Source organism: Paenalcaligenes suwonensis (assembly GCF_011290505.1).
Taxonomy (GTDB): Bacteria; Pseudomonadota; Gammaproteobacteria; order Burkholderiales; family Burkholderiaceae_B; genus Paenalcaligenes; species Paenalcaligenes suwonensis.
This window is the reverse complement of sequence record NZ_JAANPV010000003.1, coordinates 1-114,086: the sequence shown is the minus strand read 5'-3', so window position 1 is coordinate 114,086 and position 114,086 is coordinate 1. Positions and strand designations below refer to the sequence as shown.

Here is a 114,086-nt window from a genome sequence, read left to right as displayed (position 1 = left end):
GGCTCAGGCATAGTGTCTAGGTTCGCCATCACCAAATAGGTTTTCTACACAGCGACCACACAGAGTGGGGTGATCGGTGTGACTACCTACATCTTCACGGTGGTGCCAGCAACGCTCACATTTCTCTTCTTCGCTAGCTGAAACCGCTATGCGCAGTGCATCGGCTTGATGCAGCGTGGCACGGGATACCATCATCACAAAGCGCAGGTCGTCGCCTAGACTAGCTAAGATTGGGTAATCGGTTGCATCAGCATAGATATCCAATTCAGCCGCTAACGAAGAACCAATTTTGCCAGCGCTACGCACGTCTTCGATGTGTTTCATCACATCAGAACGAATAGCACGTAGACGCAGCCATTTTTGGCTTAGTGCATCGTTATCTGCCATCTGGGGGAAAGTGTGGAACACTTCGGTAAAGATGGTCAGCGGTGGTGTGGCCTCATCGCAGTGCAAGTCTTTCCATGCCTCTTCTGCTGTGAAGGACAGGATAGGAGCCATCAGCTTCAGCAAAGCGTGGGTGATATGCCAAAGCGCTGTCTGTGCTGAGCGACGAGCCAAACTGTTTGGCGCGGCGGTGTACAGACGATCTTTTAGAATATCTAGGTAGAAAGCCCCCAAGTCTTCCGAGCAGAAAATCTGCAAGCGGGAAACGATAGGGTGGAATTCATACACCTTGTAATGTGCTTGTACTTCGGCCTGCATGCTGGCAGTCATATCCAGCGCGTAGCGGTCGATTTCCAGCATCTTGTCTAGGTCTACACCGTCTTTGGCGATATCGAAATCGGCTACGTTACCGAGCAAGAACTTCAAGGTATTGCGGATACGGCGGTAGCTTTCTACCACGCGTTTCAGAATTTCGTCGGAAATGGACAGCTCGCCAGAGTAGTCGGTGGAGGCAGTCCATAGACGCAAGATCTCAGCACCCATCTTGTCGGCCACGGTTTGCGGCAGAATGATGTTACCGATAGATTTACTCATCTTACGGCCTTCGCCATCCACCACAAAACCGTGTGTGAGCAAGGCTTTGTACGGGGCGCGGCCATACAGCATACAACCGGTCAGCAACGAGGAGTGGAACCAACCACGGTGCTGATCAGAGCCTTCCAAGTACAGGTCAGCGGGCCATGTTAGCTGTTCTGAGTGGGAGCCTTTGATTTGATCATCATTGTCGCCGCCCAATACGGTTGCGTGTGTAGAACCGGAGTCAAACCATACGTCCAGAGTGTCACGGTTTTTCTCGTAGAACTGAGCCTCGTCACCTAAGAATGTGTTGATGTCTAGCTCTTGCCATGCCTCAATGCCTTTTACCTCAACAAGCTTAGCCACTTCTTCCATAAGCTCGGGAGTGCGTGGGTGCAGTTCGCCAGTTTCTTTGTGTACAAAGAAAGCCATAGGTACACCCCATTGACGCTGTCTGGACAGTGTCCAGTCAGGGCGGTTGGCAATCATGGCGTGCAAACGCGCATGACCCCAAGCGGGGTAGAATTTTGTCGCGTCTACCGCTTCTAGCGCCATTTCACGCAAGGTGCGACCTGTGCTGTTGGCTTTATCCATGCCAGCAAACCATTGGCTGGTGGCGCGATAGATAATAGGCGTTTTGTGACGCCAGCAGTGCATGTAGCTGTGCGTGTTCTTTTCGAACTTCAGCAACGAACCGGCTTCTTGCAGTGCTTCCACAATTTTTGGGTTGGCGTCCCAAATCATCATGCCGCCAAACAACGGCAAGCTACTCGCGTATACGCCATTACCCATTACTGGGCTGATGATGTCTTTATCGTCTAAGCCGTGTTTTTTGCAAATTTGGAAGTCATCAATACCATAGGCAGGTGCGGAGTGCACTACACCAGTACCGGAGTCCAGTGTCACGTACTCAGCGCAGTACGCTGGTGACAAACGTGCGTAACCGGGGTCCACGTCGTACAAGGGGTGGCGGAACTCCAAACCCTCTAAATCGCTACCAATAGCGCGGGCGACGATCTTACCACTGAGCTTCCAGCTTTCTAGGCAGCTTTCTACCAAGTCAGAGGCCAACAGTAAGTATTTACCTGTGCTGCGGGCTTCGTCCAACTCTACTAACGCATATTCTTCTTCTGGGTGAATATTCAGAGCTTGGTTGGATGGAATCGTCCAAGGTGTAGTCGTCCAGATAGCAATGGCACCGTCTACGGCGACCGGGTGCTTGAAGGCTTTAGCAACCAGCTCAGGCTGGTCAAAGCGGAAGGCTACAGAAATAGAAGGGTCGGTACGGTTGGCGTATTCCACTTCGGCTTCAGCCAATGCGGATTGACAGTCAAAACACCAGTTCACGGGTTTCAGACCACGGAATACGAAGCCTTTTTGCATGATTCTGGACAGCACGCGCAGTTCGTCTGCTTCGTTGCTGTAGTTCATGGTCAGGTAGGGGTTATCCCATTCGCCCAGTACGCCCAGACGTTTGAAGTCTTTACGTTGATGGTCGATTTGCTCAAGCGCGTAGGCGCGAGCTTTGGCTTGGGTTTCCGCAACAGGCAGGTTTTTGCCGTACAGTTTTTCAATCTGTACTTCAATAGGCATACCGTGGCAGTCCCAACCCGGAACATATTGCGCATCAAAGCCAGCCATGTTGTGGCTTTTGACAATAATATCTTTCAGAATTTTGTTGGCAGCGTGCCCTAGGTGCAATGACCCGTTGGCGTAAGGAGGACCATCGTGCAATACGAATTTTGGACGTCCTTTGCTGGCGGCACGAATGGCCTCATAGACTCTGTTTTCCTCCCATTCGGCAATCCAGCCGGGTTCACGTTTAGGGAGGTCTCCCCGCATTGGAAAGGGAGTGTTGGGCAGGTTTAGGGTGTTTTTATAGTCCATTGACAACAAAATACTCGCGAGCCTGTTGCGCATCGTTCTCGATGGCAGCAGTCAAAGTTTGGAGATCAGGGAATTTTTCTTCTTCCCGTACAAAGTTTAGAAAATCAACCTTCACCAGTTTACCGTAAGCGTCGATATTGATGTCGAGTAAATGTACTTCCAACAATAGCGCTCCGGTGTCGGTGACGGTGGGGCGTACACCTAGGCTAGCTACACCAGGTAAGGGGGTGGGGCCAAGGCCATGCACGCGTACAATATATATACCAGAGCGCGCTGCACAGTGCTGGGGAACTGGAATATTTAATGTGGGGAAGTTGAGGGTGCGTCCCAGCTTTTGTCCATGGATGACATGGCCGCTAAGCTGGTAGGGCTGACCTAATAGTTCTGCGCTACGCGTCATATTGCCTACAGCCAGCAACGAACGAAGCTCGCTGCTTGAAATGCGGTGCCCGTGCGAGTCAGCAATATCCTCAATGGTTTGCACCTCAAAGCCCAAGCGTTGGCCGTATTCTTGCAGTAACGCAACCGTGCCCTGACGCTGGTGACCAAAGCGAAAATCTTTACCTACTAGCAGCCAGCGCGTGTTTAAACCCTCAACCAGAAGTTGTTGTATAAACTGCTCGGCTCGCATATCGGCGAACGCATGATCGAATTTTGCCAGTACAATTTGCGCCATTCCGTGGCATGCGAGCAACGATAGCTTGTCACGCAGACTGCTAATTTGGGTGGGCGCAAGTTCGGGCCTGTTTCCGCGTTGTGCGAAATACGCCCTTGGATGTGGCGTAAAAGTAATGGCAGTAGGCGTAAGATCGCGAGCAACGGCTTCGCTGCGTACCTTTTCCAATATGGCCTGATGACCTAGGTGTACACCATCAAAGTTGCCAATGGTGACGGCGCTGGGCCGTGATGCGTCAAAGCGTGGCAGTGTGCGATAAATGGATAAAGCGGATTTCACGGTTTGATGAAGGTTAAGCCAGTTTGAGTAAAGGAAAGGTTTTGACAGAGAGTGCTACAGCGCGCAGGCTGGTTATTTTAATCTCAGGTCGTGGTTCAAATATGCAGGCTATTGTAGACGCAATACGTCACAACGGTTGGCCAGCAGAAGTTTGTGCCGTGATCACGCACAGAGCAAACTCAGAAGGTATGCAGTGGGCACAGCAGCAAGGCATAGCAACCCACTATATTAACCATACAGAATACGAAAGCCGAGAGCACTTTGATGCTGTGCTGCAAGAAACCATAGATGGCTATGGGCCAGATTACGTATTACTGGCTGGCTTTATGCGTGTGTTAACCCCTGGTTTCGTGCGCCATTACATGGGGCGCTTAATTAATGTACACCCATCACTGCTGCCGCTTTTCCCAGGTTTGCACACGCATCAGCAAGCGCTGGATGCGGGTGTGCAGTGGCACGGATGTACGGTTCATTTTGTTACCCCAGAGTTGGATAGCGGTCCAACCATTGCGCAAGGTATTGTGCCAGTAGAGGCTGGGGATGATGCGCAGCAATTGGCTGAGCGTCTTTTGCCCGTGGAGCATAAGGTCTATATAGAGGTGGTACGTTGGCTGATAGAAGGCCGAGTACAATGCCTAGATGATGGACGTGTACAGGTTGCCGGTGTAACCTCCCGCGGGTTTATATAAATTTGTTGTAATTTGCTGTTAGGTGGCTATGTCTCAGGTTTCTCCTTCTCGTTTTATCCGTGTTCATCAACGCGTCCAGCAATTGCAGGAAGTGATGCTATTGCTTAAAGGTTGGCAACAACCCGCCGATGCTGTGTTGGCACAATGGATGAAAAATCAGTCTGCCTTGGGTGGACGCGATAGGGCAGAGCTGAGTGATGCTGTATTTGCCTTATTGCGCCATTGGCGCTTGTTTGAACAGCTCACGCACAGCGCAGGTGAGCAGCAACCCCGACAAATGGCCTTGTTGGCATTGGCAGAGTTGCACGGCATAGAGGCTGTGAGCCAAGAGCTAGAGGCCGAAGACCAGGCGTGGTTGAAGCAAACGTTGGCGGTAGATACGGCTAATTTGCCTTTTGCGCAACGTTTTAGCCTGCCTGACTGGTTAGCAGAAGAGCTGCAAAAACAAGCTGAGCCTGAAGCATTGGCTGCTGCCTTAAACGTGGAAGCAGGTGTGGATATACGCGTGAACCCTATGCGCGCAGATCGCAAGAAAATGTTGGCTACGTTGCAAGCAGGTGAGCGCGCGGCATTTAACCCTGAAGCCATGCGCTATTCGCCATGGGGGATTCGTTTGGAAGGCCGCCCTACGTTGCGCCACTGGCCTGAATTCGAAAAAGGCGAGCTGGAAGTACAAGACGAAGGTAGTCAAATTCTGGCGGCCTTGGTTGCGCCTCGTCGTAATGAGTTGATTATCGACTTTTGTGCTGGAGCAGGGGGCAAAAGCCTACTGTTAGGGGCATTGATGCGTGGTACAGGGAAACTGTATGCCATGGATGTGTCGGCAGCGCGTTTGGAACGAGCTAAGCCGCGTTTTGCACGTTGCGGTTTAGATAACGTGAACAGCATGGCCATTGCAGAAAATGACGATAAGCGTTTGCAGCGCTTTTATGGCAAGGCTCAACGTGTATTAGTAGATGCTCCGTGTAGCGGATTGGGAACTTTACGTCGTAATCCTGATCTAAAATGGCGGTTACGAGCAGAAGAAATTTCGCAATATGTTGAGCTACAGCAAGTGATTCTGCAACGTGCTGCCAAGTGCGTGGCGCCAGGTGGTAGACTGGTCTACGCTACATGTAGTGTGCTGCCTGAAGAAAATGAGCAACAGATCCAGACTTTTTTGCAGGCATGCCCAGACTTCCAAGTAGTACCAGTAAATGAGGTATTAAAAGCTCGTATACCTGATTTGCTGATGCAGGGTGATTATTTAAGCCTGCGTCCTGATCTGCATGGAACGGATGGTTTTTTTGCAGCAGTTCTCGTGCGAACAGCAGTTACTTCTTGATAGGGTTGACATTGCAATTGAAATATTGCTGTCTTCTATACCCCAAGTGAGCTACACTTTTCGTGTCTTTATCTTCATGGATCATCTATAAAAGGTCTATGCAAAATTTTCTGAATTTTCTAGCTGGCGGGTTCTTGCAACTGTCTTGGTGGCAGGTTGTCTTGATTACCCTTGTGCTTACTCACATTACTATTGTGTCGGTGACAGTATTCCTTCACCGTAGCCAAGCCCACCGAGGCTTGGATTTGCATCCGGCTGTGATGCACTTTTTCCGTTTCTGGCTTTGGATGACCACCGGTATGGTCACCAAAGAATGGGTGGCTATCCACCGTAAACACCATGCGCGCTGCGAGCGTGAAGGTGATCCCCATTCGCCCGTAGTCTTTGGTTTGGGTATGGTTTTCTTCCGTGGTGCAGAACTGTATCGCTTGGAAGCAACAAACGAAGAAACATTGAAACGCTTTGGTCACGGTACGCCGGATGACTGGATGGAGCGCAATGTGTACTCCAAACATAACCTGCTTGGTATCTTGATCATGTTGGTTATCGACATTCTGCTTTTTGGCCTAGAAGGCTTGGCAGTGTGGGCGGTACAAATGGCATGGATTCCATTCTGGGCTGCTGGCGTTGTAAACGGTTTGGGCCACGCAGTGGGCTACCGTAACTTTGCTAGTCCTGACACCAGTACCAACGTGTTCCCTATTGGGATCATCATCGGTGGTGAGGAATTGCATAACAACCACCACGCGTACGGTACATCCGCAAAATTCTCCAGCAAATGGTACGAATTTGACTTGGGTTGGTGCTATATCAGTGTGCTGAAGTTCTTGGGACTGGCTCAGGTGAAAAAAGTAGCACCTAAGTTGAAACTGGAACCAGAAAACAATGCGCAAGCAGATGGCATTAGCTTGTCTACCTTGCAGGGCGTTATCACGCACCGCTACGAAATCTTGGCACGTTATGCTGACATTATCAGCAACACTGCTAAAGAAGAGCTGGCACGTTTGAAGCCTTCTCTGAATGCAGCGGATCCTAACTGCAAATGGAGCTTGCTGAAACGTTGCGGCGACTGGATCGGTCGTGGTGATGAAGTTCTGGATCCAGAACAGCGTGCTCAGTTGCAAACTGTGTTGGAAGAAGATACTCGCCTGTCTACAGTGGTGCGTATGCAAATGGAATTGTCCCGTATCTGGGAAAGCTCCACCGCATCCAGTGAACAGTTGTTGGCTGATTTGCGTGGCTGGTGCCAGCGCGCACAGCAAAGCGGTATTGAGAGCCTGGAACAATTTGCGCAACGTCTGCGCCGCTACGCGGCATGATAGATGGCCTGAACTCACAGCAGCAACAGGCAGTCACACAAGCTCCCGTCCATACCTTAGTGTTGGCGGGAGCAGGCAGCGGAAAAACGCGAGTCCTGACTACCCGAATGGCTTGGTTGATGCAAACGCAGCAACTAAGCCCTTTTGCTTTAATGGCGGTTACCTTTACCAATAAGGCGGCTCGCGAAATGCTGACGCGCTTGCAAGCGCAGATGCCCATCGACACGCGTGGTATGTGGGTAGGTACTTTCCACGGGCTGTGTAATCGCTTACTGCGAGCACATCATCGTGATGCCGGTTTACCCCAAAGTTTCCAAATACTAGACAGCGCAGACCAGTTATCTGCCATCAAGCGTTTGCTGAAAGCAGGCAATGTGGATGATGAAAAGTATCCGCCTCGCGATGTGCAGCGCTTTATTAATTCCAGCAAAGAAGACGGTTTTAGACCCGATGCTTTAGACGAGTTTGACCCGCACCAGAAAATGCTGGTGGCGTTGTATCAACAGTATCAAGAGCAGTGCGAGCGCGAAGGCGTTGTAGACTTTGCTGAGTTGTTGTTGCGCGCCTATGAGCTGCTGCAACGCAACGAACCTATACGTAAGCATTACCAACGCCGTTTCCGCCATATTCTGGTGGATGAGTTTCAAGATACCAACCGTTTGCAGTACAAGTGGTTGCAGCTCTTGGCAGGTGATGGCGCGGCAATCTTTGCCGTTGGTGATGATGACCAGTCTATTTATGCCTTCCGTGGTGCCAATGTCGGCAATATGGCGGATTTCGAGCGCCAGTATGCCAAAGGCAATGTGATCCGTTTAGAGCAAAACTACCGCTCTAGTGCGCACATTCTGGATGCTGCGAACGCGTTAATTGCCAAGAATAAGAATCGTCTGGGTAAAAACCTGTGGACGGATTCTGGTGAGGGCGAGCAAATACGCGTATCAGAGCAGGCATCGGATACCTTAGAGGCACAGTGGGTGGTAGACGAAATTCGTGCCTTGATACGCGACGGTTGGGCGCGTGATCAGATCGCGATTTTGTACCGTAGTAACGCACAGTCTAGGGTGCTTGAGCACCATTTGTTTAGCTCAGGCATTCCCTACAAAGTTTATGGTGGTCAGCGCTTCTTTGAGCGCCAAGAGATCAAGCACGTACTAGCTTACTTGAGACTCATTCATAACCCGTTTGACGATACTTCCTGGCTGCGAGTAGTGAACTTCCCTACACGTGGTATAGGCGCGCGCTCTCTTGAAACTTTAGGGGATCATGCGCGTCAGTACGGCATTAGCTTGTACCAAGCAGTGCCTTATATGAGCGGAAGAGCCGCCAGCAGTTTGCAAGCCTTTGTGGAGCTTATTCATAGGTTGGCAAGTGAAGCACAAGTGGTGTCACTGCCTGAACTGATCGAGCTAGTTGTACATGAAAGTGGTTTGTTAGCGCATTATCAAGCCGATAGAGAAGGCGCAGAGCGTTTAGAAAACTTGCAAGAGTTGGTGAACGCGGCAACTGTCTTCGAGCAGGAAGAAAACTTCGCAGGTTCGCCTGCAGGTCGTATTCCAGAAGCCATACCAGGATCAGTTCCTGAAACAGAAAGTGGCTTGCCGGCATTGGCGCCTATGTCTGCATTGGGGGCATTCCTGACACATGCCTCCTTAGAGGCGGGTGATAACCAAGCTCAAAAAGGCGAAGATGCGATTCAGCTAATGACTACGCACGCTGCTAAGGGTTTGGAGTTTGACGCGGTGTTTGTGACGGGCTTAGAAGAAGGCCTGTTCCCACACGATAACAGTATTGGCGAGCCCGGTGGCTTGGAAGAAGAGCGTCGTTTGATGTACGTGGCTATTACCCGTGCACGCAAACGTTTGTACATTACGCTCGCGCAAAGCCGTATGTTGCACGGCCAAACACGCTACGCGATGCGTTCACGTTTCCTAGACGAAGTACCAGAGCAGCATCTGAAGTGGCTTACACCACAGGTGCGAGTGCAAGAAAATACGGCATCGTCTGGTACTACTAGCTGGGGAGGTGGTGCCTTTAGGCGTGGTTCTAGTTGGCAAGGTCAACAGGGCAGCAGCATGCGAGTGAATACGCCTAACTTCAGCGCCAGTGGCGGTGTGGTGGTGGGCGATAAGCACTTCCGGGTAGGGCAAGGTGTGCGTCATCAGAAGTTTGGTGATGGCACAATTTTGAACTTAAGCGGTAGTGGTAATGACGCGCAGGCGCAAATTCAATTCCGAGATGCGGGGATGAAGACGCTGGCATTAGGGATCGCGAAGATAGAGATTATTGCCGGCTGATTGTTGTGGCTAGAATCGGTTAGGAAAGGCTTCACATGGGATTCTGTGTGAGGTCTTTTTTTGTGGGGTGTTGGCGGCAGATGTGAGGCTGTATTCATTGCACGCGCTGGGGAGCTGCAGAAGAATTTTTTTGATTTGAGACACCAAATCAAAAAAATTTTCTCTCCGCCCCCCTGAAGTTTTGGTTGTTGATAGGCTTACAGCCCTTTCTTGTGGGCCGTTCTAGTAGGCTCGAAATACCCTGCTAAGGGTTGAGGTAGGCTTCTGTGCTGAGTGTTGGATAGCTAGAGGGACTGTTTTGTTTTAGCTTAACGGCTGCTATTCCTGAGGTAAGTCAGATAACTAACGACAGCATTGAATAAGAAATATAGCGCGACACTATGTGTTTGTGCAGAAGTACGCACACCCACAGAAATCATCTGCCTAAAAACCTCTGCAAGCGACGAGCAAAAGGCGGATGGAAGTGTTTTTTTATTTGGTGTCTCAAATAAAAAAATACTTTCGCAGCCTTAGGCTAATGCAGCCCAGTGGTGAGTAAGTGGGCTTTGAGGTGCATTACATTCGTTGAGAGACCAGTCTTACTACGGCAGATAGTCAGTGAGCAGGCTTTTGATTCTGAAAAGCCTCAGAGATAGTCATAGAGCCCATTGAAAGGGGCAGCGGAAGAAAGCTTCAGATATATTCAATCAGAAGCTTTCCACTACCCCTGAAGCAACTGCTATCCATAAATGTACAGCGGCAGACTTACACGACGCTGCAATAGACAGACTACACCAGTGCTTCAATCTGCTCTTGCAGTTCCAACCACTCCTCTTCAAGGCTAGCGTGCTTTTGACTGCACTCACCATGTTCGGCTAAGAGGGCTGGGCGCTGAGCTTTGTACGCGTCAGTGTAGAAGTCGGGGTCTGCAATCAGCGTATCCAACTCCTCAATACGTACGGCCAGTTTTTCCATGCTGGCTTCTATCTTTTGTACCTGCTTTTCCAGCGGCTTACGTAATACGGCCAATCGCTGACGCTCTTGGGCTTCGTTTTTGCGCTGTTGGCGTCTATCTACAGCGGGAGCCTCTGTACCATCTTCTTGAATGATGGTGGAGCCGCCTGTTAGGCTTTGACGCTTTTGCAGCCATTCGCGGTAGTCTTCAAGATCGCCATCGAACTCTTGCACTTGTCCGTCAGCCACAATCCAGAAGTCGTCTACCGTGCTACGTAGCAATTGCCTATCGTGCGAAACGATAATCACACTGCCTTCGTACTCGGCTAGCGCTTGGCTAAGAGCCTCTCGTGTTTCTACGTCTAAGTGGTTGGTAGGTTCATCAAGCAGCAGCAAGTTGGGCTTGCGCCAAACAATAAGCGCGAGCGCTAAACGTGCTTTTTCACCACCAGAAAAACCTGCAGTGGTGTCCATCGCCATGTTGCCACTAAAACCAAAGCGACCTAGGTAGTTACGCAATTCTTGTTCGCGTACTTCAGGAGCAATGCGTTGCAGATGTAGGATGGGGGAGGCGTTGGCATCAATCATGTCTAGCTGATGCTGGGCAAAGTAGCCTACTTCTAAGCGGCTTGAGCACACCAGTTCACCAGACAAGGGCTTTAGCTCTTGCGCCAGTGTTTTGATCAGTGTGGATTTACCTGCTCCGTTCACACCCAAAATACCTATACGAGCACCACCGCGTACATCCAGTTTGATTTTGTTCAGGATGATACGTGGAGCATCGCTAGCTTGCTCGGCTTGGTAACCTAAGTCGGCATCTATCAAGCGCAGTAAGGGGTCAGGCATGGACTGCGGCTCTGGCAGGTGTATGTCTAGCGTGCTGTCCGTTTTAAGCGGGGCTAAGGCTTGCATACGGGCCAAGGCTTTCACTCGGCTTTGCGCTTGTTTGGCTTTGCTGGCTTTGGCCTTAAACCTATCAATAAAAGCTTGCAGTTTGGCGGTTTCGCGCCCTTGGCGTTCGTGTGCTAGGGTTAGCTGCCGTGCTTTTTCCGCACGCTGGGTGAGGAAGTCTTGGTAGGTACCGCGATAGCGCTCTAACTTCTGATGGTCAAAGTGCAAAATAATACGCGCCACGGCATCCAGGAACTCGGTGTCGTGAGAAATAATGAGCACAGTGCCTGGGTAAGACACCAACCAGCGCTCTAACCAGAGCATGGCGTCTAAGTCCAAGTGGTTGGTGGGTTCGTCCAGCAAGAGCAGGTCAGAAGGGGCCATCAGCGCACGAGCTAAGGCTAAACGCATTTGCCAACCACCAGAAAACTCGCCTACTGGGCGCATCCATTGGTCAGGTTTAAACCCCAAACCCGCCAATAGTTGTTCTGCGCGTGATGGGGCAGACCATGCGTCGGCTTCGATAAGCAAGGCCTCTAATTCGGCAATGCGTTCGCCATCGGCGTCGCTACATTGGGCGCGTTGCTGTTGCAGGCCACGCAAATAGGTGTCGCCATCAATAACGAACTCGCGGGCAGGTCTGTCGCGGTCGTTGATTTCCTGCTCCACACTGGCCATGCGCCAGCTTTCTGGCATGTCTAGCTGGCCGCTATCGGCATCCAGCTCGCCTTTAAGCAGGGCAAAGAGGGTGGATTTACCTGCGCCATTGCGACCGACTACACCTACACGCTCGCCAGGGTGAATGGTGAATTCGGCTTGGTCTAGTAAGACTTTAATGCCACGGCGTAATGAAAGATTAGAGGCTCTGATCACGCTTCCAACTGCTCCTTGGTGAGTAGCAGAATCTGATCCTCTGCATTTTCTGTGCTTAGCCAAACGGGGTCTAGATGAGGAAATGCTTCTACAAAGTTGGCGTATTCATTACCAATTTCTAAGACCAAGATGCCATCGTCGGTAAGGTGCTCGGCAGCACCTTCAATAATGCGGCGTACCAGTATCATGCCATCGTCGCCACCCGCTAAGGCGAGTCTAGGCTCGCGCAGGTATTCCTCTGGTAAGGCCTGCATAGAGTCTTCATTCACGTAGGGAGGGTTGCTGATAATGATCTGGTAGCGGCTAGGTGGCAAGGCTTCGTAGAGATCACCTTCAAATAACTGTAAACGTTCCTCTAGCTCGTAGTCGTGCACGTTTTTCTGGGCCACAGCCAGTGCGTCAGGCGATAAATCTACCGCATCGACTAAGGCGTTTTCAAACACATTGGCGGCAATGATGGCCAAGCAGCCACTGCCTGTGCAAAGGTCTAGGACGCTGCTGATGTCTTCAGGCTCTTCTACCCAAGGGGAGAGTTGCTGCATCAAAAGTTCAGAGATAGGTGAGCGCGGAACAATGCAGCGTTCATCTACTGTGAATTTATAACCTTGCAACCATGCTTCGCCTGTTAGGTAAGCAGCGGGAAGGCGTTCAGAGCAACGGTGCGCAATGATGTCTATGCAACGTTGGCGTTCTTGTTTGGTTAGCCTGCAGTCCAGAAAAGGTTCCAACGTATCGGGCGGCATGTGCAAGCTGAACAGCACCAAATAGACGGCTTCGTCCCATGCGTTATCGCTGCCATGGCCAAAGCTGAGTTTGTGAGCATTGAACTGGCTGACGGACCAACGCAATACATCGCGCAGGGTACGAAGCTCATCTACCGCGTTGTGGCAGTGTTCTGTAAAAGAGGAATGTGACACGATCAATCCTAGAATAGGGCAGGCCATTGCACCCTGTAGAGAAGGGTGAGGCTAAAACTAACAATGCCCTATTGTACTGGCTCTATGCAGCAGATCAGGAAGAAAAACGTGCAGGTAACAGCTTTTTCAAGGGTAGGCGTTGCACAATGAGTGCGGCCACGGCGGAGATGACCAATGCGCCTAGCATGTCAAAGGGGAAATGGACCCCCAGATAAATGCGAGCCCATGCAACCAAGGCTGCCAGAAAGAGAATAATAGCGCCGGTAGCACGTGTGGCCGCGATAAGTAATAGCGGGAAACCGGTCGCTAATACTAATGTCATGTGAATGCTAGGAAAGGACGAGGTGGGGGCGTGATCCGTTAAGGTGCGACCCAAACCCATCACAAATGGACGAGCGTGTTCGAAGTTATACCGAAAGAGGTAAGCAACGCTAAGAGCGAGTACTAAGGTGCACCCTACACGCAGCATAATTAATGGTGCTTGCTCACGGTGCATAGGTAGGGTTAAGAGGGCAAGCAGCGCCGCCATGATGAGAGGCCATTCGGCTAAAAACCTACCACTTTCTATTAGCCACGATGGGGCATCCGCACCGGCATTGATCCATAAAAATAGTTTTTGGTTAAACGCTTCCACTACAAACAACCTTTTCTAACATCTACAGCAATCCTAAATTATACGCATGTGACATGACTTGATTCGCAGAGCATTGCAGGATGTTACGTATCCCCCGTTTTACGGCGTTATAGTTACAATCTATAACGGTGGGATAATGTTGTCCTAGTTGGTAAAGTAAGCGGTTGCGTTACACCCGTAACCAGAGTGATAGCCAAGCGTGGCATCAAGCGCGTTTGTGGCCCTGATGTGATGACTATGGGGCAGGGGTGCTGGCCTACAAGTGAGCATTGACTGCTCAGAGCCGACTACAGGCGCATGAATACTAGCGTAGCGCTATGCATCCATAGGTTTCCCCCAGCGTTATGCACAGCGCATGGGGATAAGTTGCAGGTATGTGTATAAGGATAACGATATGAATCTAGTTGCGTTAGAAGCCATGCTAGCAAAAGGTATGGATTCGCCATTACTACGGTTCGGTTTGGGTAAAGCTTATTTAGACCAGCAGCAACCAGAGCAAGCAATAGTACATTTGCTTGCATGCGTGCAACAGGATCCGCAGTACTCTGCAGCATGGCAGATCTTAGGCCAAGCTTATGTAGACCATGCAGAGCATGATGCTGCTCGCGAAAGCTGGGAAACAGGCATAGCCGTAGCCCAAGCAAAAGGCGATAAGCAGGCCGAGAAAATTATGAACGTGTTTTTACGTAGGCTGGATAAGCAGCAACGTACAGATTAAGAGCAGTGGCTTAAGCAAAGCCAGCGATACGAAGTAGTAAGGTAGTAGCAGGTAGTAATGGCAGAACGGAAAAAATCAGGAACATCACGCGCTGTGGGCAAGCGGCGCGTGGCGCGTGGGGCAAGTGGTGGGCTAGCAAAGTTTTGGCGTACGGTAAGTCTGACAGCCATTGCGGTGTTTAGTATTAGTAGTGTGTTGTGGCATGCCGATGGCTGGCATGTGAAAGATGAGTTGGAGCTTAAATGGGCTGAGCTGCAAGCAATTTTGCAGTCAGTAGATGAGCCCGCTTTAGCAGCGCCAACCGCTTCGCAGCATGTGCAAACCTCTTTCTCTCAGTGCACACAGATGTTTCCAGGGCCTAGGCCTATTGTGCCCAATGCGGAACGATTACGTGAATTATGCTTTAGCGCTTTTGCCATTTTGCATAATGGCCAAACTAAAACCCCAGTTTTTGTGGCGCAGCGGTTAAACCGGCAAATGCTGAATAATGCGAAAGGGGTAGCGCGTACCGACCGTTTCTATGAAGAGGCGCGTTTACCTAAGGTGGAGCGTGCCACGCTCAACGATTATCGACGCTCTGGTTATTCGCGTGGCCACATGGCGCCAGCAGGTGATATGCATACGGTTGATGCGATGGCGCAAAGTTTCTCGCTGGCGAATATGGTGCCGCAAGATCAGCGTCATAACTCTGGGGCATGGAGCCGTATAGAAAACGATACACGTAAATATGTGAGCAGAGCGCAAGGCGATGTGTACGTATTTACCGGCCCTTTTTATGGTAATCGAGAGACTGTAGTGGGTGAGGGGCAGGTGATAGTGCCTACGCACTTATATAAAGTGGTGTATGACGCGACCACAGGGCGTTCATGGGTGCATTGGCACGAAAACCAACCGGGTACTAAAGCCGGACCACCCATCAGTTATGCGGATTTTGTTCAGCGCACGGGGCTGCATTTGTTACCTCAGGTGTTGCCTTCTCAGTAAGAAAAGGTGTTCAGCTTTGGTAACAACAATCTGGCTGAACTCAAAAGTGGCTGTGGCATGATGAAGGTAGTCTTTAAATCAAGGAGAATCCTAGCAATGAAAAAACTACAATTGGCGATGGTTGTTGTGTTATCCGGTTTGGCGTATTCGGCTTCTGCGCAAAACCACGGCTGTGATCGCAAAATGCAATCACTGGAAACGCAGATGAATTATGCGAAACAGCATGGTAATGTGCACCGTCAACGTGGTTTGGAACGTGCTATGGCGAACGTACAAGCGCATTGCTCTGATGCTTACTTGTTGCGTGATTTGCAAGAGGATATAGACGACCAAGAAGAGGATATCGCTGAGATTCTTGAGGAAATCCAAGAGAAGCAAGCGGAAGGTCGTTTGGATAAAGTAGAGCGACTACAACGTAAGTTAGAACGTAAACGTCAGAAATTGTCTGATTTGCAAGCTGAGTTGGCTGATTTACAGTCTATGCCTAATAGTCCAGATACGCGTCATCGTATGCCGCAGCAGCATCGATAAAATGCTTGATAAAAGGCCTATAACCATAGTGGGTTATAGGCCTTTTTTTATTAATGCGTCGTTTTCTTTGGAGCGGAACCGTCTTGTTTGCCAAGTACGGCTCTGGCAAGTTCAGTGGTTTCTTTGATGCGCGATTTCATTGTTTTTTTAGCAGTTTCGGGCAAGTTGTAGCGATCAGAGATTTCGTCTGCAATAGCGTAAAGCAAGTTCAGAGTTTCTTGAGCTTGGCCGGTTTTTGCGGCAAACATAGCCAAATGAGCAGACAGTAGTGCTTGGTCTGCTAGGGCGATACCCAGTAGGGTTTGATGATCTTGTGTGGAGGTGGTTTGACTCATGTGTATTCCGAAAAAGCGGGGCAGTATCTGCTGATATAAATAAGCCATTTTAGCAGGTTGGAATAAGGCTGTAGTGCTGCCATAGCTGTGTAAAATGCAGAATAGAGCGACGAACTTTTGATAGGCACAAGGAGCGGGCATGACCCTGAGCAAAGCCGTAAAAGCAACTGCGGTAGCAATACCTTTATTGTTATTGGCAGCATGTAAGACAGTACCGTTAACGCCCGAGCAAGAGGCGATATTGCAAAGTGAAGAGTGTGGAGCCCCTACTTTTCAATACTTGGTGGGTACACCGGCAGACAACCTAAACACAGATGTGTTGCCACCTTATACCCGCGTCATTTACCCATTTTCTGCTGTCACCATGGATTACAACCCCATGCGTTTAAATGTGTATGTGAATGAGGAAGGTTTTATCACACGTTTGGCATGCGGCTAGGTCTGGCAGTAGTAAGGAAGGAGAAAGTATGAAATGGGTGAAAAAGAGCGTGTTGGTAGCGTGTTGTGTAGCGAGCTTTTCTGTGTGGTCACAGCCTCAAGAGCAGCAGCACTATAGTGTGGGCGAGCTAGAGGTACGAGCAGACAGTATAGAAGTGCTGGAGCCATCGTTATTGCATGCCAAAGGCAACGTCACAATTACTCAAGGTGATTCGGAAGTTAAAACCGATGAAGCGCGTGTGAAAGTACCAGCGCAAGCCGAGTTGTTTGATGCGAGTTTGCTAAAAGGCAAAACGGAAATGGATGGCGAAATTAAGCTTTATAAAGAAGGTTTTTTGCCAATGAACTCATCCAGACAGGAAACGTATTGGTGGAATCCTGATAAAAAAGTCTGTCTAAATACTAAAGTCGAAGCTGGCTATTATTCTGAGTTGACACAAGTCGACAATAGTGAATGTGAGGCATAATTTTATTTAAAAACAGTATCTTGTCTGTTAATAAGGCGTGGAAAATTGCTACGCCTTCTTTTTTTGATTACAAAAAGATAACTAATAAAGTGAAAAAGTTAGCCAATAGGGATTCATTAGGTGATAGAAATGAATGATGATAAGCGTTGATATTGACTCTATAAATCAATGCATAAAACATTCAGCAAGCAATAGCTTCCAGTACGTAAATCTTTGTATTTAGTGTGGAGTGGTTATGGACACCTACAAGCCCTACGAGCACCCGGCCGGAGGCTGGGATGCGCTTAAAGCGATGGAGACAGCGTTGATTAAGCAGGATATTCCTGCAGAAGGGATGCGCATCTTATCTAGAATGAACCAGCACGATGGTTTTGATTGCCCAGGTTGTGGTTGGGCAGACCCTAAGCAAACCTCTAAATTTGAGTATTGCGAAAATGGCGGTAAAGCCATTGCGTGGGAATCCACGAAAAAACGATGTACTCCCGAGTTTTTTGCCAAGCACACCGTAACAGAGTTGGCAGCATGGGATGATTATGATTTGGAAATGGTAGGGCGTTTAACACACCCTATGCAGTACGACCCACAAAGTGATCGTTACAAGCCGGTGAGTTGGGATCAGGCTTTTTCTGTTGTGGCGTCACATTTACAAGCGCTAGAGCATCCTAATCAAGCCGAGTTCTATACCTCGGGCAGGGCGTCCAACGAAGCGGCGTATTTGTTCCAGCTGTTTGCTAGAGAGTACGGAACGAATAACTTTCCTGATTGCTCGAATATGTGTCATGAGCCTACCAGTGTAGGGCTGCCGCAATCCATAGGCGTGGGTAAAGGTACTGTGTTACTGGAGGACTTCGATAAAACCGACTGTATTTTTATTTTCGGGCAAAATCCGGGTACTAATAGCCCTCGCATGATGACATCGCTACGTAACGCGGCGAAGCGTGGTGCGACCATTATGTCATTTAACCCTTTCAGGGAGCGGGCGTTAGAGCGCTTCCAAGCACCACAGGACCCTGTGGAAATGGCTACCTTCAGTTCTACGCAAATCTCCTCCAAGTTGTTTCAGGTGAAAGTGGGTGGGGATGTCGCAGCGATCAAAGGGATTATTAAGTGCTTGTTAGCGATGGACGAGCAAGCCCAAGCCCAGAATCTACCCGCTGTGCTGGATTGGACTTTCATTAAAGGCCATACCAGTGGTTTCGATGAGATGGCGGCTGATGTGAATAGAACGTCGTGGGCGGACATAGAGCGTGTTTCTGGTCTATCCCAAGCTGATTTACAGCTAGCTGCGGATGCTTATGCCAAAGCAGATAGTGCGATTTTGGTGTACGGCATGGGCATTACTCAGCACCGTCATGGCACGCATAATGTACGTCAGGTGGCGAACTTGGCTTTGCTGCGCGGTAATGTGGGTAAGGAGGGGGCGGGTATATGCCCTGTGCGAGGCCACTCTAATGTGCAAGGGGACCGTACGGTAGGCATTACCGAAATTCCCGCTAAAGATTTTTTAGATAGGTTGCAAGCACATTACGGATTTGAGCCACCTCGCGAGCCAGGTCACAACGTGGTATCCGCGCTGGAAGCGATGGTACGTGGCGAGAGCCGGGTGTTTATAGGTTTAGGTGGAAACTTCTCTGTGGCGATTCCTGACTGGGATCAAACACAACAAGCGATGCGTAAGTTGAATCTTACTGTGCACATTTCTACTAAGCTGAATCGTAGCCACTTAGTTCACGGTAAAGACGCGTTAATTTTGCCCTGTTTAGGGCGCACAGAACGCGATGAGCAAGAAACGGGTTTGCAAGCGATGACGGTAGAGGATTCTATGTCTATGGTGCATGCGACCAAAGGTACGTTTACGCCGGCTTCAGAGTTTTTGCGTAGTGAACCAGCGATTGTGGCGGGGATGGCCCGAGCAACAATGGGGCCGGAGTCTACGGTGAAGTGGGAGTACTTGATCGCGGATTACGCTCGCATACGTGACGATATTGAAGCCGTTTTTCCGACGTTGTTCCAAGCGTATAACCTGCGTATTCAACAGCCTGGAGGGTTTCACTTGCCTTCTGCGGCTCGTGAGCGTGTATGGGCTACGCCATCCGGTAAAGCCAACTTTTTGATCAGTGAAGGGCTGTGCGAAGATACGCAGCAAAATGATGCGGACGTATTGTGGCTGTCTACAGTGCGTAGTCACGATCAATACAACACGACGCTGTACTCGCACTCTGATCGCTACAGGGGCATACACAATGCCAGAGATGTGTTGTTCATGAATGAAAGTGAAATCGCCAGGCTAGGCTTTGAGTCGGGTGATAGAGTGGATTTGGTGACGAACTCTACGGATGGCATTGAACGTAGGGTGAATAATTTTCAGATTATTGCGTATCCATTTCCAGATGGTAGCTGTGCGGCCTATTATCCCGAGACCAATCCGTTGGTGCCTTTATATGATCATGACCCACAAAGTAATACTCCGGCATCAAAAGGGGTGCCAGTGCGGTTAGTGCGCTCCGCTTAATGCAATAGTAGGAATGAGGGTGTGTAATGACGAATTGCACACCCTTTTTACTGGGCCAAAGCTGGGCGGTGTATGATGAAAAAGGTCTTAAACAGGAGCTTATATGAATATCAGTACACGCAATAAATTGTCAGGTACGGTCAAAGAAATCCATACCGGTGCAGTGAACGACGAGATTGTTATTAGCGTATCTCCATCGTTGGATATCGTGGCGATTATCACGGATAACAGCACCAAAAGTTTGGGCTTGAAAGTAGGCTCCAATGTGGTGGCGTTAATTAAAGCGTCTTCCATTGCCTTGGCGACTAATGTAGATGATCTACTGTTCTCCGCACGTAATCAGTGCAAGGCTACCGTTACAGCGGTGCATAAAGGTGCTGTGAACTCAGAAGTGCAAATGGATGCCGGGCAGGGCGTTAAGTTAAGTGCAGTGATCACTAACACCAGTGTGGATGAGCTGGCGATAGCCGTAGGTTCGGCTGTTACGGCAATTTTTAAAGCTTCTAGCGTGATTGTTGCAGCGAAAAAAGCGTAAGCAACGGCGAGTAAGCCCCTTGGGTACGAGTGTGGTGCTCAAGAGGTGTGTTTTCCTTGTGCCACACTTTGCGGTCAAAAATGTAAAACAATGATAAATCAATGGTTTGGTAGAGATTTTTAGACTGAATGGTTGATTTATTCTTTGGTTTCTGTATAATGTCAAGCACACCTCATGTTTTGGTGTTGTATTTGTCCTCATACATGCTATCCATCAGGAGCACGTCATGCCTGAATCTTCAGGTCCTCGAATAGGACTGAATCAGGCTAGTGATGGCATGCGCTAACTGCGACTGTTTTGCAGACCAGACTGCGCATTAACTCTGGCCTGACTCTTTTCCTGTTCACGCTTATATTTTTAGCGAAATGCTAAGGGCTTTTTGTTGCCCGACGCTTTATCTGTACCCGTGGTTTTTGTGGGTACAAAGGAGAAGAATCATGATTAAAAAAATCTCTTTCAACACATTTCGTCCTGCCGCTCTACGTAAAGTGAGCGCCCTTTCTTTGGGACTAAAAAAACGTCGCACTCCCTCTCACGCCGTGCGTCCAACCAATCATCAACCCATGTTTGGTCTATTGATTAACGATCAGAACCGTTAATTATCTTTAAAACAGGCGCCTTGATGGCGCCTGTTTTGCGATGGGCTTATGGTGATGTGCTATAGTCAAAACATATCTTCACTCTATGAAAAGATAGCGTGTTTAGCCCTTATGTTTCCCTTCGTTCTAGCGTAGCAATGTCGTTGTGGCGACGTTGTGTATGTGTATTGCTAGGCATTTTGCTGAGTATTTCAGCATTGGGAATGCAATCGGCCTTTGCGCTACCTGCGGCATCTCCTGCTGAGGCCACCCATTTCTCGCATCAAAGCCCCGAATTACCCTGTGCAGACTGCTCTCCCGACGAGCATGCGGCACTGTGCGAGGTGCAAGCCTGCACTAGCATGATGTGCAATGTGCATCGTGGTGCTGTCTCTTCTTCTCTTTGGCTCCCGTTGAACTTAAGCCATGATCAATCATCGCTGCTTAAGTCTGTGACGGTCTCTGCTTTTTATTGTCCTGACCTACCGCCTCCGCGATAGATTTCATTCCCTATCAGACTGAATCTATTGAATATTTAGCATCGCTGCCATGCGGGCAGTGATGTGCCTAGGAGTTATGGATGAAACGTAGACATGTATTAAAAGCAACCGCCGCCAGTTTGTTGCTGGTGCATTCTGGTGTGCGTGCACAGATGATGAATCATGGTGCAATGATGGGGCAATCGCATGGGATGAGCGGGGGGAGTGCGATGCCGGGAATGGGGCACGGCATGATGTCGCATGGAAGCGCTAACTTGATGCCCGTAGACAGTATGCCTGCAGGATTGGCGTTAGAGGCGTTGCCTACACTCAAAAACGTAAGTGCTAATACGGGCGTATTTAAGGCAACTCTAGAAGCAGCCCCTACGACGCTTACTGTTGCAGGTCGCAAGCCTACCGAGTTTTGGCTCTACAACGGTCAACTGCCGGGCCCGCAAATCACGGCTTACGAGGGGGATGAAGTAGAAATTACCTTCGTGAACAGGTTGCCTGAGCCCACTACGGTGCATTGGCATGGTATGCCAGTGCCTTCTGATCAGGATGGAAACCCACAAAATAGTGTGGCACCAGGTGAGCGACGGGTTTACCGTTTTACGCTGCCCGAGGGTAGTGCGGGCACCTATTGGTATCACCCTCACCCCCATGGAAAACGGCTATGCAGGTCGCACGTGGCTTGGCGGGGACGTTTGTGGTGAAATCCAAAACGGACCCGTTACGAGCTTTGCCTGAACAGCACTGGATGATTTCAGATTTACGTTTGAATCAGCAAGCAGCAATTCCTCCTAATAGCATGATGGATTGGATGGATGGGCGAGAGGGGCAGTTTGTACTGATTAACGGTCAACGTAACCCTACTATCCAAGTGGGTACAGGTACACGTGTGCGTATTTGGAATAGCTGTGCTGCCCGTTATCTACAGTTGGAAATCCCCGGGTGTCAGTGGCAAGTTGTGGGTACCGATGGTGGCTTGCTAGAGCAGGCACAGGCACCTGTAGACACCTTGTTTTTAGCCCCGGCAGAAAGGGTGGAAGTGTTGATTACGGCGCCAGCAGATATGCAGGCGCCGCTTATCAGTCGTTATTACGACAGGGCGAAAATGATGGTGCGCGAGACGCCTACCGACATATCACTGGCACATGTCACCGTACAAAAACAGGCTAGCCCTGACTTGTCAGCAGAGCTGAGAAGCTTCGAGGCGTTAGGGATTCCTGTGGCGAGTAAGCGAGTGGAATTCAGTGAGCACGAGATGCCCCATGACATGGGCCAAGGGATGTCAGAAAACATGATGCAAAACATGTTCTTAGTGAATGGTAAAAGCTTTGATATGGAGCGTATAGATTTGCGCAGTAAGGTAGGGGATGTAGAGCAGTGGCATATCTACAATAATTCGCACATGGATCATCCTTTTCACTTGCATGGCACGCAGTTCATGGTGACGGACCGTGAGCATAATGGCGTGAAACGAGCGGAGCCATTTAAAGCGTGGCGAGATACTGCCAACCTACGCCCTTATGAGACCGTGACGTTTTTAGTGAAGCAAAGCATGCCAGGACTGCGTATGTTCCATTGTCATATTCTTGAGCATGAGGATTTAGGCATGATGGCTAATCTACTTGTGGAGTAGACGCAGGTAGTTCATGCGGGATGATACAAAGCACGCCTTAGGGCGTGCTTTTTTTTACCTTTACTGAGTCATGCTGCATTGTTTTTTAGGTTGATATTCGGATTTTTCTTAGATTTTTGTGGTTTACCCGTTACTAAAATATTTACTCCTGTCAGGGATAAGCCTGATTTGTAAGGTTTTTTGGTGTTTGTTCATGCCTTGAGGTTAGTGCCAGGAGCCCAAAATTACAAATGGAAATTTGTGTTGATTCTCTGTTTAAATTGAATCATTAAGTAACTAGGTATATCAAATGAAAGCAAGAACATATTTTTCAGCAATGGCGGCTACCTTATTGATAGCTATGAGTGCAACACCTGCAGTGGCACAACAAACAGGGGAAATACGTTTTTTTGGCGAGATAGTCAATGGAAGCTGTAGTCCCACAGAGCATACATCTGGTGCGTATGCTGGCAAGGATAAGCTGAGCTTTGATTTGCAGTTTAATGATTGCCTAGGCGAAATACAGCAGGCTGTTGAGGTGTCTGTGGATGCAAAGTACTCGAATGGCAATACCTTAAGTGTTGCTATGAACGCTATAAGCTCAGGCGTGGATATAGTGTTAAGCCCGGCGGCTCAGCAAGTAGCGTCACAACGTGAGCGTATGCGTTTTCATGTGGGCGGGGAAAATAAAGTGACTCCACTGGGCATTCGTTACAGCGATGCAGTAGGACAACCCACACCTACAGCAGAGAAGGTTTATGTGATCTTGAATCTGCAGTATGTATAAGGAAACACCAGGTGCGCTTTTATGGCATTTAAGAAAAACGTCATAAAAGCGTAACCCCCCTGAAATACACACTCTCTACTATGTCGGCATTGCAAGACTTTTCTTGCCAGAAAAGGATGAACCACAATGTCGGCAATTCAGGTACAGGCGCTGAATAAGACCTTCAATACGAAGAAAGTACTTACAGCACTTGATCTCTCTATTCCCCGTGGTGCCATGGTGGCACTAATCGGAGCCTCGGGCTCGGGGAAATCTACACTATTGCGCCATTTAGCAGGTTTGACCAAAGCAGACTCCGGGCAGGATTGCCGCGTAGAGGTGCTGGGCCAAACCATGCAGAGCAACGGCATCTTGAGTCGTGATGTTCGCCGTTTGCGCGCCAATATCGGTTACGTATTCCAGCAATTCAATTTAGTAGGGCGCTTAAGCGTACTGCAGAACGTGCTTTTAGGCTGTTTGGGTCGTATGCCCAGACTGCGTGGCACTCTAGGTTTATTTAGCCAAGAGGATAAAGAACGTGCGTTGCAGGCGTTAGAACGCGTAGGCCTGCTGGAACATGCATACAGACGTGCTTCCACTTTATCGGGTGGTCAACAACAGCGCGTGGCCATTGCTCGCACACTCTGTCAGCAGGCAGATGTGATCTTGGCCGATGAACCTATTGCTTCTTTAGACCCTGAATCCGCACGCAAAGTGATGGAGAGTTTGCGTCGCATTAATCAGCAAGATGGCAAAACAGTCATCGTGACGCTGCATCAGGTGGATTACGCCGTGAAATATTGCCGTCATGCCATCGCCCTTAAAGATGGTGTGAAGCACTTTGACGGCCCCGTGTCGGATCTGAGCAATAGCTTCTTGAACAAACTCTATGGTTCCAGCATGGAATCTAGTTTTATCGCAGAAAAAAGCACTGAAGAAGAGAGTGCTCCTTTTCTGAATTTTGTCGCTGCCTGATTTTTACTGTACGCAGGAATTGAACATGAAATCTATCGTGAAAACGTTTGCTACAACGACCCTGTTTGGTGTGTTGGCCATGGGTTCGGCTGTTGCGGAAGAAGTTAAAGAACTGAATTTTGGCATTATCTCCACCGAGTCCTCTCAGAACCTGAAACAGTTATGGGAGCCCTTCTTGGAAGATATGTCCGAGCAAACTGGCTACAAAGTTAATGCGTTCTTCTCTTCTGACTACGCTGGCATTATTCAAGGCATGCGTTTCGACAAAGTGGATGTGGCTTGGTATGGCAATAAATCTGCCATGGAAGCCGTGGATCGCGCCAATGGCGAAGTGATCTTCCAAACCACCAACGCTGACGGTACTAAAGGCTACTACAGCCTGTTAATTACGCACAAAGACAGCCCAATTAACAGCGTAGAAGACATGCTGGCTAATGCAGGCAGCCTGACATTCGGTAACGGTGACCCTAACTCCACATCGGGTTTCTTGGTACCTAGCTACTACGTGTTTGCTCAAAACAATGTTGATCCTAAACAGATCTTCAAACGTACTTTGAATGCCAACCACGAAGTGAATGCTTTGTCGGTAGCGAACAAACAGGTAGACGTAGCAACGAACAACACTGAAGCCACAGTACGTTTGCAGGCAGTGAACCCAGAAAAAGCCTCTCAGATTAAAGAGATCTGGCGCTCTCCTTTGATTCCAGCTGACCCAATCGTATGGCGCAACAACTTGCCAGAAGATGCCAAAGTCAAAATCACAGCTTTCTTCGAAAACTACGGTGACAAACCAGAAGAAGCGCAAGTGTTGGAGAACTTGGCTTGGGGCAAATTCGAAAAATCCAGCAACGATCAGTTGATTCCTATTCGTCAATTGGAGTTGTTTAAGACACGTACGCAGGTTGCCAACGACAGCAGCCTGAGCGAAGCCGAAAAAGCTGAAAAACTGAAAACGGTAGATGATCAGTTAGCAGCCTTGGCCAGCCAAGCTAAATCGTAATTTCAGGTAAAGAGAGCATGACGACACTTGTTTCGCAAACAGTACTACTCAAGCCTAAAAAGAACTGGTATCTGAGTCTATTGGGCTGGGGGCTGTTTCTAGCGTTTCTAGCGTGGTCCTGGGAGGGGGCTGAGATGGCCCCTCTCAAGCTCTGGAAAGATGCGGAGAACATGAAGCAGTTTGCCGCAGACTTCTTTCCCCCCGACTTCACTGATCTGCGTTACTACCTGAGTGAAATGGTAGTAACCGTGCAGATCGCTGTGTGGGGTACGGTGCTGGCGGTGATTGCCGGTGTGCCGTTAGGGCTGATGTCTTCTTCCAATATTGTGCCTTGGTGGGTTTACCAGCCTGTGCGTCGCTTGATGGATGCGCTGCGTTCCATTAACGAGATGGTATTTGCCATGTTGTTTGTAGTGGCAGTGGGCTTGGGTCCTTTTGCAGGGGCATTAGCGTTGTTCATGGGCACTACTGGTGTGCTGGCAAAGCTTTTCGCAGAAGCGGTTGAAGCCATTGATCACGGACCAATAGAAGGCATACGCGCCAGTGGCGCAAGCGCCTTGCAAGAAATTATTTACGGTGTGATTCCGCAGGTATTACCGCTGTGGATTTCCTATGTGTTGTATCGCTTCGAGTCCAATGTACGTTCAGCCACGGTTGTGGGCATGGTGGGTGCAGGTGGGATTGGTGTGATGCTGTGGGAGGCTATCAGAGGTTTTCAGTTTACGCAGAGTGCCGCCATTTTGTTAATCATCATCGTTGTGGTGAGTGTGATTGACATGATCTCGCAGCGACTCAGACGTTTATTTACCTGATCACACAGGGAAGGCGGGAAACTGCCTTTTACGTTACATGAACTTGTCTAGACAGGATGGGCCAATTTACCAGCAGATAGCCACGGTGTTGAGGGCAGAGCTGGGGCAGTATCAGCCAGGTGATTTTTTACCTAGCGAGATGCGATTGGCAGAGCGGTTTCAGGTCAACCGACACACCGTTAGAGGTGCGTTGCAGGTGTTGGAACAGGAGTCGTGCATATTGCGCATTAAGGGAAAAGGTGCACAGGTGTTGGGAAGCTTACTGTCCTATCCGTTATCGCAAAACACGGCGTACAGCAGTTGGTTTGAAGCGAATGGGCACAACGTGCGCACGTGTTTAGTGGCAAAGCGTTCCAGGCTGGCAACGGCAGTTGAGGTGAAGCATTTGGCGCTGAGCGAAGGTGATAGTTTGTTGGAGTTCAAGACGTTGCGTTTTTTAGAGGGGGAGGCCGTGAGTTTAATTAGTCACTGTTTCGCGCTACGTCACCAACTGATGCTGGAGCAATACCAAAACGGCTCTATGCGTGATCACCTGCGCAGTTATGGACATGAGTTAGAGCGTGTATTCAGTGCGATTGGTGCACGTTTGCCCAGTGTAGATGAAGCAGCGCGATTACGCATGGCGGTTAATCAACCGGTGTTGACCGTGGAAACCTTGTCTAGAGACCAACATGGACACCCCATAGAGCTGGCTTTTACGGTCAGTCGATCAGATCGTTTCCGTTATCACGTAGTGATGTGAGCATGAGGATAGTAGGAAAAACATGGAACAGAACATAGTTAACACACGACAGCACTGGATGAAAGTGTTGTCACGCGCAGGCAAAGCTCTGCTGGCGTTTCAAGAGCAGTTGCTGGCAACGCCGCACGAGTTTATTCGCGCACCAGAAACCGGCATGGTGATGGTGCGCGGACGTGCAGGCGGTACTGGCATGGCCTTTAACGTAGGTGAAACCACCGTTAGTCGTTGTGTGGTGCGCTTAAGCAATGGCTGTGAAGGCTATAGCTATGTGCTGGGGCGTAATGGACAGTTGGCAAAGCTTGCGGCCATTGCCGACGCCTTATTGCAGGGTGAAGACCAAGCGCATTGGTTAAACACATTGATTCAACCGTTGGCGCAGGCACAAGCCGAAGCACGCCACGCGCATCAACAAGATGTGGCGACATCTAAAGTTGATTTCTTCACTATGGTGCGAGGGGACTAGGATGACACAACCTTCTTTACAAGCAGCTTTTGCGGATCCCGTACACCACGCGCAGCAGTGTTTCAGACATATTGCCCAAGCTTTGGCTGAGCCGGGTTTAGTAGAGCGTATTGCGTTGGTAGACAGCATGCAGGCGTTGGACGCTGCGAGCCATGCCAGCGCGTTGACGTTGTTAGACAGTGATACCCCTATTTGGATTAGTCCTGAGCTGGATTCAGCCGCGTTGCGTCGTCATCTGGTTTTTCATTGCGCTTGTCCCATCGTGGAGCAGCCAGAAGAGGCTCAATTCGTATTCATGGGCCTAAGTGATAGCGCTGTATTACCTCGTTTGGATGCGGGTACCGATAGAGACCCCGAGTTTTCTTGCACGGTGTTTTTGCAGTTGCCTAGCCTGAACGGCGGAGCTAGTACCCAGTGGTCAGGCCCAGGTATTCAGCACAGCCGAGAGGTGAGCCTGCCTGTGGATGCATCCTTTTGGCAGCAGCGTGATGCGATTACCGCGTTTCCGCGTGGTGTAGATATTTGTTTTGTGGCTGGCCAAGAAATGATGGGGCTGCCACGTAGCACCCGCGTTTGCCAGCAGACTAAGGAGTAAGCCATGTATGTAGCAGTTAAAGGTGGCGAGAAGGCGATTGATCACGCACACCGCCTCTTGGCACAAAAACGTCGTGGCAACACTGATGTTCCTGAGCTTAGCGTACGCCAGATTCAAGAGCAGATGCCTTTTGCTGTATCGCGAGTGATGACGGAAGCCTCGTTGTACGACCGTCAGTTAGCCGCCTTGGCGATTAAACAAGCGGCAGGGGATTTGCTAGAGGCAATCTTCTTGTTGCGCGCCTACCGTACAACCTTGCCTCGCTTTATGAATAGCTTGCCGTTAGATACGGCCGGCATGGTGATAGAGCGCCGCATTTCCGCCACCTATAAAGATTTGCCGGGTGGGCAAATTCTAGGCCCTACCTTTGATTACACCCACCGCTTGTTGGACTTTTCCCTGCTGGATGAGTCGCGTAGCCAGACCTCTACTGTGGCAGCAGAGGAAAGCAGCGACGTTGGGCATTGCCCACGTGTGTTGGCATGGTTAGAACAAGAAGGCTTGATGCGTACGGAACAGCCTAGCACTCAAGCCGTACCTGACATTACGCGTGAGCCGCTGGATTTTCCAAGCAACCGCCAACAGCGCTTGCAAATGCTGGCCCGTGGCGATGAAGGTTTCATGATGGCGTTGGCGTATTCCACACAGCGTGGCTATGGCCGTAACCACCCCTTTGCTGGCGAGATTCGTATTGGCGAAGTGGAAGTGTGGATTGAGCCTGAGGAATTAGGGTTTGCCGTGTGTATGGGAGATTTGGAAGTCACCGAGTGTGAAATGGTGAACCAGTTTATTGGTACAGCCGAGCAAGCACCTCAGTTTACGCGTGGCTATGGTCTAGCCTTTGGCTACAACGAACGCAAAGCCATGAGCATGGCGTTGGTAGATAGAGCGCTGTGCGGTGAAGAGTTAGGCGAAGAGATTCTGTCCCCAGCACAGCAAGAAGAGTTCGTGCTGATGCACAGCGATAACGTTGAAGCAGCAGGGTTTGTGGCTCACCTGAAGTTGCCGCACTACGTGGATTTCCAATCTGAATTAGAGCTGATTCGCAAAATGCACAAACCCGATGCTTCGGGCGTAGCGCAGCAGGAGCAAGACGCATGAATGCAGTAACTTCCCAAGAAATGGTCGCACAGAGCGAAGGCTATAACTTTGCGTACTTGGATGAGCAAAGCAAACGCATGATTCGTCGTGCGCTGTTAAAAGCCATTGCCATCCCCGGTTACCAAGTCCCGTTTGGCGGTAGAGAAATGCCATTGCCATACGGCTGGGGCACGGGCGGTATTCAGGTGACAGCCTCTATTTTGGGTCAAGACGATGTGCTGAAGGTCATTGACCAAGGCGCAGATGACACTACCAACGCGGTATCTATTCGCCGCTTTTTTGCGGCGACGGCGGGTGTGAGCACTACAGAGCAAACGCAAGCCGCCACCATTATCCAAACGCGTCACCGTATTCCTGAGTATGCCCTGACGTCTGGGCAAATTATGGTGTTTCAGGTGCCTATTCCTGAGCCGCTGCGTTTTATTGAACCCTCAGAAACTGAAACCAAAACCATGCACGCGCTAAACGATTACGGCGTGATGCATGTGAAGTTATACGAGGACATCGCTACCTACGGCCACATTGCTACGGCCTATGCCTATCCCGTTTTGGTGGATGATCGCTACGTGATGGATCCATCTCCCATCCCTAAGTTTGATAACCCCAAACTGAACCAAAGCCCAGCGTTAATGCTGTTTGGTGCGGGTAGGGAAAAACGTATTTATGCTTTGCCACCGTACACCGATGTGCAAAGTCTGGATTTTGAAGATCACCCCTTTAGTTTGCCTACCTGGGATGGTGGTTGCGTGATTTGCGGTAGCCACGACTCTTACTTGGACGAAATTATTGTGGATGACAACGGTACGCGTGAGCTGGTGTGTTCCGATACCGATTATTGTGCCCAGCGTGTGGCAGAGCAGGAGCAGCAGGTATGACAACGTTGCATAACGGTGAGGCGGTGCCTCTGTTACAGGCCCGTCAGGTGTCTAGATTATTTGGCCACGAGAAAGGCTGCCAAAACGTCTCCTTCGATTTATACCCTGGCGAAGTGTTGGGTATTGTGGGGGAGTCGGGTTCAGGGAAGTCCACCTTGTTAAGTGTGTTGTCCGGACGTTGCGCCCCCTCAGATGGACAAGTGCTGTTTTCTACTCCAGAAGGCATGCAACAAAGCTTGTACGACAGTACGGAGGCCGAGCGTCGTACGTTGCTGCGTACGCAGTGGGGCTTTGTAGAACAGAACCCACGCGATGGTTTGCGCATGAGCGTATCTGCGGGTGCCAACATTGGTGAGCGGCTGATGGCACAAGGCGTACGTAACTACAGCGAATTACGTGCTCGCGCGTTGGAGTGGCTGCAAAACGTAGAAATTGATGGTTCACGTATCGATGACTTGCCACGCACTTTTTCAGGCGGTATGCAGCAGCGTTTGCAGATCGCTAGAAACTTGGTGTCAGGCCCGCGTTTGGTGTTTATGGATGAGCCTACGGGCGGTTTGGACGTCTCGGTGCAAGCGCGTTTGTTGGACATGCTACGACGCTTAGTGCGTGAGCTTAATTTGGCTGTAGTAATTGTCACGCATGATTTGGCTGTAGCCCGTTTGCTGGCAGACAGACTTTTAGTAATGCGACGTTCACATGTGGTGGAAAGCGGGTTAACCGATCAAATTCTGGACGACCCTCAGCACCCTTACACCCAGTTGTTGGTGTCTTCTGTTCTGCAGCCTTAGGAGCCAGTTGTGAGTCCCATTCTTGAAGTTAGTCATTTATCTAAGCAATTTACGTTGCACCAACAACAAGGCGTAGTGCTGCAGGTGTTGCATGACGTGAGTTTTTCCGTGCAACCAGGCGAATGCGTGGTGTTGGCCGGGCAGTCTGGAGCCGGTAAGTCCACGCTGATGCGCACACTGTACGGTAATTATCAGGCCGAGCACGGCAGCATTCTGGTACGTCATCACGACAGCGCTGTAGAGCTAGTACAGGCGGATCCGCGTTTGATTATGCAACTGCGTAAACAAACGGTTGGCTATGTGAGCCAGTTTTTGCGTGTGATCCCACGTGTGTCGTGTTTGGATGTGGTGATGGAGCCAGCGCTATTGCGTGGCGAGCCTAGCTATAAAGCCCAAGCCCGTGCAGAGCAGTTATTAACCCGACTGAATATTCCGCAGCGTTTGTGGTCATTGGCGCCCGGCACGTTTTCAGGTGGTGAGCAGCAACGTGTGAATATCGCGCGAGGTTTTATGGTGTTCTGGCCATTGTTGCTGTTGGATGAGCCTACTGCTTCGTTGGACGACAAGAATCGTCAGGTGGTGTTAGCGCTTATTAATGAAGCCAAGCAGGCCGGGTCGGCCATTGTAGGAATTTTCCACGATGCCGTTGCCCGTGAAGCGGTAATGGATCGTTATGTAGAGCTGAATGTACAGGAGTCCAGTCATGTCGCGTGAGCAGATACTGAATAATGCCCAAATCGTGTTGGCCAATGAGGTGGTGCGCGGTTGTGTGGTGCTGGAAGACGGTCGTATACGCGAGATCAGCAGTACGATGAGCCAGTCTCCTGCGGCACAAGATATGCAGGGCGATTATGTGATGCCAGGTTTTATTGAGCTGCACACCGATAACCTAGAGCGCTACATGAATCCACGCCCTGGTGTGGATTGGCCTTCTAGTGCTGCCGTGTTGGCGCACGATGCACAGTTGGTCAGCTCTGGTATTACTACCGTGTTTGATGCGCTCTCTATTGGTGACGTCAGCCCTAAGCAAACACGCTTGGCGCAGCTACCCAAAATGATTGAAGCAATTGGGCAAGGTGTACGTGACGGGCTCACTCGCTCAGACCACTTGCTGCATTTGCGCTGTGAAGTTAGTCATGAACTGACACTGCAAATGTTTGAAGAGCTGGTGGATCACGAACTGGTAAAACTGGTGTCGGTGATGGATCACACACCCGGTCAGCGCCAGTTTGTGAAGATAGAAAAATACCGTGAGTATTATCAAGGAAAATACCATTTAAGCGATGCTGAAATGGAAGCCTTTATCCATAAACAAACGACGAACGCGGCGAAATACAGCGAAGAGTTCAGAAAGTCCATCGTAGGCATGTGTCAAAGCAAAGGTATTGCCTTGGCAAGCCACGACGATGCTACCGCAGCGCACGTGAATGAATCCGCCGCAGCCGGTATGACTATTGCTGAGTTTCCTACTACTCGTGAAGCGGCAGACCTTAGCCATCAACTGGGTCTGAACGTGTTGATGGGAGCCCCTAATATTGTGCGTGGCGGTTCGCATTCGGGGAATATTGCGGCGGCTGAATTGGCACGCCATGGTGTGTTGGATATTTTATCCAGCGACTACTATCCCTCAAGTTTGCTGCAAGCCGTGCATGGCTTAACGACCATGGAGCAGGGCTATAGCCTGCCACGCGCTGTATCTACGGTCAGTTTGGCACCGGCGACGGCAGTTGGGTTGCACGATAGAGGTGAAATTGCCGTAGGTAAACGGGCTGATTTGATCCAAGTAAAAGACTTGGGCAAACAGTTCATCGTTAAGCAGGTGTTCAGCCAAGGTCAAAGGGTGTACTAATGCAAGGGAAATTGGTCTACATGGTTGGGCCATCCGGCAGTGGTAAAGACAGCGTGCTAGGGGCACTAGCCGCTGATCTACCACCGGATTGGATCATCATGAAGCGCACGGTTACGCGCGAGGAAAGCCCTGCCAATGTCTACGCGGAATCTCTCAGTCACGAGGTGTTCCGCCAGCAACAACGACAAGGGGCTTTTGCCTTAAGTTGGGAAGCGCATGGTTTGTTGTACGGTATACGCTCTGAGCTAGATGCTCACTTGCAAGCCGGCAAACTGGTGTTGGTGAATGGTTCGCGTGAACACTGGGAGCAGGTGAAGCAACAGTACGCACAGGCTGCATTGGTGTGGTTAACGGTTGCACCAGAACTCTTGCTGCAGCGCTTGCAGCAGCGGGGGCGCGAGTCTGTGGATGCTATTTCCTTACGAGTACAGCGTAATCAGCAAATAGAGCAACAGTTCAGACATAAGTTAGGAGCAGATGCCTCGCGCAGTGTCTATATGTTGGATAACTCGTATACGCTCGCGCAAACGGTGGCGAATTTGCGAGTACAGTTACAGCAATGGCATAAGCAAAGCCTAATGATGAGGACAGCTTGATGAGATTGCGTTTTTTAGGCACCGGGGATTCGGCGCAGGTACCTGTCTATAACTGTGAGTGCAGTGCGTGTGTACGCGCGACACACGATAGCAGTTGGCGCAGGCGTCCCTGCAGTGCCGTCATAGAGTGCGGTGACCAGCGTTGGTTAATTGATTCTGGTCGTATGGACTTAACGGAGCTGTTTCCGCCCGGTAGCCTAAATGGTATTTTGCAAACGCACTATCATGCGGATCACGCCCAAGGGTTGTTGCATTTGCGGTGGGGAGTGAATTGTAAAATCCCGGTGTATGGGCCAGAAGACCCACAAGGCTTTGCCGACCTATTCAAGCATTCGGGTATTTTGGATTTTTCGCAGCATTGGAAAGCATTTGAGCAGCGGAAATTGGGCGACATGTTGGTGACGGCTATTCCGTTGCAGCACTCTAGGCCTTGTTTGGGCTATGTGTTTAGCCACCAAGGAAAGCATATTGCGTATCTAACCGATACCGTAGGCTTGCCGCCCGACAGCCTTGCTTATCTGCAAACGCTGACGTTAGAGTACTGTATTGTGGATTGCTCACATCCACCCCAAGACACAGCACCACGTAACCATAACGATCTGAATATGGCCTTAGAAATAGGCAAACAACTAAGGGTGAAGCATTTAGTGCTTACTCACATTAGCCATAAGGTGGATGTCTGGTTGATGGAAAACCCTGAAACCTTAAGCGACAGTATTTTGCTGGCAAAAGATAACGGTATGATTGCGGTGTAACACCTTTTTCACTGTTCTTATTGGGCACACTTTATGTCAGTGCATATACGCAGAATTACCAGCGAGGATTACCCCGCTTGGCGCCAATTATGGGCTGGGTACCATGATTTCTATCAGAACAACATCAGTGATGAGGTAACGCAGCAGACATGGTTGCGCATCATGGATGAAAACAGTCCCGTACAGTGCATTGTGGCAGACAGTGCAAAAGAAGGGGTAATAGGAATGGCCAATTACATCTTGCATGACAGCACCTGGGCCATAGCGCCTATTTGTTATCTGCAAGATATGTTTGTGAAACCCGATGTGCGTGCCAAAGGCACAGGCGAAGCCATGCTGGATTGGCTCAAAGCTGAAATGACAACGCAAGGCTGGGCGCGTTTGTACTGGTTCACCAAAGAGAATAACTACCGCGCCAGAGGCTTATACGACAAATACACACCACACAGTGGTTTTGTGCGTTACGTGGTAGTGAATGAAAACCTGACTGCCTAAACACTACGCAGTCTATAACTGCTTACGACGCGAGTAGCGAGTAAGCAGTTTTTTTATGCCGGTAGCATAGAGAAAACCGTAGCTTTCCACCTATGAAACAGGGTTGCCGTTATAGTGTTTTCTAGTGCTAGGTGTAGGTGGTAGTATGGCTCTTTGAAGTGCAGCAGGAGAGTTTTAGCGTGGGTAAACAACTTCGCGAGGTGCAGCAATTACGCCGCATGAAAATCATCGCATTGGCGTTGTTGGCCAGTACGTTGTCTGGATTCATACTCAGCCACCACATGGGCGGGCAAGGGATCTGGGCGTGGGTGCGAGCGTTTTGCGAAGCAGCGACGGTGGGCGCGCTGGCCGATTGGTTTGCGGTGGTAGCGTTGTTCAAACACCCGCTGGGTATTCCGTTTCCCCATACGGCAATCATTCCACGCAAAAAAGATAATCTAGGCAAAAGCTTAGCTACTTTTGTACGCGACCATTTTTTGGATCCGCAGCAATTATTAGACCGACTTAAAGTATTAGACCCCGCCATGCGCATAGGGCAGTGGTTAAGTCAGCCAGAACAATCGCAACGCTTAAGCCGGTGGACCCGGCAAAGCCTATTACCGGCCTTAGATTTATTAGACGAACAAGCGGTTAAAGCAGCCTTGTTGGATGCGCTACGTTCACGCTTAGCGAATTGGAACATGGCAGGTACTGCCCACGAAGTATTGGGGCTGCTTACGCGTGATGGCCGCCATCAGGTATTGCTGGATGAAAGCTTGCGTCAGCTTGGTGTTTATTTAGATAGTACAGATGTCAAAGATCGCATCGCTAAGATGATGACCAAACACGCAGAACGTGAATGGCCCAAGTTGCTGAAGATGGTAGATGTGGTGACATCCGTAGACGATCTGTCTAAAAAACTGTCTGATCGTTTAGCCGCCGCGTTGGTGACCGAACTGCAAGATGTATTACAAGAACCGGATCATCCACTGCGTAAAGATTACGAGGCATGGGTAAGCCAGTATATTGAGCGTTTGGGTAGTGATCCAGCTTTAATACGACAAATCGAACATATTAAGCAGCAAGTATTAGAGCATCAGCATGTACAAGCCTACCTAGACAGTGTGTGGCGCGACATTATGCAATTGCTTAAGGATGATCTGTCTAGCGAGAGCTCTACGATTTCGCAGCATTTGGAAACGTTGTTTCAAGGTTTGGGGCAGCGCTTGAAAACCGATGATGCGCTACGCGAGGCGTTGAATCAGCATTTGTTAGAAAGCGCGGCTAGCATGGCAGGTAGCTTGCGTGCTGGGGTGACCGAACACATTACTCGTACGGTGCGTAACTGGGATGAAAAACACTTAGTGCGTGAACTAGAGCTTAGTGTAGGCAGCGATCTGCAGTACATACGCTTTAGCGGCACAGTGGTGGGGGGCGTGATAGGGCTGTTGCTACACGCCTTGCTGCTGTGGTGGACCGCGTTTTCAGGTTAGGTCAGTAAACTGCGCATGGCCTGCAGAAACTGAGGATGGGCCGCAATATGGTTATTAATGCGTGTCCAGTCCCTAAATTGAGTACCGTTCTGACTAAAGAAATAGCCGGGGGCGAAGATGATTTTTTTCTCCATCCCCTTACGTATGGTCTTCTTGTCAAACCGCAAACCGGGAAAGCGCACCCAGAAATACAAGCTATTGTCTGAGTAATGAAAAATCTCTCCCCCTAATGCCTGTATGTGATCACGGCTTGTTTGGCAGACGGTACTGAGCTGTTTGGTGAAGTGACGCAAGTGCATGGGGTAGGACTTGCTGGCCAAGATACGGTGAATAAAGCGTTCTGAGTATTCGGAGCTATTGATATGAATAATCGCTTTGAAGTCAGCTAGCCTATTAATGAGCTCTTGATTGCCGACAATAAAACCTACGCGAATAGAGGGGCTAATAATTTTAGAAAAACCGCCCACATACAGGTGGTGGCTGAAGTCACTACCAGAGCATAATCGGCGCTTACTTTGCGTATAGGCAGAAAATATATCGTTCTCTATTAGTAGGCAGTTGTACTGTGCGCAAAGGCTATTAATGCGCTGCAGTTTGTCGTCGCTAATATGTGTACCCGTCGGGTTGTGAGCGATGCTTTGGGTGAAGAACATGGCTTTGGGGTGTTGCTTTAAGCGTTCTTCCAATACCTGACAGTCTGGGCCGTCTGGCTGTCGGGGTATATCAATGATTTTGCAGTTTGCCAGTTGCAGTTTTTTTAGCAGTGGGTAGTAGACAGGTGAGTCCACCAGCACCGGCGTGTTGCTGCGTACAAAGAAGCGAATGATTAAATCAATGGCATCGTTTACCCCGTTATTCAGCAAAATATTATCGGGGGTAAGGCTCATCTTTAGTGTGCCCAGCGTTTTAGCCAGTTTTTCGCGCAAGGGCAAAAAACCATACTTATTGCCATAACGCAGCAGCTTTTCGTTCTCTTCTTGTAGTGCGCTTTGCAACAGTCGGTTTAGGGGTAAATCCCTAAACCACTCTTTACTAGGGTAGCCATCTCCCACGTGCAAAACATCACCAAAACTTTCTAATTGCCGCCGCATTAGCCACAGCTCATCGATGTCATCAATATCAATCGTAGCAAGGTGTGCGGTACTGGCCGAGTGTTGTTCGGTGATGTAAAAACCAGACCTAGAACGCGAATGAATGAGCCCGTCATCTACCAGTTTTTCCAATACGGTGATGATGGTGTTCTTAGAAACCGAGTACTGTTCGGCCAGCAACCGAATAGAGGGAAGTTTCTCGTTGTCCTTATACAGTCCAGACTTAATTTGGTAGGCCAGGGTCTGATGAATTTTCTCGTATAACTGCTTGTGTTGCGTCGCCATGGGCTAACCCTGATCTGTAATCTGTCTGTAAAAACTGTACCTTGTTCGCGAATATCCTGCATCTTACATTACTGGCTGTTGATAGTAACAAGAAGATCGGAGCCGCTTATGAATTCCAAACTACCTAATTTCCGTTCCCTGTCCGTTGCGGAACGTCTGGATGAAATCTGCAAAATTGCAGACTTGTCCGAAGCCGAAAAACAATTGTTGGCTGAAGATGGTGCATTGCCCATGCAGTTGGCAAGCAGCATGATTGAAAACGTTATAGGCAAGTTCGAATTGCCTATGGGTATTGCGGCGAACTTCACGGTTAATGGTCGTGATTGCCTAATCCCTATGGTGGTGGAAGAGCCCTCCATTGTGGCAGCTGCTTCTTACATGGCTAAGCTGGCCCGCGATAACGGTGGTTTCCGCACTAGCAGCACTGAGCCGTTGATGCGTGCACAGGTACAGATCGTTGGGTTGAAATCGGTAGAGCAAGCACGTGATGTGCTGTTGGCTAACCGTGCAGAAATTATTGAATTGGCCAACACCAAAGACAAATTCCTAATCAGTCTGGGTGGTGGTTGTAAAGACATTGAAGTTCACGTGTTTGAGAACAGTGCAGTAGGCCCAATGGTGGTTATGCACTTGATCGTGAACGTGTGTGATGCGATGGGTGCAAACACCGTTAACACCATGGCTGAAACCGTAACACCGCTGGTAGAAAAACTCACCGGTGGTCAGGTACGTCTACGTATCTTGTCCAACTTAGCAGACTTGCGTCTGGCTACAGCAGAAATGACGGTGCGCCCAGATCAGTTGAAGCAAGAAGCCTTCTCTGGTGAGGAAGTGATTGAGCGCATGTTGGAAGCGTATGAGTTCGCTGCGATTGACCCTTACCGTGCGGCGACTCACAACAAAGGCATCATGAACGGTATTGACCCCGTGATTGTGGCTACCGGTAACGACTGGCGTGCTGTGGAAGCAGGCGCTCATGCCTACGCGGTGAAAGATGGCCGCTACACCTCCTTGAGCCAATGGCGCAAAGACGAAAACGGTAACTTGGTAGGCCGTATCGAATTGCCTATGGCGGTAGGTTTGGTAGGTGGTGCGACCAAAACTCACCCCTTGGCACAGTTGTCCTTGAAGTTGTTGGGTGTGAAATCGGCTGACGAATTGGGCGAAATTATTGCTGCCGTTGGTTTGGCTCAAAACATGGCTGCGATGCGTGCATTGGCAACAGAAGGTATTCAGCGTGGTCACATGGCTCTGCATGCCCGTAACATTGCGGTAGTTGCTGGTGCTGAGGCACACGAAGTAGATGAAATCGTGCAGCAAATGGTTGCAGAGAAAGACGTACGTAATGACCGTGCCCGTGAGTTGCTAGAGCAACTGCGCGCGCGCTAATAGCCTATAAGTGCTTGCTGGTGGACTGGCCCACAAGGCTGGTTCACCATTTTAAGGAGAGTCATCGTGGAGAAGACCATGAACAATAACAGTGCAGGCGCAACGACTGCATCCACGGAAACAGACGTACCAGGGGATCTGGTCGAAGTATGGGGTGACACCGTTAGTTATGCCCAGCTAGTCAAGGCCATTCTGATCGGTATTGTGCTGAGCACCGCCACGTTTTATTTGGGCAGATGGTTCTTGCTGCCACGCGTGTCTGAACCCGCGCTAGCCCATGCTTACAGTATGTTGTTTGGTTTGTTTGGGTGCTTATTGGCTGGTTTTGTATGCGCCAAGATGTTTAGCCCTAAACGTGAAATTCTGCAGCCTGATGCACAGAGCATGGAGTGGTTTGACCATTTAGTCGCGCAGTGGAAAGAAGAGGGTAGAGAGCTAGGTGATGTGACGCAGGTGCCTGAGTCCGTCAAAAAAGAGCTGAAAGAGCTGAATCTCTACGACGCATTTCTGCAAAAACAGCAAGAAAAAAAATAATAGGAGGCTTACATGGAAGTTTTTATTGAGCAGTTTCTCTATGCCTTTGCCTTCGGTTTGGCAGGGGCCGTGCTGTTTTCAGCCATTGGTCTGATTTCCGGTACCGATGAAACCACAACACTAGCACCGTTAACCTTATTGGTGATTTTGTTGGGTGCACCACCAGTAGGCGTATTTACCTTCTGGATGTCGGCGGCTATTGCTAAGCACATGACGCACGCCATTCCTACTGCTTTGTTAGGGATTCCAGGCGATACCTTGGCTACACCGTTGGTGTCTGATGCCAATGCCATGCGTCAACTGGGTGCACCGCACATTGCATTGCGCAAGATGATTTCAGGGGCGATTATCTCTGCCTTCATCGCTGTACCTAGCGCCATGTTGTTTGCATCGTTGTTGGCACCGTTTGGTGGCACCATCACAAAATTCGCACCGTGGATTTTTGCCTTTGCAGCCATTTTGATTACCTGGTTTTCACCCGGTAAAGTGGCCTCCACCATGCTGTTGATTCCTTTTGTGTGTCTGATCATTGCCCTGCAAAGCTTCACTGCCAAGTTCGATGTGAAATTGTCGGTAAGTTACTTCTTGGGTATTGCGATTGGTCCACTGATTGCTGATCTGTTCACTGTGTTTTCGCCCCAAGGTAAAAAACACATGCGTCGTGACAAAGTAAATCAGTTGTCTATTGCACCAGAACTGAAAAGCTGGGACGGTTACTTCCCTAGCCCATTCAAAGTGCTGGATAAACAGCAAATCAAATGGACAGGTATTACCTCAGTTATTTCCAGTGCTACCTTTGTGTTTAGCCCTGTGGCCATGACTGTGGCATTAGGTGAGTTTGTGGCATCGCGCTTCAAACAAATCTACCAACGTTTGACCACCAGCTTGGCGGTTAAAAACGGTGTGACCGAATCCACCTACATTGCCGAAGCCTTAATTCCGCTGGTGGCGTTTGGTTTGCCATTAAGCCCAGTTGCGGCAGGCCCTGCAGCACCATTGTTTAATGCGCCACCGGTATATACCGTGGGTGGCGATGGCGTAGAGCCGTTTAACCTGCACAACCTATTAAGCCAATGGGAATTCCTAGGCTACGGTATGTTGTCGGTGTTGATTGCCGCCATTGTGGCCTACCCCTTTGCCATGAACTATGCGCGTCGCGCGGCATTGTTCGTGTCCAAACGCATTAGCCACGAAGCTATCATTGCCACCTTTGTTGGTCTGATTGTGGTCATTAGCCTGTGGGAAGGTGGTATTCTAGGTCTGTTGGTTATTCTGACCATGGGTCTAGTGGGCGGCATGCTCTCACGCCATTTTGGCTTTAATACGGGCTGCCAGTTCATGGGTTACTACATGGCTATTTTGACAGTTCCAGCTTTATTGGCATTGGTAGGTTGAGATGAGTGATACATACGTCAGACTCACTGAAGTGGGCGCAAGGGACGGCTTACAAAACGAAAAAGCCGTCATTACCTTGGAACAACGACTGGCTTTTCTAGAGCACCTAGTAGAGTGCGGTTTTCCAGCTATAGAAGTGGGCGCGTGTGTGTCGCCTAAATGGGTGCCGCAAATGGCACAAAGCGACGAGCTCTACCAACGGCTGGTAAAGCCCGAAGGTATAGATTTCAGTTTGCTTACACCTAATCAAAAAGGTTTTGAGGCAGCGGTAGCCGTGCAGTGTAAAGAGGTGTCTATCTTTACAGCGGCATCGGAAAGCTTTGTGCAAAAGAACATTAACAGCACCATTGAAGACAGCTTGGCGCGCTTTTCTGACATTGCGGCGCAAGCCAAAGAGCTAGGCATCAAAGTGCGTGGTTATGTGTCTACCATTGTGGATTGCCCCTACGACGGTCCTACCGATCCAGCCAAAGTCGCTTACGTGGCTAAAAAGCTGTACGACATGGGGTGCTACGAAGTATCGCTGGGCGACACCATCGGTACCGGCACACCAGAGCGTATTCGTACCGTATTGAAGCACTGTAGTGATGTGATTCCTGTCGCTGCTTTGGCAGGCCACTATCACGATACCTACGGCATGGCGATCGCCAATATCTACGCATCTTTAGACTTGGGTTTGCGTAGTTTTGATGCATCTGTTGCCGGGTTGGGTGGTTGCCCCTATGCCAAAGGAGCATCTGGCAACGTGGCAACGGAAGACGTAGTGTATTTGTTAGAAGGTTTGGGTCTACAAACTGGCGTTAACAAAGAGGCCATGCTGAAAGCAGGGCAGTACATTAGCCAGGTGTTGGGGCGTCAAAATCAGTCCCGTTTTGTACAGGCTACGTGCTCCGCATAAGTTAATCGTTTGTTTGCTGCAAACGAAGGGCCCACAACCAGTGTTGTGGGCCTTTTTGTTTTTAAAAGTCAATCTGTGAACACTGATAGGCCAGCAAGGGAATCCCTTATACCGAAAGTGTCACTTTGCTCGTAGCATCATGCCGGGAACACACATGTCTGAATCGCCCGTTTTTCACAGAGGTTCAGACATGGTTTTCATCAGCAATAATGACATTAAGGATGCTGCCATGCTGCAATTCTATTTGGTATTTGTAGGGATTACGTTGTTTGTAAACGGGGTACGCATCTATAACAGTTACTCCACCGATGCGAGTAAACATGTAGGCGTTAAAGATGCCGCTGTAGTGAATTTGTTTACGGGCTTTATGGGGGTAGTGCTGCTAACGGTGATGATAGTGCGTTCTACCACCACTGGAGAAAGCCTAGCTCCTGCAGCTTATTCCGGTTTGTTTGTGCTGACCTATATTTGGCTAGCGATGAATGCTTTTACAGGGGCGGATGGTAAAGCCTTTGGCTGGTTCTGTTTGCTGGTGCCGTTTATTGGCATACCGGTGGCGATCCTGACATTTCTTTCTGCGGTGACGGGCTTTGACTACTGGATGGTGTTTAGTTGGTTAGCGTGGTCGGTGCTATGGTTTATGTTCTTTTTGCTGCTGGTGTGCCAGTTACCTATTGGTAGGCTGACGGGGATAGTGACTGCAGCACAGGGGATTACGACGGCGCTGATGCCGGCGTTGCTGTATTTTTGGGGCATTATTTAAGAGTAGGGCTTGCAACGGCCTTTGTTCCGCAGTCCCCCTGCATGCGCGATGAACACGACGGCATCAGCGCTCACAACAGAGTAGGGCTCTCCCTTGTAGGAATTATCCTAAAGTGGTTAGGAATTTTGCAGTAGCACTTAAGAAAAAAAAACGGCTGCCGTTATCACAACAGCAACGTGCTCAAGCTGGGATTTAGCAGATTGAGCACGTAGGTGGAGCAGAAAAATATTTTTGATGCCCCTAAAGCTTTAGTGAAGTATGTCGTAAACAAGTTAATACAGGAAATAGCGCAGCATCCAACACGCTGTGATGGTTAAGGCGCTACCTAAACAGGGCTTTCCTGATTAACTAGCAGTTAAGTGCTGCAATTTTCCTCAAACAGGAGTCATTCATGTCTGTTATTAATACTAACTACTTGGCGCTGGTTTCTCAGAACAACCTGACCAAATCCCAAAACTCCCTGGGCACCGCTATTGAGCGTTTGTCCTCCGGTCTGCGTATCAACAGCGCAAAAGACGACGCTGCTGGTCAAGCCATCGCTAACCGTTTCACCGCCAACATCAATGGCCTGACACAAGCTGCTCGTAACGCTAACGACGGTATCTCTATTGCTCAGACTACTGAAGGCTCGTTGAACGAAATCAACGAAAACTTGCAGCGTATTCGTACATTGAGCGTACAGGCTGCTACAGGTTCAAACTCTGATACCGACTTGCAATCCATCCAGAACGAAATTAATGAGCGTTTGGAAGAAATCAACCGTATTTCTAAAGAAACTCAGTTTAACGGTGTAAAAGTTCTGGGTGATGACGCTTCTGCTTTGACTGTTCAGGTTGGCGCGCATGACAATGAACGCATTCAGATTAACCTAAGCCGTATTGATGTTAATAGCCTCAAACTGGGTAACTACGACATTTCAAATAAGTCAGTGAACACTGCTGATTTAGGTGCTGCGTTAACAACAGCAAAACCTGGTGTTGATGCTACTATTACTCGAGTTCAGTTGTCTGCCACTGATTCAAGCGCTACTGCTACTGCGGGTAAGATTTATGTCAAAAATGACGATCCTGATACCTTGGTAATGGTAAAAGATGGCAAAGCATATGACTTTGATTCTTATGATGCAGCGTCTGGCACAATTAAGTTCTCTACAACAGAAAACACAACCGCAACAGCAGCGTTAGCAGCAGGCTACACTGAAGCTGCAGATGATGCACAGGTAGCTGTTGGGGGTGGTGTTACTGTAACTGCTGGTGAAGTTAATCTTGAAGGTGGTGCTGCAGCAGCTGTTAAAACTTATTTCATGGATTCAAACAGCGAACTTTATGTTGTGCTGGATGGTGATAAAACGAAAGCTATCAAGGCTGACGATTTTAATGAGTCAACAGGTGAGATTACCTATGACGGTAACGGTACGCCTGTAGATCTAACAGCAACAGGAAATGAGCATACAGCAGTTCTAACAAACCATGACTACATTACAGGTAGTACAGATGCTGTTGCTGTTGACATGGGCGGACTGAGCGCAAGTTTGGTTGGTGACAATCCTACTTTGCATAAAGTGGATGGTCAGTACATCGTTAAAGGTACAGCAAATGGTGCCGATGTATTTTACGAAGCGGAGCTTGGTGCTGATGGAAAAGTTACTCTGAAAACTGATAGCAAAGGTGAAAACATTCAGCGTAATGCCGATCCTTTAGCTTCGATTGATGCAGCTGTACAGCAAGTTGACGATCTGCGTAGCCACTTGGGTGCGATCCAAAACCGCTTCCAGTCCACTATCGCTAACTTGAACAACACTGTGAACAACTTGTCCGCAGCGCGTTCACGTATCGAAGACGCAGACTACGCTGTTGAAGTGTCCAACATGACACGTGCACAGATTCTGCAACAAGCTGGTACTTCTGTGTTGGCACAAGCTAACCAAGTTCCACAAACTGTTCTGTCCTTGCTGCGTTAATTTTAACGATAGCAAAGCTGATCAGATGGGCAGCCGAGGTTGCCCAGCAGTAAAAAGCCTCCAAGGTTTCTTGGAGGCTTTTTTGTTTGCTAGACAGTGGATTTTTCAGGCTATTTCCATGCCTCAACTAACTACCGTTTTACAGAACTCCTGTCACGTTTCTCTATTTATTGTTACTACTGCATACGCCTGCGCTATTATGCGCTGCCTACAGTGTCATCACGGATGGGGGAGGGGCTAAGACAGGGGAAGGCAGTAACGCCAGACACATAGTCTGCGACGGAGTTGGTGGCAGCTAACAAGGTTTCATTGCTTAAGTGGGCATATCTTTGGGTGGTTTTTACACTGGCATGCCCTAATATTTTCTGAACTTCGTAAATGGAGCGTCCTTGATTCACTAAAAAGCTGGCATAACTATGGCGCAGATCATGCAGTCTTATATCAGGGATACCGGCTGATTGTCTAACACTATTCCATGCGTGAAAAATATTGGAATACGGTTTACACGTTGCCGGATTGTAGAAAATATAATCTACACCTGTTTTTTTATTAATATTGTTAAGCAAGGCTATTGCCCCTGTTGATAAGGGTACGTAATGCGTTATGCCACTCTTGTTAAATTCAATACGCCAGATGCTTTTTTGAAAATCTATATCTGACCATTTTGCATGTAAAACTTCATTGCGTCGCGCACCAGTTAATACAAGCATCATAATTATTTCTTTTATTCGTGGATGCTCTGATTTTTCTAAAACCGTAATTAATCTACGTAATTCATTATTGGTTAAATACCTATCCCGTAAATTGTTTTCTTTTAGTTTATTTATGGCAGAAATAGGATTAATGGTTACGCCTGATATTTCCCATTTTATTGCGCAACTGAATGTTCTATGGGCAACATTTAACATTCTATTGGTAGACGAAGGTTTAAAATTTCTGTCGCGGTGATACTGTAATAAATCCAATGCATGTTGTTTTGTAATCTCATCCATATACAGGTGACCGAATACAGGCAATATATGCAGACGTAATTGCGCTTCATCTACTTTCCAGCTTCGCTTGTGCGTCTTCATGTACAACAGGTAGTGATTAAAAATGTAATCACGGTAAATTGGTGTGCTTTTACGTTGGCTTTGCTCGCAAAATGGATCATCACCTAAGCTAATTCGTGCTAATAGTTCTTTAGCTTTGAGCCTGGCATTTGCTAATGGAACAATATTGGCGTTGGCGAATTTTTTCTCTTTGGTTCTACTGTATGAATCTGTATAGCGTATGTAGTAGGAACGCCTACCGCTGGTGGATACCTTAAGTAATAGCCCTTGCAACCGAGTGTCAAAATAATCAACTCTACGTTTATTTTTTGGGCATTTTGTGGAATCTACGAAATGCTGAGTTAATAATAAAATCGGCATGACTATGAAAATAAAAACCAATGATTATTATCATAGCATATTGGTTGTTTAATTATTGGTATATGATATTTTTATTTTTATTTTTATTTTTATGTAAGTTGTTGATATGTTTTGAATTTTATTTTTACATATTAATTATCTGTTTATTTATTTTGATTGTTTTTATAGATAATTAATTTAATTATTTATATTTTTTGGTAATAGAAGGACGGATTGTTTGGGGGGGGTGATAATTAAAATCCATAGATAAATTTTTGGTTTGCTAAATAATTTAACACCTCTTCCACAGACAATCTCGCTAAATAAGGCCCCAAAATTATTCCTGGGTGCGCCACCGTAACATATAGCCCTTTTATCGCTGCACACATTTCTCTATAGGGCATCCCGCTATGAGTCAGTGGGCGGTATGCGCCTGCCATACTGTGTAAGCTTAAGGTGGGGCTAGGCATGATCATCTGTTCAAGGCGTTTTTTAACGGCCAAGACCAGTGACTCTAACCCCGCTTCTCCTTCCTCGGGGTAATCCATTGCCACAACGATTCCACCTTGCCTATCAGGGCGCAGTTCCAAGTCATCGGCACAGATCAGATGATGTACGCATGTTTCACTGGCCTGCCATCGCATTAGCACGGCTGGAGCTTCCGTAATGGGGGCAGCGACGCCGTAGTCGAGTAGTAGCTGTTGAGCGGCTATGCCATTGGCAAGCATGACGACATCTGCATTAATGTCCCCTTGAGTACTTCGTACCCCTATCACCTTATCGCCCTGCGTCACTAGGCTGTCTACGCGCACGTTGTAGCGCAGTTCAGCACCTAAGGCTTGAGCAGCCTGCAGCAGTTGCTGTGTGAGCTGTATAGGCTCCAGTGCAAAGTCGTTAGGAGCCCAGGCTGCACAAGTGGGTAGCTCACGCAACTGTGGTTCCAATTGCTGAATCGCTAGCCTATCAATCAGGTTCATAGCCACGCCAACTGCCTGTTGTTCTGCCACTAGGTGGGCAGTTTCGTGATCGTTTTCACACCATACCAAGGCGCCGCGTGCAGCGTAGGGTAGGGAGCTCAAGTCACGCTCTAAGGATGCAAACTCGCGCAATGCCTGCTGTTTTAGGGCAAAAGCGTTGGGAGCCTCTGAGGGGAATGCACTGGCCGTACCCACCCAACCGTATGACCACCATGTAGCGCCGGCAGCGGGTCGTGCTTGTTGCTCTAGCACGGTGACTCTGATTCCCGCTTTGGCAAGATTCCAGGCTATGCATGCGCCCATTATCCCGCCGCCTACTACCACCACGTTTGGGGCAGGATGTATCATGTGTAGCGATCCTTGATCGTTGTTATCTAGAGTTAGGCTGGCATTCTAAAAAGCCGGCCTCGTTCGGTCAATGCTTTCCTCATCACAGGGCTTAGATCTGCTTGTTCTCTTTTTTACTCTTGGATACCACCGACGTGACTGCTTTACTGACACTTGCACAATTAGGACCACGTATTTGCATCATTGGCCCGTCTAACAGTGGAAAGTCTACGCTGGCAACGGCAATAGGCCAGAAAAATCACTGTCCCGTGATTCATCTGGATCAGCTCTACCATCAGCCACACAGTAACTGGGTGCCACGACCCACGGCGGATTTCCTAGCGCTGCATGATGCGGCGATTGCAGAAGAGAGCTGGATTATGGAGGGGAATTACTCCGTGAGTATGCCCCAACGCTTAGCGCGTGCCACGGGGCTGATTGTGCTAGAGCTTTCTACGGCCTTGAGTTTGATGAGGTACTTGCGCCGATCGCTGTATGAGTCGGGGCATATAGGTTCATTGGAGGGCGGGCAAGGTAGCATCAAGTGGAACATGATCAAACATATAGCGATCATCACCCCCAAAAACCGTAAACGTTACCACGCGCTTTATCAAACGTGGTCAGGGCCTAAGGTCAGGCTTGATGGTGCGCGAGCGTTGCAGACGGCATATAGAGAGTGGGCGCTTACACGTCCTACCGCCTAATGCAAAGACCACAAAAAGCCCTCAAGAAACTTGAGGGCTTTGTACTGCGGGGCAACCTACGTTACCCAATTGAACTGTATGGCTACCGTTAAGATTAACGTAGCAAGGACAGCACTGTTTGTGGAATCTGGTTAGCTTGCGCCAACACAGACGTACCGGCCTGTTGCAGAATTTGTGAACGGGTCATGTTGGATACTTCAACCGCGTAGTCAGCATCCTCGATACGTGAACGTGCTGCGGATAGGTTGTTCACAGTGTTGTTCAGGTTCGATATTGTGGACTGGAAGCGGTTTTGAATCGCACCCAAGTGGCTACGCAGGTCGTCAACTTGTTGTAAAGCACTATCCAACGCAGCCAGTGGATTAGCAGTGGCTGTAAAACCAGCTTTTGCATCTGCATCATAGGCTGCTTTAGCATCAGCAAGATCTGCTGCAGCAATATCCACAACTACTTTACCATCGGCTGGAGTAACTTTACTGGCATCCAGTTTGTACATGTTTCCTGAATCATCTTTTACTGCATATTGAGTGGCATTAGCAGCGTCTTTATAGGAGTGCAAAGTCAACTCTTTACCATCCAGTCCTGCAGTAGTCGTAAATGCCACTGGTGCTGTGGTCGTAATGCCGTTGGCATCAGTGTTTGAAAATTCAGTGATAGGGCCAGTCAAACCGCTAACACTGAAACCCTTCAGACCAAGTTCAGTACTATCGATTTTTTTCAAATCAATATTAATGATTTCATTGTCGTTTGCGCCAACTTGAACTGTCAATTTAGCGGCATCCTCGCCCAACACATACTTACCGTTGAACTGGGTTTCTTTAGACACACGGTTGATTTCAGACAAACGCTCGTTAATCTCGTTCTGAATGGATTGCAGGTCAGTGCTGGAGTTAGAGCCGTTAGCGGCTTGTACGCTCAGGGTACGGATACGCTGCAAGTTTTCGTTGATTTCGTTCAACGAACCTTCAGTTGTTTGTGCGATGGAAATACCATCATTGGCGTTACGTGCGGCTTGTGACAAGCCGTTAACGTTAGCCGTGAAGCGGTTGGCAATCGCTTGCCCTGCCGCATCATCTTTTGCGCTGTTGATAGCGCGCAAGCTAACTGGTTGTTATAAAACAAATAATCTGTCGGAAGCTGCTAGGAGAGTAGTACTGACTACAGCATGACTATTGTTGTCAGCGCATAAGAATGCATTGCGCTAGGTGGCTACTCATCCCTTAGGCTCGCGTGGCAAGACTTTGCTGCCTCAACTCCCTATAGAACATGACTACCCCATATCTATGAAGGCGGTGGTTCTACTCATGGCTAAAACAGGAGTTTTACTCCCTACTTTTTCAGCCTTACTAGAGCATTAATCTTTTATGGGAAATTCTAAAAATACCCAAAATCTAACGTTACAAAAACTCACGTGTTTTGCACTTTTGTATTGGGGTTAGTCATCTATTTTATGGGGAATCTTGTTCTTTTACTGCTTCTTTAGCAACGAAGCTGCTTCTCGTTCTTTTATTCGTTGCCTATTAATTTCCATTGCCTCGGGTGTAGGCGTCCAATCATTCCAGTAATGCTCTGGTATAAGGGGAAAGTCCTTACGCTCTATACCAGTAAACGAAGGGTTGTACCCCCTACGTTTCATCTCGGCGATCAGAGCAGCATGCCGTTTTTGTAGATAACCAAGTCGCGTGTAGAAAAACAGCACATGGCCTTTACCCAGCGTGTAAGCCTCTGGTTGTATGAGTTTTGCACGCTTTACGGATTTCTCTGCGAGGGCAAACACACGGGGAAGCTCACGATACTCAGCCACAAGGTGTGGGCCGCTTAGCTCTTCTACAGGAATACAGTTGATACGGGTCACAATATGCTTCTTGGTTGGTAGGGGGTGATCTAATAATCAATTATTGATCTATTTTGTTTTGTATTTTATTTGATTATAAAGGGCGATAAATATTGTTAATTTAGGTTGTTTTTTGTAATAAATTACTAGAAAGTTGTGTGGATGTTTATTTGGTTGTTACTGTTTTTAGGGTTTTCTTGTCATTTATCAATATGAGTTTTTTTGTTGATGGTAGGATTTGCACATATCTGATTGATATAGTTACATGATAGGAGAGAGTATGTTTTTATCCTCCGGTTGGTGGGAATTATGGATGCGGGTTTTAGGTATTGATCTGGCAATTGTGCTGACGGCCTTCGCCCTTGTGTGTTGTGTGAAAATGTACCGTAACAGACAATGAGCCTCTATGCGACAAGACGAAACCATGAAAAAAGCTGCCTACTAGGCAGCTTTTTTCATGGCTAAATGGCAACCTAAAAGTTAGTCTTCATACCATAGGTCATCAGGCGAAACATTCACAAAGTCTGGTGTTGGCAATGTGGGTAGTCGTATGGCTTGGATATGGGGGAGTTTGAGCAATAAGGCTTTCACTACTCTGTGCATGCCATCAATGACTTTGCCTGCGGGGCACAACAAAATGGGATAAGTTAAATCGGCTGCTTGTACCAAGGCTATATGGTTGGCGATAGAACGGCACGTCGGTGCGTCTCCCCCTAAGTCATACCAGTAAGCTTCGTTGAGCTCTTGTATGGCATCCAGTGGCACATCTTCCACGGGTAGTGATTGGGTGGAGGCGAGTAGTTTATTAACGTCCCAGATGTGTGTGTCAGGGCCTATAGAGCGAAAGTGGTACTGTTGTCGCATGGGTTATTTGTTACTAGGGGCTGAGGCGGTTGCGCCGGTTTCGTTATCCGCAGCATCAGTCTGTTCTTGAAAATCTTTTGCTAATTGGTCAAAACACGCTAAGCGTGCGGTGCCGTCCTTCATGGCTGAACAGGTTGCTAGAGCTTCTTGGATAGAAGCAGCATGTGCCAACGGTGTACATAGCGCAACGAGTGTGAATGCAGTGAGGATTTTTTTCATGATGATTCCTGATGCCTAATAAGGGAAAGCCGCTATGGGTAGCTTAGCTGTTACCGCAGACCTTGATAAGGTCTTGCAGTGCTGTATCAGCGCCTTGGGTGGAAAACGTAATCATGGTGCTGGCGGCATCTACGGGAAATAGCTCAAGGATAATGGTAGGTGAGCTACGTAAATAGTCAAAGAGTTCGTTGCCGTCACGAGGGAAGGTACGGGTAGCGCTGTGCTCTGAGGCTACCCAGTCCTCTGTTGGAATATCACCGTGAAGGGGCGGTGAATATCGCACCTTTACCGAGCTGCTAGAAACTGGCTGCCCCCAATGTAGGTTAACAACGGTTTGATAGCGTCCACAGAGTAGACTTAGTATGGCGGGCGTAGTCGTGGAGCTCAGGCTAGCGTAGGGGTATTGTTGGCCTGTGTAGGGATCAACGCTATGGCCGGTTCTCCAGTTGCTGGTTGTGGGGGCGGTAGGCGGTTGAGTTGCCGCCTCAGCGCTCACGTGTATAGCCATGTTAAGCAGCAGAATAGAGGCAGAAAGTAGAGTTCTGGACGTCATGCTTGATATGCCTGTGCCTAAAGATGCACAACAATAAAATACTGCGCCATGGCTTGGCAAGTGCCGGTCTGTAGGATGAGGCTCTGAAAACAAAGAGGGCTTCCCTAAGGAAGCCCTCTTTGAGGCGCGGTTATTTACTGCCAGAAACTGGACAATAAATAGCCGTTCTATGCCGACTCATCATCATTTAAGATGATAGCGTTATATGCGTGGCTGTGTCTATCTGAATCTATACGAGGTGCGGCGGTGATTAGGGTGTTGTGTAGCGTGTACGAAATTGCCGATTTTTTGTGAAAGTAGCATAGAGTTTTGCTAAAACCCCTACCGTTTATCCAACTTATCTGCCATGATTACAGAGGGATATTTTTCCCTGAGTACATTTAGGAAAGACATTGAAAACAGAAACTGGTATTGTAAAGTGGTTCAATAACGAGAAAGGCTTCGGCTTCATTACGCCGGAGAACGGCGGTAAGGATCTCTTTGCTCACCACAGTGAAATCCAAGGGACAGGTTACAAGTCTCTTGACGAGAACCAACGCGTATCGTTCGAAGTTGGCCAAGGCCAAAAAGGCCCTTGCGCTACGAACATCCAAAAAATTTAATGCATGCCTAACGCATTAGCGTTAGACAGTATCGAATTTCAAAGCCAGACCTATTTTGTAGGGCTGGCTTTTTTGTTGTCCTATAGCAGTGTCTATTCTTTAGGGTGTAGTAACAGTTGCTCTAACTCACGGCAGCCTGCTGCAATATCCTGATCGCAGGCTTTTTTATACAGGTCTTGTGCGATTTCAATGTTCTGGGGAACCGCCTCACCCTTCACGTACATGGTGGCTAGGTTAAATTGCGCACCTGGGTGGTTCTGTTCGGCGGCTGCGGTGTAAAGCTCAAACGCTTTTTGCAGATTTTGCTCAGTACCATCACCCATGTCATACAAAATAGCGGCGTTGTATTGTGCTCTAGCATGCCCTTGGGCCGCCGCTTTCTCAAGCCATGGCAGCGCTTGACTGAAGCTGTGTGCTACACCTTCTCCATTCAAATAGATCAGGCCCAGCATGTATTGGGCTTCCGCATGGTTTTGTGCGGCTGCTAGTTCGAAGAGTGTGCGTGCTTTAACAAAATTTTGAGGAAAATTTTCACCGTTGTAGTACAGCAAACCCAGTGTAAATTGAGTGTCAGCACCTGTGGTTGCGGTTGTTGTAACGGTGGTATCGGTTTGAGCGCTAACAGGCAGGCTAGCGTAAGCACTAAGTGCCAATATCACGGCTATACATCTACTTTTATTATTCATATGAGCACTCGGCTGTGGCGTGGTTTATGTTAGGTCATTATAGGCCCGGATGCACCCCTAGCATCACCAGTAAAAACAGCATGTACAGCAGAAAGCCCATGGCGAGTAGTAGCAGTGCAATTTTCATCTGGTGATTATTTTTTTGGGGTGGGCTGGTGATCAGTATTGGGTTGATAACGCAGCCAGCCTGCAATATTTGAACTGCCTGCAGGTCTGTCGTTAGGGTGTACGCGCCCTTCGTTAACGGGTACTTCGGCAAAATCAAAGGGGCTCATGCCTTCTATGCAAGCCACATTCACACCATACTGATCGGGGGAGGATCGGCGTTGGTGGAAAGTGTAAATGCCGCATCTAGAGCAGAAGTAATGTTTGGCTTCGCCGGTATTGAACTGGTAGAGCGTAAGTGCGTCTTGGCCTTGCTGTATATGAATGTTATCTAAGTAGGCTGATACGGCGACAGCACCACGCATACGGCAGTAAGAGCAATTGCAGCGTCTTGCGCTGGCAACGCCATCACTAAGCGTGACGCTAAAACGCACGGTTCCGCAGTGGCAAGCGGCTTGGTGTGAAACGGTGTTCTGATCTGGTGTTGTTAGCATGGATGTAAGCTTATGTAAATGTAACTTATTGATTGTTAACATTTTTTGAACTTATTATTTGTATAATGATGACATCGTTTGAAAAGAGATGTCTATGTATTTTATGAAGCCTATTTACTGGGTTGCGGTATTTTTCTCGTTTGTTCTCCCTTTCCTTTATAAGGGTAGAGATGACGATTAAGCTGCAGCGTAGTAGCTAAGAGATCAGTACTTATAGAAAAAAGAAAAGCAGGGTCTTGCTGTATGGCAGACCATTTATTGCCCCGATTCGATTCGCGAATACGGGGATTTTTTTTGCTCAAACCATTGTGTACTAAGCGTTAGCGGCTGTTTCTTTTGGTTTCGTATTTGTAGAATGAATAACCTAGTGTGCTGGTAGACTTTTCATGTTACGAATATAGAGTTATTACATGGTACATGGAGGGTGGTATGGAAGAGTGGACAGTCGCAGCTCAGGGATCCTCTGAGGGCTGGAAGTACGAAGTAGAAATTAGAACTCTGGAAAACGGGCAAGTAGAGACACGAATTGTGCCGGCACCTCATGAGCATTTGGCAATTAGTGGGGCGTTTGGCCGTATTGAAGATGCACTGGCCGAGGCTCAACGCTTCGCTGAGCGGGCTATACAAGCGGCTCAAGTCGCTTACGTATAAGCTAGTCTGACAAAGGTGGTCTCAGCGGGACCATCTAGCGTGCTATACGGTGCGGGCAATAAGACAGGCAAAAATAAGTAGGTGCTATGACGCCGCCTACCGCTATCATGACAACTGGTTCATGATGGGTAGGAAACAGAATGACTCTTATTGTTACCGCAGATAGCGATGCTTATATCAATTGGTTGATCGCGCACGATACGGAAGTGGACGTATCGTGGGTGCGTCGCTGCGTCTTGCAGCGCAACTTCACGGTGAGCCACCTCAGGCATCACATATACCGTATTACCTGCTTGCAATGCCTAACATAGGTAGTGTCGCGATGTGCTAAATATAGAAGCGGGGCAAAGGGCCCTGTTTTCGAAGAGCAGAATGAAAAAGATCATCGCAACAATACTATTTGGTTTATGGCCGCTCTTGGCTGCAACGGCTGAGACAGGGGATGATCTTGTCTATGCACAAGTTAGGGCAATAGAAATTACGGCGGATGAGATTGAAATGGTCACTCCGCTTGAGTTTCATGCTAAAGGGAATGTGGTGATTTCTGGGCATGGAGATGACATACATGCTCATACCGCTATCATTACCGAAGATAGGCATATGATCACCATAGAGGCGGAAGAACTCTTTATGGAGTAGCGGGGTGGCTTGTTTATAGCAGCAGCTTGAAGCCTTCATGAGAGGCGGTAAAGCCTAAACCCTCATAGAAACGCAGCGCATCACGGCGTTGTTTATCACTGGTCAATTGCACCATTCCACAGCCGGCTATACGTGCTTGGTTGATCGCGTAATCCAGTAGTTTTTTGCCTATACCTTGCCCTCTATATAGATTACTGACGCGCACGCTTTCTATTTGTGCACGTAGCATGCCGCCGCGCGATAGCCCTGGGATAAGGGTAAGCTGCAATACAGCAATCACCTGGTGTTCATGCTCGGCCACAATAAGGCTATTACCGCGCTGTGCTTGAATCGCCATGAAGGCGGCGTGATAGGCCGACTCAAACTCACGCCCTTCACGTGTGGCTCCCAAAGGATCATCGGACAGTAGCGCAGTAATGGCGGCTAAATCGTCTTGTGTTGCGGGTCTGAATGAGAGCGAAAAAGAGGTGTCTGTCATGTGGACTCCGAGGTAACAGGGGAAAGTAGTGTGTTCATGTGTAAACCCTGTATAAAGAGTAAACCAAATGGGGTGTGGGTGAGGTGTACTCCTTACTGTGTGTGGGCATAAAAAAACCGCCGCATAAAACCCATGCGGCGATTAAACGGTGGCTGAACAAGGGTTACACCGAAGCAGGGTCAACTTTCTCTTTATCAATGTTGTAGAGCGTAATGGCCTCGCTCACTTTGCTGCGAGCAATAACACCATCATCCGCTAATGCCTTTAAAGCAGCTAACACAACAAAGTGTCTGTCGACTTCAAAGAAGGTGCGTAAGGACTCGCGAGTGTCGGATCTACCAAAACCATCGGTGCCTAACGACACAAAACGTGTGTTGTGAATGAAGGGGCGGATTTGGTCGCCTACGATTTTCATGTAGTCGGTGGTGACGACAATAGGGCCGGCGTGTTTTTCCAGACATTGTTGTACATAAGGAATACGTGGCTGGTCTTCAGGGTGCAACATATTCCAGCGTTCTGCAGCCATGCCTTCACGACGTAGTTCGATGAGGCTGGTGGCGCTCCACACATTGCTGTGAATGCCGAAGTCTTTTTCTAGTAGTTCGCTGGCGGCAATAACCTCTCGCAGTATGGACCCGCTGCCCAGTAATTGCACTTGAGGTGTCTCGCCCTTAGTAGCGCTGCCATCTTTAAACAGATACAGGCCCTTAAGAATGCCCGCTTCGGACCCTTCAAGTAAGGCGGGGTTGGGGTAGCTTTCGTTCAGCAACGTGATGTAGTAGTAGATGTCCTCCTGGTCCACATACATACGACGTAAGCCGTCTTGAATGATGACTGCCAGTTCGTAGGCAAAGGTGGGGTCATAGGAAATGCAGTTAGGGATCACAGAGGACAGTACGTGGCTGTGTCCGTCATCATGCTGCAAACCTTCGCCCATTAAGGTGGTACGACCCGATGTGGCGCCTAGCATAAAGCCTCGGGTGCGCGCATCGCCCGCTGCCCACGCCAAATCGCCCACGCGTTGCAAGCCAAACATGGAGTAGAAAATGTAGAAGGGGATGGCCGTTACACCATGATTGCTGTAGGCAGTACCTGCTGCAATCCATGACGAGATAGCTCCTGATTCATTAATACCTTCTTGCAAGATTTGGCCGTCTTTGGCTTCTTTGTAATAGCTGAGTTGCCCCGCATCTTGTGGGGTGTAAAGCTGGCCCAAATACGAGTGAATGCCAATTTGTCTAAACAAGCCCTCCATGCCAAAGGTGCGCGATTCATCGGGCACGATAGGGATTACCAGTTTTCCTAAATTTGGGTCTTTAAGCAGGGTGGTTAGTATGCGTACAAATGACATGGTGGTAGACACGCCTCTGTCGCCGCTATCTTTCAGCTGGGCAGCAAAGCTGCTTAGCGGTGGAGTTTCTAAAGGTTCTACTTTGCTAATGCGGGCAGGAATGTAGCCACCTAAGGTAGATCGGCGCTCGGCGAAGTAGCGTGCTTCTTCGCTGCTGGGGGCGGGTTTTAGGTAGGGCATTTCCTCCAGTTGGTCGTCAGATACGGGCAGTGAGAAACGGTCGCGGAAGGCGCGTACCGCATCAGCACTCATTTTCTTCAGCTGGTGGTTAATGTTCTGACCTTCGCCTGCTTCACCCATACCAAAACCTTTTACGGTTTTAACGAGTACAACGCTAGGCTGGCCGGAGGTGTTTACCGCTTGCGAATACGCTGCGTAGACTTTTTCTGGATCATGGCCGCCACGGGTAAGTGCCCAGATATCATCGTCGGATAAGTGGGAGACCAGTTCTAGTAGTTCTGGGTATTTGCCAAAGAAGTGCTCGCGCACATACGCGCCATTTTGTGATTTGAAGGTTTGGTATTCACCATCAACGCATTCCATCATGCGCTGGCGTAATAGGCCAGAGGTGTCGCGTTGTAATAGCTCATCCCAGCCGCTGCCCCACAATACTTTGATGACATTCCAACCTGCTGCGCGGAAGTTACCTTCCAATTCTTGCACGATTTTGCTGTTCCCTCGTACTGGACCGTCTAGGCGCTGCAAGTTGCAGTTCACCACAAAAATCAAATTATCTAAGCGCTCACGCCCTGCGAGGGAGATCGCTGCCAACGATTCTGGCTGATCCATTTCACCATCGCCAAGGAACGCCCAGACCTTACGACCTTGGTGCTCCATGAGTCCACGGTACTCTAGGTAGCGCATAAAGCGCGCCTGATAGGCGGCGGTGAGTGGGCCTAGCCCCATGGAGACGGTAGGGAACTGCCAGAAATCAGGCATCAAGCGCGGGTGAGGGTAGGAAGATAGGCCATCACGTCCAGCTTCGCGGCGAAAGTTATCCAGCTGTTTCTCGGTGATGCGTCCTTCTAGGTAGGCGCGCCCATAAATGCCGGGGGCAGAGTGGCCTTGTATGTAGACCATATCGCCACCGAAGCTGTCGGTTCTGCCACGGAAAAAATGGTTAAAACCCACGTCATACAGTACGGCTGCCGACTGGTAGGTTGCAATATGCCCGCCCACGTTAGAGTGTTTGCCGGCGCGCAGTACCATGACCATCGCGTTCCAGCGTATGTAGGCATTAAGTCGACGCTCTACACCTAGATCGCCTGGGTAGGCGGGTTGAGCGCGTTTGGGGATGGTGTTGACGTAAGCCGTGGTCACTTTGTCGTGCAGGCTGCCGTGTTGTTCAACATCAAAATCCACTAATTGGTCGATCAGGTAATGAGCCCGTGGTCTGCCTTCAACTGCAACTACAGCCTCTAACGCCTCCAACCATTCTCGCGTCTCTTGTGGGTCAATATCGTGAGGTACGAGGGACTGGTGACGCGGGCTCGCTCTGCAGAAGATGGTCGGGCAGCATTTGCCACGATCACCACTAAAGGGCGTGAGCTACGGAAAAAAATGTGGGCAGTATACGAATCCACCGTTGCCGAACTTTTTCTGAAGCAGTTTAGCGTTGATGAACAAGCTCAGTTGTCTGCTGGCTTGAATAAGGCAGCGATTGCTATACGTGATCGTGACAAAACATCTACAGAGTCAGAGTAATAGTCATGACGCATAAGGCTACTACAGTGTGATGTTGCTCGTTTTTGCTACTCACTTTTAGAGAATGAGAACAATGGATATACGTGCTTATCAGCCCACCGATGAGTCTGCTGTGATTGCCCTTTGGGAGGTATGTGGTTTAACGCGACCATGGAATGACCCCCGCAAAGACATTGCCCGTAAGCTTACGGAACAACCGGAGCTTTTTCTGGTGGGGGTGGAGGGCGAGAAGTTGATGGCGACGGCGATGGTAGGTTTTGATGGGCACAGGGGCTGGGTGTACTACTTGGCGGTTGATCCAGCGTTTCAGCGTTTATCTTATGGTAAACAGCTGATGCACGAGGCCGAGCAACTACTCATTGCACGAGGATGTCCCAAAATTAACCTACTCGTTCGTAGCAGTAACACCAAGGTGTTGAAGTTCTATGCTGAACTGGGCTACACGCAAGACGACGTGGTGAGCTTGGGGCGTAGATTAATTGCCGATGAATAACGAGGTTTGAAGCATTAACGCCTAGCCTGTTAAGCCCATACTAGTGTGACCCGTTGGTGTATAGACCAACGGGCTTTTTTGTGCGGTGCGTGAGCAGGCGCGGCGGTTGGCTACAAGCTAGTTTGGGGCAGATTCTGTGGTTGCGATGCTAGCTTTGGTGGGTAGTGCAAGCGTCCACGTCTGGGTAATGAGTACCGTGCCGGTGGTGGTTTTAGTCGTGACATATACATCCATTAAACCGCGGTCCGCTTTGTTCTTAGATGGACGTATATCCATAATTTCTGCGCAAACCAGTAGGCTGTCTCCTGGGTACGAGGGGTGATGAAAACGTACATCTTTAAAGCCCGCGCCAATTAATGGCGTGTCGCCAAAGCGCTTAGAGTTCAAGATTAGCTTGAGAGTGATTAATAAGGTCTGCCACCCGCTACCTACTAATTGACCAAAAATAGTACCTTTCGCGAGCTCTTCATCTATATGCATGTCTTGAGGGTCGTATTCCTCGGCAAAAGCAACGATATTGTCTCGCGTGAGTGTGAAGGTTTCGGTTTCAATCTGCTCACCTACCTTGAAGTCTTCTAAGTAGCGAAGTACCCCCGTCTTGGCTTTGGTCATAGGCACCAGCACAATGGTCTCCTTAGTTTAGTTATGAAATATATAGTAGATAGTAGATTTAAGTTTTGGTGGGCGTCAACCGTTGGTAGGTGGATGGTTTTTGGAGCGAGGACTGCAGGCAGCGTGGGGTGATGGGTATCTTTAGTACTGTATTTCTGTCATAGTGGGCTGGAGAAATTTCTCTCATTATTTAGGAAATACATTGAAAATAGAAACTGGTATTGTGAAATGGTTCGACAACGATAGAGGCTTTGGTTTCATCATGCCTGAGAACGGTGGTAAGGATCTTTTTGCACATTACAGTGAAATCCAAAGTAACGGGTCGCAAAGTGCGCTAGCGGAAAATCAACGCGTGTCATACGTGGTTGGACAAGGCCAAAAAGGCCCCTGTGCGACAAAAATCACAGTGCTGTAAAAGCCTATAGCCTTAGGGTGTATAGGCATAAATACCCAGCGGGGCCTCTGATTACAGGGCCTCGCTTTTTTTATGCGTGCGCGTGATTGCTAAAGTGCGTAGTATCGGGTGTATACGAATTTTGTACTTTACAGACGGTGACGTTGGATGAAATACCGCCTTTTCCTTTTTGATCTGGATGATACCCTCTTTGATTTTTCTGCTTCAAACGCGTGGTCGTTTAGGCGGATGTTGAGCGCGTCTGATGCCGTGGTCTCGCCCGACCAGGTGTTTGCGGACTTCCTGGAAATAGACAGCGGGTTATGGAAACAATTTGAGCAAGGCTTGGTGTCTAGGGACCAGCTAAAAGTAGAGCGTTTTGTACGTACCTTTGCCAAGCATGGTGTGACGATGGATGCCGAGCAGGCGAACCAGTTGTATTTGCAGGGGTTGTCAGAGCACGTTGCCTTAGTTGAGGGTGCTGTAGAGGTATGCAAAGCATTGGCCACAGTGGGTGAGGTTGGAGTCATTACCAATGGTTTTGAACAGGTGCAGCGTCAGCGCGTGGCGAATGCTGGCTTGCAGCCTTATGTTTCCTTTTTGGCGTCTTCAGAGGCCTGTGGATATGCCAAACCCGATACGAGGTTGTTTGACTTTGCGGTGGGGCAGGCAAAAGCCTTTAGCAGGGATTCAACCCTGATTATTGGTGATAGGTTGGATGCTGATATTTTGGGTGGCAATAACTTTGCGATCTCCAGTTGCTGGTTTAACCCTTCTGCGGCCCCAAACGCTTCTGGGGTACAACCCACCTATGAAATAGCACATCTAACCGAATTGTTGAGGTTGGTAGGTGTGCGGGGCTAAGTGTGTACTAACGACGCTTACTTTTGAGTTGTTTAGCGCTGTATTGCCTGTTGCTTGTTGTAATGTGGATGCGATTCTGGCTAGGGGTTAGTGCTAAGCAGCTTACAAGGGTGGTTGCTGCGGCTGTGGCTGCTGTATACGTTTTCCCCCTAGGAGGAATGGGGTTTTTAAAGACGAATGAAGGTGTTCGGTGGGCAGGCCTAGGTATCCGTTGTAATTATTTGGTTGCATATATTCTGTAATATTTCTTCGTTATGCTGCTAGACTTAGCTGGATCTGATGCAAGGGTTGCCAAGCAGTGGCATGCTCGCAGTCTGGGTCAGGCTAAAGAAGTTCAAGTCGTTTTGAACGGAGCAGCAGTATCACGCTCCTGCGTTGTAACAAGGCAGAAAATCAGTAGATTTTTGATTTGCATAATTACAAGAGGGCAAAATGGATATTGAGTTTGCTGAGTACAGGGTTAATCCATCAGGCGTGGCATTTTCTTTTTTGACGGATGTTGGCGAGCGCGTATTAGGAAATGTATCTTTAAACGCCTTGGAAGCATTGACAGGTAAGTGGATAGGGGAAGAGAGCTGTGTGGACGCCTATCACGAGCACCGTGCTGTAATTCATAAAGTGGTACTGCGAAAGTACAAGCAGGGGGCTAAAGAGCCGTTTTGGGTACGAGAAAGTGAGCTTGGCTAGATGCCAAGCTTTTTTTATGTCTGTTGTAAGGTATGAGGTGCAACGGTTTTTGGTGTGCTGTTGATGGGCAGTCAACAGAATACTGTTCTACCTCGCAATAACGAGCGCTGACTGGTGATGATTGCCGGAAAGTAGCTATGGGCTATTTTCTCTATCAGCAGAGGCTAATCAATTGAAAGCAGAAATAAAAAAAGCACTGATTCTATGAATCAATGCTTTTTCAATCTGTTGGTGCGAACGGGGAGACTCGAACTCCCACACCTCTCGGCGCCAGAACCTAAACCTGGTGCGTCTACCAATTCCGCCACGTTCGCTTCAAACAAGCATTGAAGTATAGAATGCCTTTTATTTTTTTGCAAGTATTTTTATCTCACCAGCGGTGGTGGGTAAAACTAAGTAAAAATGGAGGGCAAAGCGAGTAGCCAGTGATTGTATGCATGGCTCTCTATGCGTACAATCTTCCGATTTACCCTAAAAAATTGCTAGACATAGGTACTATGCTTGCTATTGAATAGAGGGTTGGCCGGTTATTGAAGGCGGCTTTCCGGTAAAATAACCGATTATTTTTGATTCACTAACTCACTCAAATAGGTCTCTAATGCAGCCCGAGGTTGAAATTCTGTCCGGTTTGGAGCGCCGTGTCGATCTGGTCGTTTCTGTGGCCGATGTCGAAAAAGAAGTCCAGGCACAACTTAAACGTGTGGCGCGTACCGCAAAAATTCAGGGCTTCCGCCCCGGTAAAGCACCACTAGCCATGATTGAGCGCAGTCACGGTCCTAGCGTCCGTTACGATGTGATCAATACCGAATTAGGCAAAGCGTTGGATGCAGCTCTGAAAGCTGCTGATGTACGCGTTGCAGGTACACCAAGCATCGAACCCAAAGAGGGCGAGCCTGCTGAAGGTACTATGGCATTTAGCGCTACATTCGAAGTGTACCCAGAAGTGGCCGTGCCTGATCTGTCTACATTGGAAATCACTCGTAGCACAGCGGATGTTGGCGACGACGAAATCCAAACAACTATTGATATCCTGCGTAAGCAGCGTGCCCAATTTGAAGCTCGTGCAGATCGCGCAGCTCAAGACGGCGATCGCGTTACATTGGATTTCAAAGGCACGATTGATGACGTGACTTTTGAAGGTGGTACCGCTGAAGGTTTCTCCTTCGTATTGGGCGAAGGCCGTATGTTGCCTGAGTTCGAAACTGCTGTGCAAGGCATGAAAGCTGGTGAAGAGAAAACCTTCCCGCTGGCATTCCCTGCTGATTACGGTGGCACCGAAGTGGCTGGTAAAACAGCACAATTCGAGATCACAGTAACTGAAGTGGCTGAAGCTGTTCTGCCAGAAATGAACGCTGAGTTTGCCAAAATGCTGGGTCAAGCTGAAGGCGATGTAGAAGCGCTGAAAGCAGACATCCGTAGCAACGTTGAGCGTGAAGTTAAAGCTCGCGTGCAAGCTCGCACTAAAGCAAGCGTGATGGATGCATTGGCTGGTGCCTCTACATTCGAACTGCCTAAAGCACTGATCGACGCAGAAGTGCAAAACCGTATTGCTGCCACTCGTGAAGAGTTGAAAGCGCGCGGCTTGCCTAACGCTGACAATTTCCCTATCCCTGAAGATAGCTTCAAAGAAGAAGCCGAGCGTCGTGTACGTTTGGGTCTGTTGCTGTCTGAACTGGTTAAAGCGGCTGAATTGCAAGCTAAACCAGAACAGGTTCGTGCTCGTATCGAAGAGTTTGCTCAGAACTACGAACAACCTGCTCAGGTTGTGACATACTACCTGTCAGATCGTCAACGTCGCGCTGAGATCGAAGCTGTAGTGCTGGAAGATAACGTGGTTGAACACGTACTTTCTAACGCTAAAGTTACAGAAGAGGGCGTGCCATTCAACGAAATCATGGGGAACTAACTAATGTCGTCTAGTTTTATCGACTTCTATGCTTCAATGCATGGGGGACACTCAGTAACACCGTCCGGTTTGGGCTACATTCCTATGGTTGTAGAGCAATCTGGCCGCGGTGAGCGTTCTTACGATATCTACTCACGCTTGTTGCGTGAGCGCTTGGTGTTTTTGGTGGGTCCGGTTAATGACCAGTCCGCTAACCTGATTGTGGCGCAACTGCTGTTCTTGGAGTCGGAAAACCCAGACAAAGACATCTCTTTGTACATCAACTCGCCTGGTGGCGGTGTGTACGCAGGGATGGGCATTTATGACACCATGCAGTTCGTGAAACCTCAGGTTTCAACGCTGTGCACCGGGATGGCAGCCAGTATGGGTGCTTTCCTGTTGTCGGCGGGGGAAAAGGGCAAGCGTTTCGCCTTGCCTAATTCTCGCATCATGATTCATCAGCCGTCAGGCGGTGCGCAGGGTCAAGCATCGGATATTCAAATCCATGCTCAAGAGATCCTGAGCTTGCGTGATAGTTTGAATGGTATTCTGGCTAAAAATACTGGCCAGACCATTGAGCAAGTTGCGCTGGATACTGAGCGTGATCGTTTCATGTCAGCCAACGACGCGAAAAACTATGGTTTGATTGACCTAGTCTTGACGCATCGCGCAGACGAAACAGCTTAATGGGTGTGACTGCGCTGCCATGCACTTTTGCTGGCAGCGTAGGCACGTGATGTTTTGTAGGGAAAACGCTTTTTCTCTCTATTTTTAACAGAGTCTTATGTCTGATAAAAACTCGTCCGATGACAAAGTCCTGCATTGTTCGTTTTGCAACAAAAGCCAGAGCGAAGTCGGCAAGCTAATAGCCGGACCTGCTTCCGTATTCATTTGTGATGAATGCATTACCTTGTGCAGTGACATCATTCACGAAGAGTCACAGGAAAAAGCTAAAGAAGCCATTAAAACTGAGCTTCCAAAACCCAAAGAAATTAAAGAGTTTCTTGATCAGTATGTGATTGGTCAGGAATCTCCCAAGCGTAGCTTGGCGGTAGCGGTATACAACCATTACAAGCGTATTCGTTATGCGAATACCTCGGATGATGGGGTGGAGCTATCTAAAAGTAATATTTTGCTGATCGGTCCTACCGGTTCAGGTAAAACCTTGTTGGCACAAACCTTGGCGCGTCTGTTGAATGTGCCGTTTGTGATGGCTGACGCGACTACCTTAACCGAAGCGGGTTATGTGGGTGAGGATGTAGAAAACATCATCCAGAAACTCCTACAAAGCTGCGAGTACGATGTAGATAAGGCCCAGCAAGCGATTGTATATATCGATGAGATCGACAAGATCTCTCGTAAATCAGATAACCCTTCTATTACCCGCGACGTGTCGGGTGAGGGTGTGCAGCAAGCCTTGCTGAAACTGATTGAAGGTACGGTTGCGTCGGTGCCACCTCAAGGTGGTCGTAAGCATCCAAACCAAGACTTCGTGCAAGTGGATACCACCAACATTTTGTTTATCGTGGGTGGCGCATTTGCTGGTCTGGATAAAGTGATTTTGGATAGGACTGAGAAATCCGGTATTGGTTTCTCGGCGTCGGTGAGCTCTAAGTCTGAGCGTGGTGTAGGCGAGGTATTTACGGAAGTTGAGCCAGAAGATCTGATCAAGTTCGGTATTATTCCTGAGCTAGTAGGCCGTTTGCCGGTCGTTACTACCTTGCAAGAGCTGGATGAAGACTCCTTGATCCAAATCTTGACTCAGCCGCGTAACGCATTGGTGAAGCAGTTCCAGCAACTGTTTGCAATGGAAGACGTTGACCTAGAAGTGGATAGCGATGCGTTGCGTGCTATTGCTAAACGTGCCATTACCCGTAAAACGGGTGCTCGTGGTCTGCGCTCTATTGTTGAGCAGTCATTGCTGAACACCATGTATGAGTTGCCATCGCGTCCAGATGTAGGCAAAGTAGTACTTACAGCGGATGCTGTAAGTGGCAAAAGTGAACCCGTATTGGTGGAACGCAGCGAAGACGATAAGTTGGCAACAACATCGGACACTGCAGCCGCCTAAGCGGAACACTTTCTGTTATAAATAATAGACTCTTTGCTTGTTTGGCTCTTGAAATATTCAAAATAGCCGCAACCTTACAGTTAAGAAGTGCATCTAAAAAGGGAAGCTTCATGCTTCCCTTTTGCGGATGACGGGCTTATTAAAAGGAATTTGCTATGTCTGCGAGCCAGATTCTTACTACGGAACCCATGGAACTCCCGCTATTGCCATTGCGCGATGTGGTGGTGTTTCCGCATATGGTGATTCCCCTGTTCGTGGGGCGTCCACGGTCCATTAAGGCGTTGGAATTGGCAATGGAAGATGGCAACCACATTATGTTGGTTGCTCAGAAAACTGCCAGCAAAGATGAGCCTTCCAAAGAAGACCTATACGAAATAGGTTGTGTAGCGAACATTCTGCAAATGCTGAAATTACCCGATGGCACCGTAAAAGTGCTGGTAGAGGGTATGCAGCGCGCGCGCGCGGTAGATGTGACGGAAACCGAAGAGTGTTTCAAAGCTAAGGTTGTGGCTGCAGAGATTGATTCTGCGGCATCGGCATCAGAGCACGAGGCCTTGCGCCGTGCTGTGTTGGCCCAGTTTGAGCAGTACGTCAAACTGAATAAAAAAATCCCTCAGGAAATTTTGACTTCCCTGACCGGTATTGAAGAGCCAGGTAGGCTAGCCGATACAGTGGCTGCACACCTGAGCTTGAAGCTAGAGCAGAAACAAGAAATGCTGGAAATGGCTGCTGTAGGTAGCCGTTTAGAAGCCTTGTTGGCTCAGCTGGAATCTGAAATCGATATTCTTCAAGTGGAAAAACGCATTCGCGGCCGCGTGAAGAAACAGATGGAAAAAAGTCAGCGCGACTACTACCTGAATGAGCAAGTCAAAGCCATTCAGAAAGAGTTGGGCGAGGGCGAGGAAGGTGCTGATCTAGAGGAACTAGAAAAACGCATCGAAGAAGCCAAACTGCCCAAAGAAGCGCAGAAGAAAGCCGAAGCTGAACTGAAAAAACTGAAGCTGATGTCGCCTATGTCGGCTGAAGCAACCGTGGTGCGCAACTATCTGGATACGCTGGTGGGTATGCCATGGCGTAAGAAGAGCCGTATCAGCAATTCGCTGGTCAATGCTCAGGAAGTACTGGATAGCGATCACTTTGGTCTGGAAAAAGTGAAAGAGCGTATTGTCGAGTACTTGGCAGTACAGCAACGTGTGAGCAAACTGAAGTCGCCTATTCTGTGTTTGGTAGGCCCTCCTGGTGTAGGTAAAACCTCGCTGGGGCAGTCTATTGCGCGTGCGACCAATCGTAAGTACGTACGTATGGCGTTGGGTGGTGTGCGTGACGAGGCCGAGATTCGTGGGCACCGTCGTACGTACATTGGCTCTATGCCAGGTAAAGTGCTGCAAAACATGTCCAAAGTAGGCGTGCGTAACCCGCTGTTCCTGCTGGATGAAATCGATAAGCTGGGCATGGACTTCCGTGGCGATCCGTCATCGGCATTGCTGGAGGTGCTAGACCCAGAGCAAAACCATACTTTCCAAGATCACTACTTGGAAGTGGACTTCGATTTGTCTGACGTAATGTTTGTGGCCACCAGCAATACGCTGAACATTCCACCGGCGCTGTTAGACCGTATGGAAGTGATTCGTTTGTCGGGTTATACCGAAGACGAAAAAGTACGTATCGCGTTTGATCACTTGATTCCTAAGCTGGTGAAGCATAACGGCGTTAAAGACGGCGAGCTTGAAGTTGCAGAAGACGCTGTACGCGATATGATTCGCTACTACACACGTGAAGCGGGTGTGCGTTCGTTAGAGCGTGAAATCAGCAAGATCTGCCGTAAGGTAGTGCGTAAGTTTTTGGAAGCCGCTAAATCCGATGCTAAACCAAAAACTGTGGTGGTGAACTCCGAGAACTTGGAAGAGTTCTTGGGCGTACGTCGATACACCTTTGGTGTGGCTGAAACCGAGAACAAAGTTGGGCAAGTTACCGGTTTGGCGTGGACTGAAGTGGGTGGCGATTTGCTCACCATCGAAGTCGCAGACATGCCAGGTAAAGGCAACGTGCAGCGTACAGGTTCTATCGGTGACGTCATGAAAGAGTCGGTAGAGGCCGCCCGTACAGTAGTGCGTTCTCGCGCTCAGAAGTGGGGCATTCCTGATACAACATTCGAGAAGCGCGATTTGCACGTGCACTTCCCTGATGGTGCTACACCTAAAGATGGTCCATCGGCAGGTATTGCGATCACAACGGCTATTGTGTCGTCGTTAACGGGTATTCCTATCCGTGCAGACGTCGCCATGACCGGCGAGATCACATTGCGTGGCGAAGTGCTGGAAATTGGTGGTTTGAAAGAGAAGCTGTTGGCAGCACTGCGCGGCGGTATCAAAACTGTCATGATTCCAGAGCAAAACGTGAAAGACTTGGCTGATATTCCAGACAACGTCAAAAACCACTTGGAGATTATTCCAGTGCGTTGGATTGATCGCGTTTTGGAAGTGGCGTTGGAAAAAATGCCGGTGCCATTAAGTGACGAAGAAGTTGCCAGATTGGCAGCAGAAGCGGCCGTGGCCAATAAAGTGGTCAGTGGTACAGGTGGTTTGAGTACTACGCACTAAGCAAGTCGCTGTATGAAAATAGCCCAGTGAAAACTGGGCTATTTTTTATGTCTGGCGCATTAGGTGTAGCTTAATGGATGGGGGTATTGCGAATTAGCCCTACCGCAATGCCTTCTACGCTGAAGTTATCTTCGTCAGACACGGGGATGGGATCGAAATCGGGGTTTTCTGGCATCAAGTTAATGCGTTTACCTTCTATGTGCAAACGCTTAACGGTAACGTCGTCGCCCAAGCGTGCCACGATTACCTGGCCATGACGTGCCTCGGAGGTTTTTTTGACGGCCAGTAAGTCGCCTTCCAGAATGCCTATGTCGCGCATACTTAAGCCGCGTACACGCAGCAGGTAGTCGGGCGTTTGGCTAAATAGGGTAGGGGCAACACCAATTTCTTGTTCTACGTGGGCGCTGGCCAAAATGGGGCTACCGGCGGCGACTCTACCAATAATAGGTAGTTGCAAGTTGCCGTTTGCCATGTCGTTGTCGTTGGCAGCAGCAGGCAGGGAGTCGTCTTGTACGAGACGAATACCACGCGATGCGCCCGCTGTTAATTCGATGGCGCCTTTTTTTGCCAAGGCCTTAAGGTGGTCTTCGGCAGCATTGGCCGACCTAAAGCCCAACGTCTGAGCAATTTCAGCCCTAGTGGGAGGAAAACCGGTGCGTTGTATCTCTTGACGGATGATGTCAAGCACCTGTTGTTGCCTGATGGTAAGTTTGACGGCCATGATATATTGATGCTGTTTATTTATACAGCAATGATTTTGCGTTAAAATACAGGAAAAATCAAGCCGTCTGGGCTTTTGGGCTGATCTAACGCATAGTTATGCCGGCTGTTTCTTTAGGACTTCGTGTCACCTATCCCTATGTCAGAGTTTGCACCGCGTTTTGTCAATTTCCCCGATAGCCCTTTTTCGTTGTACGAGCCGTACCCGCCTGCGGGCGATCAGCCGGCCGCCATCGAAAAATTGGTGGAAGGGCTGGAAGATGGTTTGATGTACCAAACCTTGCTAGGGGTGACGGGGTCGGGCAAGACCTACACCATGGCAAACGTCATTGCGCGTACGGGTAGGCCAGCCATTGTGATGGCACCTAATAAAACACTGGCGGCACAGTTGTATTCAGAGATGCGTGAGTTCTTCCCTCGTAATGCGGTGGAGTATTTCGTGTCTTACTACGATTACTACCAGCCTGAGGCCTATGTGCCATCGCGCGATATGTTTATCGAGAAAGACTCCTCGATTAACGAGCATATTGAGCAGATGCGTTTGTCGGCGACTAAAAGCTTGTTAGAGCGCCGCGACACCATCATCGTGGCATCGGTGTCCAGTATCTACGGTATTGGTAACCCTGGCGATTACCATGCCATGGTGTTGACGTTACGGGTGGGGGATACCGTACCTAGGCAGGAGCTCTTGGCGCGCTTGGTGGCTATGCAGTACGAGCGCAACGATGCGGATTTTGCACGAGGTATATTCCGGGCTAGGGGCGAAGTGATTGATGTCTTCCCGGCAGAGAACGCGGAGCAAGCCTTACGCATCACCATGTTCGATGACGAAATCGAATCGCTAGCCTTATTTGATCCGTTAACAGGCAAAATCCAACAAGACGTGCGCCGCTATACTGTGTTCCCGGGGTCGCACTTTGTGACACCGCGCGAAACGATTTTGCGCGCTATGGAAACCATCAAAGAAGAACTGCGCGAGCGAGTTAGCCAGTTTGTGAATGCAGGTGAACTGGTTGAGGCACAGCGTTTAGAGCAACGCACGCGATTTGACCTAGAGATGATGAACGAACTGGGCTTTTGCAAAGGCATCGAAAACTACTCTAGGCATTTGTCGGGTGCGGCACCGGGAGACCCACCGCCCACATTAATTGATTACTTGCCTAAAGATGCGCTGATGTTCATTGATGAAAGTCACGTGACCGTTGGGCAGATTGGCGGCATGTACCGGGGTGACCGTTCTCGTAAACAAACGTTGGTGCAGTTTGGTTTCCGTTTGCCCTCGGCCTTAGATAACCGTCCGCTCAAGCTGGAAGAGTTCGAGCAGCGCATGCCGCAAACGGTGTTTGTGTCGGCTACACCAGCTGCTTACGAACAAGAGCATGCCGATGCCGTGGTAGAGCAGGTGGTGCGTCCTACGGGCTTGGTAGACCCGTTAGTAGAGGTGCGTCCGGCTACGACGCAGGTTGACGACTTGTTGGGCGAGATTAAACTGCGTGTTGCCGCCCAAGAGCGTATTTTGGTCACAACGCTGACGAAGCGTATGTCTGAAGATTTAACCGACTACTTGGCCGAAAATGGCATACGCGTACGCTACTTGCACTCAGACATCGACACGGTAGAGCGGGTGGAAATTATCCGCGATCTGCGTCTAGGTATGTTTGATGTATTGGTGGGGATTAACTTGCTGCGCGAAGGCCTGGATATTCCCGAGGTGTCGTTAGTTGCCATTCTGGATGCGGATAAAGAGGGGTTCTTGCGTTCTGAGCGCAGCTTAATTCAGACCATAGGTAGAGCGGCGCGTAACTTGAATGGTCACGCTATTTTGTACGCCGATAGAATTACAGATTCCATGCAGCGCGCCATGAGCGAGACCGAACGTCGTCGAGAAAAGCAGTTGGCCTTTAATGCCGAGCATGGCATTACGGCTCGTGGCGTGAATAAAGCCGTACGTGATCTTATTGATGGCGTAAGCGTTGCTCCAACCGTAGAAACCGAATACAGCAGCATCAGCAGCGATGTACTCAGCGACGAGAAGAAACTCGCCAAAGAAATCAAACGCTTGGAAAAACAAATGATGGATCACGCGAAGAATCTGGAGTTTGAGCAAGCAGCTAAAGCGCGTGATCAGTTGCGTCAGTTGAAAGAGAAAGCGCTACTAGGAATGTAAATAATTCGCGTTGTTTTCACGGTACGAAATGGTGTATTGTGTTGTGGGAAAACCCTTATTTTAGATTTGGTTGTTTGCTATACTGGACTAAATTAGTCGGGTATAAATTGCTGTAAGGGTGCCCGCCATAAGCTGAGGAGTTTCAGTATGCGTTTGACGACAAAGGGCCGCTTTGCTGTAACGGCCATGATAGATCTGGCGTTACGACAACAAAGTGGACCAGTGACCCTGGCCAAAATCAGTGAGCGTCAGCATATTTCGTTGTCGTATCTAGAGCAGTTGTTTGGAAAGCTACGCCGCCACGAATTGGTGGAAAGCACACGTGGTCCAGGTGGGGGATACTCACTGGCACGATTGGCTAGACACATTACCGTAGCGGATATTATTTTTGCAGTTGATGAGCCTGTAGATGCCACCAATTGCAAAGGTAAAGGTAACTGCAAGTTAGGTGCGGGCGGTAGCCGAGGGCAGTGCATGACACATGACCTCTGGGCAAATTTAAGCCGTAAAATGGTGGATTACTTGGATTCGGTGTCGTTGCAAGACTTAGTAGACCAACAGCGTTTACGCCAGTTGGAAGAAGCTGCTCATAGTGACGAGGAAGTGATTTCCGTGCAGAAAACAGCAACACCTGTAGCATCCAGTGTTTTCAACTTTGGTGGCTGACGTGCAGAAAAAAGATAGACCACTGTATTTGGATTACGCGGCGACCACGCCGTTGGATCCGCGTGTACTAGAAGAGATGATGTACTGGTTGCAAGATGGCTTCGGTAACGCCGCCTCTAGCAGTCATTGTTACGGCTGGGATGCCGAAGAGGCTGTAGAGCGTGCACGTGCCCAAGTGGCACAGGCCATAGGTGCGCAAGCGCGCGATATAGTGTGGACCTCCGGTGCTACCGAAGCCGATAACCTTGCTATTAAAGGTGTGGCGCATGCCTATGCCCATAAGGGCAAGCATTTGATTACGGTACAAACCGAGCATAAAGCTGTGCTGGATACTTTCCATGCATTAGAACAGCAAGGTTTCGAGGTCACGTATTTACCGGTCGATGCCGAAGGTTTGTTAGATCTAGAACTGCTGCGCCAGCACGTACGTCCAGATACCACCTTGGTGTCGGTGATGATCGTGAATAATGAAATAGGGGTGGTGCAAGATATCGCTGCTATTTCTGCGCTGTGTCATGAGCAGGGCGCGTTATTGCATGTGGATGCGGCGCAAGCAGTAGGTAAGTTGCCTATAGATGTAGAGGCATTGGGCATAGATTTACTTGCTATGTCTGCGCACAAAGCCTATGGGCCCAAAGGTATGGGGGCACTGTATGTGCGTCGTAAGCCCCGCGTGCGCTTAGAGGCGCAAATCCATGGTGGCGGCCACGAACGTGGCATGCGTTCAGGTACCTTGGCTACCCATCAAATTGTAGGCATGGGTGCGGCATTTGAATTAGCCGAACAGTTACGTGAAGAAGAGTGCCAACGTATTGCTCAGTTGCACCAGCAGTTGTTGCAGGGGTTGCAAAGCATTCCTGGTATGTATGTAAATGGCTCGCTGACACAGCGTGTACCGCATAATCTCAGTGTGAGTTTTGATGGGGTAGAGGGCGAGGCCTTGATGATGGATTTATCAGGCTTGGCGTTATCCAGCGGCTCGGCTTGCACCTCGGCCAGTTTAGAGCCTTCTTTTGTCTTGAAAGCCTTAGGGCGTACCGATCAACAAGCACATAGCTCGTTGCGTATTTCCTTGGGGCGTCAAACATCAAAAGAAGATGTAGACACTACCATTGCAGCAATACGCCACAGTGTAGAGCGTCTGCGCCAGTTGTCTCCCTTTTGGGAGCAAGAGCAAAGCAGCTCGTTGGTGTAGTAGGTAAAGGGATATCATGCGGTATAACGCACAGGTAGAGTCATATTTTAAAGCGCCAGAACACGCGGGTGTGCTAACGGTAGCCGCTGGTAAGGCTGCTAGTGCATTGGCAGGTTCGGAGCAGGAAGGGGCGGCAATACGTTTGTCGCTACACATGAATGATAGTGGTGTGATTCAACAGGCTAGGTTTCAGGCTTATGGTTGTGGTGTCACTATTGCTGCGGCAGAATATGCCTGTAGCTGGGCAGAAGGTAAGCAGCCAGCTCAGTTGGCGGCGTTAACCAGTTCAGAGCTTATGCAGGCGCTGGATTTGCCCGCAGTGAAATTGCACAGTGCTATTTTGGCTGTAGAGGTGCTACGCGATGCTGCGAGCAAACTTGTACCGTCACAGAATGAATGAGGTAAAACATGGCGATTACATTAACGGAAAATGCGGCTAAACACATTAGCCATCACTTGAGCAAAAATGATGCGCAAGCGATGCGGTTGAGCGTGCGATTAACAGGCTGCTCCGGCATGGCCTATAAGTGGGACTACGTGAGCGAAGGCAAAGAGGGTGATCAAGTCTTCTCCGAGCACGGTATTACCGTGTATGTGGATCCCAAAGCGTTGCCCTTCATTGACGGTACAGAAATCGATTTCGTACGCGAAGGCCTAAGCAGCAGCTTCAAATTCAATAACCCTAAGGAAGCAGCCAGTTGCGGTTGCGGTGAGTCTTTCACCGTCTAAAAGCTGGTAATGGATATAGAAAAAGGCTCAATGTGCAAAACATTGAGCCTTTTTTGTTCTTGCGGCCAACCCGTGCGGGGTTGGCGCATAAGCGGCATTACTCGTGACGCAGGTGTGGGAACAGAATCACGTCACGGATGCTTGGGCTGTTTGTCAGCAGCATGACCAAACGGTCAATACCGATACCACAACCACCGGCAGGAGGCATACCGTACTCTAACGCGCGAATGTAGTCGGCATCGTAGTACATGGCTTCTTCGTCGCCAGCATCTTTAGCAGTTACTTGAGCTTGGAAGCGTTGTGCTTGGTCTTCGGGGTCGTTTAACTCCGAGAAGCCGTTAGCAATTTCTCTACCCGTGATAAACAGCTCGAAACGCTCGGTAATACCTTCCTCTGTGTCAGAAGCGCGTGCCAATGGAGACACTTCTACTGGGTAGTCAATGATGTAAGTAGGGTTCCATAGTTTGGATTCCGCTACTTCTTCAAATAGAGCTAATTGCAACGCACCCAAACCTGCATTGGACAGTGGCGGGTTGCTCACGTCTACTTTCAGGCGTTTCAGTTCGGTACGCAAGAACTCACTGTCTTGCAATTGGCTTTCTTGGTAGCCTTCAGCGTATTTTTGAATGGCTTGAATAATAGTCAGGCGTTCAAAAGGTTTGCTGAGGTCTAGCTCTTGATCTTGGTACGTTAGTACAGCGGTGCCGTGTGCAGCAATCGCCGCGTTACGGATCAAGGTTTCGGTGAAGTCCATCAACCAGCGGTAGTCGGTGTAGGCCGCGTAGAACTCCATCATGGTGAACTCAGGGTTGTGGCGTGGGCTCACCCCTTCGTTACGGAAGTTGCGGTTAATTTCGAATACGCGCTCAAAACCACCTACCACCAAGCGTTTCAAGTACAGCTCGGGGGCGATACGCAGGTACATTTCCATGTCCAGCGCATTGTGGTGCGTCACAAAAGGTTTAGCCGATGCGCCGCCTGGAATAGGGTGCAACATAGGCGTTTCCACTTCTAGGAAACTTTCTTCCAGCATGTTTTGACGAATGCTGTTGATGATCTTGCTGCGTGCCAAGAAGGTGCCACGTACCTCTTCGTTCATGATGAGGTCTACGTAACGTTGGCGGTAACGCAGTTCTTGGTCAGCCAAGCCGTGAAATTTATCGGGCAGTGGGCGTAGTGACTTAGCGAGCAAGCGGATGCTGCTGGCGTGAATAGACAACTCACCTTTATTGGTTTTGAACATGATGCCTTCAACGGCCAGCATGTCACCAATATCCCAGGTTTTGAACTGCTCGTAGACCTCTTCGCCTACAGAGTTTTTATCCAAATAAATCTGGATACGGCCTGTACCGTCTTGCAGCGTTGCAAAACTTGCCTTACCCATAACTCGCTTCAGCATCATGCGCCCAGCAACGGATGCCGGGTGTTTTTGTTCGGCCAATGCCTCTTTTTCGTGCTCGCTGTAGGTAGCGTGCAGGTCATCGGCGTGATTGGTAGGGCGGAAGTTATTAGGGTACGCCACACCATTTTCACGAAGCTGTTGCAGTTTGCCACGACGCTCGGTGATCAAATGGTTTTCGTCGGCATGCGGGGCAGGAGTAGGTTGAGTCATGGTTTCAGTAAACTTTACAAATAACGACGGATATCATCCAGGAGGGTGCTGCCGAAGGCATCGCTACCCATGTGGCGCAGAATGTTTGCGGCCGTTTCATCAGGGGAGCTTAGCTGCTGTTCGGCATGTAGGTTAAGAAAGCGTTGTACGTCAGGGAAGTCATCAGCGTGTTGTTGACGTATGACGCTCTGCATAGGGCTATCAATCACGCCGGGGGCTAACGAAACACAGCGCAGGCGAGGGTGATTTTCCATCGCCATGGTTTGTGTGTAGAAGTCCAAGGCAGCCTTGGTCGCACCATATACGCCCCAGCCCGCTACGCTACGACGACCCGCACCTGAGGATATGTTCAGAATGCGGCGTTCAGCATGTGGGTTAGCGTCGGTCGCTGCCAGTAGCGTTGCGCAGAGGGCGATGGCGCTGCCCACGTTAAGTTGCAACGCGTGTTGAATGGCCTGCGCATCGTTAAGCTGGTTGGCTTGTGCGATGGGTTCTACGGTTCCGGCATTGTTGATGAGCCAGTACTGCTGTGCTGTGCGAGGCAGCGCGTGTTGTAGCCACTCTTGTGCTTGGCGAGTACCTTCCGCAGAGGATAAGTCTGCTTGCAGACTGTGCACTATGGCCCCACGTTCAGCAGCGGTTGCCGCTAACGATGGGTTGGTGCCTCTGGCGATAGAAAAAAGAGTAGTGTCAGCATCTAGCACCTGTTGTGCTAGAGCTGCGCCTAAGCCTTTTGATGTGCCGGTAATAATGACAACGCGCTGTGTACTCATGGTGTTATAGACCTTGTTTCAGGCTGGCCTGAATGAAGGGGTCTAGATCGCCATCTAGCACTTTCTGGGTGTTGGACACTTCCAGGTTGGTACGCAAATCTTTAATGCGGCTTTGATCCAGTACGTAAGAACGAATCTGATGACCCCAGCCCACATCGCTTTTAGCGTCTTCCAGTTTTTGCTGGTCAGCCATACGTTCACGCATCTCTTTTTCGTACAGTTTTGAGCGCAGCATTTGCATGGCTTCTGCACGGTTACGGTGCTGGGAGCGGTCATTCTGACACTGCACCACAATACCGGAAGGCAAGTGAGTCAAACGTACCGCAGAGTCGGTTTTGTTCACGTGCTGACCACCCGCACCACTGGCGCGGTAGGTGTCTACGCGCAAGTCGGCTGGGTTAACTTCAATTTCAAAGGAGTCGTCCACTTCAGGGTAGACAAACACGCTACTAAAAGAGGTGTGACGGCCATTGTTGGAGTCAAAGGGGCTTTTACGCACTAAACGGTGCACGCCAGTTTCGGTGCGCAACAAGCCGTAGGCGTATTCGCCTTCAATTTTGAGGGTGGCAGACTTAATACCGGCCACCTCGCCATCGGAAATTTCCAGTACTTCAGCTTTGAAGCCTTTGTGCTCGGCATAGCGCAAGTATTGGCGCAGCAAAATAGATGCCCAGTCTTGTGCTTCCGTACCACCCGCGCCGGCCTGAATATCCATAAAGCAGTTGGATGGGTCAGCAGGGTTGGAGAACATGCGGCGGAACTCAAGCTCTTCAATGCGTTCGCATACAGCAGCGATGTCATCTTCTACGGCTTGCAAGGTTTCGTCGTCGTCATCGCTAGCAGCGAGGTCAAACAGTTCTTGGCTATCGTGTAGTGCGCTGCGGATTTCATCTAACGCGGTCACTACGCCTTCTAGGCTTTTCTTTTCACGGCCAAGTTCTTGAGCGTGTTGTGGATCGTTCCAGACATCGGGACTTTCCAATTCGGCATTAACTACGATTAAGCGGTGTGCTTTGTCATCGTAGTCAAAGATACCTCCGTAGCTCTGCCTCGCGCTGGATGTAATCTTCCAAGTGCGACTCAATGGCGTTTTGACGTTCGGCTTCCATAGCGGTGTACTTCCTGTGTGGTGGCATAGCCGTCAGTAGTGCTATGCCCAAAATTCGGTCAAAAGGAGTAATTTTAACCTGTTAGGCTGCATTAGGGCAGGGTGAATGCGGCTTTTTGTGCGCATTCAGCTGATTTTAAGGAATTATTATCATTCGTTTTTAGAGGATGCATTCACTATACTAGTCGTTTAATCATAATAAATACGCCCTACGATGGAGACTAACGGGGCGTATGTGCGTAATGAGTCAACCAAAACTTACTCCGGCAACAATCGCTTTTCTAGTGCTCCCAACCATGCTTTGGGCAGGTAACGCCATAGTGGGCCGTATCGTCAGCGATATGATTCCGCCAGTGACGCTAAATTTTGTGCGCTGGATTATCGCGTTTTTAATTCTGCTGCCATTTGGCTATTCGGTATTGCGCCCTAGTAGCCAATTATGGAAAGAGTGGAAGCGTTATTCCATTTTGGGTTTGCTGAGTATTGGTCTTTACAACACTTTGCAGTACATGGCGCTACAAAGCTCCACCCCTATTAACGTGACCTTGGTGGGCGCGAGCATGCCCATTTGGATGTTGTTAATCGGGCGCGTGTTTTTTGGCGCGTTAATGAACCGTTGGCAACTGATAGGGGGCGTGGTGTCGCTGTGTGGGGTGATGATTATTCTGACCCGAGGCGACTTAACGCAGATTATGTCTATGCGCTTGGTGATTGGGGATTTTTATATGATCCTCTCTACCATTGCGTGGGCGTTTTACAGTTGGCTGTTGTTGGCGAAAAAGCACCCCGATGATGTACGCCGAAATTGGGCCACGCTCTTAATGTCGCAAGTGGCATTTGGTACGGTGTGGTCGGGCTTTTTTGCGTGGGGTGAATGGGCGGCCTTTGATCTGCACATTCGTTGGGGCACCGAACTTTATTGGGCGATGGCCTATGTGGCTATAGGGCCAGCGATTGTGGCGTTGTACTGTTGGGGGGAGGGGGTACAGCGTGCTGGGCCAGCCACAGCGGGCTTCTTTACCAACTTCATCCCCTTGTTTGCGGCACTGTTGTCCACCTTGTTCTTAAACGAGATGCCGCAAACCTTCCACGCCATTGCTTTTGCACTGATTGTGGGTGGGATTATGCTGGCATCCCGCAAGAGAAACAGCGCTTAAGCGTTGACGCTAGCCGCGTACTCCACTATTAATTGCAGTGAAGTTTGGCCATTCCATGTGTTGGGGGCCAAACTGTACACCACCTCAATCACGCCATCTAACAATTGATCGTGGTTAAACCAAATAGCGTCTAGCACTTGGGTGCCACGTTCTAGTTGCAGCTTCAAGTGCCGGTCTTTGAGCAAACGCTGCTGACGAATAATAAAGCGGTCGCGAAATAGTGGAGCTGGAAAGCCAGCACCCCATACTTGCGATTGCAGCAAGTAGGCGGTTTCTACGCTGTAGTGATCCAGCGATAGGCTGCCATCTGTTTCTATCACCGGTTCAAAATACTCACGTCCGCTTAAGGTGCGTACCGCATCATCAAAGAGCAGCATGAAGTCAGCGTAATTTTCTTCTTTGATGCTTAAGCCTGCCGCCATCGCGTGACCACCAAACTGGGCGATGATGCCGGGCTGGCGTTTAGAGACTAAATCCAATACGTCGCGCAAATGCACATCGGGTACCGAACGGCCGGAACCTTTAAGCATGATGCCGTCGTCACTGCGGGCAAATGCCAGCACGGGACGCCAGAACTGTTCTTTTAAGCGAGAAGCCACCAAGCCCACTACGCCTTGGTGCCAGTCGGGGTGATACACGCAAAGGCTGGCCCGTTGTTCGGGGTTGTGGTTCACATGCTGTTCTACCGCGACTAACGCTTCTTGACGCATATGTTGCTCAATCTGGCGGCGGTCTTGGTTCATGTCCTCTAGCTCTTGTGCTAAAGCCATGGCTTCTGCTGGGTCGTCGCTCAGTAAACAACGAATGCCTAATGCCATATCGGCGAGCCTGCCTGCTGCATTAATACGAGGGCCTAAGGCAAAACCTAAATCAAAGGTGCTGGCAAGCGCGGGGTGGCGTGCAGCCACGCGGAACAAGGCTTCAATGCCCGGTTGCATGATACCGGAGCGTATTTGTTGCAAGCCTTGGCTGACCAATAAACGATTATTGCTGTCTAAGCGCACCACGTCGGCGACAGTGCCTAAGGCAACGAGATCACTTAAACGGTTTAAGCGCGGCTGAGTTTTGGCATCAAAAACGCCTCGTTGGCGTAGTTCGGCGCGTAACCCCAGCATCAGGTAAAAGATCACGCCTACACCCGCTAAATTTTTAGAGGCAAAGGTGCAGTCAGGGTGGTTGGGGTTCACAATGGCGGACGCATCTGGCAGCTCGTCACCGGGTAAGTGGTGATCGGTGACAATAACTTCCATGCCAGCCGCTTTGGCGGCTTCTACGCCGCTGACACTGGCGATGCCGTTATCAACGGTAATTAAGATGTCTGGCTTACCGGTGGGGTGGGCGATGGCGAGCTCTACAATGGCGGGCGATAAACCGTAGCCAGTCTCAAAGCGATTAGGCACTAGGAAATCGACCGTAGCACCCATCATGCGTAAACCGCGCACCGCTACAGCGCAGGCCGTCGCGCCATCACAGTCGTAGTCTGCCACAATCAGTAAGCGCTTATTGGCAGCAATGGCATCCGCCAAAAAACGGGCGGCATGTTGCAAGTCGCGCAGTAACGCGGGCGAGAGCATTTGAGCCCAGTCGGTGGCTAACTCTTCTTGGCTGCATACCCCTCTGGATGCCATCAATTTGGCTAATAGCGGATGTGTGCCAGCTGATGTGAGGGCAGCGATGTGCTCGGGGTTAGGGTTGCGGTCCTGTATTACTGGGATGACCATTTTTTCTTCCAATCTGATTGCTTGGGGGCAAAGAGTTTTTGTAGCCAACCGCTGGGGCGGGGGCTAAGAGTAAGCAGACGGTCCAGACCGCACAGCACAATGCTAGTGGGTTGCTGCTGTAGCGGAGCAAAGCGATTTTTCTCTAGCTCTTGCCAGGCTTCTAGCCATCTAGACCAGTCTTGCTGTTGTAGGGGGTCTTCCAAGTCGGTGAAGACGTGGTAAGCGTCAGTGGGGGTGGGGCTAAATTGCGCAAGAGATCCTCCACCTTGTAACCACAAACTGTTGATAGGTAGTTTGCCATCCGCGATGCGTTGTTGGTTGACTGGGTGGTTGAACCAAAACATTTGTAGTTCGTTAACCAATTTGCGCCAAGGCCGTGTAGCGGTGTCTTGCTCCCACCAATTATTAACGGCGCTTTGGCTGACCAAGTCAGAACTAACTGTACGTGCTTCAAAGTCGTGTGGAGGGGTAATGCGCCAGTAGTTTGGCCCCCTGTACTCGGCGGAAAACCCCGTGCCTTCAAACCATTCAACGCTGCTGGTAAATAGGGCTTCGCTTTCAGCCGCGCTAATGTCTAACTGCGCGGCAGGGATAAGCGCAGCACCATCCCGCGAGGGGGCAATGTGCACGAGCTCACCTAACCAGATGGCTTCTTCTAGGGGTAAAGTTAGGTTTTGTTGCGATTGCATCCACAAAACCCCTAGACCTGCGCTACTATGCTGAGCGGGTTTGGGTTGAAATCCAGCCTGTTGCAGTTGCCAGTACTCCAGTGCTGTACAGCGTTCTTGATTGCTATCCAGAACCTGTAGTGTGCTTTGGCTTTTATTCAGCCACTGAACCAGAGTAGGAGCGACTTTTTCCAGCTCAGGTAAAAGTTTTGATGCGTAGGGTGGTTCGGGCAGAGCGCCTGAGAGTACTATTTGCATAGAAGTTTTCTGTCTAATACACGTGCGGTGGCAAAGTTTATGTCGTTTGAATGGTGGGTTGGAGCGCGTTATGCGGGGTTAACCCGATCTAAGCGTAAAGCAGGACAGCGAGGGGACAGGTTTGTCTCGTTCATCGCTGGAAGTTCCATGGCGGGTATCGCTCTAGGGGTTGCGGCTCTTATTGTAGTGCTTTCAGTCATGAATGGCTTCCAAACGCAGGTGCGTGATCGAATGCTGTCGGTTTTGCCGCATATAGAATTGTTTTATCCCGGGCAACCGCACCAGAGAGTGTTGGAAATGTGGCCGGATATTGCCACCGAAGCCAAGCACAATAGTGCGGTAGAAGGTGCCGCACCTTTTGTGGGCGCACAAGGTATGTTGGTGCGCAATAATGTATTGAGCGGCGCGCAAATACGCGGCATAGATCCTAGTGTGGAAACACAGGTTTCTGAGCTAGCCGATCAATTGTATGCCGGTAGCTTGGATGCCTTAAAAGATGGCAGCTTTGGCATTGTGCTGGGTCAGAAATTGGCGAAAACGCTAGGAGTAGGCCAAGGCGATACCTTGATGGTGATGGCGCCACAAGGCACGATTTCACCGGCGGGTTTTTACCGCGTATGCGCCAGTTCACGGTAGTGGGTCTGTTTTCGTCGGGCCACTATGAGTACGACGCGTCGTTGGCGTTTGTGAATGTGCAAGATGCCGCCCGCATTTTCCGCGACAGTGGAGTGAGCGGTGTGCGTTTGCGCATTAAAGATATGCAAAAAGCCCCCGAGGTCGCTGTAGAGCTACAAAGCCAATTGCCCAGTGGTGTGATTGCCAGCGACTGGACACGCAATAACCGTACGTGGTTTGCCGCGGTGCAAACTGAAAAACGTATGATGTTTTTAATTCTGACCCTGATTGTGGCGGTAGCCGCGTTTAACTTGCTGTCGTCGCTGGTGATGGCGGTGAAAGATAAGCGTAGCGATATTGCCATCCTGCGTACCTTAGGGGCGACGCCGGCTGAGATTGCCCGCATCTTCTTGGTGCAAGGCAGTTTGATTGGTTTCTTGGGCACGGGCTTAGGTGTGTTGTTTGGGGTGTTGATTGCCTATAACGTAGATGTGATCGTTCCCTTTATTGAGAACTTGATTGGCCTACAGTTCTTGCCCGAGCAAATCTATTTCATCAGCTCTTTGCCTTCTAATCCGCAAGTGAGCGATATCGTTATCATTGCGGTGACTTCGTTAATTTTGTCGTTCTTGGCTACGCTGTACCCCAGTTGGCGTGCCTCACGTCTGCAACCTGCACAGGTACTGCGTCATGACTGATTCTGTAATGTCTTCTTCTACTCCTGTCATTGAGGCGCGTGACTTGGGCGTGCGCTATAGCGAAGCTGGGCGTGATATCCGTATTTTGCACGATGTGTCTTTACAGGTGCAGGCCGGTGAAATGGTCGCTATTGTGGGCGCGTCTGGGTCGGGTAAAAGTACCCTGTTGCACATACTGGGGCTGCTTGATAAACCCACTACCGGTAAGGTGTGGGTGCAAGGTCAAGAAACGGATAGCATGGGCGAAAAACAGCGCAGCCGTTTGCGTAACCAGTCCTTAGGCTTTGTGTACCAGTTCCACCATTTACTGCCGGAATTCCATGCCTTAGACAACGCAGCTATGCCGTTAATTGTGCGGGGCTTAAAACGTGATGAAGCACGAGCACAAGCACAGAAGTTATTAGAACGAGTGGGCTTGGGTGAGCGCTTAGACCATTTTCCCGGGCAGTTGTCGGGTGGCGAGCGGCAGCGCGTGGCATTGGCGCGTTCGTTGGTTTCTAATCCAGCCTGCGTGTTGGCGGATGAGCCTACCGGTAACTTAGATAGACATACGGCCGATGAAATGTTTGCGTTGCTGCAAGAGGTGAACAGAGAGCTAGGCACTGCGTTTGTGATTGTGACGCATGATGTGGCCTTGGCTTCCTTGGCGCACCGACAATTGCACATGGTGGATGGCAATCTACAATAAGCTAAACTGCCTAAGCGTGTGTACAGGGTGTGACCCATGCTCTGTATGCACGGCGCTGCGTAGGTAGTCTCACAGGGGGAAACCATGCTGATCGATAGCCATTGTCATTTGGATGCACCGGAATTTGATGCTGATCGCGATCAGGTGTGGCAGCGGGCACAAGCCGCAGGGGTGCAGAAAGTGGTGGTGCCGGCGGTAGAGGTCAGTAACTTCGACGCGGTACGTCAGCTTGCACAGCAAAACGAGGGTGTGTATTACGCCTTAGGCATTCACCCTTTATATGTACCGCGCGCTCAGCCTAACGATCTGGCAGTATTAGAAGAAACCGTACAGCAGGCCCTAGATGATCCCCGCTTTGTGGGCATAGGCGAAATAGGCTTGGACTTCTTTGTGTCCGAGCTATGTACCCCCGAAATGCGTGAACGCCAGCTGTTTTTTTATGAGCAGCAAGTAGCCTTGGCGGCACGTTATCAGTTGCCGGTGATTTTGCATGTGCGTCGTTCCGTAGATGTCATCACCAAGTATGTGCGCTTACATCCTGGGTTACGAGGTATCGCGCATGCGTTTAACGGCAGTCAACAACAAGCCGAGATTTTGGTTGGCTTGGGCTTCAAGCTAGGTTTTGGCGGAGCCATGACGTTTGAGCGTGCTAAGCAAATACGCCGTTTGGCAGCAGACCTTCCCCTAGAGGCCATCGTGCTAGAAACCGATGCGCCAGATATTCCGCCTGCATGGCTGGGCAGTGCAGGCGAGGTAGATGTCACGCCCTTGGCCCGTCGCAATGAGCCTGCTCAGTTAGCGCGAATGGCGCAAGTGTTGGCAGAGTTGCGTGACCAGCCCTTGCAACGCGTTATTCAACAGACGGGGCAAAATGCAGTAGATGTGTTGCCGCGCTTAGCTCGCTAATTTTTCCCGCTTAGTACGTAGGTACAGTCACGCAGTGACATAAGATGACGCGCCTACGTTTGGCGCGTGCGCATCGCCGTAGGCTAAAGCTTTTGCATTCATTATGCGATGTCTACAACGGCAGTTTTCTGGGCGGGCAGTAGCAGTGGCTATGGTGTTGGCTGCTGTACTGGTGCAAAACTTTTCGGTATTACCTTCACTCTGGGTTTATGTGGGCTTAGCCCTAGTAGCGGCAGTGTTGTGCGTGATGGTTTGGCGTATGCCTAGGTTCAGCTACGCTGCGGTGGCTATGCTGGCGGCTTGTGCAACGCTTGGGTGGGCAAGTTTTTTAGCGCAACAGCGGTTGGCGCAAGCCTTACCATCCGCGGACGAAAACCGGGTATCACGCATAGAGTTTGAGGTGATAGGGCTGCCTCAGTATCGCGTAGGAAGTGTCAGCTTTATGGCGCGGGTGCGTCATAGCAAGCCTGCGGGTGTGCCCCGAACTATAGTAGTGAGTTGGTCTGCACCTACTTGGTCAGGTCCTTATACAAAACCCATGCCTTATAGTTTTCCTGTGATTTCCCCAGGCCAAGTATGGCGCAGCAATATGCTAGTTAAAACGCCGCATGGCTATAGCAATGCACATGGTTTTGATTATGAGCAATACAGCTTTAGCAACGACGTACGGGCGTTAGCCAGCGTACGGGGGCAACCACAACTGCTATTTGTTCGGCCATGGTGGCAGCGTTCGTGGCAGGTGATGGCACAAAGTCTGCGCTATGAGTTACGTGCTGCCATGCAACCTTATGTGCAATCGTTGCGCTATGGGGGTGTGCTGTTGGCGTTAAGCATGGGCGATCAGCAAAGCATAGAAGACCACGATTGGCAGGTGTTTAACAGGACCGGGCTTACCCATCTAGTGTCTATTAGTGGATCGCATGTGACGCTACTGTCCGTGTTGGTAGCAACCGTGCTGTCGTGGTGTTGGCGGCGTATGCGTTATGGAAGTATCCGCCTTGCTGAATACTGGCCGGCACAGAACGTAGCAGCCTGTGTGGCGTTGGTGGTGGCCGCATTGTATTGCACAGTAGCAGGTTGGGGTGTGCCCGCGCAGCGTACTTTTTTGATGTTAGCGGTAGTAGTGCTGACGCGTTTGGCGAATGTGTCTTGGCAGCCGTCACAAGTCTTGGCCTTGGCCGCCGCGCTGGTGGTGTGGTTGGATCCGTGGGCAGTCTTAGCCAGTGGTTTTTGGTTATCGTTTGGGGCAGTAGCAGTATTGCTAGTGTGTTATCACTGGCAGGGGCATGCTATGCAGCCGTATCACAGCTGGCGAGCGGTGTTTAACGTACTGCGGCAAGCCTCGGCGTGGCAAATCATTATTAGTGTGGCCTTGTTTCCAGCGCTGGCTTGGCAGTTTAACGAGATCTCTCTGATTTCACCGTTTAGCAATGCCTATGCCATTCCGTTAATAGGGATGGTGATTACGCCACTGTCATTGTTGTTAATGCTGACGGCTCCAGTGCAGTGGTTAGCGCCGTTTTCACACTGGGTAGCATGGCTGGCGCATGGGTTGTTGAATGCGATGATGCGGCCTACGCAGTGGCTAAGTGAATTGCCTTTGGCCAGTGTGCCAGTGGCGGCTGCGCCCTGGTGGGCCTATGGCATTGCGCTTTGTGGAATGGGTTATGCCTTATTGCCTAAAGGCTTGCCGGGTAAGCATTGGGGCTGGGTAGGGCTGTTACCGTGCTTGGTGTGGGGGCGGGAGCAAATAGCAGAAGGCGAATGGCGGGCTTACGTGCTGGATGTGGGGCAAGGCAGCGCTATTGTGGTGCAGACACGGCAACATGCGCTGTTGTTTGATACAGGGCTGCGAGCCAGTTATCACAGCGATATGGGCAGTAGAGTGATACTGCCATTTTTGCGCGCGCAGGGCATTACAGCATTGGATTGGTTAGTGCTGTCGCACGATGACCTAGACCATACGGGTGGTGCATTTAGTGTGCTGCAAAACCTACCTGTGCAAACGGTATATTCCAGCTTTGCTACGCGTGCTTACCTAGGGCGTGAAGCAGCGTTATTGCAGCAGCCCTCGCCACTGCCTACAACAACTGCGTTGTCGCTTTGCAAGCAAGGGGAGTCGTGGCAGGTAGATGGGGTGCGGTTCACCTTTTTATGGCCTACCGAAACAGCGTTAAAACAGAAAGACAGCAATGCCCGTAGTTGTGTGCTGAGTGTGCGTAGCGTGCATGGAAAAACGTTGTTGCTAACGGGGGATGTAGGGGTAGCGCAAGAAGCCCATATTCGTAGGTATGGAATAGGGCAACATGATGCCGTCGTGGTAGGCCATCATGGTTCGCGTACATCATCGTCATTGGATTGGGTGCAAACCTTGCAGGCCACATGGGCGATTGCGCAAGTTGGGTGGTGGAATAGATTTGGTCATCCGCATGCTGAGGTGCAACGACGGTGGCAGCGGTTGCAGACCGTCTTTATACGTACGGATTATGCGGGCGCTGTACACATTCATACTCAGAAAGACACTATGCAGGTGCAGTGCCAGCGGCAAGTGCAGGCTCGTTATTGGCAGCACCCTAACTCGCAGCGGCAGCTTCCATGTGCTAAGACAGGTAGATAGCGGCAATGATGCGTGTAGAATGGACAGTACTCTTTTCCTACTTTGCCGCAGTCTGCTCATGAACAGTCACTCTGATATGCGCTCTGGACCTCGTTTGGATTATGTGATGTGTGCATCACCTGCTGGTACCCATCGTATGGCGTACTGGGAATGGGGCGATCCTACCAATCACAACATTCTTTTGTGTGTGCATGGGTTAACGCGCAGCGGTAGAGATTTCGATGCGTTGGCCGCAGCATTGTCTAGCCATTATCGCGTAGTGTGTCCCGACGTGGTGGGGCGTGGCTCGTCGGACTGGCTGTTAGATCCCACGTATTACGCCGTTCCACAATATGTGGCCGATATGCTGACACTGATTGCGCGGTTGCAGCCTACTACCTTGGATTGGGTGGGTACCTCGATGGGCGGTTTGATTGCCATGGGCTTGGCAGGCAATGTGGCCTTGTCGGCGCAGTTACGCATGCCGCATCCCTTAAGTATGCCGTCGTCTCAGCAGTTGCCACTAGGAAAGCTAGTCTTAAACGATGTGGGCCCAGCGTTAAACTGGGAGGGTATACAGCGTATTGGTGACTACGTAGGCATGCCGGTGCAGTTCGCCAGTTTTGACGAAGCAGTTGCGTCGGTGCGCCAGACCTTAGCTGGCTTTGGGCCGCACTCAGACGCCGAGTGGGCCGATATGGCGCGCATTGCCTTTGTGCAAACTGACGAGGGGGCGTGGGTAAAGCATTACGACTTACGCATTGCGTTGCCCTTTGCCACACAAACCGAAGCGGCCATGCAAATGGCTGAGCAGTTGCTGTGGCAGTCTTATCAGCATTGGCCTAATGAACTGCTGATTATGCGTGGGCAAGAGTCCGATTTATTAAGCACGGATACCGTGCAAAGAATGCTAAATCTGCATCACGCTGCACGCAGTGTAGAAGTGGCCGGAGTAGGGCATGCGCCTACGTTGCGCCATGCGGATCAAATAGCGACAGTAAAACAGTTTTTGATAGGGTAGTCAGGCATGCGTACTCAAACTCTTAATGTGGATTTGCATTGTCACTCCACAGCCTCAGACGGATTGTTACCCCCTAAAGAAGTGGCACAGCGCGCTGCTGCCAACGGTGTGCAGTTGTGGGCGTTAACCGACCACGATGAATTAAGCGGCTTGGATGAAGCTCGTGCTGAAGCACAGAAATTGGGTATGCAATTTATTTCTGGTGTGGAAATTTCCGTCACATGGGCGGGCCGTACGGTGCATATCGTGGGGTTGAATGTAGAGGATCACCAAACGCAGATTAATGACGAGCTGGCCTATATACGGGCAGGGCGTGAACAACGTGCTAAAGAAATAGGCGATAAATTAACGGGTTTAGGTATTAAAAATGCCTATGAGGGGGCGTTGCGTTATGTGTCTAACCCTTCGTTAATCAGCCGTACGCATTTTGCGCGCTTCCTAGTCGAGGAAGGCTATTGCGCCAATATGGGCGAGGTCTTTAAACGGTATTTGGGCGATCACAAAGCCGCGTTTGTACCTATGCAGTGGGCCACCTTGGCGCAGTCTGTTCATTGGATACGAGAAGCGGGTGGTAAAGCCATTATTGCTCACCCCGGCCGCTATGAATTTACGCCTGTACAATTCGGGGCATTATTTGACGAGTTCAAAGCCTTGGGTGGCGTAGGAATAGAAGTGGTCACGGGTAGTCACCGGCCTGACCAGTATGCCGAATACGCGCAAGTGGCTAAGCATTACGGTTTTGAAATTTCGTGTGGATCAGACTTTCACGCACCCGGTGAGGGGCGCTTAGATTTGGGCACATTGCCACCTTCACCAGCGGGCTTACCCACGGTGTGGGATGAATGGCTGGGCTAGACCGGTTGGAGTACAGAATATGAATAAAGCCTTTGTAAAAGAAGATACAGAAGATCTAGATGATGACTTGGAGGCACCTGCTGTCAGCATACCGGCAGGCACCAAGAACTACATTACGGTAGAGGGTTACCGTGCGCTGCGTCGCGAATTTAATCATTTGATGAACGTTGAGCGACCCGAGGTTGTGCAAGTGGTGTCGTGGGCGGCCTCGAATGGCGACCGTTCAGAAAATGGCGATTACTTATACGGTAAAAAACGGCTGCGTGAAATAGACAGACGCATCCGCTTTCTGACCAAGCGCATCCAAATTGCCGAGGTGGTTGATCCCGCTTTGCAGCCTAATAAAGATCAGATTTTCTTTGGGGCAACAGTGGTGTATGCCAACCTTAGTGGTGAAGAAACCACCATTACTATTGTGGGTATAGACGAAGCCGAACCGTTAAACGGCAAGATTAGTTGGATATCCCCCGTGGCACGCGCTTTGCTCAAAGCACGCGAGGGCGACACTATTACCTTACGTACACCGGGTGGCAAGGAAGAATTGGATATTCTGGAAGTGCACTATCCCACTGAACCAGCCCCGCCAGACGACGAGCTGGGACATTAACCGTAAAACCACAAGCGCGGGATTCTTCCCGCGCTTGTGGTTAAAATAGTCACATTTCTTGTCTTCTTTTTACTTCTCCCACAGAACCGTGAACTCTTTCTTGCATTATCCCGGCTCCTCTTTCCTTTCCGATTTCCGCCGCGAGCGCTTGCTGCAACGCTTAAAGGCTATGGATCTCCCTGTTGCTGATATACAGGGTTTTTATGAGCACTACGTCTGGGCAGATGACAGTGCGCAAAACGAGCAAAACCTGAGCCAGTTGGAAGCGTTGCTGGATGATTCTCGTCCATGTTTTGATGCAAAAGATCAGGCTAAAAACGCCTTGGTATTGCGAGTTATCCCACGTATAGGCACGATTTCTCCGTGGGCCAGTAAAGCCACTGATATCGCGCGTAACTGTGGTATTCAAGGGGTGCGCCGTATAGAGCGTGGTGTGCGCTATGTGATCACACCAGAGCGCGGTTTGTTGGGTAGCAAGAATATTAATGAAGCGCAGTTGGCTCAAATCTCGGCCATGCTGCACGACAAAATGACGGAAACTGTAGTAGACGTCAATTTTGCACCAGAGCAGTTGTTCGTAGAGTTGCAAGGCAAAGCCATGCAATACGTAGACGTGATGGCCAATGGCCAAGCTGCGCTGGAAGAGGCCAACCGTACAATGGGTTTGGCACTGTCTGACGACGAAGTGGAGTATTTGCTGGAAGCCTTTGTGGGCTTGAAGCGTAACCCTACCGACGTAGAACTGATGATGTTCGCGCAAGCCAACAGCGAACACTGCCGTCACAAAATTTTCAATGCCCAGTGGGTGATTGATGGCAAGCCACAAGACAAAACCTTGTTTGGCATGATCCGCGACACACACGCGGCACAACCTGAAAAAACAGTGGTGGCGTACTCGGATAACGCCGCCATTATGGAAGGTGGCCCTGCTCAAGTATTCCGTGCAACCTTGCCGGATTCTGATGGTAAAGGTACATACCAGCGCCTAGACACCACGCTGCACACCTTGATGAAAGTGGAAACTCACAACCACCCTACAGCGATTGCGCCATTCCCCGGTGCGTCCACAGGGTCGGGTGGTGAGATTCGTGATGAAGGTGCAACGGGCCGTGGTTCTAAGCCTAAAGCAGGGTTAACAGGCTTTACCGTTTCTAATCTGAAATTTGCAGATTTCCCCGAGCCTTGGGAACAAGACTCTCATGGTGATTGCAGCCGTATTGCCTCGCCTTTGGACATCATGATCGAAGGCCCTATTGGGGGCGCGGCGTTTAATAACGAATTTGGTCGTCCTAACCTGTTGGGTTACTTCCGTACCTTTGAGCAAAGTGCTGGTGGCGTACGTTGGGGTTACCACAAACCCATCATGATCGCTGGTGGTCTAGGTTCTATCGATGCTAGCCAAACGCACAAAGATCCACTGCCAGTAGGCGCTTTGTTGGTGCAAATTGGTGGACCCGGTATGCGTATTGGTATGGGCGGTGGCGCTGCATCCAGTATGAGCTCCGGTGTGAACTTAGCCGAGCTAGACTTTGACTCTGTGCAACGTGGCAACCCAGAAATGGAACGCCGTGCACAAGAGGTCATCGACCGCTGCTGGCAGCAGGGCGCAGAAAACCCCATTATCGCTATCCACGACGTGGGTGCGGGTGGTTTGTCTAACGCTTTCCCTGAACTGGTAAACGATGCTGAGCGTGGTGCGATCTTTGATCTGACCCACGTGCAGTTGGAAGAGTCCGGTTTGTCTCCAGCAGAGATCTGGAGTAACGAGTCTCAAGAGCGTTATGTGTTGGCGATTTCACCAGCCGACTTGCAGCGCTTTACCGCTATTGCTGACCGCGAACGTTGCCCATGGGCCGTCGTAGGTGTGGCAACTGAAGAACGTCAATTGCGTGTAGTAGTAGGTGAGGGCTTGCCTGGTGTAGATGCAGACATCAAACCTGCCGCCGAGCGCCCAGTTGATGTGCCAATGAGCGTGATTCTGGGTAAAGCGCCACGTATGTTGCGCGATGTAGAGCACGTAGAGCTGCCTACAGAACCTGTGGATCTACCCCTGATTCCATTGGCTGAAGCGGTAACACGCGTATTGCGTCACCCGACAGTAGCCAATAAAAATTTCTTGATCACCATTGGTGACCGTACCGTGGGTGGCCTATGTAGCCGCGACCAGTTGGTTGGTCCATGGCAAATCCCCGTTGCTGATTGTGCTGTCACCTTGGCAGACTTTGAAGGCGTGCGTGGTGAAGCCATGTCCATGGGCGAGCGCACACCATTGGCCGTGCTGGATGCAGCAGCATCTGGCCGTATGGCAGTGGCTGAGGCCTTGTCTAACTTGGTTGCTGCCGATGTCAGCAGCATGAAAGACATTAAGTTGTCCGCCAACTGGATGGCCGCTTGCGGTACCGAAGGCCAAGATGCAGCCTTGTTTGATACCGTAGAAGCGGTAAGCCAGTGGTGTCAAAAACTGGGTCTGTCCATCCCTGTGGGTAAAGACTCCCTGTCTATGCGTACCTCGTGGGAGCAAGACGGCGAATCCATCAACGTGGTATCGCCAGTTTCCTTGATCGTAACGGCTTTTGCACAAGTGGGTGATGTACGTAAAACACTGACCCCTCAACTGCGCACCGACATCGGCGAAACATGCTTGATTTTGTTGGATATGGGTTTGGGCAAACAGCGCATGGGTACATCGGTACTGGCGCAAGCCTTTAATCAAGTGGGTGACGAAGCCCCCGATATGGACAACGCTGAACTGATGTTGGCGTTCTTCCGTAGCGTGCGCGAACTGTACAACGACGGTTTGGTACATGCGTATCACGACCGTTCTGATGGTGGTTTGTTGGCAACCGTCGCCGAAATGGCATTTGCCGGTCACGTAGGTGTGTCCTTAAACGTAGACATGCTGACTATTGATCCGCATGCGGCTGACTGGGGTGATTACAAAATCCGTCCAGAACAAGTAGCTGTGCAACGTGAAGAACTCACCTTGAAAGCGCTGTTCAACGAAGAAATCGGTGCCGTGATTCAAGTAAAACAAGCGGACCGCGATAACGTGTTGCAACGTTTGCGTGATGCTGGTTTGTCTCCTTACGCGCACGTAGTGGGTAGCTTGAACGACCGCGACCAAGTGGAAATCTTCCGCGACGGCGCTTGCGTATACCAAGCACCACGTGCTGAGCTGGGTAAAGAGTGGAGTGAAGTGACACGCCGCATCATGAACCTGCGTGATAACCCCGCCAGTGCTGAAGCTGAATTTGCATTGTGGAACGATGTGAAAGACCCAGGTATTAGCCCTGTAGTGCCTTTCAACCCACAAGAAAACATCGCTGCTCCATTCATTAATACCGGCGCACGTCCTCGTATCGCGGTAATGCGCGAGCAAGGGTGTAACAGCCAAGTAGAAATGGCATGGGCCTTTGATACCGCAGGCTTTGATGTGACCGACGTGCACATGACTGACTTGCTAAGCGGCCGCGTCACCTTGGAGCAATTCAAGGGCGTGGTAGCAGCCGGTGGTTTCAGTTACGGTGACGTGTTGGGCGCAGGCGAAGGTTGGGCACGTACCATCCGTTTCAACGCTAAGCTGAATGATCAGTTCGCTGCTTTCTTTGGCCGTGAAGACACCTTCGCGCTGGGTGTGTGTAACGGTTGTCAGATGATGGCTGCATTAGCACCAATGATTCCCGGTGCAGAGGCTTGGCCTAAATTTACTCGTAACTTGTCCGAGAAATACGAAGCCCGTTTGGCCACCTTAAGCGTGGCAGCGTCTCCGTCTATCTTCTTCAAAGGTATGGAAGGCGCACGTTTGCCAATCGCTGTGGCGCACGGTGAAGGCTACGCTAACTTTGCCGCACAAGGCGACGCCGGTAGCGTATTGGCAGTAGCCAACTACGCCGATAACCGTGGCCAAGCAACCGAGCAGTATCCGTTCAACCCCAATGGTAGTCCAGCTGGTTTGGCCGGGGCGACTACCGCTGATGGACGCTTCACTGTATTGATGCCACACCCAGAACGTGTCACACGCAACGTCATGTTGTCGTGGGCGCCTGAAAGCTGGGGTGAGCAAGATCAGGGTGGCGCACAGGCAACAAATGGTGGGTTTAGTCCTTGGATGCGTTTCTTCCAGAACGCTAGGGTCTGGATTGGTTAAGGGCAACAGCGTATAATCTTGCTTTGGACGGAGTAAAAAGCATGCGTCTTATCAAACGAGCACTAACATTCGATGATGTATTGTTAGTGCCTGCATATTCAGAAATTCTTCCTCGCGATGCATCGTTGACAGCACGATTCAGCCGCGACATTTCCCTGAACATCCCACTGGTGTCCGCCGCAATGGACACCGTGACCGAATCCGGCTTGGCCATTGCCATGGCACAAGAGGGTGGTATGGGGATTATTCACAAAAACCTGACAGCCGATGTACAAGCACGTGAAGTATCCCGTGTGAAACGTCACGAGTTCGGTATCGTGATTGACCCCGTCACCGTAACACCAGAAATGACTGTGCGTGATGCAATCAATTTGCAGCGCCAGCATGGTGTATCCGGTTTGCCAGTGGTTAAAGAAGGCAAGTTGGTAGGTATCGTTACCAACCGTGACTTGCGCTTTGAAGACCGCTTCGAGCTGCCTATTCGTGAAATCATGACGCCTCAAGAGCGTCTGGTAACCATGAAAGAAGGCGCCACACTGGACGAAGCCCAAGCACTGATGCACAAACACCGCCTAGAGCGCGTGCTGATCGTGAACGATCAGTTCGAGTTGCGTGGTTTGGCGACGGTTAAAGACATCGTGAAAAACACCACTCACCCTCTAGCAGCTAAGGACCAACACGGTCAGTTGCGTGTAGGTGCTGCGGTAGGTGTGGGTGGCGATACTGACGAACGCGTAGAAAAACTGTCCCGCGCTGGCGTAGATGCCATCATCGTGGATACTGCACACGGTCACACCAAAGGTGTAATCGACCGCGTACGTTGGGTGAAAAAGAACTTCCCTCACATTCAGGTTATTGGTGGCAACATCGCTACAGCCGCTGCAGCTCGTGCGTTGGTAGAAGCTGGTGCTGACGGTGTGAAAGTGGGTATTGGCCCAGGTTCTATTTGCACCACACGTATTGTGGCGGGTGTAGGTGTACCGCAAATCAGCGCGATTGCTGATGTGGCTAAAGCATTGGAAGGTACAGGCGTACCTCTGATCGCTGACGGTGGTATCCGTTTCTCGGGTGACGTATCTAAAGCCTTGGCAGCAGGTGCTTCTACCTGCATGATGGGCGGTATGTTCGCCGGTACCGAAGAAGCACCTGGCGAAGTCGTATTGTTCCAAGGTCGTTCCTACAAGTCTTACCGCGGTATGGGTAGCTTGGGTGCGATGGTGGAAGGTTCGGCAGATCGTTACTTCCAAGATGCCTCCAGTAACTCCGATAAACTGGTACCTGAAGGTATTGAAGGTCGTGTGCCTTACAAAGGCAGCGTGATCGCCATTATTCACCAACTGGTGGGTGGTGTACGTGCCTCGTTGGGCTACTGCGGTTGTGCTTCCATTGACGAACTGCATGAAAAAGCTGAGTTCGTGGAAATCACAGCAGCAGGTGTACGCGAATCTCATGTACATGATGTGCAGATTACCAAAGAAGCACCGAATTACCGTGCAGACTAATTTACTATTCTGCTGCGGTTTATAATTCAGACGGCCGCGTTGCACAGTGCAACGTGGCCGTATTCGTTCTATCGCTAGCTGTAGAGTTACCCCTTTACAGTAAGCACCATTTATCTATCAGTCATCATGCATCAACGCATACTTATTCTTGATTACGGTTCACAAGTTACCCAATTGATCGCACGTCGTGTACGCGAAGTAGGTGCTTACTGCGAAATTCATCCTGGCGATGTGAGCGACGAATTCATCCGCTCGCAAGAAGGCCTGAAAGGGATCATTCTGTCTGGCAGCCACGCTTCCGTGTACGCAGACGACGCCTTGCAAGTGCCTGCCGCCGTATTCGAGATGAACATACCTGTACTGGGTATTTGCTACGGTATGCAAGCCATGGCGCGCCAACTGGGTGGTACTACCGAAGGCGCAGATAAACGTGAATTCGGTTACGCCGAAGTACGTGCGCACGGCCACACTAAATTGCTAGATGGCATCCAAGACTTCGCCACCCCAGAAGGGCACGGCATGCTGAAAGTATGGATGAGCCACGGCGACAAAGTGACTGCATTGCCTCCAGGCTTCAAATTGATGGCGTCCACACCTACCTGCGCAATCGCCGGTATGGCAGACGAAGAGCGTAACTTCTACGCGGTACAGTTCCACCCAGAAGTCACTCACACAGTACAAGGCGGTGCTTTGTTCCAACGCTTCGTGCGCGACATCTGCGGCTGCGTAGGCGACTGGAACATGCCCGACTACGTAGAAGAAGCCATTGCTAACATCCGTGAACAAGTAGGCGACGAAGAAGTGATCTTGGCCTTGTCCGGTGGTGTGGATTCTTCTGTAGCAGCAGCACTGATTCACCGCGCTATTGGTGAGAAGCTGACTTGCGTATTCGTAGACCACGGTCTGCTGCGCTTGAACGAAGCCACACAGGTCATGAGCACCTTCGCTGACAATATGGGTCTGAAAATCATCCATATTGATGCTTCTGACCGATTCTTGGGCAAACTGGCTGGCGTTACCGACCCAGAAGCGAAACGTAAAATCATTGGCCGTGAGTTCGTAGAAATCTTCCAAGAAGAAGCCGCGAAACTTAGCAACGCCCGTTGGTTAGCACAAGGCACCATCTACCCAGACGTGATCGAATCCGCTGCTGCCAAATCCGGCAAAGCAACCGGCATTAAGTCGCACCACAACGTAGGCGGCCTGCCAGAAACCCTGAACCTGAAACTGCTAGAGCCACTGCGCGAACTGTTCAAAGACGAAGTGCGCAAACTGGGCGTAGCATTGGGCTTGCCACCACAAATGGTGTACCGCCACCCATTCCCAGGCCCAGGCCTAGGCGTGCGTATCTTGGGCGAAATCAAACGTGAATACGCTGATTTGCTGCGCCAAGCGGATGCGATCTTCATCGAAGAACTGCGCAACACCGTAGACGAAGCCACCGGTAAAAACTGGTACGACCTGACTTCCCAAGCTTTCACGGTATTCTTGCCAGTGAAAAGCGTGGGCGTGATGGGTGATGCCCGTACCTACGAATACGTAGTTGCACTGCGTGCCGTAGAAACCACCGACTTCATGACTGCCGACTGGGCAGAACTGCCTTACTCGCTGTTGAAGCGCGTGTCTGGCCGCATCATCAATGAAGTACGCGGTATTAACCGTGTGACCTATGATGTAAGCAGCAAACCACCAGCAACGATTGAGTGGGAATGATTCCGCGTCTGGCACAGCCAGGCACCTGATGGCATGAAATGCCGCTAAGCCCGCGTAATTGCGGGCTTTTTTTTGTTTGTGTTTGGCACGATCTGGCAACGGGAGGAAGCGCCAAGCACCGTTTGAGCATGGCATTAAAGCTGGTATTATGGTTTGGCGATGCCATGATTGATGCCGATACCATGCTGCGTTCTTTTGTGTGTTCATGGTATTAATATTCTATAAGTTACTGTTTCGTAAGAAAAAATACGATAAATTCGAGATTTTTTCAGCATGGTATCGGAGACGAAGAAGGACAAGGTACATGCTGACCGATACCAAGCTGCGCAATCTCAAGCCCAGGGACAAACTCTACAAAGTGAATGACCGGGAAGGTCTCTATGTGGCAGTGACTCCAGCCGGCTCCATCTCGTTCCGTTACAACTACTCAATCAACGGTCGGCAGGAGACCATCACCTTTGGGCGTTATGGTGTCGGTGGCATCACCCTGGCCGAAGCCCGCGAGCTGTTGGGTGACGCCAAGAAGATGGTTGCGGCGGGCAAGTCGCCGGCCAAGGAGAAAGCCCGAGACAAGGCGCGGGTGAAAGATGCAGAGACGTTCGGTGCCTGGGCGGAGAAGTGGCTGCGTGGCTACCAGATGGCCGACTCCACCCGCGATATGCGCCGCTCGGTTTATGAGCGTGAGCTGAAGCCGAAATTCAGCAATCAGAAGCTGGTGGAGATCACCCACGAAGACTTGCGGGCGCTGGCTGATGCCATTGTTGAGCGAGGCGCACCGGCCACCGCCGTTCATGTGCGTGAAATCGTGTTGCAGGTATTTCGCTGGGCCATCGAGCGTGGGCAGAAGGTCGAAAACCCGGCAGAACTGGTGCGCCCAACAAGCATCGCTCGATTCGAGCCACGTGACCGAGCGTTGACGCCAGAAGAAATTGGGCTGATGTACCAGTACATGGAGCGAGTGGGCACAAGCCCAACAAACCGTGCGGCGGCCAAGCTGTTATTGCTGACGATGGTGCGCAAGAGCGAGCTGACCAATGCGACCTGGAGCGAGATCAATTTCAGCGAAGCGTTGTGGACGATTCCAAAGGAGCGGATGAAACGCCGTAACCCGCACCTGGTATTTCTGTCCCAGCAGGCTCTGGATATTTTCATTGCCATGAAAACCTTTGCCGGTGGTTCCGACTTCGTTTTGCCATCACGGTACGACTCGGATGCGCCGATGAGCGCTGCCACACTTAACCAGGTGCTGACGCTGACTTACAAGGCGGCGCAGAAAGATGGGAAGTCACTTACCAAGTTCGGACCGCATGATTTGCGGCGCACAGCCAGCACGCTGTTGCATGAGGCCGGCTACAACACCGACTGGATCGAGAAGTGCCTGGCGCACGAGCAGAAGGGCGTGAGGGCTGTCTACAACAAGGCTGAGTACCGCGAGCAGCGGGCGGCGATGTTGCAGGATTGGGCCGATATGATTGATGAGTGGACTTCGGGAGGCAGTAAGGGTTGATGTTTTTGCTATCTTTGATAGCATTGAAGTTGATGCCGTGAATTTATAAATAAGGCCGCCATTGGCATCGGGCAGGTCAATTACCGATTAGCTGCTTCGCGCAGCTACTCGATGAATAGCAACTATTCATTTGAGAGGTATTGACCCATGCAAAATATAAAGACCCTCATCAACAGGAAGAAGCTCCTGGAGATGATCCCGCTTTCGACACGAACAATTTATAACCTGGAGCAGCGAGGGGATTTTCCACGCCGTATCGCGTTAACCAGTAGAAATGTCGCCTGGGATTTGTCAGAGGTCGAAGAGTGGATTGAGGCACGTAAATCATCGGGTGATCAAGCTGCGCGACCTGGCCCTATAGAGGGCTAGTTATATGGCTCTTGATCTTATGGCGGCTTTCACGGAATTGCCGCCACCCATTGATTATGTTCTGCCTAATATGGTTGCTGGCACTGTTGGTGCTCTTGTGTCGCCTGGTGGGGCTGGTAAATCCATGTTGGCCCTTCAATTGGCTGCACAGATTGCAGGCGGGCCTGATTTACTTGAAATAGGCGAGTTTCCCACCGGGCAAGTGGTCTATCTGCCTGCTGAAGATCCACCGGCCGCTATTCACCATCGTCTGCACGCCCTTGGGGCACACCTCAGCGCAGCGGAACGGCAAGCCGTGGCTGATGGTTTGCTCATTGAACCCTTGATCGGTAAATGCCCAAACATCATGGCTGCTAGCTGGTTCGATGCTCTCAAACGAGCCGCTGAAGGTCGTCGCTTGATGATCTTGGACACTTTGCGGCGCTTCCACATTGAGGAGGAGAACGCTAGCGGGCCGATGGCGCAGGTTGTTGGGCACATGGAGGCCATAGCCGCTGATACAGGCTGCTCCATTGTGTTTCTGCACCACGCGAGTAAAAGCGCAGCCATGATGGGGTCGGGCGATCAACAGCAGGCCAGTCGTGGATCGTCCGTACTGGTTGATAACATCCGTTGGCAATCGTACCTATCCGGCATGACGCAAGGCGAGGCCGAGATACTGGGGGTCGATGATTGTCAGCGTGGGTATTTTGTCCGCTTTGGCGTCAGCAAGGCCAACTATGGCGCACCTTTTCAAGAACTCTGGTTTAGACGGCACGACGGCGGCGTGTTGAAGCCTGCTGTACTGGAGCGGCAGTGCAAGGTGAAAAGGAGACAGCGTGAAGAAGCCTAAGCATGACCTGACCCACGTCCGACATGATCCCGCGCACTGTTTGGCACCTGGCCTGTTCCGCAGCCTCAAGCGTGGCGATCGCAAACGCTGCAAGCTGGACGTGACCTACACCTTTGGCGAGGACGAATCCATGCGTTTCGTCGGATTCGAACCTCTCGGGGCCGATGATATGCGTCTTTTGCAAGGCATCGTGGCCCTTGGCGGCCCGAACGGCATCTTGCTAACCCCGGAACCGACCAGTGAGACGGGGCGACAGCTACGGCTATTCCTTGAACCCCGTTTCGAAGCCATTGAGCAAGACGGCTTGGTGGTTCGTGAGAGCCTGACCAAACTGCTCTCAGAAACGGGCATGACGGATAGCGGCGACAACATCAAGGCGCTCAAAGCCAGCCTGCTGCGCATGTCGAACGTCACCATCCTTGTGACGAAGGGACGGCGGCAAGCCGCGTTCCACCTGATGAGTCATGCTTTTGACGAGACGGACGGCAGGCTATGGGTTGCCCTGAATCCGCGTATTGCCGAAGCGATCCTGGGGCATCGTCCATATGCCCGTATCGACATGGCGGAAGTGCGGGTGCTACAGACTGATCCGGCACGGCTGATGCACCAACGGCTATGCGGCTGGATCGACCCCGGCAAATCCGGGCGCGTGGAACTGGACACGCTTTGCGGCTATGTCTGGCCAGATGAAGCCAATGCCGAAGCTATGAAAAAACGCCGTCAGACTGCCCGGAAGGCACTGGCCGAACTTGCCGCCGTGGGTTGGGTAGTGAACGAATACGCCAAGGGAAAATGGGAGATCAAGAGGCCTGGCCCCACGGCAACTGCACCCGTTTACCGTCGTAACGTTCCCTTGTTACCGTCGTAACGCTCCCCTTCTGCCGTCGTAACGTTCCCCGTCCCAATTTGGAAAACCCAGACGGTGCGCTGCTTTGCGGGCAGTTTGGGAAATCCATCCAAGATTATCTAAAGATAATCCATCATGCGCGGTGCAGCTCGCGCCTTGAGGGCGCGTTCTGACCTTGCCAATAAAGCCCTGGCGGGCTTTATCAATCGGCCATAGGCCGATGGTTTAACGCCAAGAAGAGAAGGCGGCTTCAGTGGCCGCTGAAACGCCTTGTGAGAGGGGAAAACAACCCGGAGTCCCTTATTCCATGAGCTGAAGCAGAATCTGCGTCTAACGGTGCTGGAGGGCCGCTGTGTGCACTTGTAGTTATCTGTACTGAAACCTTGGCTCGAAACGTGAAATGGCTAAGCAGTGCCCATTCGTTCGGTAAGAATAATAAGAAGATTATTATTCTTATTATTACCAAGCAGGAATGAGCCGTGTGTGTTGGACGCCCATAACCAGTAACCTGCGTGAAGGTGTCAACATCAGGAAAGGTTGCCCCTCAAGTATCAATACGTCGCCTTAGTGGTATGACGGGAGGGGAGGCAAATTTCTTGTGTTCATTGACACTTGAGGGGCGGGTTATGCCCTTCTTTTTTGGCGTCCAACTCGCCCCATCGGGGCGAATGGTTTGTGTCGATTGTTGGCATTTTAGGTTCCGATTTAAAGCCGATTGAGCAGCGATTTTGAAGCGACTATGTCGATTGCAGGCCGATTTGGTGACGATTACGGTTATGTTGCCAAGAATCGGTGTTTGTTTGACGATAAAACGCTTTACGTTCGATATGCGCTAGATTTTCAATAGTGGGTGAAATGCGGGCAGGATGGGTGAAGTTAGCTAACCGGCAAGCCGGTTATCTATCTTCACTGTCCCTTATTCGCGCCGGGGGCACTCAACGGGAATCCTGCCCTGCGGGGCTGATCGGCTACCGCCGGTTGCAAGAGTATAGGTCTTGCTATTTTTAATATCTTTGATAGCATGGTTGTCGGGTACACCAAAAGGGTATTGATATGGCAAATGTGCTTATCAGGAATTTACCCGCCGAGGTGCACCGTGCGTTGAAAGTTCGAGCAGCGCTCAACGATAGGAGCACCGACGCGGAAATACGCGAAATACTGACGGCGGCAGTACAGCCGCTAGAGCTTGAAGAGATTGGCCGGGAAGTTGGCTTGTCCGAAAGCGATAAAAAAACAGAGTAGTTTTACGTTTGTAAGTCCGGGCCTCAGCGCCAAGGGCAATACCGATCAGCTAGTGGCGTAGCTCTTCGATGAAACGTTGCCGAGAACAAGCACAACGCTTGGTCAAGGCAATGCCTTCTTTTCATCGACGGAGTACGACCATGAAGTCCAAAATTTTAGCGGCTAAAAAAACCGCTCTAGCCGTTGCACTCGCAACCGGCTTTATCACCACTACCACCGCCCCTGTGCAAGCTGGTATCCCCGTCATCGACGGCGGCAACCTGGCCCAGAACATCATGACGGCCATCGAGTCGGTGGCGCAGACGCTCAAGCAGATTGAGCAGTACCAGACCCAGTTGCAGCAGTACGAAAATCAGCTCCAGAACACGATGGCCCCAGCCGCGTATATCTGGGATCAGGCGCAGACTACGATCAACCGGCTGATTGCCGCGCAAAACACGCTGGCCTATTACGAGAACCAGCTAGGCAGCCTGGATCGTTACCTGGCCAAGTTTCAGGACGTGGCCTATTACCGCAGCTCGCCATGCTTCAACGGCAGCGGCGGATGCACGCCGGCCGAAAAGGCAGCGATGGAAGAGAACCGCCGCCTGGCGTCAGAGTCGCAAAAGAAGGCCAACGATGCCCTGTTCCAGACCGTTGCCGACCAGCAAAAGGCTTTGAAGGATGACGCCCGTACCCTGGAGCGGCTGCAAGGCGCGGCCCAGGGTGCAACTGGCCAGCTACAGGCCATCGGCTACGCCAACCAGCTCGCCAGCCAGCAGGCCAATCAGCTCTTGCAGATTCGCACCATGTTGACCGCCCAACACAACGCGGAGGCAGCCCGGATTGCAGCAGAACTCGATGCCGAGGCGCGAGGTGATGCCAGGGCCGAGCAAATGCGTACCTGGACGTTTCGCCCGAGTCCGGCAGACAACTACTAGGGAGGCGGTGAGATGAAAAAAATCTTTTTTACTACCGCGGCTACGTTGCTGTTGTTGGCTGGATGTGAACAGGAAAGGATGCCCGAACCAAATGCGGCGACGTGTGCCCCCGATGCGTTCCAGGCAGCACTGAATGAAATGCGCAGCGAAGCGAACCGAGAGGCCTTTACCGAGGAATGCAGAGCATTCCAGAAGGCCAAGCAGATGCGTCAGTGGGAGTTCAAGCCCAGCCCTAAAGATGATTATTGAGGTGGTCGCCATGAGAAAGAAAATTGCTCTAGGTGGCTTGATGATGGTCGCCACAATGGTGCTGGCTGAACCTGCAATGGCGCAGGAGCTAAGTAGCAGCGGTGTTATGAATGATGTGCTCAAGCGTTTTCATGATGCTGCCGCAACATGGGGGCCAGCTATTGAGTCCGCTGCATCGCGTTTGTTCTGGACGCTGGTTGTGATTTCGATGGTCTGGACATTCGGCATGATGGCTTTGCGCAAGGCCGACATTGGCGAGTTCTTCGCGGAGTTCGTTCGCTTCACGATCTTCACCGGCTTTTTCTGGTGGTTGCTGACGAATGCGAACCAGGGCATGAATATCGCCGGTACGATTGTTCAGTCATTGCAAACTCTGGGCGCGCAGGCGGGGGGACTTTCCAATAGCAATCTTGGGCCCTCCAGCATCCTTGATCTTGGTTTCGAGTTATACAACCGCACAGTACAGGCCACCTCGGAGCTGGGATGGCGGCAGATGGCAACTGCTCTGGTCATGGAGCTAATGGCCCTGGCTGTTTTGTTTGTCCTGGCGTTGATTGCGGTCAACCTGTTGCTGTTGCTCGCATCAGCCTGGATTCTGTTGTATGCCGGTGTGTTCTTCCTTGGCTTTGGTGGAAGTCGTTGGACTTCCGACATGGCGATCAATTACTACAAGACCGTGCTGGGCCTGGCCGCACAGCTTATGGCAATGGTGCTTCTGGTTGCGATTGGCAAAGAGTTCATCAATCACTACTACACGCAAATCAGCGAGAACATGGCATCCCAGGAACTGGCCGTGATGTTGGTTATATCGGTCATCTTGCTTTTCTTGGTCAACAAAGTTCCGCCGATGATTTCTGGTCTTGTGTCTGGTGGTGGTATTGGCGCAGCCGGTGGAATTGGAAACTTCGGTGCGGGTGCGGCAGTTGGGGCGGCGGTGACGGCGGCCAGTATGGCAACTGGCGGCGCTGCCCTGGCAGGTAAAGCGGTTATGGGTGCCGCAGCCGGTGCAGCCGGAGGTGCAAGTGCACTCCAAGCGGCTTTTCAGAAAGCATCAGCGAGTATGGAAACCGGCGGTGACATGTCCAGCATGGGGTCAGTTGTCAGCAGTGGCGGAAACGGTGGTGGTGAAGCGGGTACTGCTGGCAGTAGCCCATTCGCCCAAGCGGCTGGCTTTGGTGACAGCGGCAGTAGCTCAAGCGGTGGCGGCTTTGCCAAGGCCGCGAAGCTGGCCACAGGCACGGCCTCCGAGTTAGCCAAGGGTGTCGGCTCTCAAGTGAAGCAGGGATTCCAGGAGCGAGTGAGCGAAACCACAGGCGGAAAACTGGCTGCTTCGATACGCGAAAGCATGGAGCCGAAAGAAGCAAGCCAATCTGGCCAGTTCGAGGGCAATAGCTTGGGCGCCGATTCTGGCCCAGATAGTAACGAAGTCAGGAGTTAGCACGATGACGACATCAACATACATGGCCGCATTGGCGGCCCTGGATGAAGCGCCAAGGGAAGAAGTCAGCCAGGTATTTATTTCGCCGCTGGGTGATCAATCGACCGAGGTCGATGCAGAGACAGAAACAGCCGCTTTTGTATCACGGCCAGACCCTATGAGAGAGAGCGAAACTAAGCCGATAAGTATTGAGGTTAATGGCGGCAGGAATGAGCGGTCAGCATTCGCGGAGGCGGCGGGGCTGTACCTGTAGGCGCACCGGGCTGGCCACAACCAGCCCGGCACTTTCAATCAACACCTACTGGAGAGGTGAATTATGACAACACAACATATTATCGAACCAGGGCAAGCAGTGCATCAAGCAGCGGCTATTCTTTCTTCTTTGGAGTACATCAACCAAGCGGAAGCGCGGAGCCTTGGGCCATTGGCCGAAGCCGTCGCTAATGCTTTTATGGTGGTGTACTACCAAGCTGAAACGGGCCGGGCGACACAGGCTGATTTTCAAGAAGCAATGAACGCCTTGCGCCAAGCGTGCAGCTAATGACGAAAGGGCGGCCACTCGAACTGGCCGCCTTTTTCAATCTTCACTGTTTGGCCATTCCCGACCCACAGACGGCGCATCCATCCATTCGCGTTCCTCCGGCGGCAGCGGGTAAGCCCCGGATGCTTCCGCGTCGGCCAGTAGTTCGGCCAGTGTGTAGCGCACCCGACCAGTGGAAACGGCGCGGGCCGGGTCGGCCTTCTCATGCAGCCTGTTCTCTAGGTTCTTTGGGTCTGTCATCGGGCGACCTCAGCAAGCATGGATACTAGGTGTTCCAGGTCAGTGATCGAATGCGCCAGGAAGCGGCCGGCGCGGCAATCTGCAATCATTTCCTCAGTTTTTTCCTACTCATGTTCAACCTCGTTCGTACCAGCTCTTCGAGCGATTCACCACGCGCACGACCAGCAGCATCACCGGCACTTCGACCAGGACGCCGACCACGGTTGCCAATGCAGCGCCGGAGTGCAGACCGAACAAGCTGATGGCGGCCGCCACGGCCAGCTCGAAGAAGTTGCTGGCACCGATCAGGGCCGAAGGACAGGCGACAGAGTGCTTTTCCCCCGCCCGCTTGTTCAGCCAGTAGGCTAACCCGGAATTGAAGAACACTTGAATCAAGATCGGCACGGCTAGCATGGCGATCACTAACGGCTGCCGGATGATGGCCTCGCCCTGGAAGGCGAACAGTAGAACCAACGTCAGCAGCAGCGCGGCCATCGACCACGGCCCGATCTTCTGCATGGCCCGTTCAAAGGCGGCCTGTCCTTGCTTGAGCAGATGCCGCCGCAAGAGCTGCGCCAGGATCACCGGCACGATGATGTAGAGCACGACCGAAATCAGCAGCGTGTCCCAAGGCACCGAGATCGAGGACATGCCCAGCAGCAGGCCGACGATGGGCGCGAAGGCCACGATCATGATGGCGTCGTTCAGAGCCACTTGCGAGAGCGTGAAAAGCGGGTCGCCGTTGGTAAGGCGGCTCCACACGAACACCATTGCCGTGCAGGGCGCGGCGGCCAGCAAGATCAAGCCCGCGATGTAGCTGTCCAGTTGATCGGCCGGCAGGAACGGAGCGAACACTTGTCGGATGAACAGCCACCCCAGCAGGGCCATCGAGAATGGCTTGACGGCCCAATTCACGAACAGCGTGACGCCGATGCCGCGCCAATGCTCTTTGACCTGGTGCAGCGCCCCGAAGTCGATCTTGACCAGCATCGGGACGATCATTACCCAAATCAGCAGGCCCACCGGCAAATTGACCTGGGCCACTTCCATGCGGCCTATGGCCTGGAACACGTCAGGAAGGCCCTGGCCGAGCGCAACACCGGCGACGATGCACAGGGCCACCCACAGCGTCAGGTAACGCTCGAAGCCGCTCATCGGGGCCTGGCGCGGCTTCGCGGCGATGGCCTGTGCGCCGGCGCTCATGCTTCCTGCTCGGTCTTGCCGATGTTCGCCAGCTCGCGCTTGATGGCCGTCTGGTCAAGCATTTTGAGAGGCAGATTCACGAACAGGCGGACGCGGTTCATCATGTGCCGGAAGGTTTGTTCGAAGGCCCGGCGCTTCTCGGCGTCAGTGCCTTCGACGGCGGCCGGGTCTTCAAATCCCCAATGCGCCGAGATCGGCTGACCAGGCCACACCGGACACATTTCGCCGGCGGCGTTGTCGCAGACGGTGATGATGAAGTCCATCTTCGGTGCGTCGGGCGTGGCGTACTCGTCCCAGCTCTTGCTGCGCAGATTCTCGGTCGGGTAATTCACCGACTCCACCTTTTCGACGGCGAAGGGATTGACCTTGCCGGTTGGGTGACTGCCGGCGCTGTAGGCGCGGAAGCGCCCTTGCCCCATCGTGTTGATGAGAGCTTCGGCCATGATGCTGCGCGCCGAATTGCCGGTGCAGAGGATGAGGACGTTATAGATTCTTTCGGTCATGATGTTTCGCTTTCTGGTAGTGGCTGGGGAGCAATGGCGATGGATGAAAGATCGGTGGCCTCGTCGATGACGTGGCCGGCCGCTTTCCGTTCGGAATAGCGGTCTGTCAGTGCTTCACGGTGCGGCCGTACCAGCGCCGTGAAGCGCACCAGTTCTTCCATCACATCGGCTATTCGGTCGTAGTACGGCGAGGGCTTCATGCGGCCCGCCGCGTCGAACTCTTGGAACGCTTTGGCGATACTCGACTGGTTCGGAATGGTGAACATTCGCATCCAGCGGCCGAGCAGACGCAAGGTGTTCACGGCGTTGAAGCTCTGCGAGCCGCCGGATACCTGCATCACGGCCAGGGTGCGGCCTTGGGTCGGCCGGATGCCGGCCATTTCAAGCGGCAGATGGTCAATCTGCGCCTTCATGACACTGGTAATCTGACCGTGGCGTTCCGGGCTGCACCAGACTTGTCCCTCTGACCACTCGGACAGGGCGCGCAGCTCCTTGACGGCCGGGTGATCGTCGCTTTGCACTTGATCGGGCAACGGCAAATCGGACGGGTCGAAGATGCGTGTTTCTGCGCCAAAGAATTGCAGCAGCCGGGCCGCTTCCTCGACGGCCAGCCGTGAGAACGAGCGGGCGCGCAGCGAGCCATACAGCAGCAGGATACGCACCGGCGGGGCGTCGGGTGCCAGCCCGAGCGCCGGGCGCTCGATGGCAAAGGATTTGTCCAAAGCGGGCAAAGAATCGGGGTCGGAAAGATGGCGAAGTCTCATGCCAACACCTTCCCGGCTTCCGTGGTGCAAGACAGGTTGCACACCTGGCCGCCGCAGCAGTTTTCCGTGAGAAAGGCCACCAGGTTAGTGGCCGTCGAAAAGTTCGCCTCGTAGATCACAAATCGGCCTTCTTGCCGCGACGTGACCATGCCGGCGTGTGCCAGCTCTTTCAGGTGGAAGGATAGCGAAGACGGCGGGATGCCGGCCGCTTCGCTGATTTTTCCGGCGGCCATGCCGGCGGGGCCGGCCTGGACGAGAAGCCGGAACACCGCGAGGCGCGATTCTTGAGCGATGGCCGCCAGGGCGGCTACAGCATTTATCGTTTCCATGTTTCAATAATAGTCGAAATATGGAGTGTGCTCAATAGCTCATTTAAGCTGTAAAAATGAGCTAGGCGCATTTGTCATTTTCAGAAGACGACTGCACCAGTTGATTGGGCGTAATGGCTGTTGTGCAGCCAGCTCCTGACAGTTCAATATCAGAAGTGATCTGCACCAATCTCGACTATGCTCAATACTCGTGTGCACCAAAGCGAGGTGAGCATGGCGACGGACACCCCACGGATTCCAGAACAAGGCGTGGCCACTCTGCCTGATGAGGCTTGGGAGCGTGCGCGCCGTCGTGCGGAGATCATCAGTCCGTTGGCGCAGTCGGAGACGGTCGGGCACGAAGCGGCCGATATGGCGGCTCAGGCGCTGGGCTTGTCTCGGCGCCAGGTATACGTTCTGATCCGGCGTGCCCGGCAAGGCAGCGGCCTCGTGACGGATCTGGTGCCCGGCCAGTCCGGTGGAGGTAAAGGTAAGGGGCGCTTGCCGGAACCGGTCGAGCGCGTCATCCACGAGCTACTGCAAAAGCGGTTCCTGACCAAGCAGAAGCGCAGCCTAGCGGCCTTTCACCGCGAAGTCACTCAGGTGTGCAAGGCTCAAAAACTGCGAGTGCCGGCGCGCAATACCGTGGCCTTACGGATCGCTAGCCTTGACCCGCGCAAGGTCATCCGCCGGCGGGAAGGCCAGGATGCCGCTCGTGACCTACAAGGTGTGGGCGGCGAGCCTCCTGCCGTGACCGCGCCGCTGGAGCAGGTGCAGATAGACCATACGGTCATCGACCTGATCGTGGTCGATGACCGCGACCGGCAACCTATTGGCCGCCCGTACCTGACCCTCGCCATCGACGTGTTCACCCGCTGCGTGCTCGGCATGGTCGTCACGCTGGAAGCGCCGTCTGCCCCGATTTATTGTTCACAGCGATAGCACCTGCCATTTGGGGCAGCACCTACATTGTCACCACCCAATACCTGCCGAACTTCTCACCGATGACGGTCGCGATGCTGCGGGCGTTGCCGGCGGGTTTATTGCTCGTGATGATCGTCCGACAGATTCCAACGGGAATCTGGTGGATGCGCATCTTCATCCTCGGCGCACTTAATATTTCGCTATTCTGGAGCTTGTTGTTTATTTCGGTCTACCGCCTGCCGGGCGGGGTCGCGGCGACGGTAGGCGCTGTGCAGCCGCTGATGGTCGTGTTCATCTCTGCCGCTCTGCTAGGTAGCCCGATACGATTGATGGCGGTCCTGGGGGCTATTTGCGGAACTGCGGGCGTGGCGCTGTTGGTGTTGACACCAAACGCAGCGCTAGATCCTGTCGGCGTCGCAGCGGGCCTGGCGGGGGCGGTTTCCATGGCGTTCGGAACCGTGCTGACCCGCAAGTGGCAACCTCCCGTGCCTCTGCTCACCTTTACCGCCTGGCAACTGGCGGCCGGAGGACTTCTGCTCGTTCCAGTAGCTTTAGTGTTTGATCCGCCAATCCCGATGCCTACAGGAACCAATGTTCTCGGCCTGGCGTGGCTCGGCCTGATCGGAGCGGGTTTAACCTACTTCCTTTGGTTCCGGGGGATCTCGCGACTCGAACCTACAGTTGTTTCCTTACTGGGCTTTCTCAGCCCGGGGACCGCCGTGTTGCTAGGATGGTTGTTCTTGGATCAGACGCTGAGTGCGCTTCAAATCATCGGCGTCCTGCTCGTGATCGGGAGTATCTGGCTGGGCCAACGTTCCAACCGCACTCCTAGGGCGCGTATAGCTTGCCGGAAGTCGCCTTGACCCGCATGGCATAGGCCTATCGTTTCCACGATCAGCGATCGGCTCGTTGCCCTGCGCCGCTCCAAAGCCCGCGACGCAGCGCCGGCAGGCAGAGCAAGTAGAGGGCAGCGCCTGCAATCCATGCCCACCCGTTCCACGTTGTTATAGAAGCCGCATAGATCGCCGTGAAGAGGAGGGGTCCGACGATCGAGGTCAGGCTGGTGAGCGCCGCCAGTGAGCCTTGCAGCTGCCCCTGACGTTCCTCATCCACCTGCCTGGACAACATTGCTTGCAGCGCCGGCATTCCGATGCCACCCGAAGCAAGCAGGACCATGATCGGGAACGCCATCCATCCCCGTGTCGCGAAGGCAAGCAGGATGTAGCCTGTGCCGTCGGCAATCATTCCGAGCATGAGTGCCCGCCTTTCGCCGAGCCGGGCGGCTACAGGGCCGGTGATCATTGCCTGGGCGAGTGAATGCAGAATGCCAAATGCGGCAAGCGAAATGCCGATCGTGGTCGCGTCCCAGTGAAAGCGATCCTCGCCGAAAATGACCCAAAGCGCGGCCGGCACCTGTCCGACAAGTTGCATGATGAAGAAGACCGCCATCAGGGCGGCGACGACGGTCATGCCCCGGGCCCACCGGAACGAAGCGAGCGGGTTGAGAGCCTCCCGGCGTAACGGCCGGCGTTCGCCTTTGTGCGACTCCGGCAAAAGGAAACAGCCCGTCAGGAAATTGAGGCCGTTCAAGGCTGCCGCGGCGAAGAACGGAGCGTGGGGGGAGAAACCGCCCATCAGCCCACCGAGCACAGGTCCCGCGACCATCCCGAACCCGAAACAGGCGCTCATGAAGCCGAAGTGCCGCGCGCGCTCATCGCCATCAGTGATATCGGCAATATAAGCGCCGGCTACCGCCCCAGTCGCCCCGGTGATGCCGGCCACGATCCGCCCGATATAGAGAACCCAAAGGAAAGGCGCCGTCGCCATGATGGCGTAGTCGACAGCAGCGCCGGCCAGCGAGACGAGCAAGACCGGCCGCCGCCCGAAACGATCCGACAGCGCGCCCAGCACAGGTGCGCAGGCAAATTGCATCAACGCATACAGCGCCAGCAGAATGCCATAGTGGGCGGTGACGTCGTTCGAGTGAACCAGATCGCGCAGGAGGCCCGGCAGCACCGGCATAATCAGGCCGATGCCGACAGCGTCGAGCGCGACAGTGCTCAGAATTACGATCAGGGGTCTGTTGGGTTTCACGTCTGGCCTCCGGACCAGCCTCCGCTGGTCCGATTGAACGCGCGGATTCTTTATCACTGATAAGTTGGTGGACATATTATGTTTATCAGTGATAAAGTGTCAAGCATGACAAAGTTGCAGCCGAATACAGTGATCCGTGCCGCCCTGGACCTGTTGAACGAGGTCGGCGTAGACGGTCTGACGACACGCAAACTGGCGGAACGGTTGGGGGTTCAGCAGCCGGCGCTTTACTGGCACTTCAGGAACAAGCGGGCGCTGCTCGACGCACTGGCCGAAGCCATGCTGGCGGAGAATCATACGCATTCGGTGCCGAGAGCCGACGACGACTGGCGCTCATTTCTGATCGGGAATGCCCGCAGCTTCAGGCAGGCGCTGCTCGCCTACCGCGATGGCGCGCGCATCCATGCCGGCACGCGACCGGGCGCACCGCAGATGGAAACGGCCGACGCGCAGCTTCGCTTCCTCTGCGAGGCGGGTTTTTCGGCCGGGGACGCCGTCAATGCGCTGATGACAATCAGCTACTTCACTGTTGGGGCCGTGCTTGAGGAGCAGGCCGGCGACAGCGATGCCGGCGAGCGCGGCGGCACCGTTGAACAGGCTCCGCTCTCGCCGCTGTTGCGGGCCGCGATAGACGCCTTCGACGAAGCCGGTCCGGACGCAGCGTTCGAGCAGGGACTCGCGGTGATTGTCGATGGATTGGCGAAAAGGAGGCTCGTTGTCAGGAACGTTGAAGGACCGAGAAAGGGTGACGATTGATCAGGACCGCTGCCGGAGCGCAACCCACTCACTACAGCAGAGCCATGTAGACAACATCCCCTCCCCCTTTCCACCGCGTCAGACGCCCGTAGCAGCCCGCTACGGGCTTTTTCATGCCCTGCCCTAGCGTCCAAGCCTCACGGCCGCGCTCGGCCTCTCTGGCGGCCTTCTGGCGCTCCTGCTGCGGCGTCCGCTCGTGGGCCGTGGCGCGGGTCCGCGCGCCGGCCTCGTGCGCCTGGCGCTCGCGGGCGAGGTCCAGATATCGACAACCTCTCGCGCAACCAAGACATCGCGGTCGGACTGCAAGTGATCTTGAAGCCACGGGCCCGTCCCACCCCGACATGGACCTCGATGCCCGAACGGACGTTAGATTTCGAGTTCTAGGCGTTCTGCGATGAAGGTTGGATCCCAGCCGGGATTGAAAGTGTCGACGTGGGTGAATCCGAGCCGCTCGTATAGGCCACGCAGGTTCGGGTGGCAGTCGAGCCGCAGCTTGGCGCACCCCTGCGTTCGCGCGGCATGGCGGCAAGCCTCGATCAGCGCGGAGCTGACACCCCGGCCCGCATGTGTCCGTCGCACCGCGAGCTTGTGCAGATATGCGGCCTCCCCCTTGAGGGCGTCGGGCCAGAACTCGGGATCCTCGGCCGACAAGGTGCAACAGCCGACGATGCCGTCGCTGCAACTCGCGACTAGGAGCTCGGATCTCAGGACGAAGGTCTCCGCGAATGTCCGGTCGATCCGCGCGACGTCCCAGGCGGGCGTTCCCTTGGCGGACATCCACGCCGCAGCGTCGTGCATCAGCCGCACAACCTCGTCGATATCACCCGAGCAGGCGACCCGAACGTTCGGAGGCTCCTCGCTGTCCATTCGCTCCCCTGGCGCGGTATGAACCGCCGCCTCATAGTGCAGTTTGATCCTGACGAGCCCAGCATGTCTGCGCCCACCTTCGCGGAACCTGACCAGGGTCCGCTAGCGGGCGGCCGGAAGGTGAATGCTAGGCATGATCTAACCCTCGGTCTCTGGCGTCGCGACTGCGAAATTTCGCGAGGGTTTCCGAGAAGGTGATTGCGCTTCGCAGATCTCCAGGCGCGTGGGTGCGGACGTAGTCAGCGCCATTGCCGATCGCGTGAAGTTCCGCCGCAAGGCTCGCTGGACCCAGATCCTTTACAGGAAGGCCAACGGTGGCGCCCAAGAAGGATTTCCGCGACACCGAGACCAATAGCGGAAGCCCCAACGCCGACTTCAGCTTTTGAAGGTTCGACAGCACGTGCAGCGATGTTTCCGGTGCGGGGCTCAAGAAAAATCCCATCCCCGGATCGAGGATGAGCCGGTCGGCAGCGACCCCGCTCCGTCGCAAGGCGGAAACCCGCGCCTCGAAGAACCGCACAATCTCGTCGAGCGCGTCTTCGGGTCGAAGGTGACCGGTGCGGGTGGCGATGCCATCCCGCTGCGCTGAGTGCATAACCACCAGCCTGCAGTCCGCCTCAGCAATATCGGGATAGAGCGCAGGGTCAGGAAATCCTTGGATATCGTTCAGGTAGCCCACGCCGCGCTTGAGCGCATAGCGCTGGGTTTCCGGTTGGAAGCTGTCGATTGAAACACGGTGCATCTGATCGGACAGGGCGTCTAAGAGCGGCGCAATACGTCTGATCTCATCGGCCGGCGATACAGGCCTCGCGTCCGGATGGCTGGCGGCCGGTCCGACATCCACGACGTCTGATCCGACTCGCAGCATTTCGATCGCCGCGGTGACAGCGCCGGCGGGGTCTAGCCGCCGGCTCTCATCGAAGAAGGAGTCCTCGGTGAGATTCAGAATGCCGAACACCGTCACCATGGCGTCGGCCTCCGCAGCGACTTCCACGATGGGGATCGGGCGAGCAAAAAGGCAGCAATTATGAGCCCCATACCTACAAAGCCCCACGCATCAAGCTTTTGCCCATGAAGCAACCAGGCAATGGCTGTAATTATGACGACGCCGAGTCCCGACCAGACTGCATAAGCAACACCGACAGGGATGGATTTCAGAACCAGAGAAAGAAAATAAAATGCGATGCCATAACCGATTATGACAACGGCGGAAGGGGCAAGCTTAGTAAAGCCCTCGCTAGATTTTAATGCGGATGTTGCGATTACTTCGCCAACTATTGCGATAACAAGAAAAAGCCAGCCTTTCATGATATATCTCCCAATTTGTGTAGGGCTTATTATGCACGCTTAAAAATAATAAAAGCAGACTTGACCTGATAGTTTGGCTGTGAGCAATTATGTGCTTAGTGCATCTAACGCCGCATTAAGGGGCAGCCAACGCTACTACCAACTTACCGCATAACACCGTAACCACAAAAACCAACGCATAATAAAAGTGCCACGCGTTGGCTGTCCCTCTTAAATGCTTTGTTAGCCTTATCAACGCGATTGTGATGAATAAACTTCAAAAATTGAACGACCAATTTTAACAATTGCATCATTTCGATCTGCTATTGAAGCCTCTGTTTGCGCTAGATAGATACTAACTATGATTGGGGATTGAGCTTCACTCCAAACAACGGCTGTAATACTCCGAGCACCAAATCCGCCAGCACCTGAACGATCCGCAATATTCCATCCCTCTGGCAATACTGACCGCAATAAATTACCAGTGACTTGATTATTCACCATCCAATACTCTAATTTTTTCTGGCCATCTTGAGACAATGTGGAACCAAATAATAATTCATTTAAAGTATTCACTATTGCATTAGGAGTTGTCGTATCCCTCAAATCACCAAGCTTGCCTTCATTTAATTCAGGTTCAATACGGTCTAGACGGGTTTCTTTATCTCCGATTTGTCTTAGAAAATCCGTCACGCTTTCAGGACCTCCTAGGGCATTTAGGATGATATTTGCTGCTGCATTATCACTTGTCGTCATAGTTGCAAAACACGCATCATCGAGCGTTATTGCTTGTCCTACTTGCTTTTCTATTACGGGAGAATAGGTCACAAGATCTGCTTTTTTGATCTCAATTGTACTCTTAGGGTTTATTTCCCCTTGCTCAGCATCATATAATAATTTAGCACAAGCTATTGTTTTAAAAGTACTTGTCAAAGGAAAACGCTGATTGCCATTGTAATCCCAATACTCTCCAGTTTGAGTATCAAGAACAGAAATCCCTATATGCGCAGAAAGAGATGCTTCAATTACCTTAGCATCTTGTTCAACCTGTTGAAACTTTGAACTATTTGCAAACACCATAGACGGTATTAAAAGCGAAAATACCAGTAAAAGCTTCATGTAATAACCTCATCATTTTGATTGGCTTACATCTTATATCAGAGTGTGAAGTATTCAAATAAGGCTAACACCTGAGTTAAGCCGCGCCGCGAAGCGGCGTCGGCTTGGACGAATTGTTAGGCCGCATATCGCGACCTGAAAGCGGCACGCAAGACCTCAACCTTTTCCGCCCCGAGTGAGGTGCATGCGAGCCTGTAGGACTCTATGTGCTTTGTAGGCCAGTCCATTGGTGGTACTTCATCGGCATAGTAAAAGTAATCCCAGATGATCGCCTCCCAGCTGTTACAACGGACTGGCCGCCCGGCGATGAC

114 protein-coding genes, 1 tRNA gene and 2 pseudogenes (1 of these 117 running past the window's edge) are annotated in these 114,086 nt (G+C 51.0%); 80 read left to right on the top strand and 37 right to left on the bottom strand.

All coding sequences use genetic code 11. The features are described 5' to 3' along the window. The 3 genes in view from lspA to GY634_RS05725 are tightly spaced (each overlapping or abutting the next) and all read right to left on the bottom strand, a layout consistent with a single transcriptional unit that may run on beyond the window. Positions 1–29: the 5' end (the start) of a signal peptidase II gene (gene lspA, locus GY634_RS05735; protein ID WP_423227288.1), read on the bottom strand. Its footprint begins 529 nt before the window's first position; 29 of the gene's 558 nt are visible here — the first part of the coding sequence; its start codon is at positions 27–29; its stop codon lies beyond the left edge, outside the window. Further along, complete coding sequence (gene ileS / locus GY634_RS05730; RefSeq protein ID WP_166407596.1) at positions 4–2,847, bottom strand: isoleucine--tRNA ligase; 2,844 nt, start codon at positions 2,845–2,847, stop codon at positions 4–6. Before ileS ends, lspA begins: the two co-directional genes overlap by 26 nt. Beyond that, the gene (locus GY634_RS05725; RefSeq protein WP_166407595.1) at positions 2,837–3,802 is read right to left on the bottom strand and encodes a bifunctional riboflavin kinase/FAD synthetase; all 966 of its coding nucleotides are present in this window, start codon (positions 3,800–3,802) and stop codon (positions 2,837–2,839) included. The genes ileS and GY634_RS05725 overlap by 11 nt, the downstream gene beginning before the upstream one ends. Before the next feature lie 41 nt (positions 3,803–3,843). Here GY634_RS05725 and purN point away from each other — a divergent pair, with 41 nt between their 5' ends. From purN to GY634_RS05705, 4 genes are all read left to right on the top strand, one after another. Beyond that, positions 3,844–4,491 (top strand): phosphoribosylglycinamide formyltransferase, encoded by a 648-nt coding sequence (gene purN / locus GY634_RS05720; protein ID WP_166407594.1) that lies wholly within the window; start codon positions 3,844–3,846, stop codon positions 4,489–4,491. Between the two features lie 28 nt (positions 4,492–4,519). Beyond that, the gene (locus tag GY634_RS05715; protein WP_166407593.1) at positions 4,520–5,815 is read left to right on the top strand and encodes an RsmB/NOP family class I SAM-dependent RNA methyltransferase; all 1,296 of its coding nucleotides are present in this window, start codon (positions 4,520–4,522) and stop codon (positions 5,813–5,815) included. Positions 5,816–5,913: 98 nt separating this feature from the next. Beyond that, positions 5,914–7,134, top strand: coding sequence for a DesA family fatty acid desaturase (locus GY634_RS05710; RefSeq protein WP_166407592.1), 1,221 nt, complete (start codon positions 5,914–5,916; stop codon positions 7,132–7,134). Continuing rightward, the gene (locus tag GY634_RS05705; protein WP_166407591.1) at positions 7,131–9,428 is read left to right on the top strand and encodes a UvrD-helicase domain-containing protein; all 2,298 of its coding nucleotides are present in this window, start codon (positions 7,131–7,133) and stop codon (positions 9,426–9,428) included. Before GY634_RS05710 ends, GY634_RS05705 begins: the two co-directional genes overlap by 4 nt. Before the next feature lie 768 nt (positions 9,429–10,196). On the opposite strand, the gene GY634_RS05700 is transcribed toward GY634_RS05705, so the two are convergent. The 3 genes from GY634_RS05700 to GY634_RS05690 all read right to left on the bottom strand — a co-directional run bounded on the left by GY634_RS05700 (position 10,197) and on the right by GY634_RS05690 (position 13,676). Continuing rightward, the gene (locus GY634_RS05700; protein ID WP_166407590.1) at positions 10,197–12,125 is read right to left on the bottom strand and encodes an ABC-F family ATP-binding cassette domain-containing protein; all 1,929 of its coding nucleotides are present in this window, start codon (positions 12,123–12,125) and stop codon (positions 10,197–10,199) included. Further along, positions 12,122–13,069, bottom strand: coding sequence for a 50S ribosomal protein L3 N(5)-glutamine methyltransferase (prmB, locus tag GY634_RS05695; protein ID WP_166407589.1), 948 nt, complete (start codon positions 13,067–13,069; stop codon positions 12,122–12,124). Before prmB ends, GY634_RS05700 begins: the two co-directional genes overlap by 4 nt. Before the next feature lie 67 nt (positions 13,070–13,136). After that, positions 13,137–13,676 (bottom strand): phosphatase PAP2 family protein, encoded by a 540-nt coding sequence (locus GY634_RS05690; protein WP_166407588.1) that lies wholly within the window; start codon positions 13,674–13,676, stop codon positions 13,137–13,139. A 394-nt stretch (positions 13,677–14,070) separates the two neighbouring features. Here GY634_RS05690 and GY634_RS05685 point away from each other — a divergent pair, with 394 nt between their 5' ends. The 3 genes from GY634_RS05685 (at position 14,071) to GY634_RS05675 (ending at position 15,909) form a co-directional block, all read left to right on the top strand. Continuing rightward, entirely contained in the window at positions 14,071–14,394 is a 324-nt protein-coding gene (locus GY634_RS05685; protein WP_166407587.1) for a tetratricopeptide repeat protein, read from the top strand. A gap of 57 nt (positions 14,395–14,451) precedes the next feature. Beyond that, positions 14,452–15,378 (top strand): DNA/RNA non-specific endonuclease, encoded by a 927-nt coding sequence (locus GY634_RS05680; RefSeq protein ID WP_166407586.1) that lies wholly within the window; start codon positions 14,452–14,454, stop codon positions 15,376–15,378. Positions 15,379–15,474: 96 nt separating this feature from the next. After that, a complete protein-coding gene (locus GY634_RS05675) occupies positions 15,475–15,909 on the top strand; it encodes a DUF1090 domain-containing protein (protein WP_166407585.1) in 435 nt (144 codons plus the stop codon). 50 nt (positions 15,910–15,959) lie between these two features. Here the strand turns inward: GY634_RS05675 and GY634_RS05670 are convergent, their stop codons facing one another. Beyond that, positions 15,960–16,244, bottom strand: a complete 285-nt coding sequence (locus GY634_RS05670) for a hypothetical protein (RefSeq protein ID WP_166407584.1) — start codon at positions 16,242–16,244, stop codon at positions 15,960–15,962. A 139-nt stretch (positions 16,245–16,383) separates the two neighbouring features. Between GY634_RS05670 and GY634_RS05665 the strand changes: the two genes are divergently transcribed. From GY634_RS05665 to GY634_RS05555, 24 genes are all read left to right on the top strand, one after another. Next, positions 16,384–16,683 carry an I78 family peptidase inhibitor gene (locus GY634_RS05665; RefSeq protein WP_166407583.1) on the top strand — a complete coding sequence of 100 codons (300 nt, stop codon included), beginning with the start codon at positions 16,384–16,386 and terminating at the stop codon, positions 16,681–16,683. Between the two features lie 28 nt (positions 16,684–16,711). After that, positions 16,712–17,149, top strand: a complete 438-nt coding sequence (locus GY634_RS05660) for an LptA/OstA family protein (RefSeq protein ID WP_166407582.1) — start codon at positions 16,712–16,714, stop codon at positions 17,147–17,149. A 235-nt stretch (positions 17,150–17,384) separates the two neighbouring features. Beyond that, positions 17,385–19,661: an FdhF/YdeP family oxidoreductase gene (locus tag GY634_RS05655; RefSeq protein WP_166407581.1), complete on the top strand. Its 2,277-nt coding sequence runs from the start codon at positions 17,385–17,387 to the stop codon at positions 19,659–19,661. A 103-nt stretch (positions 19,662–19,764) separates the two neighbouring features. Beyond that, the gene (locus GY634_RS05650; RefSeq protein WP_166407580.1) at positions 19,765–20,196 is read left to right on the top strand and encodes a TOBE domain-containing protein; all 432 of its coding nucleotides are present in this window, start codon (positions 19,765–19,767) and stop codon (positions 20,194–20,196) included. A 437-nt stretch (positions 20,197–20,633) separates the two neighbouring features. Continuing rightward, positions 20,634–20,795, top strand: coding sequence for a hypothetical protein (locus GY634_RS05645; protein WP_166407579.1), 162 nt, complete (start codon positions 20,634–20,636; stop codon positions 20,793–20,795). A gap of 98 nt (positions 20,796–20,893) precedes the next feature. Continuing rightward, a complete protein-coding gene (locus GY634_RS05640; RefSeq protein ID WP_166407578.1) occupies positions 20,894–21,274 on the top strand; it encodes a hypothetical protein in 381 nt (126 codons plus the stop codon). Positions 21,275–21,354: 80 nt separating this feature from the next. Further along, positions 21,355–21,969, top strand: a complete 615-nt coding sequence (locus tag GY634_RS17495) for a multicopper oxidase domain-containing protein (protein ID WP_242683616.1) — start codon at positions 21,355–21,357, stop codon at positions 21,967–21,969. After that, a complete protein-coding gene (locus GY634_RS17490; protein WP_242683615.1) occupies positions 21,930–22,898 on the top strand; it encodes a multicopper oxidase family protein in 969 nt (322 codons plus the stop codon). Before GY634_RS17495 ends, GY634_RS17490 begins: the two co-directional genes overlap by 40 nt. Positions 22,899–23,187: 289 nt before the next feature. Next, positions 23,188–23,664 carry a type 1 fimbrial protein gene (locus GY634_RS05630; RefSeq protein ID WP_166407577.1) on the top strand — a complete coding sequence of 159 codons (477 nt, stop codon included), beginning with the start codon at positions 23,188–23,190 and terminating at the stop codon, positions 23,662–23,664. A 126-nt stretch (positions 23,665–23,790) separates the two neighbouring features. Next, on the top strand, positions 23,791–24,618 hold the full coding sequence (gene phnC, locus GY634_RS05625; protein ID WP_166407576.1) for a phosphonate ABC transporter ATP-binding protein: 828 nt from the start codon (positions 23,791–23,793) through the stop codon (positions 24,616–24,618). 25 nt (positions 24,619–24,643) lie between these two features. After that, positions 24,644–25,618 carry a phosphonate ABC transporter substrate-binding protein gene (gene phnD, locus GY634_RS05620; protein WP_166407575.1) on the top strand — a complete coding sequence of 325 codons (975 nt, stop codon included), beginning with the start codon at positions 24,644–24,646 and terminating at the stop codon, positions 25,616–25,618. A 17-nt stretch (positions 25,619–25,635) separates the two neighbouring features. Further along, positions 25,636–26,430, top strand: a complete 795-nt coding sequence (gene phnE / locus GY634_RS05615; protein WP_166407574.1) for a phosphonate ABC transporter, permease protein PhnE — start codon at positions 25,636–25,638, stop codon at positions 26,428–26,430. 43 nt (positions 26,431–26,473) lie between these two features. Continuing rightward, the gene (locus tag GY634_RS05610; protein WP_242683614.1) at positions 26,474–27,172 is read left to right on the top strand and encodes a GntR family transcriptional regulator; all 699 of its coding nucleotides are present in this window, start codon (positions 26,474–26,476) and stop codon (positions 27,170–27,172) included. Positions 27,173–27,194: 22 nt separating this feature from the next. Next, positions 27,195–27,635 (top strand): phosphonate C-P lyase system protein PhnG, encoded by a 441-nt coding sequence (gene phnG, locus GY634_RS05605; protein ID WP_166407572.1) that lies wholly within the window; start codon positions 27,195–27,197, stop codon positions 27,633–27,635. 1 nt (position 27,636) lies between these two features. Further along, positions 27,637–28,230, top strand: coding sequence for a phosphonate C-P lyase system protein PhnH (gene phnH / locus GY634_RS05600; RefSeq protein ID WP_166407571.1), 594 nt, complete (start codon positions 27,637–27,639; stop codon positions 28,228–28,230). A gap of 3 nt (positions 28,231–28,233) precedes the next feature. Beyond that, positions 28,234–29,331, top strand: coding sequence for a carbon-phosphorus lyase complex subunit (locus GY634_RS05595; RefSeq protein ID WP_166407570.1), 1,098 nt, complete (start codon positions 28,234–28,236; stop codon positions 29,329–29,331). Continuing rightward, positions 29,328–30,206 carry an alpha-D-ribose 1-methylphosphonate 5-phosphate C-P-lyase PhnJ gene (locus GY634_RS05590; RefSeq protein WP_207625522.1) on the top strand — a complete coding sequence of 293 codons (879 nt, stop codon included), beginning with the start codon at positions 29,328–29,330 and terminating at the stop codon, positions 30,204–30,206. The genes GY634_RS05595 and GY634_RS05590 overlap by 4 nt, the downstream gene beginning before the upstream one ends. Continuing rightward, positions 30,203–30,997, top strand: a complete 795-nt coding sequence (gene phnK / locus GY634_RS05585) for a phosphonate C-P lyase system protein PhnK (RefSeq protein ID WP_166407569.1) — start codon at positions 30,203–30,205, stop codon at positions 30,995–30,997. The genes GY634_RS05590 and phnK overlap by 4 nt, the downstream gene beginning before the upstream one ends. Positions 30,998–31,006: 9 nt before the next feature. Beyond that, the gene (phnL, locus tag GY634_RS05580) at positions 31,007–31,711 is read left to right on the top strand and encodes a phosphonate C-P lyase system protein PhnL (protein ID WP_166407568.1); all 705 of its coding nucleotides are present in this window, start codon (positions 31,007–31,009) and stop codon (positions 31,709–31,711) included. Continuing rightward, positions 31,701–32,846: an alpha-D-ribose 1-methylphosphonate 5-triphosphate diphosphatase gene (locus tag GY634_RS05575; RefSeq protein WP_166407567.1), complete on the top strand. Its 1,146-nt coding sequence runs from the start codon at positions 31,701–31,703 to the stop codon at positions 32,844–32,846. The genes phnL and GY634_RS05575 overlap by 11 nt, the downstream gene beginning before the upstream one ends. Beyond that, complete coding sequence (gene phnN, locus GY634_RS05570; RefSeq protein ID WP_166407566.1) at positions 32,846–33,442, top strand: phosphonate metabolism protein/1,5-bisphosphokinase (PRPP-forming) PhnN; 597 nt, start codon at positions 32,846–32,848, stop codon at positions 33,440–33,442. Before GY634_RS05575 ends, phnN begins: the two co-directional genes overlap by 1 nt. Next, the gene (gene phnP / locus GY634_RS05565; protein WP_166407565.1) at positions 33,442–34,197 is read left to right on the top strand and encodes a phosphonate metabolism protein PhnP; all 756 of its coding nucleotides are present in this window, start codon (positions 33,442–33,444) and stop codon (positions 34,195–34,197) included. The genes phnN and phnP overlap by 1 nt, the downstream gene beginning before the upstream one ends. Positions 34,198–34,230: 33 nt before the next feature. Then, positions 34,231–34,692: a GNAT family N-acetyltransferase gene (locus GY634_RS05560; protein ID WP_166407564.1), complete on the top strand. Its 462-nt coding sequence runs from the start codon at positions 34,231–34,233 to the stop codon at positions 34,690–34,692. A gap of 218 nt (positions 34,693–34,910) precedes the next feature. After that, on the top strand, positions 34,911–36,164 hold the full coding sequence (locus GY634_RS05555) for a DUF445 domain-containing protein (protein ID WP_166407833.1): 1,254 nt from the start codon (positions 34,911–34,913) through the stop codon (positions 36,162–36,164). Here GY634_RS05555 and GY634_RS05550 read toward each other — a convergent pair. Further along, positions 36,161–37,540 carry an aminotransferase-like domain-containing protein gene (locus GY634_RS05550; protein ID WP_166407563.1) on the bottom strand — a complete coding sequence of 460 codons (1,380 nt, stop codon included), beginning with the start codon at positions 37,538–37,540 and terminating at the stop codon, positions 36,161–36,163. The genes GY634_RS05555 and GY634_RS05550 overlap by 4 nt on opposite strands. Before the next feature lie 108 nt (positions 37,541–37,648). Here GY634_RS05550 and GY634_RS05545 point away from each other — a divergent pair, with 108 nt between their 5' ends. From GY634_RS05545 to GY634_RS05520, 6 genes are all read left to right on the top strand, one after another. Further along, on the top strand, positions 37,649–38,929 hold the full coding sequence (locus tag GY634_RS05545) for a hydroxymethylglutaryl-CoA reductase, degradative (protein WP_166407562.1): 1,281 nt from the start codon (positions 37,649–37,651) through the stop codon (positions 38,927–38,929). 78 nt (positions 38,930–39,007) lie between these two features. Then, positions 39,008–39,463 (top strand): NnrS family protein, encoded by a 456-nt coding sequence (locus tag GY634_RS05540; protein WP_166407561.1) that lies wholly within the window; start codon positions 39,008–39,010, stop codon positions 39,461–39,463. A gap of 12 nt (positions 39,464–39,475) precedes the next feature. Then, positions 39,476–40,858: a tripartite tricarboxylate transporter permease gene (locus GY634_RS05535; protein WP_166407560.1), complete on the top strand. Its 1,383-nt coding sequence runs from the start codon at positions 39,476–39,478 to the stop codon at positions 40,856–40,858. Between the two features lies 1 nt (position 40,859). Continuing rightward, positions 40,860–41,756 carry a hydroxymethylglutaryl-CoA lyase gene (locus tag GY634_RS05530; protein ID WP_166407559.1) on the top strand — a complete coding sequence of 299 codons (897 nt, stop codon included), beginning with the start codon at positions 40,860–40,862 and terminating at the stop codon, positions 41,754–41,756. 154 nt (positions 41,757–41,910) lie between these two features. Beyond that, positions 41,911–42,519: an AmiS/UreI family transporter gene (locus GY634_RS05525; RefSeq protein WP_242683613.1), complete on the top strand. Its 609-nt coding sequence runs from the start codon at positions 41,911–41,913 to the stop codon at positions 42,517–42,519. A 391-nt stretch (positions 42,520–42,910) separates the two neighbouring features. Continuing rightward, on the top strand, positions 42,911–44,479 hold the full coding sequence (locus GY634_RS05520) for a flagellin N-terminal helical domain-containing protein (RefSeq protein ID WP_166407558.1): 1,569 nt from the start codon (positions 42,911–42,913) through the stop codon (positions 44,477–44,479). Positions 44,480–44,676: 197 nt separating this feature from the next. Here the strand turns inward: GY634_RS05520 and GY634_RS05515 are convergent, their stop codons facing one another. After that, positions 44,677–45,891, bottom strand: coding sequence for a site-specific integrase (locus tag GY634_RS05515; RefSeq protein ID WP_166407557.1), 1,215 nt, complete (start codon positions 45,889–45,891; stop codon positions 44,677–44,679). A gap of 233 nt (positions 45,892–46,124) precedes the next feature. Then, positions 46,125–47,195, bottom strand: coding sequence for an NAD(P)/FAD-dependent oxidoreductase (locus GY634_RS05510; protein WP_166407556.1), 1,071 nt, complete (start codon positions 47,193–47,195; stop codon positions 46,125–46,127). Between the two features lie 134 nt (positions 47,196–47,329). On the opposite strand from GY634_RS05510, the gene GY634_RS05505 reads away from it, so the two are divergent. Then, positions 47,330–47,878 (top strand): P-loop NTPase family protein, encoded by a 549-nt coding sequence (locus GY634_RS05505; protein ID WP_207625521.1) that lies wholly within the window; start codon positions 47,330–47,332, stop codon positions 47,876–47,878. 94 nt (positions 47,879–47,972) lie between these two features. Here GY634_RS05505 and GY634_RS05500 read toward each other — a convergent pair whose 3' ends face one another. The 5 genes from GY634_RS05500 to GY634_RS05480 form a co-directional block, all read right to left on the bottom strand. Further along, positions 47,973–48,977: a FliC/FljB family flagellin gene (locus tag GY634_RS05500; protein WP_166407555.1), complete on the bottom strand. Its 1,005-nt coding sequence runs from the start codon at positions 48,975–48,977 to the stop codon at positions 47,973–47,975. 369 nt (positions 48,978–49,346) lie between these two features. Beyond that, on the bottom strand, positions 49,347–49,733 hold the full coding sequence (locus tag GY634_RS05495) for a pyrimidine dimer DNA glycosylase/endonuclease V (protein WP_166407554.1): 387 nt from the start codon (positions 49,731–49,733) through the stop codon (positions 49,347–49,349). Positions 49,734–50,192: 459 nt separating this feature from the next. Further along, positions 50,193–50,576 carry a hypothetical protein gene (locus tag GY634_RS05490; RefSeq protein ID WP_166407553.1) on the bottom strand — a complete coding sequence of 128 codons (384 nt, stop codon included), beginning with the start codon at positions 50,574–50,576 and terminating at the stop codon, positions 50,193–50,195. A 3-nt stretch (positions 50,577–50,579) separates the two neighbouring features. Next, complete coding sequence (locus GY634_RS05485; RefSeq protein WP_166407552.1) at positions 50,580–50,795, bottom strand: hypothetical protein; 216 nt, start codon at positions 50,793–50,795, stop codon at positions 50,580–50,582. Between the two features lie 43 nt (positions 50,796–50,838). Further along, positions 50,839–51,348, bottom strand: a complete 510-nt coding sequence (locus GY634_RS05480) for a hypothetical protein (protein WP_166407551.1) — start codon at positions 51,346–51,348, stop codon at positions 50,839–50,841. A 392-nt stretch (positions 51,349–51,740) separates the two neighbouring features. Between GY634_RS05480 and GY634_RS05475 the strand changes: the two genes are divergently transcribed. Then, positions 51,741–51,950 carry a cold-shock protein gene (locus GY634_RS05475; RefSeq protein ID WP_166407550.1) on the top strand — a complete coding sequence of 70 codons (210 nt, stop codon included), beginning with the start codon at positions 51,741–51,743 and terminating at the stop codon, positions 51,948–51,950. A 92-nt stretch (positions 51,951–52,042) separates the two neighbouring features. Here the strand turns inward: GY634_RS05475 and GY634_RS05470 are convergent, their stop codons facing one another. Continuing rightward, positions 52,043–52,636 carry a tetratricopeptide repeat protein gene (locus GY634_RS05470; protein WP_166407549.1) on the bottom strand — a complete coding sequence of 198 codons (594 nt, stop codon included), beginning with the start codon at positions 52,634–52,636 and terminating at the stop codon, positions 52,043–52,045. 134 nt (positions 52,637–52,770) lie between these two features. Beyond that, positions 52,771–53,235 carry a GFA family protein gene (locus GY634_RS05465; protein ID WP_166407548.1) on the bottom strand — a complete coding sequence of 155 codons (465 nt, stop codon included), beginning with the start codon at positions 53,233–53,235 and terminating at the stop codon, positions 52,771–52,773. A 429-nt stretch (positions 53,236–53,664) separates the two neighbouring features. Between GY634_RS05465 and GY634_RS05460 the strand changes: the two genes are divergently transcribed. The 3 genes from GY634_RS05460 to GY634_RS05450 all read left to right on the top strand — a co-directional run bounded on the left by GY634_RS05460 (position 53,665) and on the right by GY634_RS05450 (position 54,525). Beyond that, a complete protein-coding gene (locus tag GY634_RS05460; RefSeq protein WP_166407547.1) occupies positions 53,665–53,886 on the top strand; it encodes a hypothetical protein in 222 nt (73 codons plus the stop codon). A gap of 140 nt (positions 53,887–54,026) precedes the next feature. Next, the gene (locus GY634_RS05455; RefSeq protein WP_166407546.1) at positions 54,027–54,197 is read left to right on the top strand and encodes a hypothetical protein; all 171 of its coding nucleotides are present in this window, start codon (positions 54,027–54,029) and stop codon (positions 54,195–54,197) included. Between the two features lie 61 nt (positions 54,198–54,258). Then, positions 54,259–54,525, top strand: coding sequence for a hypothetical protein (locus GY634_RS05450; protein ID WP_166407545.1), 267 nt, complete (start codon positions 54,259–54,261; stop codon positions 54,523–54,525). A 13-nt stretch (positions 54,526–54,538) separates the two neighbouring features. On the opposite strand, the gene GY634_RS05445 is transcribed toward GY634_RS05450, so the two are convergent. Further along, positions 54,539–55,003, bottom strand: a complete 465-nt coding sequence (locus tag GY634_RS05445) for a GNAT family N-acetyltransferase (RefSeq protein ID WP_166407544.1) — start codon at positions 55,001–55,003, stop codon at positions 54,539–54,541. 163 nt (positions 55,004–55,166) lie between these two features. Beyond that, positions 55,167–57,785: a pyruvate dehydrogenase (acetyl-transferring), homodimeric type gene (aceE, locus tag GY634_RS05440; RefSeq protein ID WP_242683612.1), complete on the bottom strand. Its 2,619-nt coding sequence runs from the start codon at positions 57,783–57,785 to the stop codon at positions 55,167–55,169. Positions 57,786–57,815: 30 nt separating this feature from the next. Here aceE and GY634_RS05435 point away from each other — a divergent pair, with 30 nt between their 5' ends. Both GY634_RS05435 and GY634_RS05430 read left to right on the top strand, forming a co-directional pair. Beyond that, the gene (locus GY634_RS05435) at positions 57,816–58,058 is read left to right on the top strand and encodes a MarR family winged helix-turn-helix transcriptional regulator (RefSeq protein WP_207625520.1); all 243 of its coding nucleotides are present in this window, start codon (positions 57,816–57,818) and stop codon (positions 58,056–58,058) included. Between the two features lie 73 nt (positions 58,059–58,131). After that, positions 58,132–58,551: a GNAT family acetyltransferase gene (locus tag GY634_RS05430; RefSeq protein ID WP_166407543.1), complete on the top strand. Its 420-nt coding sequence runs from the start codon at positions 58,132–58,134 to the stop codon at positions 58,549–58,551. 117 nt (positions 58,552–58,668) lie between these two features. Here the strand turns inward: GY634_RS05430 and GY634_RS05425 are convergent, their stop codons facing one another. Beyond that, complete coding sequence (locus GY634_RS05425; protein WP_242683611.1) at positions 58,669–59,163, bottom strand: MaoC/PaaZ C-terminal domain-containing protein; 495 nt, start codon at positions 59,161–59,163, stop codon at positions 58,669–58,671. 202 nt (positions 59,164–59,365) lie between these two features. Between GY634_RS05425 and GY634_RS05420 the strand changes: the two genes are divergently transcribed. The 3 genes from GY634_RS05420 to GY634_RS05410 all read left to right on the top strand — a co-directional run bounded on the left by GY634_RS05420 (position 59,366) and on the right by GY634_RS05410 (position 61,108). Next, the gene (locus GY634_RS05420) at positions 59,366–59,578 is read left to right on the top strand and encodes a cold-shock protein (RefSeq protein WP_166407542.1); all 213 of its coding nucleotides are present in this window, start codon (positions 59,366–59,368) and stop codon (positions 59,576–59,578) included. 147 nt (positions 59,579–59,725) lie between these two features. Further along, positions 59,726–60,421: a YjjG family noncanonical pyrimidine nucleotidase gene (locus tag GY634_RS05415; protein ID WP_166407541.1), complete on the top strand. Its 696-nt coding sequence runs from the start codon at positions 59,726–59,728 to the stop codon at positions 60,419–60,421. 432 nt (positions 60,422–60,853) lie between these two features. Then, the gene (locus GY634_RS05410) at positions 60,854–61,108 is read left to right on the top strand and encodes a DUF1488 family protein (protein WP_166407540.1); all 255 of its coding nucleotides are present in this window, start codon (positions 60,854–60,856) and stop codon (positions 61,106–61,108) included. Between the two features lie 229 nt (positions 61,109–61,337). Here GY634_RS05410 and GY634_RS05405 read toward each other — a convergent pair. Continuing rightward, positions 61,338–61,422, bottom strand: a tRNA-Leu gene (locus GY634_RS05405). A 284-nt stretch (positions 61,423–61,706) separates the two neighbouring features. On the opposite strand from GY634_RS05405, the gene tig reads away from it, so the two are divergent. From tig to lon, 4 genes are all read left to right on the top strand, one after another. Next, a complete protein-coding gene (gene tig / locus GY634_RS05400; protein WP_166407539.1) occupies positions 61,707–63,014 on the top strand; it encodes a trigger factor in 1,308 nt (435 codons plus the stop codon). Between the two features lie 3 nt (positions 63,015–63,017). After that, complete coding sequence (gene clpP / locus GY634_RS05395; protein WP_166407538.1) at positions 63,018–63,680, top strand: ATP-dependent Clp endopeptidase proteolytic subunit ClpP; 663 nt, start codon at positions 63,018–63,020, stop codon at positions 63,678–63,680. A 97-nt stretch (positions 63,681–63,777) separates the two neighbouring features. Further along, positions 63,778–65,064 carry an ATP-dependent Clp protease ATP-binding subunit ClpX gene (clpX, locus tag GY634_RS05390; protein ID WP_166407537.1) on the top strand — a complete coding sequence of 429 codons (1,287 nt, stop codon included), beginning with the start codon at positions 63,778–63,780 and terminating at the stop codon, positions 65,062–65,064. A 155-nt stretch (positions 65,065–65,219) separates the two neighbouring features. Beyond that, entirely contained in the window at positions 65,220–67,664 is a 2,445-nt protein-coding gene (gene lon / locus GY634_RS05385) for an endopeptidase La (protein ID WP_166407536.1), read from the top strand. Between the two features lie 70 nt (positions 67,665–67,734). On the opposite strand, the gene lexA is transcribed toward lon, so the two are convergent. Beyond that, positions 67,735–68,385: a transcriptional repressor LexA gene (gene lexA / locus GY634_RS05380; protein WP_166407535.1), complete on the bottom strand. Its 651-nt coding sequence runs from the start codon at positions 68,383–68,385 to the stop codon at positions 67,735–67,737. Positions 68,386–68,523: 138 nt separating this feature from the next. On the opposite strand from lexA, the gene uvrB reads away from it, so the two are divergent. The 5 genes from uvrB to GY634_RS05355 all read left to right on the top strand — a co-directional run bounded on the left by uvrB (position 68,524) and on the right by GY634_RS05355 (position 73,141). Further along, on the top strand, positions 68,524–70,551 hold the full coding sequence (uvrB, locus tag GY634_RS05375; protein WP_166407828.1) for an excinuclease ABC subunit UvrB: 2,028 nt from the start codon (positions 68,524–68,526) through the stop codon (positions 70,549–70,551). A 147-nt stretch (positions 70,552–70,698) separates the two neighbouring features. Beyond that, positions 70,699–71,217 (top strand): Fe-S cluster assembly transcriptional regulator IscR, encoded by a 519-nt coding sequence (gene iscR, locus GY634_RS05370; RefSeq protein WP_166407534.1) that lies wholly within the window; start codon positions 70,699–70,701, stop codon positions 71,215–71,217. A 1-nt stretch (position 71,218) separates the two neighbouring features. Next, complete coding sequence (locus tag GY634_RS05365) at positions 71,219–72,412, top strand: IscS subfamily cysteine desulfurase (protein ID WP_166407533.1); 1,194 nt, start codon at positions 71,219–71,221, stop codon at positions 72,410–72,412. 16 nt (positions 72,413–72,428) lie between these two features. After that, positions 72,429–72,812: an iron-sulfur cluster assembly scaffold protein gene (locus tag GY634_RS05360; RefSeq protein ID WP_166407532.1), complete on the top strand. Its 384-nt coding sequence runs from the start codon at positions 72,429–72,431 to the stop codon at positions 72,810–72,812. A gap of 8 nt (positions 72,813–72,820) precedes the next feature. Beyond that, on the top strand, positions 72,821–73,141 hold the full coding sequence (locus GY634_RS05355) for a HesB/IscA family protein (protein WP_166407531.1): 321 nt from the start codon (positions 72,821–72,823) through the stop codon (positions 73,139–73,141). Positions 73,142–73,238: 97 nt separating this feature from the next. On the opposite strand, the gene lysS is transcribed toward GY634_RS05355, so the two are convergent. The 3 genes from lysS to prfB form a co-directional block, all read right to left on the bottom strand. After that, positions 73,239–74,753 (bottom strand): lysine--tRNA ligase, encoded by a 1,515-nt coding sequence (lysS, locus tag GY634_RS05350; protein WP_166407530.1) that lies wholly within the window; start codon positions 74,751–74,753, stop codon positions 73,239–73,241. 14 nt (positions 74,754–74,767) lie between these two features. Further along, the gene (locus GY634_RS05345) at positions 74,768–75,526 is read right to left on the bottom strand and encodes an SDR family NAD(P)-dependent oxidoreductase (RefSeq protein ID WP_166407529.1); all 759 of its coding nucleotides are present in this window, start codon (positions 75,524–75,526) and stop codon (positions 74,768–74,770) included. Positions 75,527–75,530: 4 nt separating this feature from the next. Continuing rightward, positions 75,531–76,635, bottom strand: a protein-coding gene (gene prfB, locus GY634_RS05340) for a peptide chain release factor 2 (RefSeq protein ID WP_207625519.1) whose coding sequence is annotated in 2 segments (ribosomal slippage) — positions 75,531–76,553 and positions 76,555–76,635 — 1,104 coding nt in all. Because the reading frame shifts where the segments join, the coding sequence is not laid out codon by codon here. Between the two features lie 241 nt (positions 76,636–76,876). On the opposite strand from prfB, the gene GY634_RS05335 reads away from it, so the two are divergent. Then, on the top strand, positions 76,877–77,791 hold the full coding sequence (locus GY634_RS05335; protein ID WP_166407527.1) for a DMT family transporter: 915 nt from the start codon (positions 76,877–76,879) through the stop codon (positions 77,789–77,791). On the opposite strand, the gene recJ is transcribed toward GY634_RS05335, so the two are convergent. Both recJ and GY634_RS05325 read right to left on the bottom strand, forming a co-directional pair. After that, positions 77,788–79,512 (bottom strand): single-stranded-DNA-specific exonuclease RecJ, encoded by a 1,725-nt coding sequence (recJ, locus tag GY634_RS05330; protein WP_166407526.1) that lies wholly within the window; start codon positions 79,510–79,512, stop codon positions 77,788–77,790. The genes GY634_RS05335 and recJ overlap by 4 nt on opposite strands. Then, positions 79,497–80,438, bottom strand: coding sequence for a hypothetical protein (locus tag GY634_RS05325; protein ID WP_166407525.1), 942 nt, complete (start codon positions 80,436–80,438; stop codon positions 79,497–79,499). The genes recJ and GY634_RS05325 overlap by 16 nt, the downstream gene beginning before the upstream one ends. A 39-nt stretch (positions 80,439–80,477) precedes the next feature. Between GY634_RS05325 and GY634_RS05320 the strand changes: the two are divergent. From GY634_RS05320 to GY634_RS05225, 20 genes and pseudogenes are all read left to right on the top strand, one after another. Further along, positions 80,478–81,751: pseudogene (locus GY634_RS05320) on the top strand (lipoprotein-releasing ABC transporter permease subunit). After that, positions 81,744–82,439 (top strand): lipoprotein-releasing ABC transporter ATP-binding protein LolD, encoded by a 696-nt coding sequence (gene lolD, locus GY634_RS05315; RefSeq protein WP_166407524.1) that lies wholly within the window; start codon positions 81,744–81,746, stop codon positions 82,437–82,439. Before GY634_RS05320 ends, lolD begins: the two are co-directional and overlap by 8 nt. Before the next feature lie 84 nt (positions 82,440–82,523). Next, the gene (locus GY634_RS05310; protein ID WP_166407523.1) at positions 82,524–83,345 is read left to right on the top strand and encodes a TatD family hydrolase; all 822 of its coding nucleotides are present in this window, start codon (positions 82,524–82,526) and stop codon (positions 83,343–83,345) included. A 103-nt stretch (positions 83,346–83,448) separates the two neighbouring features. Beyond that, entirely contained in the window at positions 83,449–85,962 is a 2,514-nt protein-coding gene (locus tag GY634_RS05305; protein WP_166407522.1) for a DNA internalization-related competence protein ComEC/Rec2, read from the top strand. A gap of 58 nt (positions 85,963–86,020) precedes the next feature. Further along, the gene (locus GY634_RS05300) at positions 86,021–86,962 is read left to right on the top strand and encodes an alpha/beta fold hydrolase (RefSeq protein ID WP_242683610.1); all 942 of its coding nucleotides are present in this window, start codon (positions 86,021–86,023) and stop codon (positions 86,960–86,962) included. Positions 86,963–86,968: 6 nt separating this feature from the next. After that, positions 86,969–87,817, top strand: a complete 849-nt coding sequence (locus GY634_RS05295) for a PHP domain-containing protein (RefSeq protein WP_166407521.1) — start codon at positions 86,969–86,971, stop codon at positions 87,815–87,817. Between the two features lie 19 nt (positions 87,818–87,836). Beyond that, positions 87,837–88,424 carry a transcription elongation factor GreB gene (gene greB / locus GY634_RS05290; RefSeq protein ID WP_135864832.1) on the top strand — a complete coding sequence of 196 codons (588 nt, stop codon included), beginning with the start codon at positions 87,837–87,839 and terminating at the stop codon, positions 88,422–88,424. Between the two features lie 88 nt (positions 88,425–88,512). After that, a complete protein-coding gene (purL, locus tag GY634_RS05285) occupies positions 88,513–92,571 on the top strand; it encodes a phosphoribosylformylglycinamidine synthase (RefSeq protein ID WP_166407520.1) in 4,059 nt (1,352 codons plus the stop codon). A gap of 41 nt (positions 92,572–92,612) precedes the next feature. Further along, complete coding sequence (guaB, locus tag GY634_RS05280) at positions 92,613–94,073, top strand: IMP dehydrogenase (protein ID WP_166407519.1); 1,461 nt, start codon at positions 92,613–92,615, stop codon at positions 94,071–94,073. A gap of 126 nt (positions 94,074–94,199) precedes the next feature. Next, positions 94,200–95,786: a glutamine-hydrolyzing GMP synthase gene (guaA, locus tag GY634_RS05275; protein ID WP_166407518.1), complete on the top strand. Its 1,587-nt coding sequence runs from the start codon at positions 94,200–94,202 to the stop codon at positions 95,784–95,786. 304 nt (positions 95,787–96,090) lie between these two features. Further along, complete coding sequence (locus GY634_RS05270; RefSeq protein ID WP_000954590.1) at positions 96,091–97,293, top strand: tyrosine-type recombinase/integrase; 1,203 nt, start codon at positions 96,091–96,093, stop codon at positions 97,291–97,293. Positions 97,294–97,440: 147 nt separating this feature from the next. Then, positions 97,441–97,662: a helix-turn-helix transcriptional regulator gene (locus GY634_RS05265; RefSeq protein WP_001179606.1), complete on the top strand. Its 222-nt coding sequence runs from the start codon at positions 97,441–97,443 to the stop codon at positions 97,660–97,662. 4 nt (positions 97,663–97,666) lie between these two features. Further along, a complete protein-coding gene (locus GY634_RS05260; protein WP_001162384.1) occupies positions 97,667–98,494 on the top strand; it encodes a helicase RepA family protein in 828 nt (275 codons plus the stop codon). Continuing rightward, the gene (gene repC, locus GY634_RS05255) at positions 98,481–99,362 is read left to right on the top strand and encodes a replication protein C, IncQ-type (protein WP_000743064.1); all 882 of its coding nucleotides are present in this window, start codon (positions 98,481–98,483) and stop codon (positions 99,360–99,362) included. The genes GY634_RS05260 and repC overlap by 14 nt, the downstream gene beginning before the upstream one ends. 1,032 nt (positions 99,363–100,394) lie before the next feature. Continuing rightward, complete coding sequence (locus GY634_RS05250; RefSeq protein ID WP_000024442.1) at positions 100,395–100,583, top strand: FitA-like ribbon-helix-helix domain-containing protein; 189 nt, start codon at positions 100,395–100,397, stop codon at positions 100,581–100,583. Between the two features lie 140 nt (positions 100,584–100,723). Next, positions 100,724–101,503: a P-type conjugative transfer protein TrbJ gene (trbJ, locus tag GY634_RS05245; protein WP_000836966.1), complete on the top strand. Its 780-nt coding sequence runs from the start codon at positions 100,724–100,726 to the stop codon at positions 101,501–101,503. Between the two features lie 12 nt (positions 101,504–101,515). Beyond that, positions 101,516–101,752 carry an entry exclusion lipoprotein TrbK gene (trbK, locus tag GY634_RS05240; RefSeq protein ID WP_000718002.1) on the top strand — a complete coding sequence of 79 codons (237 nt, stop codon included), beginning with the start codon at positions 101,516–101,518 and terminating at the stop codon, positions 101,750–101,752. Between the two features lie 10 nt (positions 101,753–101,762). Next, on the top strand, positions 101,763–103,190 hold the full coding sequence (gene trbL / locus GY634_RS05235; RefSeq protein WP_001405816.1) for a P-type conjugative transfer protein TrbL: 1,428 nt from the start codon (positions 101,763–101,765) through the stop codon (positions 103,188–103,190). 4 nt (positions 103,191–103,194) lie between these two features. Beyond that, on the top strand, positions 103,195–103,443 hold the full coding sequence (locus GY634_RS05230; protein WP_000213809.1) for a hypothetical protein: 249 nt from the start codon (positions 103,195–103,197) through the stop codon (positions 103,441–103,443). 63 nt (positions 103,444–103,506) lie between these two features. Then, positions 103,507–103,731 carry a type I toxin-antitoxin system ptaRNA1 family toxin gene (locus GY634_RS05225; RefSeq protein WP_000211355.1) on the top strand — a complete coding sequence of 75 codons (225 nt, stop codon included), beginning with the start codon at positions 103,507–103,509 and terminating at the stop codon, positions 103,729–103,731. A gap of 354 nt (positions 103,732–104,085) precedes the next feature. Here the strand turns inward: GY634_RS05225 and arsB are convergent, their stop codons facing one another. From arsB to GY634_RS05200, 4 genes are read right to left on the bottom strand one after another with little or no spacing between them, the layout of a single operon-like run. Continuing rightward, a complete protein-coding gene (gene arsB, locus GY634_RS05215; RefSeq protein WP_001272375.1) occupies positions 104,086–105,153 on the bottom strand; it encodes an ACR3 family arsenite efflux transporter in 1,068 nt (355 codons plus the stop codon). Further along, positions 105,150–105,656, bottom strand: a complete 507-nt coding sequence (locus GY634_RS05210; protein ID WP_000140066.1) for an arsenate reductase ArsC — start codon at positions 105,654–105,656, stop codon at positions 105,150–105,152. The genes arsB and GY634_RS05210 overlap by 4 nt, the downstream gene beginning before the upstream one ends. Beyond that, positions 105,653–106,420, bottom strand: a complete 768-nt coding sequence (arsH, locus tag GY634_RS05205) for an arsenical resistance protein ArsH (RefSeq protein ID WP_001239389.1) — start codon at positions 106,418–106,420, stop codon at positions 105,653–105,655. The genes GY634_RS05210 and arsH overlap by 4 nt, the downstream gene beginning before the upstream one ends. Further along, a complete protein-coding gene (locus GY634_RS05200; RefSeq protein WP_000447876.1) occupies positions 106,417–106,749 on the bottom strand; it encodes an ArsR/SmtB family transcription factor in 333 nt (110 codons plus the stop codon). Before GY634_RS05200 ends, arsH begins: the two co-directional genes overlap by 4 nt. Positions 106,750–106,926: 177 nt before the next feature. On the opposite strand from GY634_RS05200, the pseudogene GY634_RS05190 reads away from it, so the two are divergent. Both GY634_RS05190 and GY634_RS05185 read left to right on the top strand, forming a co-directional pair. Continuing rightward, a pseudogene (locus GY634_RS05190) lies at positions 106,927–107,646 on the top strand (DNA-binding domain-containing protein); the annotation flags it as partial. Positions 107,647–107,654: 8 nt separating this feature from the next. After that, a complete protein-coding gene (locus GY634_RS05185; protein WP_000493383.1) occupies positions 107,655–108,515 on the top strand; it encodes an EamA family transporter in 861 nt (286 codons plus the stop codon). Positions 108,516–108,546: 31 nt separating this feature from the next. On the opposite strand, the gene tet(A) is transcribed toward GY634_RS05185, so the two are convergent. Next, positions 108,547–109,746 carry a tetracycline efflux MFS transporter Tet(A) gene (gene tet(A) / locus GY634_RS05180; protein WP_000804064.1) on the bottom strand — a complete coding sequence of 400 codons (1,200 nt, stop codon included), beginning with the start codon at positions 109,744–109,746 and terminating at the stop codon, positions 108,547–108,549. A gap of 105 nt (positions 109,747–109,851) precedes the next feature. Between tet(A) and tetR(A) the strand changes: the two genes are divergently transcribed. After that, positions 109,852–110,502, top strand: a complete 651-nt coding sequence (gene tetR(A), locus GY634_RS05175) for a tetracycline resistance transcriptional repressor TetR(A) (RefSeq protein WP_000164043.1) — start codon at positions 109,852–109,854, stop codon at positions 110,500–110,502. Positions 110,503–110,868: 366 nt separating this feature from the next. Here the strand turns inward: tetR(A) and GY634_RS05165 are convergent, their stop codons facing one another. The 5 genes from GY634_RS05165 to GY634_RS05140 form a co-directional block, all read right to left on the bottom strand. Then, the gene (locus tag GY634_RS05165; RefSeq protein ID WP_000376623.1) at positions 110,869–111,369 is read right to left on the bottom strand and encodes a GNAT family N-acetyltransferase; all 501 of its coding nucleotides are present in this window, start codon (positions 111,367–111,369) and stop codon (positions 110,869–110,871) included. A gap of 127 nt (positions 111,370–111,496) precedes the next feature. Next, positions 111,497–112,336 (bottom strand): sulfonamide-resistant dihydropteroate synthase Sul1, encoded by an 840-nt coding sequence (gene sul1, locus GY634_RS05160; RefSeq protein WP_000259031.1) that lies wholly within the window; start codon positions 112,334–112,336, stop codon positions 111,497–111,499. Continuing rightward, positions 112,330–112,677 (bottom strand): quaternary ammonium compound efflux SMR transporter QacE delta 1, encoded by a 348-nt coding sequence (locus GY634_RS05155; RefSeq protein ID WP_000679427.1) that lies wholly within the window; start codon positions 112,675–112,677, stop codon positions 112,330–112,332. Before GY634_RS05155 ends, sul1 begins: the two co-directional genes overlap by 7 nt. Positions 112,678–112,908: 231 nt before the next feature. After that, positions 112,909–113,775 carry a PSE family carbenicillin-hydrolyzing class A beta-lactamase CARB-4 gene (locus tag GY634_RS05145; protein ID WP_032489168.1) on the bottom strand — a complete coding sequence of 289 codons (867 nt, stop codon included), beginning with the start codon at positions 113,773–113,775 and terminating at the stop codon, positions 112,909–112,911. Positions 113,776–113,891: 116 nt separating this feature from the next. After that, positions 113,892–114,086 (bottom strand): hypothetical protein (locus GY634_RS05140; protein ID WP_479724667.1); only part of this gene is annotated, 195 nt, incomplete at its 5' end.

What these genes read in the sequence shown, in the direction of transcription:
- GY634_RS05450 (WP_166407545.1), top strand. Translation starts at nt 54,259, where the DNA reads ATGAAAAAGATCATCGCAACAATACTATTTGGTTTATGGCCGCTCTTG.
- GY634_RS05685 (WP_166407587.1), top strand. Translation starts at nt 14,071, where the DNA reads ATGAATCTAGTTGCGTTAGAAGCCATGCTAGCAAAAGGTATGGATTCG.
- GY634_RS05520 (WP_166407558.1), top strand. Translation starts at nt 42,911, where the DNA reads ATGTCTGTTATTAATACTAACTACTTGGCGCTGGTTTCTCAGAACAAC.
- GY634_RS05415 (WP_166407541.1), top strand. Translation starts at nt 59,726, where the DNA reads ATGAAATACCGCCTTTTCCTTTTTGATCTGGATGATACCCTCTTTGAT.
- GY634_RS05225 (WP_000211355.1), top strand. Translation starts at nt 103,507, where the DNA reads ATGACAACACAACATATTATCGAACCAGGGCAAGCAGTGCATCAAGCA.
- GY634_RS05535 (WP_166407560.1), top strand. Translation starts at nt 39,476, where the DNA reads ATGGAAGTTTTTATTGAGCAGTTTCTCTATGCCTTTGCCTTCGGTTTG.
- lon (WP_166407536.1), top strand. Translation starts at nt 65,220, where the DNA reads ATGTCTGCGAGCCAGATTCTTACTACGGAACCCATGGAACTCCCGCTA.
- GY634_RS05715 (WP_166407593.1), top strand. Translation starts at nt 4,520, where the DNA reads ATGTCTCAGGTTTCTCCTTCTCGTTTTATCCGTGTTCATCAACGCGTC.
- GY634_RS05270 (WP_000954590.1), top strand. Translation starts at nt 96,091, where the DNA reads ATGCTGACCGATACCAAGCTGCGCAATCTCAAGCCCAGGGACAAACTC.
- GY634_RS05335 (WP_166407527.1), top strand. Translation starts at nt 76,877, where the DNA reads ATGAGTCAACCAAAACTTACTCCGGCAACAATCGCTTTTCTAGTGCTC.
- GY634_RS05645 (WP_166407579.1), top strand. Translation starts at nt 20,634, where the DNA reads ATGATTAAAAAAATCTCTTTCAACACATTTCGTCCTGCCGCTCTACGT.
- lolD (WP_166407524.1), top strand. Translation starts at nt 81,744, where the DNA reads ATGACTGATTCTGTAATGTCTTCTTCTACTCCTGTCATTGAGGCGCGT.
- GY634_RS05650 (WP_166407580.1), top strand. Translation starts at nt 19,765, where the DNA reads ATGAATATCAGTACACGCAATAAATTGTCAGGTACGGTCAAAGAAATC.
- recJ (WP_166407526.1), bottom strand. Translation starts at nt 79,512, where the DNA reads ATGGTCATCCCAGTAATACAGGACCGCAACCCTAACCCCGAGCACATC.
- GY634_RS05210 (WP_000140066.1), bottom strand. Translation starts at nt 105,656, where the DNA reads ATGACCGAAAGAATCTATAACGTCCTCATCCTCTGCACCGGCAATTCG.
- uvrB (WP_166407828.1), top strand. Translation starts at nt 68,524, where the DNA reads ATGTCAGAGTTTGCACCGCGTTTTGTCAATTTCCCCGATAGCCCTTTT.
- GY634_RS05480 (WP_166407551.1), bottom strand. Translation starts at nt 51,348, where the DNA reads ATGACGTCCAGAACTCTACTTTCTGCCTCTATTCTGCTGCTTAACATG.
- GY634_RS05425 (WP_242683611.1), bottom strand. Translation starts at nt 59,163, where the DNA reads ATGACCAAAGCCAAGACGGGGGTACTTCGCTACTTAGAAGACTTCAAG.
- clpP (WP_166407538.1), top strand. Translation starts at nt 63,018, where the DNA reads ATGTCGTCTAGTTTTATCGACTTCTATGCTTCAATGCATGGGGGACAC.
- greB (WP_135864832.1), top strand. Translation starts at nt 87,837, where the DNA reads ATGAATAAAGCCTTTGTAAAAGAAGATACAGAAGATCTAGATGATGAC.
- phnE (WP_166407574.1), top strand. Translation starts at nt 25,636, where the DNA reads ATGACGACACTTGTTTCGCAAACAGTACTACTCAAGCCTAAAAAGAAC.
- GY634_RS05145 (WP_032489168.1), bottom strand. Translation starts at nt 113,775, where the DNA reads ATGAAGCTTTTACTGGTATTTTCGCTTTTAATACCGTCTATGGTGTTT.
- phnG (WP_166407572.1), top strand. Translation starts at nt 27,195, where the DNA reads ATGGAACAGAACATAGTTAACACACGACAGCACTGGATGAAAGTGTTG.
- GY634_RS05230 (WP_000213809.1), top strand. Translation starts at nt 103,195, where the DNA reads ATGACGACATCAACATACATGGCCGCATTGGCGGCCCTGGATGAAGCG.
- ileS (WP_166407596.1), bottom strand. Translation starts at nt 2,847, where the DNA reads ATGGACTATAAAAACACCCTAAACCTGCCCAACACTCCCTTTCCAATG.
- phnN (WP_166407566.1), top strand. Translation starts at nt 32,846, where the DNA reads ATGCAAGGGAAATTGGTCTACATGGTTGGGCCATCCGGCAGTGGTAAA.
- sul1 (WP_000259031.1), bottom strand. Translation starts at nt 112,336, where the DNA reads ATGGTGACGGTGTTCGGCATTCTGAATCTCACCGAGGACTCCTTCTTC.
- trbL (WP_001405816.1), top strand. Translation starts at nt 101,763, where the DNA reads ATGAGAAAGAAAATTGCTCTAGGTGGCTTGATGATGGTCGCCACAATG.
- GY634_RS17490 (WP_242683615.1), top strand. Translation starts at nt 21,930, where the DNA reads ATGCAGGTCGCACGTGGCTTGGCGGGGACGTTTGTGGTGAAATCCAAA.
- GY634_RS05345 (WP_166407529.1), bottom strand. Translation starts at nt 75,526, where the DNA reads ATGAGTACACAGCGCGTTGTCATTATTACCGGCACATCAAAAGGCTTA.
- GY634_RS05265 (WP_001179606.1), top strand. Translation starts at nt 97,441, where the DNA reads ATGCAAAATATAAAGACCCTCATCAACAGGAAGAAGCTCCTGGAGATG.
- GY634_RS05560 (WP_166407564.1), top strand. Translation starts at nt 34,231, where the DNA reads ATGTCAGTGCATATACGCAGAATTACCAGCGAGGATTACCCCGCTTGG.
- guaB (WP_166407519.1), top strand. Translation starts at nt 92,613, where the DNA reads ATGCGTCTTATCAAACGAGCACTAACATTCGATGATGTATTGTTAGTG.
- phnP (WP_166407565.1), top strand. Translation starts at nt 33,442, where the DNA reads ATGAGATTGCGTTTTTTAGGCACCGGGGATTCGGCGCAGGTACCTGTC.
- GY634_RS05555 (WP_166407833.1), top strand. Translation starts at nt 34,911, where the DNA reads ATGAAAATCATCGCATTGGCGTTGTTGGCCAGTACGTTGTCTGGATTC.
- GY634_RS05155 (WP_000679427.1), bottom strand. Translation starts at nt 112,677, where the DNA reads ATGAAAGGCTGGCTTTTTCTTGTTATCGCAATAGTTGGCGAAGTAATC.
- GY634_RS05250 (WP_000024442.1), top strand. Translation starts at nt 100,395, where the DNA reads ATGGCAAATGTGCTTATCAGGAATTTACCCGCCGAGGTGCACCGTGCG.
- GY634_RS05325 (WP_166407525.1), bottom strand. Translation starts at nt 80,438, where the DNA reads ATGCAAATAGTACTCTCAGGCGCTCTGCCCGAACCACCCTACGCATCA.
- GY634_RS05575 (WP_166407567.1), top strand. Translation starts at nt 31,701, where the DNA reads ATGTCGCGTGAGCAGATACTGAATAATGCCCAAATCGTGTTGGCCAAT.
- GY634_RS05470 (WP_166407549.1), bottom strand. Translation starts at nt 52,636, where the DNA reads ATGAATAATAAAAGTAGATGTATAGCCGTGATATTGGCACTTAGTGCT.
- GY634_RS05460 (WP_166407547.1), top strand. Translation starts at nt 53,665, where the DNA reads ATGGAAGAGTGGACAGTCGCAGCTCAGGGATCCTCTGAGGGCTGGAAG.
- iscR (WP_166407534.1), top strand. Translation starts at nt 70,699, where the DNA reads ATGCGTTTGACGACAAAGGGCCGCTTTGCTGTAACGGCCATGATAGAT.
- GY634_RS05550 (WP_166407563.1), bottom strand. Translation starts at nt 37,540, where the DNA reads ATGGCGACGCAACACAAGCAGTTATACGAGAAAATTCATCAGACCCTG.
- GY634_RS05305 (WP_166407522.1), top strand. Translation starts at nt 83,449, where the DNA reads ATGCGATGTCTACAACGGCAGTTTTCTGGGCGGGCAGTAGCAGTGGCT.
- GY634_RS05490 (WP_166407553.1), bottom strand. Translation starts at nt 50,576, where the DNA reads ATGCGACAACAGTACCACTTTCGCTCTATAGGCCCTGACACACACATC.
- guaA (WP_166407518.1), top strand. Translation starts at nt 94,200, where the DNA reads ATGCATCAACGCATACTTATTCTTGATTACGGTTCACAAGTTACCCAA.
- GY634_RS05485 (WP_166407552.1), bottom strand. Translation starts at nt 50,795, where the DNA reads ATGAAAAAAATCCTCACTGCATTCACACTCGTTGCGCTATGTACACCG.
- GY634_RS05670 (WP_166407584.1), bottom strand. Translation starts at nt 16,244, where the DNA reads ATGAGTCAAACCACCTCCACACAAGATCATCAAACCCTACTGGGTATC.
- GY634_RS05455 (WP_166407546.1), top strand. Translation starts at nt 54,027, where the DNA reads ATGACTCTTATTGTTACCGCAGATAGCGATGCTTATATCAATTGGTTG.
- GY634_RS05705 (WP_166407591.1), top strand. Translation starts at nt 7,131, where the DNA reads ATGATAGATGGCCTGAACTCACAGCAGCAACAGGCAGTCACACAAGCT.
- GY634_RS05430 (WP_166407543.1), top strand. Translation starts at nt 58,132, where the DNA reads ATGGATATACGTGCTTATCAGCCCACCGATGAGTCTGCTGTGATTGCC.
- GY634_RS05665 (WP_166407583.1), top strand. Translation starts at nt 16,384, where the DNA reads ATGACCCTGAGCAAAGCCGTAAAAGCAACTGCGGTAGCAATACCTTTA.
- GY634_RS05445 (WP_166407544.1), bottom strand. Translation starts at nt 55,003, where the DNA reads ATGACAGACACCTCTTTTTCGCTCTCATTCAGACCCGCAACACAAGAC.
- GY634_RS05540 (WP_166407561.1), top strand. Translation starts at nt 39,008, where the DNA reads ATGAACAATAACAGTGCAGGCGCAACGACTGCATCCACGGAAACAGAC.
- GY634_RS05525 (WP_242683613.1), top strand. Translation starts at nt 41,911, where the DNA reads ATGTCTGAATCGCCCGTTTTTCACAGAGGTTCAGACATGGTTTTCATC.
- GY634_RS05200 (WP_000447876.1), bottom strand. Translation starts at nt 106,749, where the DNA reads ATGGAAACGATAAATGCTGTAGCCGCCCTGGCGGCCATCGCTCAAGAA.
- trbJ (WP_000836966.1), top strand. Translation starts at nt 100,724, where the DNA reads ATGAAGTCCAAAATTTTAGCGGCTAAAAAAACCGCTCTAGCCGTTGCA.
- GY634_RS05515 (WP_166407557.1), bottom strand. Translation starts at nt 45,891, where the DNA reads ATGCCGATTTTATTATTAACTCAGCATTTCGTAGATTCCACAAAATGC.
- GY634_RS05530 (WP_166407559.1), top strand. Translation starts at nt 40,860, where the DNA reads ATGAGTGATACATACGTCAGACTCACTGAAGTGGGCGCAAGGGACGGC.
- prmB (WP_166407589.1), bottom strand. Translation starts at nt 13,069, where the DNA reads ATGGCCTGCCCTATTCTAGGATTGATCGTGTCACATTCCTCTTTTACA.
- GY634_RS05655 (WP_166407581.1), top strand. Translation starts at nt 17,385, where the DNA reads ATGGACACCTACAAGCCCTACGAGCACCCGGCCGGAGGCTGGGATGCG.
- GY634_RS05545 (WP_166407562.1), top strand. Translation starts at nt 37,649, where the DNA reads ATGAATTCCAAACTACCTAATTTCCGTTCCCTGTCCGTTGCGGAACGT.
- lexA (WP_166407535.1), bottom strand. Translation starts at nt 68,385, where the DNA reads ATGGCCGTCAAACTTACCATCAGGCAACAACAGGTGCTTGACATCATC.
- GY634_RS05710 (WP_166407592.1), top strand. Translation starts at nt 5,914, where the DNA reads ATGCAAAATTTTCTGAATTTTCTAGCTGGCGGGTTCTTGCAACTGTCT.
- GY634_RS05410 (WP_166407540.1), top strand. Translation starts at nt 60,854, where the DNA reads ATGGATATTGAGTTTGCTGAGTACAGGGTTAATCCATCAGGCGTGGCA.
- trbK (WP_000718002.1), top strand. Translation starts at nt 101,516, where the DNA reads ATGAAAAAAATCTTTTTTACTACCGCGGCTACGTTGCTGTTGTTGGCT.
- phnD (WP_166407575.1), top strand. Translation starts at nt 24,644, where the DNA reads ATGAAATCTATCGTGAAAACGTTTGCTACAACGACCCTGTTTGGTGTG.
- tig (WP_166407539.1), top strand. Translation starts at nt 61,707, where the DNA reads ATGCAGCCCGAGGTTGAAATTCTGTCCGGTTTGGAGCGCCGTGTCGAT.
- phnK (WP_166407569.1), top strand. Translation starts at nt 30,203, where the DNA reads ATGACAACGTTGCATAACGGTGAGGCGGTGCCTCTGTTACAGGCCCGT.
- lysS (WP_166407530.1), bottom strand. Translation starts at nt 74,753, where the DNA reads ATGACTCAACCTACTCCTGCCCCGCATGCCGACGAAAACCATTTGATC.
- GY634_RS05310 (WP_166407523.1), top strand. Translation starts at nt 82,524, where the DNA reads ATGCTGATCGATAGCCATTGTCATTTGGATGCACCGGAATTTGATGCT.
- GY634_RS05680 (WP_166407586.1), top strand. Translation starts at nt 14,452, where the DNA reads ATGGCAGAACGGAAAAAATCAGGAACATCACGCGCTGTGGGCAAGCGG.
- GY634_RS05675 (WP_166407585.1), top strand. Translation starts at nt 15,475, where the DNA reads ATGAAAAAACTACAATTGGCGATGGTTGTTGTGTTATCCGGTTTGGCG.
- GY634_RS05355 (WP_166407531.1), top strand. Translation starts at nt 72,821, where the DNA reads ATGGCGATTACATTAACGGAAAATGCGGCTAAACACATTAGCCATCAC.
- GY634_RS05660 (WP_166407582.1), top strand. Translation starts at nt 16,712, where the DNA reads ATGAAATGGGTGAAAAAGAGCGTGTTGGTAGCGTGTTGTGTAGCGAGC.
- GY634_RS05300 (WP_242683610.1), top strand. Translation starts at nt 86,021, where the DNA reads ATGAACAGTCACTCTGATATGCGCTCTGGACCTCGTTTGGATTATGTG.
- GY634_RS05260 (WP_001162384.1), top strand. Translation starts at nt 97,667, where the DNA reads ATGGCTCTTGATCTTATGGCGGCTTTCACGGAATTGCCGCCACCCATT.
- clpX (WP_166407537.1), top strand. Translation starts at nt 63,778, where the DNA reads ATGTCTGATAAAAACTCGTCCGATGACAAAGTCCTGCATTGTTCGTTT.
- GY634_RS05360 (WP_166407532.1), top strand. Translation starts at nt 72,429, where the DNA reads ATGCGGTATAACGCACAGGTAGAGTCATATTTTAAAGCGCCAGAACAC.
- arsB (WP_001272375.1), bottom strand. Translation starts at nt 105,153, where the DNA reads ATGAGCGCCGGCGCACAGGCCATCGCCGCGAAGCCGCGCCAGGCCCCG.
- GY634_RS05295 (WP_166407521.1), top strand. Translation starts at nt 86,969, where the DNA reads ATGCGTACTCAAACTCTTAATGTGGATTTGCATTGTCACTCCACAGCC.
- arsH (WP_001239389.1), bottom strand. Translation starts at nt 106,420, where the DNA reads ATGAGACTTCGCCATCTTTCCGACCCCGATTCTTTGCCCGCTTTGGAC.
- GY634_RS17495 (WP_242683616.1), top strand. Translation starts at nt 21,355, where the DNA reads ATGAAACGTAGACATGTATTAAAAGCAACCGCCGCCAGTTTGTTGCTG.
- GY634_RS05165 (WP_000376623.1), bottom strand. Translation starts at nt 111,369, where the DNA reads ATGGACAGCGAGGAGCCTCCGAACGTTCGGGTCGCCTGCTCGGGTGAT.
- phnC (WP_166407576.1), top strand. Translation starts at nt 23,791, where the DNA reads ATGTCGGCAATTCAGGTACAGGCGCTGAATAAGACCTTCAATACGAAG.
- GY634_RS05630 (WP_166407577.1), top strand. Translation starts at nt 23,188, where the DNA reads ATGAAAGCAAGAACATATTTTTCAGCAATGGCGGCTACCTTATTGATA.
- GY634_RS05595 (WP_166407570.1), top strand. Translation starts at nt 28,234, where the DNA reads ATGTATGTAGCAGTTAAAGGTGGCGAGAAGGCGATTGATCACGCACAC.
- GY634_RS05590 (WP_207625522.1), top strand. Translation starts at nt 29,328, where the DNA reads ATGAATGCAGTAACTTCCCAAGAAATGGTCGCACAGAGCGAAGGCTAT.
- GY634_RS05510 (WP_166407556.1), bottom strand. Translation starts at nt 47,195, where the DNA reads ATGATACATCCTGCCCCAAACGTGGTGGTAGTAGGCGGCGGGATAATG.
- GY634_RS05465 (WP_166407548.1), bottom strand. Translation starts at nt 53,235, where the DNA reads ATGCTAACAACACCAGATCAGAACACCGTTTCACACCAAGCCGCTTGC.
- phnH (WP_166407571.1), top strand. Translation starts at nt 27,637, where the DNA reads ATGACACAACCTTCTTTACAAGCAGCTTTTGCGGATCCCGTACACCAC.